Genomic DNA, 115,343 nt, shown 5'->3' on the forward strand with positions numbered 1-115,343 from the left:
CTTCAGGTGTTCCATTTGCCGACATTGTCAACTTGCTACCTGCAATTTTATTTCCTGTTACTGTTAATGACGATACCTTTGAAGTAGGTTTTGTTACATCTACATCTACTGATCTGTAATCATCTTCCACACTACTATCACTATTCTTGTGTTTAACATGCACTGTAAATGTATATCTTCCAGCCTTAGTTGGAGTATAATCTATTGTTTTCTTAGTACTCCAGTCGCTTAATACTGTCCATGTTCCAGTTTGTCTATCACCTATCCATAATTTATATAACGTATCTGCTTCAGGTGTTCCATTTGCTGACATTGTTAACTTGCTACCAACTGTTTTATTTCCTGTTACTGTAAGTGATGACACCTTAGAAATAGGTTTTGTTACATTTACATCTACTGATCTATAATCATCTTCAACATTACTACTGCTACTCTTATGCTTTACATGAACTGTAAATGTATAGTTTCCAGCCTTCTTAGGAGTATAATCTATTTTGTTTTTAGTACTCCAATCACTTAGTACTGTCCACGTATTTGTGCTTCTATCACATACCCATAACTTATATAAAGTGTTATCAGCTGGATCTGCACTAGCCGTCATAGTAATAGACGATCCAATAACTTTATCTCCTGATATATTTAGTGATGTTACTTTTGATTTAGTAGTTATTACATTTAAATCTAATGTTTTATAGTCATCAACTGTTGAATCAATACTTCTAATACTAACTTTAAATTTATGATTTCCAGTCTTGGCTGGTATATATTCTAAAGTGTTTTTAGAAGACCAATCACCTATAGTTTTCCACGTATTCGAACCATTTTCAAGAACTTCGAATTTATAAGAAACTCCACTAGTATTATTTGCTTTGGCTGTTAACGTTAGCTTTTCACCAAGCTTAGTTTGTCCATCATTGCTAAAGTTAGTTAAATATGAATATCTTAATGTTGTAGATTCCTTACTAACATTATCTCTCATTGATAATAATCTATATCCATACTCTTTAGCTGTAGCCCAACCCTTATAATTTGGATTTTCCTTTATTCCTAAATGTTCAACATAAATAGCACTCTCTCTTTGTACATAATTAAATCTAGGATCAACTAAATCCAGTTTTAATGGTTCAGATGAAGCATATGCTTTTAAATGTTGTACAACCGCTCTTATTCCAATTTGAATACTTGGAAATGAATTACCTGGATTTCCATTACCAGTAGCACCTATACCTGCAAAATTGTTTTGTTCCTCTTTTACATCTCCAGTGAATTTTAAGAAATTAGTTTCATTCATTATTTGAGAAAATAAAACATCATGATTTATTCCCTCTAAAGCTGCCTCACTTATTACTAAATCAACAAAATTTAAAGCGTAGCTCATAGGCTTATCTGGATTATTTCTATGAAGGAAATTTACCATTTGCTCCTTCTTTAGACTCCCTTTACCCATGACACTAGTCTTACTATTATTAACCGTAATATTAGCAGTAGACTCTTTTTTCACACCTTCACTATTTGTTGCAATTACTTTCAATTCATGGTTACCATTAGATATACCTCTTGCTGGAAATTCAAATCCACTCTTAATTGAATTAGGATATTGATATTTACTACCTATATCTTGTCTTTCAATTCCATACTTGGCATCTCCAATTTTATTACCATCAATAAACACTTCAACTTTACTAATTTGATGTGTAGATACAAAATATCCCTTTACAAAAAAGTCTGCTGTTAACTTATGTGGTGAAGTAATATTTTCTATTGTTCCTTCAATCACACTTGAGTTTTTTGCTTCTAAAATACTTTCATTAGAATCCTGAGTTACACGGTTATCATTAAGATCTTTACTTTCTTCTAAATCATTCTCTATGTTCTCATTTTCTAAAATAGTTTCATTCCCAATTGATAAGTCATCTACACTTGTGGAATCATCCACAAACTGAGAAGTATCTACAACTGTAGAATCATCCATAAATGAAGAAATATTGCTATTTCCACTTATATTTGATTCATCATTTTGGTAATCACTAATTGAAACAGCATTTCCATTTTTTATATCACTCGATATAGTCGCCATTGCATTTATAGACGGCAACATAAGATCTATGCTCATTGCTACTAGTAATATATAAGCATACCTTTTAAATTTTGACATAATTACCCTCCAATATTTTTATTATTAGAAGCTATGTCAACTTATCACTTTCTGTGGTCAAATAGAATTATACCTTTATCTGATAATTTTTTCAATTACTTTAGACATAATTATAATTTTTCTCTTATTATCTCACAAATTTTTCTCACTTCTTCCTCTTTTAGCGATACTGAACTCGGAAGATTTATCCCTCTTTTACTGACTTCTAATGTCATTTTCATATTTCCACATTTATTTTCACTATAAGGTTTCATATTATGAACTGGTAAGAAAAATGGTCTTGCTTGAATGCCATTTTCCTTTAACAATTCTAATAATTCATCCCTAGACATTCTAAAATCATCTTCAACTAGAATTGAATATAGCCAATAACAGTTCTCTACATAATCTACTTCTTTTGTTAAAGTAATCCCCTTAACCTCCTTAAGTAAATCATTATAAAGTCTTGCATTTCTTCTTTTCACTTCTAAATACTCATCTACTTTTTCTAATTGTGCTAATCCCATAGCTGCAAGTATATTTGGCATTCTAAAATTATATCCTACTTCTTCATGATACATAGCGCCATTTTCTGTTATTGTTTTCGTTTGATTAGATAAATACTTTGCTTTTTTAGCTACATCTTCATTATTTGTAATTAACATACCACCAGCACCAGTAGTAATTAGCTTGTTACCATTAAAGCTAAAGCATCCAATATCACCTAAAGTACCTGCTAATTTCCCTTTATATTTAGTTCCTAATGCTTCAGTTGCATCCTCTACTACAAATAATTTATACTTCTTTGCAATTGCATTAATCTCATCCATTTCAACTGGATATCCATAAATATGTACCGGCATAATAGCTTTAGTCTTTTCAGTTATTAACTCTTCTACTTTATTAACATCCATTACAAATGTTTCTCTATCAATGTCTACAAATACAGGAATTGCTCCTACATATTTTATTGCATTAACTGAAGATATAAATGTCATTGAAGGAACTATAACTTCATCACCTTCGCCAATACCTAATGTTACTAATGCAAGTTGAAGTGCTGCAGTCCCATTCATAGTTACTACTGCCGCGTTTACTTCATTATACTTTGCAAACTCTACTTCAAATTTATCAACGAACTTTCCAACTGAAGAAACCCAATTAGTATCTAAGCATTCTTTTATATATTTCCATTCATTCCCTCTAACTTCTGGTACGCATAATGGTATCATTCTTATCCCACCTTCTATAAATTAATTTAGAGATTGTCTTTTATAAAAGATAATCTCCATTAAAAATATTTTATTAAACATTATAAATATCTGGTTTATAGTGCTTCATATTTTCTTTTATCCAATCTATAGTCTCTGCAAGCCCCTCATCTATTGAATATTTTGGTGCCCAATCAGTTAACTCTTTTATCTTAGTATTATCTGCCCATAACCTGTTAACTTCACTCTTCTCTGGTCTTATTCTTTCTTCATCACAAAGTATCTTAACATCTTTTCCAATTATATCTATTATTTTCTTTACAGTATCTCCTATTGATATTTCATAATTAGAACCAGCATTTATTACTTCACCTATAGTTTTATCCGATTCCGCTACCTTTATAAAAGCTTCTGCAGTATCCTTAACAAAATTGAAATCTCTAGTTGGAGTTAAACTTCCAAGTTTTATTTCTTTTTTTCCAGCTAATATTTGAGATATTATTGTTGGAATAACAGCTCTTGCTGATTGCCTTGGTCCATATGTATTAAATGGTCTTAAAGTAGCTATTGGCATATTAAATGATCTATAAAAACTTTCTGCCATTTTATCTGCCCCTATTTTAGATGCTGAATAAGGTGATTGCCCTTGCATTGGATGTTTCTCATCTATCGGCACATATAAAGCTGTTCCATATGTTTCTGAAGTTGAAGTATGAATAATTTTTTTCACATCATAATTTCTACATGCTTCTAATACATTTACAGTTCCTTCTACATTTGTTCTTACATAAGCCATCGGTGAAAGATATGAATACGGTATTGCTATCAAAGCAGCAAGGTGAAATACAACTTCTTGACCTTTAATTATTCTATTCATACCATCTAATTCTCTAATATCGCCTGTTTCCACTTTTATACTATCTAATACATTCTTATCAAAAGTATCTATCCAACCCCAATCATTAAAGGAATTATATTGTACTAAAGCTGTAACATCGGCTCCTAATTCAACCAATCTTTCTGTTAAGTGACTACCTATAAATCCTTCTGCTCCTGTAACTAAGACTCTTTTTCCTTTTAAATCCATTTAATTCACTCCTATTTCTAATTTCTAAAATTCTTCTTTATCTGATAATCTATTTATCATGTCTTTCATTTCACTTATTTGTCCCATATCCATCCAAGATAACTCACTTATAGGATAAACACCAACCTTTACCCCTGTATTCATATACTTTTCTAATACATCAGGAAGGTTATAGAATTCATCTTTTGGTATATCATCTAAAACCTCTGGTTCTAAAATATACATACCTGTATTAATTAAAAAGCTATATTCTGGTTTTTCTCTAATTTCTTCTATATTACCATTATTATTAAGATTAAATACTCCATAAGGTATTGTAAAGTTTTTTACAGATGCTACAACAGTTATTTTATTTCCACTTCTCTTATGATGATTATATACACTTTCATAATCACAATCTATTAATATATCACAATTAGAAACAAAAAATGTTTCATTTATCTTATCCTTTAGTAAATATAAGCTCCCTCCTGTACCTAATGGTTTATCTTCCTCAACATACTCAACATTATAATCTTTTTCTAACTCATTAAAATAAGATTTTATCATATTCTTCTTATAATTTACTGTTAAATAAAATTTATTCACTCCAAATAAAGCAAACTTATCTATTATTCTTTCAACAATTGGAGTATCACCAATAGGTATAAGTGGCTTAGGTAAAATCTTAGTGTATGGATATAATCTCGTTCCCAATCCCCCAGCCATAATTACAACAGGAATTTCCTTAAGACTATATTTCTTGCATTCATTAACTAGAACATCTTCACTAAAAAGTATATCTATTACCTTTCCACTTTCTTCTATTATAGGTAAGGCCTTTATTGAATATTTTTGCATTACTTTTTGAAAATTATGTTCTTCACCAATCAATAAACTTACTGGATTCGAATTCATAACTTCTGTCACATCTTCATCCAAACTTCCATTTTTTAATATCCATCTTCTAATGTCACCATCAGTTATAGTTCCTACAAGTTTATTTTTTTCATCTACTACAGCTAAAAAACCCTTTGACCCCTTATCTAACTGTTTTAAAGCTGCTCTAACAGTAGAATTTTTATCAATTATTAAATTAATAACATTTTTATTCATATCATCAAACCTTTTTTATATATTTTTATATACTAACTTTAACTCTTCTTTAAGCTTTCATTAGATTTATAAAATTTTCATTTCTATTATATACTATCGCTACAAAATATTTAATACTTTCTTTAATGCAATTATTTTCATTCTTGGCTAAATAACTCTCTTCATCTATATTTAATTAGAAAGCTTATCTACACCTCCTCATGTTCCTCTTTAGTGCAATTAAATATTATGCTGATATTGAAAATAGTTTAATATGTAATCTAATTTAATATCTCTTATAACATCAATTACTTTAACATTAATATTAAATATAGCTTATATTAATATAATTATTAAAGATTTCTATTTTACATTATATCATTTTATATCTTTTCTTTCTATAAATTCTCATGTTTATAATTATAAATTTATATCTTACCGATTTACATACCTTTTCTTTCTAAAGATTACACTAAATTTGATTTCAAATAATAATTTATTAAATATATGATACTATAAATTCACTTGAAATCATTTTTTGAATACCCATATAAAAGTATTCAAAAAATATCTCTCACTAATATTAACATAATAATAGTTACTTGAAATTATAAAAAATTCATAGTTTTATAAAATAAGCAGTTAATATGCCAATAAACTTGACTATTAACTGCTTAATAATTAATTAACTCCAAACTTCTCTATTTCAAAAAACCTTTACTTCTATCTTTTCTAGAAAAGCAACCAAATTATTTACTGTTGCCATATCTTTTCTCTCTAAATCCGTTGGTTGAAGCTTTATTCCAAATACATCTTCTATTTTTAATAATACTTCTATTATTCCAAGTGAATCTAATAATCCTGCTTCAAATAAATCTAAATTCAAATCTTCTCTTATTTCATCTGTTCCTGTTACTTCTTCAAAAATATCTAAAACCTTATCTTCCATTTTTAAATCCTCCTAAATATATTTATCTAAAAAGCCATCCTGAAAATAGGAAAAGCCCAAAACATGCTACATTAAAATTAATTGCAATTTGTGTATATTGAAACCACTTTTCTTTTTTATGTTTCTTATAGAACTTCCATTTCCTTTGGATTATATCTGTAAGAACAAGTACTCCTCCTTGATATAAACCATATATAATATAAAATAAACTTAAGCCATGCCAAACTCCCATAATAAACATTGTTATTATTTGTGCTACATGAGATGCAGTAAACCTACTTTTAAATCTCTTTTTTCTCATAGAGTTTAATACAATTCTTGAATATAAATAATCTCCAAACCATTTTGATAAAGATATATGCCATCTTGTCCAAAACTCTTTCATATCTTTACTTAAGAATGGTTTATTAAAGTTATCTGGTGTCTCTATTCCTAATACATAGCTTGTCCCAACAGCAAATGAACTATATCCAGCAAAATCAAAGAATAAATATAAACTATATGCATACATATAATTTAAGCCATTTATAAATGTTATATCTGTAGGTATTTTACTCATCCACATAGTGTTAATTATGTATGCTATAACAAATTTATATCCAAGCCCTATTATTATTTTTCTAAGTCCAATATATAAATAATCATCTAAGTATTCATTTTTATCTATTTTCTTGTTTAAGTCTTCCTCGAACCTTCTAAATCTATCTATTGGCCCTGAACTTAATGTTGGGAAGAATAATAAGAAATAAACTAATGTTGAAAACTTAACCTCTTTTATTGATCCATCATATATTTCTATTATCATCTGTATAGCTTTGAAATTAAGATATGATAATCCAATAAACCCTATTGGTCCAAAACTAACAAATACAGATGCTTTAGTTATTATAACTGGTAACATTGACGATAATAACGCTATATAATAAATTATTTTATTATCTGTTTTCTTTCTTATAAATAAATACCCATATATTACTACAAACTCTCCTATAATAAACATTATAAATAATGCTAAATTATACTTTCCAGTTCCTACTATTAGTCCAACCATAAATATGGATACAAGTACCCCATATGGCTTAATATTTTTTTCTTTTACTCCTAAGATTATTGCTGGTATAAATGATAATAGTAAAATATATAAGTATAAGTAATCTCCATACTGTGCTAATTTCATTACTTAAGTTCCTCCATAAGTTTCTTTCTATCAATCTTTCCATTTGTGTTTATTGGAAATTCTTTTAATACTTTTATATTTCTTGGAATCATATATGAAGGTATATATTTTTTTAATTCATTCTTAATTAATATAGAATTTTTCAAACTACTTAATTCATTTTCTTCTTTTAATGTAACAAATGAAGCAAGATGAGATATTTTTTCTTCTTTATATACTGGAAATACAACACAATTGTTTACATTAGATACTTTTCTCAAATTATTTTCAATATCTTCAAGCTCTATTCTAAAACCATTTAGCTTTATTTGAAAATCCTTCCTACCGCAATAATATATAATTCCATTTTCATAATATGCTAAATCTCCAGTCCTATATCCTCTTAAAACTTTACCATTAACTTCTTCATAAAAGAATACTTTATTTGTCATTTCTTCATTATTGAAATATCCCTTACTTATGCTTTTACCTAATGCTATTAGTTCACCTTTTTGTCCATCTTTTAAGGTATTTCCATTATCATCTACAATTTTTAATATTCCACCATCCATAGGATATCCTATAGGTATAGATCTTTCCTCCTCTAGCATTTTTTCTGTAATATCTATAGAAGATAATAATACAGTTCCTTCTGTTGGACCATATCCATTTATTATCCTTACTCCTTTAAAGCGTTCCATCAACTCTTTAACTAGCTTTTTAGAAAGTACCTCACCTGCAAAGAAGAATGTTCTTAAACTCGGCATAAGACTACTATTGAAGTTAGAATCCTTAATACACATTTCTGCAAGTGCTGGAGTTGAAACCCACTCTTTTATATTAGATTCCTTTAAATTAGTAAATAAAAGTTTAAAATCTTCTAATGTTTTCTTAGATAAACTATTTAGTGTTTTTCCATGAATCAAACCTAAATATATAGGTATAACTGATACATCAAAAGAGTATGATACTTGATTCATCATTACATCATTACTATCATCTATATTCATGTATCTTCCAAACCAATTATTGAATGAATCTAAATTATTTTTACTTATTTGAACACCTTTAGGCTTTCCTGTACTTCCTGAAGTAAATAATATATATGCATTTTCATCATCTTTAACCCAATTTTCTTCTGAAACAACTTGTCCTATTAAATCTCTTATTATATTTTCTATAGATGTTTCACTATAAACACTTTCTATACCTAAGTCTTCCTCTGTAAAATTTATTACTATCTTAGCTTTAACTTCATCAATTACTTGTTTTACTCTTTCCACTGGGAAAGTTACATCTAATGGTATATATGCCCTACCTGATTTTAGTGCTCCAAGCATTAAAACTAATATTAAATTTTCTTTATTACCATGTATTACTATAGGTGATTTATCTTCCTTATATTCTTTTATAAAATAAGTTGCTATTGCATCTGACATTTTATCTAATTCACTATATGTTAGCTGCTCTCCGTCACAAACTACTGCCACACGACCTTCATTTGCATACTTTTTCACACTATGCAATATTTCCATACATGCCTCTCCTTACATTTTATAATATTAAATTTTACATTAACTATTTTTAAATTAATACTGATTATATATAAATATAAACTACTTTATAACAAATATATATCTTATTTAATTTTCATTAAAGTATTTATACATTTCTTCAGTAACATTTAACCAGCCTTTCCATCCTAAATGCATCACATCTGATAAATAATATTTTTCATATTCCTTATTATTTAAATTTAAAACATCAAACCCATTATCCTTAGCTATTTTTTCAAGTTTTGAATAAAATTCCCTTCTTTCTTCTACACCTATTCCAGTATAATCATAATACCAACCATTTACATTCATTAAGATTATATACGGTTTAATATTTAAATCCTTACAAACTGATAATAAGAATTCAAAATCTTCAAACTCTCTTGAATTTAGTATATTATCATTAATATATTTATTTTCCAAATCCCCCTCTATATCTTTAAGATATTTATCATAATATCTATCTTCTGCAAAAAAACTATTATTAGTAACTAATTTTGAACCTTGTTCCTCTGCTTTTTTATATTCTTCATCGAAATTAATCTTCTTTATATCAATTATTTCATTTTTTTCTTCCTGCTTTTTCAATTCCTTATATACTAATATTTTATCTCTAGTCTCAAGTAATTCTTCTTTAAGCAAGTAATAAGGTTTTAAAATAAAATTCAATCCTCTTTCAATTACATCATCTGAAATATATGTTTTTGCATAAAAGACTTCTTCAACTTGAATATTTTTACTTTCAAGTAATTCTAATATTCTTTTGCAAAAATATCGCTTATTCTCTACACTTATTTTTCTATTATTTATAAATTGATAGAACTGCACTTCCGAAAACGCTGATAAGAATTCATCAGCACTTATTCCATTTTCTTCTTGAAACCATTGTAAGGATTGTACAATGGCTATTTTAGAATTATCTTTATAAGAATCTATGCCACCTAGCATTGTAGCATGTTGTAAGTTTTGAACATGAGCAACTCCATATATACTTATATCATAATTTGCATCATTAAACGGGTATAGGTTTACTGGATTCTACGGAACCTTACTTCCTAACTCAGATGATCCATAAAGTTGTAAGTCTCCTTGTTGATTAAAATAATCTCTTAAAAATGCTCCCTTATTTCTTACTGGAATATCTTGTTTATGCCTTAATTCATTTAAACTTTTAGTATTTATTAAACTACTTATTTCTTTATCTAACAAAGTATTAAACAACAATATATATGTAATTGTTATTATAATTGCTATCAGCATATATTTATTCTTTCTCATTTCTATCTCCTTTTAAAATTGATTATATATAAAAGGTATTTCTTTTATAGCTTGAAGTACATAAGACATATATGCCATCAATAAGAATGTAGTTAATACTATAGTCCATATTATTTCCTTTTTATCTCTTTTTAAAATATTTATCAACTTTCCCAATCTATGAGTCTCCCTTTTATTAATACTTTACACCATTATAAATAAAACATATAATATATTTTTAATATCTTACAAAAATAGTAGCACTAATAAAAAATTATTTATATGATGCTACTATTTCTATTATTTAATTATAATTTATAAATCTTTTCTCTATTATTAACAACTTCTTTAGTTGCATTTCTTGTATCGTAAACAACTTTAGCTCTATCAACTATTTGTTCATAGTCATAAACACTATGACCTGTTGTTATAACTACCATATCTGCTTCATCGATAACTTCTTTCCAATCTACTGAATAATAAGTTTTTCCTTTGTATTTAGCAGTATCACAGAATGGATCGTTAACTATAACTTCTGCACCATTCTTTTCTAATAATTCTATAACCTTAAATGATGGTGATTCTCTATAATCATCGATATCATTCTTATATGCTAATCCCATAACTAATACTTTTGATCCATTTAAAGCCTTTTTATGCTTATTTAATATCTTCATAATATTTTCTAAAACGAAATCTGGCATAGAATCGTTGATGATTCCTGATGTTTCAATAAGCTTAGTATGATAATCGTATTCCTTAGCTTTCCATTCTAAGTAGAAAGGATCTAATGGAATACAGTGTCCACCAAGCCCTGGACCTGGATAAAATGGCATAAATCCATATGGCTTAGTTTTAGCAGCATCTATAACTTCCCATACATCTATTCCCATTCTATTACATAAAATAGCCATTTCATTTGCTAAACCTATGTTTATGTTTCTAAATGTATTTTCTAATATCTTTTCCATTTCAGCTACTGCTGGTGAAGAAACTTTATGGATTTCTCCTTCTAATACATTTTCATATAAAGCAGCTGCTATTTCTGTACACTCTTCTGTACATCCACCAACTACTTTTGGAGTATTTTTAGTGTTGTAGCTCTTATTACCTGGATCTACTCTTTCTGGAGAGAACGCTAAGAAGAAATCTTCTCCACACTTTAATCCACTTTCTTCTAATATTGGCTTAAGTACTTCTTCAGTAGTTCCTGGGTAAGTTGTACTTTCTAATATTATTATCATACCTTTATGTAAATACTTTGCAACATCCTTTGTTGAGTTTACAACATATGATAAATCTGGTTGCTTATATAAATCAAGTGGAGTTGGTACGCATATACAAACTGTATCAACATCTTTTATAAAGCTAAAATCTGTAGTTGCTCTTAAAAGACCTTTTTCTGTTAATTCTTTTAATTCAGAGTCAACAACATCTCCAATATAGTTTTGGCCCTTATTAACCATTTCTACCTTTTGATCTTGAACATCAAAGCCTATTGTTTGATATCCTGCATTTGCTTTTTCAACTGCTAAAGGTAATCCAACATAACCTAGACCTACTACACCAACTTTTGCAGTTTTATTATTTATTTTTTGTAATAATTCATCTTTTAAAACTGACATTATTTTTCCTCCTAATCAATTAAAAACTTGATAATTGATAATATAAAATTGTTATATTTTTATTTTTTTAGATTATATATGTCTCAATTAATATCTTACAAGTTAACACTAGTAAATTATTAAATAATTAACACATGCTTGTTAAATAAAATAGTAAAAGTAAAAATCTTATATAAGTTAGTTTACTTCTAAATTGGGTTAAATATCATTAACTACAATTTTAAATATAGTTAATTATTTTGCAATTGATCATATCTTATTTAGCTATTATGTTCTACTTTACTTTTTAATTAATTAATTATTATATTTCAGCTAAAAATTTTTTTTAATTAATTATTTTGCAGTTGATCATACCTTATTTAATTATTATGTTCTACCGCACTTTTTAATTAGTTGTTATTATATTTTGACAAAAATTTTTTAATTAATTATTTTACAATTAATCATACCTTATTTAGCTATTATGTTCTACTTTACTTTTTAATTAATTATTATATTTTAGCTAAAAATTTTTTTAATTAATTATTTTACAATTGATCATATATTATTTAATTTTGCTTATTATATAATCAATTTGTTCTTTTGTTAACTCTGGATATACAGGTATAGCAAAAGTTCTATGTGATAAGTATTCAGATACAGGCATATCCCCTTCTTTGTATCCTAAATTTTTATAAACTTTTTGAAGGTGTAATGGTACTGGATAATATACTCCTGTTGCAATTCCAGCTTCTTTAAGTTTAGTTAAAACTTCTTCTCTATTTTCAGATTGTAATATATACATGTGATATACATGTTCATTGTAATCTTTTGCTACTGGAGTTACTAAATCACTATTCTGTAAAGCTTCATCATAAAGCTCAACTATTTCTCTTCTCTTTGCATTCCAGCTATCTATCTCTTTTAGTTTTACACTTAAAATAGCAGCTTGAATTGCATCTAGTCTTGTATTATATCCTATTAAATAGTTATAGTATTTAAGTGGATTATAAACTGTATCGTTTGCTCCTTCAGCAGTTTTAATTTCTTCTTCTATATTATTTAAAAGATTATAAGCCTTTTGACCATTTTCTCCACTTCCATGAGTTCTTAATGCTCTTGCAATAATAGCTATTTCATCATTATCTGTAACTATCATTCCACCATCGCCAGCACAACCTAAGTTCTTTGTTGGGAAGAATGAGAAGCAAGCAACATCACCTAATGTTCCTATCTTTCTGCCTTTATATTTTCCACCTATAGCTTGGCAAGCATCTTCTATTACATATAAATTATGCTTTTTAGCAATTTCATTTATTTCATCCATATCTGCTGATTGACCAAATATATGTACAGGCATTATAGCTTTTGTTTTTGAAGTTATTTTTTCTTCTATTTTTGTTACATCTATATTAAAAGTTTCTTTATCTACATCTACAAATACAGGAGTTGCTCCTACTGCCGAAATAGTTTCTGCTGTTGCAAAAAAAGTAAATGGTGTTGTTATTACTTCATCTCCTTCTCCTATTCCCATTGATTTAAGAGCTAGTACTAAAGCATCTGTTCCATTTCCTACTGATATTGCATGTTTAACTCCTATGAAGTCTGCAAATTCTTTTTCAAAATCTGTTACTGTTTTTCCCATTATGTAATTAGCTGAAGATAGTACTCCTAAAGCAGCCTTATCTAATTTTTCTGCTAATGAATCATATTGAGCTTTTAAGTCTATTAAAGGTATATTCATTGTTATACGCTCCTTTATACTCTAATTTAATAGAAAACTAACATTAATATTTTATCACAATTTTAAATATATATAAACTTTTTAACTTAATTTTATTACAGTATTCAGAATTATTATAGATTGCTATTAAATTCTTAATATATATTTAATAAAAATTTATCTATATACTAAAATAATATAGATTAACGTAATAATAAGCTAATCTATATCATTAAGTTAATCTATTTCATTAATAACTTTTTAACTTCTTTTATTAACTCAATTGCAATATACTCTACATCACTTAATTCTAATGTACTATAAACAGGTAGAGAAATTTCATTTGCATATTGAGAATATGCATTTGGATAATCTTCTATTTTATAGCCTAGATTTTTATATAGTGTAAACATTGGTAGTGGCTTAAAATGAACGTTTGTTGAAATTCCCTTTTCTGCTAATCTTTGAATAAGTATATTTCTCTTTTCTTCATTAAATCCTTTTATTCTTAATGGATATAGGTGATATGAACTTTCTGTACCTTCACCATATTCAGTAACTGGAATTATAGAAAAATCTTCTTTTTCTAAGATTCTTGTATAAGTATTAAAAATTTCTTTTCTATACTTTAGCATATCTTCATATCTTGTTAATTGAACTCTACCAATGGCTGCATTTATATCTGTCATATTACATTTAAAGCCATCTGTAATTATATCATACTCCCAAGCTCCAGCCTTCATCTTGGATAATGCATCTTTTGATTGTCCATGTAATGAAGTGAATTTAAAGTCCTGGAATAAGTTTTCTCTTCCTTTAAAGTTATTATCATTATATGTTATTGCTCCACCTTCAGCAGTTGTAAAGTTTTTAACTGCATGGAAAGAAAATGTATGGAAATCACATTGTGCTCCAACTCTTTGACCTTTATATTTTGCTCCAAAAGCATGGGCTGAATCTACAATTATTATTATATCTTCTCTATTTTTTTCTTTTAAAACTTCTTTTATTCTATCATAATCACAAGGTACTCCTGCAAAATCTACAGGCATTATAACTTTTGTTTTTTCTGTTATTAAATCTCCTATTTTATCATAATCAATAAAGAATGAATCTTTTGCTACATCGCAAAATATAGGTTTTATACCCCTATGAACTGCTACACTTGCTGTTGCTGTATATGTGTATGGAGTTGTTATTATCTCGTCCCCTTCTTTTATATCAAAAACCTTTAATATAAGCTCCATAGCTGCTGTTGCACTATTTAATGCTACAGCTTTATTTGCTTCACAATACTGTGCTAATTCTTCTTCAAATTTTGCAAGTGTTGGTCCTGACGTTATCCATCCTGATCTTAAAACTTCTACTACTGCATTAATTTCTGCTTCAGTTATATCTGGAGGAGAAAATGGTATCTTCTTCATCTTTATCATCCTTTCACTTATATACTTTTATATATTTAGATAAAAGTTGCTATATTTAATGTAATTACCTTATCTATTATATAACTCAATTATATTAAATACAAATTTTATATTATATAATTATTTATTACTTTTATATTACTTAATTGAAAAAAAACTAGATCATGTGATAAACTTATTTAGAAAGGAAGTGTATATATGGCACAAAATGAGTATAGAAAATCTAATAAGAAAAAGAAAAAAAAATCCTTAGGTTTTAAAATTTTTATAGGATTTTTATGTATACTACTTGCATTTGTAGTAGTTGGTGGTGGCTATATAATGGGCCTATTAAATAAAATGGATAACATCAAATTAAATAAAGATAATTTAGGAATTGTAGAAGATGAATTTAAAGAATATGATAGTTATAGTAAGATAAAAAACATAGCACTATTTGGTGTTGATGCTGTTGATGGAGAAACTGGCCGTTCAGATTCAATCATGATTGCAACTGTAGATCCTATCCATAACAAAATCAAACTTACCTCTATCATGCGTGACTCCTATGTTTCTATAGATGGCCATGGTGATGATAAAATAAATCACGCTTATGCATATGGGGGTCCTGAGCTAGCAATTAAAACTATCAATGAAAACTTTGGTATGAATATAGAAGACTTTGTATCAGTAAATTTCTCGTCACTACCTGTTATAATAAATATATTAGGTGGAGTTGATCTAGAAATAACACAAGATGAATTAGAATATATAAATAGTTATATTAATAATATAAATGCTAAAGATGGCACAAGCTCTCCCCACATAACTTCTACTGGTGTTCAACACCTAGATGGAACACAAGCACTTGCTTATTCTAGAATAAGATACACAGATGGTGGAGACTATAAAAGAACTGAAAGACAAAGAACTGTCCTTGCTGCTTTATTTAGTAAATTAACATCAGCTTCAATCGGTTCTTATAACTCACTATTAAACGAAGTTTTACCTTATATTCAAACTAATTTAACTTCTACTGAAATACTATCACTTGGAACAAAAGTACTTGGAATAGGTAATAATCTAGAACAAGATAGATTCCCTAGAGATGGATATGGTGAAGGAGCTATGATTAATGGAGTATATTATTTAACTTTCGATAGAGAAACTATTAAAAATCAAATGAGAGATTATATATTTAATGATGTGAAATAGAAAATCAGTTAGAGTCTATTTATAGACTCTAACTGATTTTTTATTTATACATATTTTCATAATATTTTTGATAATCACCAGATGTAACATTATTCATCCATTCTTTGTTATCTAAATACCAATTTATAGTCTTAACTATTCCAACTTCAAAAGTAGTTTCTGGATACCAGCTAAGTTCTTCTTTTATCTTGCTTGGATCTATTCCGTACCTTCTATCATGTCCTTTTCTATCTTCAACAAATTTCTTTAAGTTTTCAGTTACTTTACTATCTACATTTTCATTGATATAATTAATAACTGTATCAACTATTTGAATGTTAGTTCTTTCATTATGTCCACCAACATTGTAAACCTCTCCAAGTCTTCCGTTGTTTATAACCATATCAATTGCTTTAGCATGATCTTCTACATATAACCAGTCTCTTATATTTAATCCATCACCATAGATAGGTAAATCCTTTAATTGTAAACAATTATTAATAAGCAGTGGTATTAACTTTTCTGGAAATTGGAATGGTCCATAATTATTCGAACATCTTGTTATGTTTATTGGCATTTTATAAGTATCTCCATATGCTTTAACCATCATATCAGATCCAGCCTTACTTGCAGAATATGGACTATGAGGATCTAATGGAGTTGTTTCCATGAAATATCCTGTTTCTCCAAGTGAACCATATACTTCATCTGTTGAAACATGTAAAAACTTAACTCCTGTTCTCCAACCCTCTTCAGTTTCCCAAGCATTTTTTGCACAGTTTAATAAATTTACTGTTCCTAATACATTAGTTTTAGCAAAAACTTCTGGCTCTTTTATGCTTCTATCCACATGAGACTCTGCAGCAAAGTGAGCAACATAATTTATTTCATATTTTTCAAATAATGATGATACTAATTCTACATCACATATATCACCTTGAACAAATATATGTCTTGAATCTCCTTCAATACTCTTTAAGTTTTCTAAGTTTCCTGCATAAGTTAATTTATCTAGGTTTATAATTCTTATATCTTCATATTTCTTAAGCATGTATAAAACAAAGTTTGAGCCTATAAACCCTGCTCCGCCAGTAACTAAATAAGTTTTCATATTAATCTACTCCTCATTTATTATATCCAATAAATATTTTCCATAACCAGTTTTACTCATAGGTTCTGCTAATTCCATAACTTGTTCTTTTGAAATCCACCCTTTTCTATATGATATCTCCTCTAAGCAAGCTATATATGTACCTTGAGTATTTTGAATTGCCTCCACAAAGTTTGAAGCTTGTAACATTGAAGCATGAGTTCCTGTATCAAGCCATGCCATTCCTCTACCAAACAGTTGAACCTTCAAGTTTTTTTCTTCCATATAAAGTCTATTTAAATCTGTAATTTCAAGTTCCCCTCTTTCAGAAGGTTTCAATGACTTAGCTTTTTCTACCACTGTATTATCATAGAAATATAGGCCTGGAACTGCATATTTTGATTTCGGATATTCAGGTTTTTCTTCTATAGAAATGGCATTTTTATTTTCATCAAATTCTACTACTCCAAAAGCCCTAGGATCATGAACAAAATATCCAAATATCATTGCCCCTTCATTTAATTTAGATGCTCTATTTAAATATCCACTTAATCCCTGTCCATAAAATATATTATCTCCTAAAATAAGTGCAACGCTATCTTCCCCAATAAATCTCTCTCCAATTATAAATGCCTCTGCTAATCCATTCGGATTTTCTTGTGTAGCATAATCAATATTTAATCCAAGATTAGATCCATTTCCAAATAATTCTTTAAAGTTTCTAATATCTCTCGGAGTAGAAATTATTAAAATATCCTTTATTCCTGACAGCATTAATACAGACATAGGGTAATAAATCATTGGTTTATCATAAATTGGTACCATTTGCTTTGACATTGCTTTTGTAACTGGGTACAGTCTAGTACCGCTACCCCCTGCTAAAATTATACCTTTCATATTATACCTCCACTATATAAATTCCTATTCCAAAATAATATCACATATTCTATTAACATCATCTAAAGATAAGTCAGAATAAAGTGGTAAAGTCAGAACTCTTTCTGATATATATCTAGCAATTGGAGTTTCATTAACTTTAAAGTTATCTTTATAACAATCAAATGAATTAGTTAATGGATAGAAATATTTTCTTGCTATTATTCCTTCATTCTTTAAATTTTCAAAAACTTCATCACGATTATATTTGTAATTATCAAAAACTACTGGATAATATGCGTAATTACTAGTTATACCATCTTGTGGTTTCCACACTTTTATTCCATTAATATTCCCTAATTTTAAATTATATTTTTCCACAACTAGCATTCTTTTATTTATTTCTTCATCTACATGTCTAAGATTACAAATTCCCATAGCTGCTTGAAACTCATTCATTTTTGCATTTCCAGCTACATATTTAACAGATTCTGATCCAGTAATCCCAAAATTTTTTAATTCATTTAACTTCTTTTTTAATGATTCATCTTTAAAAGTTACTGCTCCACCTTCTATGGTGTTAAAAACCTTTGTAGCATGAAAACTAAACATTGAAGCATCACCAAAATTGGCTATACCCTCACCATTTACTTTAACACCAAAAGTATGTGCAGCATCATAGATAACTTTTAAATTATGCTTTTTCGCTATTCTTTCTATTTCTTTAACATTGCATACATTTCCATAGACGTGTACAGGAATTAGTGCCGATGTTTTTTCTGTTATTAGTTCCTCTATCTTAGTTACATCAATTGTATAATCTTCTGAATTTATATCACAAAATACAGGAGTTAGACCATTCCTAACTATCGCATGTGTAGTTGATGCAAATGTAAAAGGAGTAGTAATTACTTCTCCTGTAAGATTTAAAGCTGCTATTATACATTCTAAAGCTAAATGCCCATTTGTAAAAAGTGATATATTCTGAGATCCTAAATATTCTAATAATCTTTCTTCTAATTCCTTATGCTTTGCACCCATATTGGTTAACCAATGACTATCCCACAACTCTCTAATTTCCTCAATATACTCCTCAAATTCAGGCATAGATGTACGAGTAACTTGTATACTTTTCATATTTAACACTCCTATAACTCTCTAATCATATAGATTGATTCTTCACTAGCCTTTTTATAAAACTTAAATCCATTCTTTTCATAAAAAGCTTTAGCTTTTATATTATCATTATGAACTTCAAGACATGCTTTTCCCATATTTTTCCCTTTAGATATTTTAATGAATAAATCTAATAAATATTTCCCTATTTTGTTGTTTTGATACTCTGTTAGTACAGCAATTAAAGTCAAATATGCGACTTTTTTCACATCATCATTTGCATAAAAACTAATAAATCCCATAGCCTCGTTATCTTCTACTACATAAGTATTAGCTTTTTCATTCAATTTATTAATTAAATCTTCTATCTTAAAATCTCTATCTGAAAGGTTAGGAATAAATAATTTATCAAATTTCTCTACTATATTCTTTAAGTCTTCATATTTATCTACTAACTTTATATTACATTTATCAATCTCAGTTATAGAATTATTTTCTTTAATATCAATAGAAACTATACTAATATCCTTATGAGCTATTAGACCTTTCTTCTCAATTAAAAGGGATTCATCAATATCCTCACCATCTAGCCATCCTACTATTGCCTTTGGTAGATTTACTCCAGCCATATGAGAGAATGGATATCCTCCACCAAATCTTGCATTCATCTCAAGGACATAAAGAACACCATCATACATGAAAACATCCATATCTAAATTAGAAATATGTTTTAACTTGCTACTTATTGCTTCTCCAAGCCTTTTCATATCTTCATTTTCCATTATCTCTGCACAATCAGTTTCACCAGATCGCATAGCAAATTTCTTTTTTACTATAGTATTTTGATATTCTCCATTTAAATCATTTATTACATCTAATCCATATTCCTGTCCTTTTAGCTTTTCTTGTATCAAAATACTTTCTTCTATTTCTTCCATTGACTCATATTTAAGGTAAGTATTCATAACACTTCTAATTGCCTTTTTATATAAAACCTTTAATTCTTCTTCATTTTCTGCTTCGTAAACAGAAATAGAACCCATTCCCCATCTAGGCTTAATTATTACAGGATACTCTATTTCATTATTTTTTAAAGCCGAAAGAGCTAAATCTAATTTTAAAAACGTCTTAGGAGCATTAAAATTGTTATTAATTAAAAATCTATATGTTTGCCACTTATCGTTACATATATTAATCACATTTTCATCAGATACGATAATTTTTGTTCCAATATCTTCGAATTCTTTTTTACTTGAAGATAGAATTGGTAAATCAATATCAAATAGAGATATTATCGCATTAATATTATTTTCTATACAATATACCTTTAAAAATGATATATAATTATCATCGTATATTAATGGTGTAACTACACTTTTATCAGCATATTGAAAAGCTGGACTAACAGAACTACTATTTGATACATGAATCTCGCCCTTTTTACCTAAAGCTTCCTTGAAATATTTAACTAAGTAGCTTCGTCTCCCTACAGATGTCAGTAATATATTCATTATTACTCCTCCTAAATCACATTTACTTAATATTTAATATATCTAAATTATCAAAAAATATAGGTAATCCCCCAGTATGTATAAATAATATATTCTTACCTATAACTTCATTCTCCTTTAAATACTCATTCATTCCCCAGAAGGCTTTTCCTGTATATGTTAAATCTAAAGGTATTGAATCAGATGCTAAAACCCATTTTACTATATTAACTATTTCTTCATTATACTTTCCATATCCCCCACAAATATATTTATCTTGAAAATTTATGGAATTATCAATCAATTCTTTATTTTTTATTCCAGTAAACAGAGTAACATTATCAAATATATTTTTTTTCTGCTCCTCTTCCGATCTCGCTATAGATATTCCAATTATTTTTTTCATATCATCATTCTTTAACATCCCAGATATTAAACCCGATTGAGTTGTTCCCGTACCTGAAGCATGAAAAATATAATCAAATTTTACTGAATATTGATTTTCGTATTCTTTAATCTCTTCATACACTTCAAAATAAGCGTACATAGGTACTATCTCATTTCCTTTACCATAAATATCTCCATAAATATAATAAGGCTTTTTGCCTAGTTCCTTTAAATTTTCAATTAAATCATTAATGGTATTTGCGACATTGTTTTTTGAACATTTAATTATATTCGCTTCTGAAAGTGATACTAGAGTAGCATTATTCGTATTTTTCTTCTCACTTTCATCTACTGGTGAAACTACATAACAGTCAATATTCTTCTGCTTCGCCATATTAGCAATTACTCTACATAAATTAGATTGATTACTCCCATAAGCAATTATACAATTACATTTTTTTCTTTCCATATCATTAAAATACTTTTCAGCAATTCTTACTTTATTTCCACCAAACGAAAAAGGTAATAAATCATCTCTCTTCATATAAAACTTATTATTTCCATCAGTATATACTAAACTTTGTATAGAACTTAAGCCTCTCATATTGATTTCCTCCTTAGATAAAGCATAAATATATTATTGCTTATTTCTTCTTACTAACATCTCCTTTATGGTGAAAAATAAATACTCATAACATTCAAGCTTAAACAATTTAGCTAGTCCAATATATACTATAGCTCCAGTAAATACCTGAATTAGCAATGTTAAATATGGAGATAGATTTAAAAATAAAATACAATAAACTATCAATCCCATTCCTATTGATAATATTAATGAAGGAAGTATGTCTTTTATTTGTTCTCTATAACTATAGTCTAAAAGTTTTAAATTTGGATAGGAATTTATAAATGATGAAATTATTCCAGATAACAATCCACCCAAAGCAATTGCATATACACCATAAAACATTGAAATAATTAAAATAGTAACACCAACAACTTTTTTTATTATTTCTAACTTTAAAAATATATCACTTCTACCAAGAGCATTAATTGCTTGTAAATTAGCTGTATGTATTGGCCATAAGGCATATGTTAAACAAAAAATTTGCATAAATGGTACACATGGCAGCCATTTATCTGTTAAAAGTATTTTTATTAGTGGCTCTCCTACAACAGCTAATCCAATCATAATTGGGAACAGTAAAAACGAACTTGTCACAATTGATCTTCTTACCAATTCCTTTACTCTTTTTTTATTTTCTTGTTCCGCAGACAATGTAGGTAACATAACAGATTGAATTGAACCATTTATATTTGAAACTATCAATTGTGGAAATTGCTCCCCTCTGTTATAGAAAGCTAACATTTGAGATGTATATACCTTACCAACAATTAATCCTCTTAAATTCATATATAACGTATCTATTAAAGAAGATACTAACAGTTTCCATCCATAAGAGAATAAATTTCCAATTTTACCGATAGAAAAAATCAATTTAGGTCTCCACTTTAAAGTAACCCAAAGTATTATAGTAATGGAAATTTGATTCAATAATTGTTGAACTACTAAGGCCCATACTCCAAATCCTAAGTATGCTAAAATTATTCCTATAGTTCCTGATATAAATACAGCACATACACTACTAAAGAATAGCTTTCTAAATTGCATTGTTTTTGAAACCACTGCATTTTGTATGGAATTAAATGCTCCAAAAAATAATGTTATAGATAGTACCCTTAGAACTGGTATTAGCTCTTTTATTCCATAAAAATTTGCTATAAAAGGTGCTGTAAAGAATAAAATTATATATAGTATTAATGCTGTTAATAAGCTTAAGTAAAATACAGATGAAAAATCTTCTTCATCAGCATTCTTTTTTTGAATCAACGCAGTATTAAATCCACTTTGAATAAAAACATTAGACAATGCTATAAAAATTGTTATTAATGAAATTATTCCATAATCATCAGGAGATAATACCCTAGCTAATACAATTTGTACTATAAATTGTATACCTTGAACCCCACCACGTTCCATAAGTTTCCAAGCCAAGTTGTTTATCACTTTTCCTTTAGTATTTATATTATCAATTTTTGTCATTTCATTCATACCTCCATATAATCTAAATAACTATTTTCTATTTAGATTATATAAATATAACTTTATATTTTTTTTAGTAGTACTCATACTTTTACTTAATTTAGGAAGATAGTATTTTATATTAATTTTCAATTTATCATTTATTTTTAAATTCTCATAGTATTCTTTACATGGTGATTTCTTGATATCACCCTTTTTTCTACTTATTAAAAGTATCTTCATTAATCTATCATTATTTACAATATCAATTATTTTCTGATGTTTATAACCTGTATATATATTAAATTCCTTTAACAGATTAATATCGCTTTGCCAATTTTTGATATTCTTCTCTTTAACATCATTTCCTGAATTAATATTTGTTGTCCATGATACTCCAACTCCTAATCTATAATCAGACATAGATTCATCTATATAATATACATCACCTTTACTTGCAAGTATTAATTGAAGTGGAAAATCTCCAACATGAGCATCTATAAAAAACTGTGGTAAGTCTTTAACTAAATTTCTACGATACAAAATAGATGCTGTTGCGCAAAACCCTCCTCCTCCAATTATTAAATCTTCAATTGAAACAATGCAATTCTCTTTATATGGTCTAACATTTCTTCCTAAAAGCCTTTTCTCATCATCTACTACCTCTGCTGAATGAAAGCACATACTGGATCCAGGATTTTTTTCCATATAATCCACCTGCTTCTGCAACTTATATGGATTAGTCCAATAATCATCTCCCTCACATAATGCAATATATTTTCCCATTGCTCTAACATCATTAAAAGTATAAAAAATCCTTTTCACTCCTTTTTTATACTGATTTTCAGTTTGATATATTGGTTTAATTATATTAGGATATTTTTTTTCATATTCCCTTATAATATTAGCAGTTTCATCAGTAGAAGCATCATCATGAATAAGTATCTCAAAATCAAAATTTGTTTTTTGCATTAAGAAGCTCTCTAATGCATCAGCTATATACTTTTCATGATTATATGTTATACAACTTATACTTACTAAAGGTTTCTTCATAGTTTACTCCTTATATTATGTTTAATATCAGCCTCATATATTTTATACCTTTAATTTTCTATCACAATAAATTTTATAATAAAATCTTCTATAAGATAAAAACATAACTGTTTTTATCTTATTTTTAATTTTAAAAGAATTCCTTAATAAAAACTTTTTATACTCTATATTGATATTCTCATATTTAGAATTAGAAAAGCTATAAAGCATTTGACTCACTAACTTATTTAGTAATACTTTTTTCAATTCAATATCACTTACATTTTCATTATAATATTCCTCTAATTCAAAACAGTTCATTATAGCATGCTGAACACTTAATTCTTTTTTTGTTCCGCTCATAATTGAGCCTTCTCGTTGTCTATATGCATAAAAGCTCGTAGGATATATTGATACTTTATTACTTAATACAAACGCTCTAGTAATAAACTCCTGATCCTCATGTATTCGTCCTTCTTTAAAAAACAAACTATTTTGTTTTAAAAAATCGGTTTTATACATATTATAATAGACAGGAGTCTGCATAGAGTCCGAGTTAATAAATTTTATTAAAAAGTCTTTACTATTCATAGTAGATCTTTTAAATATATTCTTATCTCTATACAATTCTTTCATATTATTTTTCGAGTAATATTTATATCCATTACCAACAACTATCTCTGATAAGTCACTTTCAGCAATTTTATACATTTCTTCAAAACAATTATTATATAATAAAAAATCGTCACTATCTATAAAATATGTATATTTACCCTTTGCTATCCTTAGCCCAGTATTTCTAGCTGATGATAATCCTCCATTCTCTTTATTTATTATAACTATTCTCTCATCTTTATATTTTGATACCTTCTCTATACTACTATCTTTAGTTCCATCATTAACTATTATTATCTCAATATTTGTTAATGTTTGCCTTAAAACACTATTTAGACATTCCTCAATATAATCTTCTACATTATAAACAGGTATAATTACGCTTACAAACATATTAATTCCTTTCATATTCAAAAAACTTTAATAGAGACTATTCCTTAATTTCATCCTTTTCTCTGAACATATATCCACCGCTAATCACTAACGATAAAATACTTCCTGATAGAGCTGAAAATAAGACATGCCCAGCTATGAAACTAAATAACACCATTATAATAATACATACAAAATATACATAGTTTTCTTTATTAAGACTTTTAATAATTTTATTTAATAATTTAAAGAGATAATAAATAATTATTATAGACACTATTAAACCAAGTGAAAATGTTATATCAAACAAATCCATCTCTACTAATTCACCTATTCCCCATTCCTTTCTATAAAAAAAACCTACTCCAAATAGTAATTTTAACATCCAAAGCCTTTCATTCAACAAATTATTAAAAGCCTCAAGTAAAAACTTTTCTCTCCCACTTAATAAAGCTGCAAAAATATTTCCATCTCTATTATAAAAATATATAACTCTATCAATCATCTTCTTAAAAGTTGGATAAAACACTACTAAAGTACATATTAAAAATAACAAAGCCCATAAAATAATTTTTAATATATTCTTTTTTGATATTGACTTTTCATTAAGCTTTACTCTTATATAGTAAATGCAATATAATATAACTGCTAACACTAATCCTAGTATTCCTGTTTTGGAACCTACTAAAAGTAGCGAAGATAAATTTAATAAAAAAATAAACATATTAAATATATTTGTTTTTTTAATAACTTGATCAAATGAATATATTGTAGATATCAGTAATACTATACTAATATCATTATTAGCATAATATAACCCTGTATATCCTAATCCACTACTATATGTTGAACTTCCAATCCCTATTATATAAGGAATAATCATAGTTAATGGAAATATAATTATGTAACATTTAAATATATTAGTTATTATATTTTTATCAATTATTTTTTGATTATATAAATAAAACATAGTATATATCATTAAAAATATTAGTAATAACTTACTTATTGCAACACCATCATATATAATCCCTTTAAAACTTCCATGATATATATAAAATACTCCTATAAATGCTAAGATCATTAACAAAGTTAATGAAAAAACAACCATATGTTTTTTCCTAAATTCTTTATCAGAATATTTCAATGTAATTATACTTAATATTATCATAGTGATAATTCTATAGAATTTCCCTAAACTAATATTTATATCTGAATTTATTGTAAGAATCACACCATTTATAATATCTACTAACGGTATAGCTACAAACAAAAATAGCAAAATTTTATAATCATATGTTTTTATATTCTTTTTCTCCATTCCACTCTCCATATATTTAATTATCTAAGTTATTTCTATTTAAAATTATTAAATAAATCTATTAAACTTGATTCTATATTTTCCCTAAAGTATTTTTGTGATGATTTTAATGCAGATTCCTTTATTTTATCCTTTTCATGTTCTGGTAATAAAATATACATTTCTAATTTAGCTGAAAAATCTTTATAATTCCCCTTTTCAGCTAAATATCCATTACAAAAATCTATAATATAATCAGTCGGTCCTGCAAAATTGCTAGCAATTACGGGTATTCCACATGCTAATGCCTCTATTCCTACTAGCCCCAAACTTTCATTAACTTGTGTTGGAAAGCAAAATATCTCTAAACAATTATATAAGTCTGCTAAATCTGAATGATTTAAAAAATTAATATGAGTAATAGAATTATCCAAACCTAAATTTTTAATCATACTATTAAAAATTTCTTCTTCACTTCCATTTCCAACAAACACAAATCTATAATCATTAAAATAACTTTTATCTTTCAAACTCCATATAGATTTAAGTAAAATATCCCATCCTTTTCCTTTATCTAATCTACCAACAAAACCTATATATTTATAATTTTTACTTAATCCAAGTTTATTTTTTAATTCATACTTATTGCTTTTAGGCTTAAACCTTTTATTATTTATTCCTCCTGAAGGAAATATAAATATTCTTTCTGAATCTACTTTCCATCTATTAATTAATTCCCTCTTAAAATAGTTAGATGGAACAATTACAAATTCTGATAAATTAGCACATGCTCGAGCCAAACCATTTAAAGCCTCCTGTTTCTTATTCTGAGGAATAACATCACTTCCATGTACATTACTAATTATTTTTATATTTCTTTTCATTTTTTTTACAATAATTAGCGGTAATGATGAATGAGATAAATAATGTACATATATGCAATCATATTTATTCATTAAAACCTTAAAGAAAACATTTATGTAAAACGATATATATTGTAGTATTTTGGGAAATTTACCTTTCTTCTTTGTACAAACAACTTTTTCTACTACAATATTATTATTAACTAAAATCTCCTCAGAATTTTTAACAAAAATTCCGTATTGTGGATTAAAACTGTCTGGATACATATTTGAAACTAATAAAACCTTCATTTTTACTCCTCAACTAACTATTAATAAAATCATCTATTGAATCTATAATATTCTCTGTATTTGAAATATATTGAACATATTTTTTTCCCGAAATATCACTTAGTACTTCATCTATTTTGGAAATATCATCTGCTCTTGAAATTAAATTCATCTTTTCAAATTGATTAACAATTTCAATTTGATGATCATCAACATGTTCACCATACTTTTGTAGTCTTGGAACTGCAATCACCTTTTTTTCTTGCTTTATTGCCCCTATAATAGCTCCTGTTCCACCATGTGTTATCACTTTATCAGCATGACTCATAATATTTTCAAATTCATCTCTATCTAAAAATTTCTTATACTTATAGTTTATAGGAATATAATTAGAATATCCAATTTGAGCAAAAACTTCCTCTGTTATTTTCTTTTCGGATACTAATCTATCAATTTCCTTTAATAATCTATTAAACTGAAACTTTTGCGAACCTAATGTTACAAAGATCAATATATCCCCCCCTTATATATTGCCCTCGGATAAAATTCAAGCATTGTTTCCCACTGAACATAAAACTGATCAGCATATTTATATAATAACTTTCCTGTTAATGTCGGAGAGTTTATTTTAGCAAATGACTCTATAAAAACAAGTTTTTTTCTAAATACTTTTGCTATTAAACACATTGGTATAGTTGCTAAAGCTCCCGTAGAAATAACAAAATCCGGATTTTCTTTAATAAAAATTTTTAATGTTACAAATAAATTATAAATTATTTTAAATATAAATTTTTTTTCACTTCTATTAATTTGTTTTAAATAATAAACTTTTCTATGATTATTTATAGAAGAATATTCTGTCTTCTCTGTAACAATAAAACTATCATATTTATCCATTAATGGCTTTAACATCATTAACTGTTCAAAATGTCCTCCAGTTGATGCTGTAAAACATATTTTTTTCATTTTATCGCCTCATTCTCTATGATAAATATTAATTTTACTTATCTCTTATTTCTTCCCTTCCTATGGAATAATATTCTATATTATATTTCTTTATCTCATCTAATTTATAACAATTTCTTCCATCAAAAATCACTGGAGTTCTCATCATCTTTTCATAGCATTCTATTTTAATTTCTTTTATCTCTTCCCATTCAGTAAATATAAATGCCATATCAGCATCAGTTAATGTTTCGTATAAATTATCAGTATATCTTATCTCAGTTGGATACTTCTTTTTAAAGTTATCTATTCCAACTGGATCATATGCTATTATTGCTGCTCCTTCATCTAATAATCTTCTTACATTAGGTATTGATGAAGCTTCTCTTAAATCATCGGTTCCCGGCTTAAATGTTAAACCTAAAACTGCAACTTTCTTTCCTTTTAATGAACTAAATCTTTCTTTTGCTTTTCTAAACAATTTATATTTTTGATTTTCATTTACCTCTATAGCAGCTTTTATAGTTTTTATCTCATATCCATTATCATTTGCTAACCAATGTAAAGCCTTTGTATCCTTTGGAAAACAAGAACCTCCATATCCAATTCCTGCATTTAAGAACTTATCACCAATTCTCTTATCATAACTCATACCTTTTGCTACATCTTCAATATTTGCTCCAACTATTTCACAAACATTTGCCATCTCATTCATAAAGCTTATTTTTAATGCTAAAAAATCATTCGAGGCGTACTTTACCATTTCAGCACTTCTTCTATTGGTGCATACTATTGGTTGATTAAAAGGATCATATATTTCTCTTAAGATATTTTCAGCATCTTTTGACTCTACCCCTATTACTATTCTACTTGCATTTAGCGTATCTACAACTGCTGTTCCTTGAGCTAAAAACTCTGGATTTGATGCAACCTCTATTTTTACATTCTTAACTATATTTTCTCTTAGATATTCTTCAACTTTATCATTTGTACCTATGGGAACCGTAGATTTCACAACTACTAAGCAATTATTTTCTACATTTTCAGCAATTTGCCTACATACATTGAAAACATAATCTAAATTTGCTGATCCATCTTCTCTTTCTGGAGTTCCTACTCCTATAAAAACTACATCAGCATCTTTATAAGCATTTTTATAATCTGTTGTAAAATTCAATCTACCTTCATCAAAATTTTTTTTTAATAATTCCTCTAATCCTGGTTCATATATAGGTGATATACCTTTTTTCATTAATTCTACTTTTTTATCATCTATATCAACACATGTTACTGAATGTCCAACTTCTGAAAGACATGCTCCTGTAACTAAGCCAACATATCCTGTTCCAGCAACTACAATTTTCATATTTTTTTCTCCCTTATCTCGCATTTTTATCTCCAAATAAAACAAAAAAAGTTTTAAGTATAAGTTTTATATCTAACCAAAAGCTTCTTTCATTAACATATTTGACATCTAATTTCATCCATTCTTCGAAGTCAATATTATTTCTCCCCATCACTTGCCAATAGCAAGTAAGACCTGGCTTAACATCAAGACGTGTTAACATCCAAGTTTCAAATTCTTTAACTTCATTTGGTAGACTTGGTCTAGGTCCAACTAAACTCATCTCACCTTTTAAGACATTAACTAATTGTGGTAATTCATCTATACTTATCTTTCTTATAAACTTACCAATCTTAGTTATTCTTGGATCATCCTTCATCTTAAACATTGGTCCTGACATTTCATTTTGTTCTTTTAATTTTCCTTTTATTTCTTCTGCATTTACTACCATCGATCTAAGCTTGTACATCTTAAATTCTTTTCCATTTTTCCCAACTCTTCTCTGTGAAAAAACTATTTCTCCTTTTGATTCTAATTTTATTAACATACCAACTATTATTAATATAGGACTTGATAATAGTAAGCCGACTAACGAACCTGCGATATCAATTATTCTTTTTGATAATATATATATCCAGCTTATTTCTCTTTTTTCTACTTCTACGTTAATATTTAAATTAATATCACTCAAAGCACATCCCCCTAATAAAATACTAATAATCTTCTACATATTTATCACTAATACTTCAACTTATAAATTTCTACATATTCATATATAATACTTCAATAAAGTTTGTATTTTAGCACAAATAATTATATCACATATATTTATTAAAACAAATAGAATGAAATATGTAATACTTTCACACAAATTCAAATTCTCTCATTATTTTTAATTTTTGAAATTAGATTAAATTCATTTAAAAGTCTTTATATTTCATTAAATTTTATAAATTTCAAATTTTTTATTTTATTGATTTTAATATTGAATTGTATAATTCACATTTATTATTTCAGTTAATTTGTATTATTTTTTAAATCTCTTCAATAAAAATAATTATAATTCTCTTATTATAAAAGTATTATAATCATTCCCTCTATATTCTATTTTAATGCATATATAGGATGTTAATAGAATGACTAGAAATCCCTTCACAAACTTGCATGATTTCCTTATAACTCTTTTTCATCTAATATATTTTTTGATATATATCTAAATTTTTCTCATATAACAACATTATTTATTGCTAATATTGATCTATTAGATAAATCATCTATAAGTTCTAATCCTTTAGAGGAATAAACATTATCAATCTCATTTTCATAAAATCTTTCCATTACTAATACATTAATCTTATACCTATAACTTCCCGCAAATTTATTATTTACAATATACGCTGAAGTAATCAGATTAAGATTATGTAATAATTGATCTGATACAACTCTATCTCCCACTATTATATATGTATTATTTAAATTTTCATTCTTTAATCAATTATATACCTGTAAATTTAAATTTCGAGACTCTATTAATATTATTTACATTTTATATCTACCTGGTGCAGCTGCTATTGAAAACCTCTCTGCTTTTACATATCCATTTGCTAATACTATATTTTCAAAATCATAATAATTTTAATATCTATTTTTTATAATTTTTAAATACAATATCTTTTTCAAGAAAATATACACTTACTGGGACCAAGTCTTTTCACTTCATGTATTACTTGGCTTGAAATATTATTATTTTCTACTAGTACTATTGCTAATTTTAAGTATATAGCTAAAAGATCATATACTAATCTATCTCTATTTCTCCATAAGTTAAAAAATTTAAATATGAATTCAACGACATGTATCCTTTTTCTGAAACCTTATCATTATTAAAGTCATTAAATAAGTTTTATGAAGCATATATTTTATTAGACTTTTCCTAATTAGTAAACTCATTTTTCCCTTTAAATCTGATAAGACAACTATATTGTTAATTAATTTAACCGACCCATTCAATATTAATAATTCATTACTACCATATAGATTATAATTAATATTATTCATGCTAAAACTTGTACTATTTTTCAATGATATAGTTACATATATTTTTTTCATCTCCAACATTACTATATGCTAAAGGTTTTATTGATAATAATTTATTACTTTTCTTTTTTACATTTTATATCAATTAGCAATATTTTAAATATATTTTTAATATTATCGTTATTCTGCTATAATATGCTATATATCTAAATTGGGAGGCTTATTATGAGAAAATTGTCAAAAAAGAAAATCACAATTATTTCACTACTTATATTTATTTTGATGATAGTTGGTTCAATAACATATTATACATACTATCTTTCAAACAAAGTCGAAAGGATTGAAGTTGATAGAAATGATGTAACTAATACAGGAAAGGAAACCCCTAAAGAAGCTGATGATGTCATAACTATAGCATTGTTTGGCAGTGATTATTCTGAATACTATGACGTTAGTTCAGCAGATGCAACTATGATTTTATCTATTGATACTAAAAATAATAATATAAAACTCTGCTCTTTAATGCGTGATATCTATTTAGATTTACCTCAGGGTGGAAAAATGAATTTAAACTATACAATATTAGATGGAGGTCCAAGCTCTATATTAAAAGCTATAAACTATAACTTCAATTTAAAGATAGACAAATTTGTACAAGTTGATTTAAAAAGACTTCCTAAAATAATAGATGCTCTTGGTGGCGTTGAAATTGAAATTACTCCAGATGAACTACAGTACATTAATGGATATATAGACCATATAGATAAAAATAATGGAACAACTACAGAGCATATTTATAATCCTGGCAAGCAACTTTTAAATGGTACACAAGCTTCTGCTTATTGCAGAATCAGATATACAGAAGGAAGAGACTTTAAAAGAACAGAGCGTCAAAGGGATGTATTAAATGCTTTATTTGTTAAGTTTAAGGATATCAGCTTAGCCAATGTTCCAGGTCTTATAAATGATATCTTACCACTTGTAACAACTAATCTTTCAAACTCTGAAATTATATCAATTTCAACTAAAGCTTTAGGTATGGGATTAAACAATATAGAGCAAGGAAGATTTCCTTCAGATGAAAATATTATAAGCGCAGGTTTTACTGATATGTATCATACTAATATAGATATAGAAGGAACTACTAAAGAACTTCACAAATTTATATTTTCCATAGAATAACTAAATAAAAGTTGAATATTAGAAAATGAATAATAAAGTAGATAAAAAAAGACTTGGCTCATTTGCATTACACCTGTGAGCCAATCTTTTTTTCTAATTAATTCTAATAAGTTAATCTCTAATCTAATTTTAAACTTACTTTCTGATATCTTTCTTCATCTTTGGAAATAAAGTATAAATCAAATTCGTTTAAATCTTTTATTTCAGAAGTCATAATGGAAAATTCAACATACTTTTGATCATCTACTTCATTTATTTTGCAATCTAGTATTCTATTGTTTATATATGCGTAAGCAAATAAAGCATCTTCACTATCTATTTTAATAGAAAAGTTTGTTAAGCTTTTTTCTGAACTTTCTAAAATGCTATCTTCTGAATTATCCTCCTTTGAATTAAGCTCCTCTATGTCTCCTTCATTAGAGTTACTATAATTATTGTAGTTACTTAAGTTATTTGACTCAGTAACTACAAAATTATCCTCTTTTAAGTTTTTGTAAGCTTTCAAATTCTTTATATGCACTTTCTCTTCCATTTCAACATCTGGGAAGTAAAAATCAAAATGAGTATATTCTGTAGATTCAAATAGTACTATATCTGGATTAAATATATTTATATAGTATTCATAATCTAAAACATTTCTGTAGTTATGAACTTTCATAAGCTCAGAAAAACTTTCTGTTAGAAACTTTTCCTTATCATCAAAATAGCTACCTGCAAATATTAATATTCTTGGAGCATTTGGATTTGCCTCATTTTTATAATGTGTAAAATTACTAAAGCTTTCGTGTCTTTTTATTTCATCCTCTAGATCTTCTATATAAGTAGAATTATCCTCTATTAAATTGTACTTGGTTGTGATTTCATTTATTTCAAAATTTGATGCAACAAGAGTATCATTTATATAATCCTTTGCCTCATATTTACTTATATCAAAGGTTTCAACTCTATTATCTAATAGATTTAATCTATCTAAAATTGCAGATATTCCAATTATTGCTCCAGTTTCATTCCAGTGCCTTGCATCATATTCCTTGTCATAAAGTAACCCTCTGCTATCTACAATTTCTTTTTTTGAATTTTTATTATATTCATTTTCTAGAAACTCTACTGTTTCTGTATCTCCAGAGTTACTATATCCTTGCTTTAATATATCTAAAGCAATCTCTTTTTCCCTAGCTTCACTTAATGCTTCTAGATTATTTAGATAATTAATATTCTTTTCCTCTAAAAGCCCCAAGAAGTATTCTATATCTCTATTTTCATAATTATATCCTTCAGTTATATATTCTGGATATATAAGCTCTTTTCTTGGCTCAACTGCATATAAAAACTTTATGTCTCTAGCATTGCAATAGTCTTGAAATTCCTTTATAAAATCTGAATATGTCTCCATAAACTCTGGATTAAATTCATTTTCTTCTGCCTTAGACATTATAAAGCCATCTTTTCCATATTCATATTTAGGATGGGTTATCTCATTAAAAGCCTTATCCATAACCTTAGCATAGATATCTACCATTTCTGTTCTAAACCCAATTCTATCATCTATATAACTTTCTATATTATTAAATATATCTTTATTTGAGAATATATCTTCAAAATTTAAAAGCATTCTATTATCTATTTTAGAAACCTGATTTCTTTTAAAGTTCATAAATAATATCGGTATCAAAATTACTAAAAAGAATGCTCCTATTTTTATTAAATTATTTATCTTTATAAATTGTACATCTTTGTTATTTAAATTTTTTAACTTCATATCTTTTTTGAAAAAACTCATATTCATCACCTCACTTTTTTCTATTTACTTAAAACTGAAAGTAAATAAAAGGACTGTATGTTGAATTAACCATAAATATTATTGATACAATAAATAATAAAATTATTAAAATTGTTTTGATTAATTCAAATGCCTTTATCCCCTTATATCTATTGAAGATATTTTTAGGCATTGGTGTTGATGCTATTATTCCAATAATTATTAATAATATAAATTTTCTACTTATAAAATAAGTAAACTCAAATGTTATATTACTAAAGCTAACTAATCCAAACATTATTGATAGATATCGTAGCCCTTCTTCTAAAGTATTTGCTTTAAATAAAACCCAACCTATTATTACAATAAATAATGTAATAAATATTTTTATAAATGAAGGGATTTTTTTATACCAAGATTTATCTCTTATAAGTCTTTCTATTATCATAAATAAACCATGCCATAAGCCCCAAATTACAAAGTTCCATGAAGCTCCATGCCATAATCCTGTCACTAAAAAGACAACAAATAAGTTAAAATATACATTTCCCCTTCTATTTCCACCTAATGGTATATAAAGATACTCTTTAAACCATGTAGATAAGGATATATGCCATCTTCTCCAAAATTCTGTAATAGACTTTGATATATATGGATAATTAAAGTTCTCCGGAAAATTAAATCCAAACAAGTAGCCAAGGCCAATCGCCATATCTGAATATCCTGAGAAATCAAAGTATATTTGCAGTGTATAACAAATTGCACCTATCCAAGCTGTTATAATATCAACTCCTGATGAATTAGCATAGATAAAAATATTATCGGCTATAACTCCAAGCATATCGGAAATTATAATTTTTTTACTTAATCCAATTATGAATCTATTTATTCCATAGCTAAAATAATCAATAGATTCTTTTCTGTTTCTTATCTGCTCATCTACCGCCTTATATTTTATTATAGGTCCTGCAACTAATTGAGGAAAAAGTGATATATATAAAGCAACTGAAAAAATATTCTTATTTACCTTAGCATCATTTCTATAAATATCTATTATATAAGACATACCTTGAAAGGTAAAAAATGATATACCTATAGGTAATACTATTTTTTTTAACTCTAAATTCATATTAAATATAGTATTAATATTTTCTAGAAAGAAATCGTAATACTTATAATAAAATAGCAAAGCTAAATTTAAAATTATCCCCAATATTAAAAAAAACATTCTTAAATGTTTCTTATCAATTGTCTTATCTACCAATAAACCAAAAATATAATTAATTAAAATAGAAACAATTAATACCTTTAAGTAGCTCATTCCTCCCCATGCATAAAAGAATAAGCTTGCAAGAAGTAAAATATAATTTTTAATTTTTTTACCAGAAATATAATATAAAAATAATACTAATGGTAAAAACATAAAAATAAATACTGATGAACTAAATACCATATTTTCTCCTTTATTTTAATTCAATATTTTCTTTTGCTTTTTTCTTAAAATCATATAGTATGTATTACCATACCATTTTAGTATTATATTATATTAGTTAACTATATTGTACTAATATATTACATGAAACTGCCGGACTAGCTTTATTTAGCTTTACTAGACAACATCTTTCCTCTTTTTTTCTTAAGCTAATCTTAATTTTATCTTAACTATTTCTTAACTCTATATCTTATTACTTTTCCCAAACATTATAAGCCCCAGGGATAATGCCCCTGGGGCTAACTTTTTCAATCATTCTATTAGCTTAGCCTATTGGTTCCACAAACTTCTCTCTATCAATAAAATATCTATTAAAAATTTCATTTTTTTCTACACTTTCTTCAATAACTTGCCCAAAAGTAAAAGCATTAACTAAACCTTGCATGCCTTCTTTTGCACAAATTACAAATCCACTAGCAAGCTTTTCTCCTGGAATTGTAATTCCTGTACATTTACACATATTTATTGCTTTAACTATTCCTTTTCCTCCATTTGATGTAATTTCTTTTTCAGCTTTTCCCTTAAAACTTCTTTGAATAGTTTCATCATACCCATAGACATCTATAGGCCCTTCATAAGTTAAAATAATATCTGCAATATCATTATCAAATATATTCTTTATTTCTTTTATAGAAGCATTTCTTTCATATATATTATTAAAAGAGTATTCTATAAATTCAAATTTTACCTTAACTTCATCACTGATTATTTTATCTTCGCAAAGCTTGTACTCCTTGCTTGTTATTTGCTCATTAAAAAGCTTATCTCCCTCATTACTTCTTTTTTTCTCATCAAATTCCTTACACTCTGCTCTAATTGTCTTAAAGTTACTATCATTAATATCCTTATCTTGACTATTCTCCTGATTATTGTCTTTTACATCACTCATTTCATAGGTATATTTATTTTCATTTATATACTCAATTACTTTGTCTATTTCTAATCTCATGTCCATACCATCAGGTAAAATGATTGAATCCTTCTTAGGTATAAGTATTCTTATTTTACCTTCACCATTACATATCTTACTTTGTAATATATCCTCTACTACATCTTTTAATATAAGAAAACTTTTAGATATTACTCCAATTCCTCCTGTAAAAGATATACTATCTGTGGATAAACTTTCCTTTCCTGTGACTAATCCTACTCCAGATCCTATAAATGAATATAAGTTAGTACTAAGTGCAGGAGCTAATACTGATCCTCCTCCATCTGTTCCTATCCCAAAATCATTAATACCTTTAAGGATATTAACAGCTGTTCCACTACTTGATCCTGTCATACATCTATATGTTAGTGGATTAATTAAATCCGTATCTATACTTCTACCAAGATGAGACATCTTATCTATAGTTGTGAATAAATATTTAGAATTTTTCCTTAATTTATCCACCAAACTCATAGGGATATCCACAGTATTCTTAATTCCAAAAGTTAAATAATCCTTTTCTTTATTTTCTACCTCTTCTTCTAGATTCTTATTTATAGAAATAACAGACCTATATAAATTTTGTTCTGATAAAATTTTAATCTTCTGTAACTTTGTTTTATTTTCTATCATTGAAATTAGCCTCCTTATAATAAATATTAGGAATTTTTATATCTTGAAGATTTAATTACAGTAAAAATATCTAATAACAATTAATTTATAATTGATAATAATAACTCTATCTTTACACTAAATTAAAAAAGAGAAATTAAAATACTTCCCAATATTAAACTTTCTTTAATATTAAATTTCATTATTTTAATTTCTCTATTATATTAAGTTATTTAATTTTTATTTCTTATACTAATTTACCTCTAATGTTTATTTTTACCTTATGGCTCTTAAATTACTTATATAAACTTTATATTAAAACTTAAAACTCCCTATATAAGTTTTATGTCAACATTGCAAACTACTTATCTAAAAATTTTATAATAGTTCACTTAAAAAGCTCGATCCATTTTCAGGTGCCTTTACCTTAAAATAATCTGAAACTGTTGCTCCTACATCTGAAAGTGTTTCTCTTATTCCTACAAATCCCTCTTTGACATTCTCACCATAAATCATAAGCGGAACCATCTCTCTTGTATGCTTGCTATGACCTATTGTTGGATCATTTCCGTGATCTGCCATTACTAATAATATATCATCATCTTTTACTGTCTTAATAAGTTCACCTATAAGATTATCTGCAATTTGAAGCTTTTCTGCATATCTATCAACATTTTCAGCATGCCCTGATAAATCTGTTTCTTGCACATTACAGCATATAAAACCTTCTTTTACTTCTTTGGATATTTCTATTGTTTTCTTTAATACCTTTTCTGTATCTACCATAGGAATACTTGTACCTTTTTCATTTATAACTACATCGGCCACTTTTCCTAATAAGTAAACTGGTACATTTTCTTCAGAAAGTATTGTTGAAACTTGAGTCTTAGGATTAACTCCATATCCAAGATGTATGCACTCATATCCATTATTATAAACTCCTGATTTTGGTGCATTTATGCCTATATATCCGCCATCTTTTTCTTCTTCTGCATTTAGTATATCTTCTAAAGTAATACCTTTACCACCAAAAGTTATAACTCTAGGAACTGTTGCAATAGATCTAACTATATGACCAATTTTTAATACCTTGCTAAAAGGTATTAAATCTAAGGCTGATGTGATATTAAATGCTTGACCTAAATCACATTCTATATTATCTGCAACAGTAAGTGCATCTTCAACTACTAAATATTTTTCTTTCTTACCTTCCTTATAATAAACTTTATATCCTGCTTCTTTTATTGCATTATATATAGCTTCTATTTTATTTTTTATAGGTTCTCTAAATGGCATCTTTGGTTTTGTTCCCATTATTTCTTGATGACCAAAGAAAGTATCTGCTCCAAAGTGAGTTAACCTTCCCTTTCCAAAAGTTGCATGAGGGTTTTCCTTCATTGCATTTATTTCTGTTCCTAATATATTTATAAGACCTAACTTTTCAAGATTAGGTAAATTTACATCTTTTCTTCTTTCTAATATATGAAGACATGTATTTGAATTTATATCCTGTGGTCTTGTTTCTTTAACGTCATCCATTTCTCCAATGCCAAAACCATCAAGGACAATCACTACGAATTTTCCCATATTACTTCCTCCTTTTAACAATTGATAATAGATAATTAAAAGAAACTTCAGCACAAGGTTGTGGTATTATCCCATCCTCATCATCCATTTCTTTTCCTATAATTATTTATTCAGTTTTATAAATTGAAAAATATACGTTGGCGAAGATAAATAAAATATGTGGAATAAGCATATAGCGAGCAGTTAGAAGTACTTGGTGAAGGAAAAACTACTAGGCCTTAGTGTTGTTGGTTTGTTTGAACGCAGTGAGTTAACCAAAACTCTTGGCTTAGTAGTTTTTCCAAGCCTAGTACTTCTTCGCACAGCTATTTAGCTTATGGAACATATCTAGTTATCGTAGCCTTTATATTTTCAATTATCCATTGATTCTTCTTCCTTGTGAATCGTAAATTCCGACTATTTCTGGTTTACCCCTCTTTATTCCTTTTACTATAGCTACATTACTTCTTGTAACGAATATCTGAGTTCTAAAAGCCATAACTACTGTATCTGATACATTACAGTTTTCTGATAGCTCAAAGTGGTAATCTATACTTTCATCCGTTGGTGGAATAACCTTAATCATTTTTGAATTATCTATCTCTGTTCCAACTAAAGCATTTTCCATATGAGATCTTCTATAATGACCTCCACCATAACAATAAGCTCTATCTAATAAATTGTGTGATACTTCACTTATATAAACCATTGCTGGAAGTTCAGCTCCATCATTAAATTTATGATATGGAGTGCTTCCTGTTAATCCATGTCCTGGTTCCCCATGAGTGCCACCTTCTTCATGTATTTTATTTATTGAGTTTACACAGGTAGCTGATGGCATATTTAATTGTTCTATTTTTACATTAAACTCTTTTTCTAATATTTCTTTTGCTTCTTTAATTGTATCTATATTATTTGTTCTTTTAATTTCATTACTTTCTTCATTAAATAAGAAACATGGAAATGAAGTTACACCTGCTAAGTTTAAATTTTTAAGCTTAACTAATTCTGCCCCTATACTCTTAAGTTCATTTAACTTAAATCCGCCATATTGTCCTGAATATAAATTATCATTTTCCCCCAAGACCCTAAGCATTATATTTTGTTTTACATTAAGTCTATTACAAACTTCATTTATTTCCTTAGCTTTTTCTATTGAATATACTGTAATATAATCTGGTCTAGACTTAATTACTTTTTCAATTAGAGCTTTAGGAATTTGAACTAAGTGTCCAACATGTCCTATTTTTATTCCATTATCTATCATGACTTCAGCCTCTTTGAAGTCTACTACTACTGCTCCATCATACCCAAGCTTCATAAATTCCTTGCAAATAAGAGGATTTCTACCTATTTGTTTTGTCATAAAATAAAGCTTTATACCATACTTATCTGCTTCATCTTTAAGCATTTTTGCATTTTCTATTAAAGTATCTAAATCAATAACATAAGTATCTGGTATTATTAATCCTTCTTTATGGAGCTTAAATGCAGCTTGAACTAACTCCCTATTTCTTTCTATGGTCTTTTCAAGAAACATCTTTACTCCTCCTTACTTTACTTCTTTTTTAACATCCTCAATTGCACTTTTTAATATTCTTATTATTGTATCTGCTCCACTTCTCATTGGATTTACTCTTATCATTCTTTTTTCTAGGGTAGGGTCAGCAGCTCTAAATGTTCCTGACACTCTATACATCATTGGAACAAATTCATATTTTGATTCTGATCCTACTGGATGTGATGCTGCTCCATATTTTGTAGTTAGTTCTAAAACATCTTCTGCTATATTTTCATCTAATTCAACTAGTAACACCTTAGATTGAGCATTTGCTAGGAATGCATCTTTTATTCCTTTAACTTCACCACTTTTTAATCTAGTTACAAGCTCTTCATTAACCTCAGACTGAATTGCTAATGAAACTGGTGCATATACAAGTCCTCTTAATGCCTCCATAGCCTCATGTCCTTGAACTTGGCTTCCTCCTGAGTAATTTAATGAATACACTTTATCTACAAGTTCCTTATTGCCTATTAATACTCCAATCCCTTCTGGACCTAATATCTTAAAGCAAGAAAAACTTCCAAGATCAGCTCCACATTGATTTCCTATTTTCTTTACTTTTAAAGCTGCATAATTATCATCAGTAATTATTTTTATATTAGAATTTACTTCTTTTATTGCAGTTATAACTTCTTCTAAATCATAGGAATCATCAATTTTTTGTCTTGTATTTTGTAATAATGCACCTTTTATATGTGGATTTTTTAATACTACATCTTTTACATCATTTAAATCATTGAAATTAGCTTTTATAACCTTAAGTCCCATAGTTTCAATAGTAACTTTTGAAGTTGGGTATATAGGAGCATCATGAACTAATATTGTATCTCCACTTTCCATAAAGCTAATTAATCCCCATCTTATAGCACCTGTTCCTGCACCTCTTACTAATATTGCAGCTTCTGCATCAAAAACTTCTGCAAAAACATTTTCTACTTTCTTAGTATAAGTAGGTTTATTCAATCCTTTAACAACACCTAAGTCACCTAGAGATAGAACTTCTCTTCCATCAAAATGCTTTGTTATTGTATCTATTATTTTAAATTGTAGTTTTTTTGCTTCATCTAAACTTATTGAGTGTAATGGGTATGTTCTCATACATTTTCCTCCTACTTAAGGTTATAAATATTTTTTATATTATTAACTAACATATTTTCTATATGCTTGCTAGAAATTTCATTTTCATATAATCTTGGCAGAAAGCTATCTATTAAATAACTATAACCAAGTCCACCATTTTCTCTAAAGTGAGATTTTCTTGTTATATCCATAGACATAACTATTTGATTGCTATATCCTCTTTCACAAAGAGCCTTTAACCATTCTGCTCTTTTTTCATCTGGCTGATAATTATTTTTCCCAATTGTGTCAAAAGCTATATTTACTCCAGTATCTAATAATCTAAACATATATTCTAAGTCTCCACTTAAATCTATATGACTTAATGTAACCTTAGATAAATCTACATTGAAGTTTCTAAATATCTCAATTTGTTCAAGTCCTAATTTTCCAAGTGTTGTATGTGTTATTATTGGAACTCCAGTTTCAAGATGTGCCATACATGAAGCTTCAAAAACTTTCATTTCCATATCTTCTATTTTATTTAAACTAGTTCCTATTTCTCCTATTACAGAAGCCTTAACTGATGTCTCATCTATTCCATTTATTATTTCATCTACTAAAATCTTTGCCATTTTTTTCTCGTTAATTTTATAAACTTCTTCTGGAAGAAATGGTTCTTTATAATATCCAGTTGATTGAAGAATATTTAAACCAGTTTCATTAATAACTTCAGCTACATATTCAGTACTTCTACCCATACCTCTATTAGTAACATCTATAATAGTAGAAACACCTTTAGATTTTAAATTTTTAAACTCTTCAATAGTTTGCTTCTTATTATTTAAAAAACAATCAGCATCCTTTTTTACACCAGATAAATCTATAGTAATATGCTCATGGGCATAAATTATTTCCTTATTCATATAAACACCCCTTATTTTAATGGAGAATGGACAATTGATAATTTATAATTATCAATTGTCTTTGGCTTGCCTGAGCTATCTCCATAACTCTTTCATTCTTCTAATTCCTACTTAGGAACTACATATAATCCAACTAAGTATAGTATGTTAATTAAAACCCCAACTCCAATTGCTCCAACTGGACCAACTGCCATATCTACTATTGGTTTCTTTGAAGTTTTGTTTAATACATATAATCCAACTACTACGAATAATCCAAGTCCTGGTGCCATAGCTTGTGCAGCCATCATACCACCTATTAATAAAGCTACTTCTAATACTTTACTCATAGCTGTTCTTATGTTATCTCCACATTTTCTAACTCCTGGGAATTTGTCCATTAATTTAGCTAATCCATCTAAGAAATAGATTTCTAAAGCCATAACTAAAGCTCCTGCAACAAATGCTAATATCGGATTTCCTATTAAGAATCCAGTAACGAATACAAATGTCATACCTGCTGGTGCGTATACTCCAGTTGAAATTGCTGTAGTTGCAACTAGTGGTATAAATCCAATTCCTCTTGCAAATGCTGTCATTGCAGCTTCAGTTGTTTTTCCTTCTGCTAAAAGATTTAAGCTTATTGGATCTCCAGCTACTAATGTAAGACTAGTTGCTGCAGATATTAATCCACCCATTAATGCTAATAAAGGTAAATTCTTTTTAATTTTCTTAACTCTTTCTGCAAAAATTGCTGCTAAGTCAACCTTCGGTGCATTTGGATCTGGTTTTTCTTGCATTGCAAAAGCTATCATTATTATCATACCTGCAAGTAATGCCATACCTTCTTGATCTAACTTAATGTTAGCTCCATTTACAGTGAAAGTTCCATGAATTGCAGTAATTTGTCTTACTAATAAAGCAACTATTCCTGTTAGGAATCCTTTTTTAATTCCAAATTGATAAGCAACAACAAGTGCTGGGAATACTGCAAAAGCAACTGTTATTGGAGTTCCAACTTGTCCTAATGCATCTAAGAAGTTAACTGGTAACATTCCAAATAAATCAACTACAAATTGTAACCCATAAACTATACCTACTCCATAAAGAGCTCCTACTACTCCTGATATAGCTAATCCTTTTTTGCCACTTGGACAAAAAGATCCAATGATATCAGTACCTAATAATATACTGTGAATTAAGATAATGGATGCAGCTATTGATACTGGAATACCAAAACCTATAACTAATCCAAAGCTGATTGCAAAAGATGTTGCTGCTAATGCCTTTTTATCCATTCTTCCTTCTAAGTATTCTGGAACTATAGCTCTAAACCCATCATTAAAAACAGCTATACCAGCATTTGATAATATTGCTGCTAATGCACCTAAAAGTGCTACAACTAAATATTGCATAAATAATACCTCCTAAAATTTTATAATATGATATTTATTAAATAACTAAATTTATATATGCTCTAAGTTCTGCTATTTCCTAAAACAAGCATGCTATCATTTAATATGCTAATAGTTTTTATAGCATATATTATAAATATACAAATTACTGAATATATAGATTATCAGATATATATATTATTAATTAAAGCATACAGCTATAATCTGCTAAAATATCTTTACTTAAATCACATAAACTCTAAAAAAATCTTAGTGATTCAAGTAAAGGGTATTTTGCAAATTATATTGATTTTTTATAGTAGATATTTAAGAATTACTGGTATAACTTCTTCTGCGTGTTGTGCTGTAAACCCGTATGCTTTTTTTCCTGCTTCAACTTCTGCTTTTATTTCTGCTTCACTCTTAATATTTCCTGGCATTGATACTGTTGCGCATTGTCCCATTCCAAGTAGTGCTATTGCCATTGCAAGTGCTCCACCACCACCAGTGTTGCATGCTCCTAAATAAAAATCTGCTGTTCCTGTTTTTATTGCCATTGCTGCTTCTATATCACTTTTGATTTCTATAGTTGCTCTATCTCCTGCTATCTTTGCTGTTATATCTGCTACTCTTTGCTTATCAATTTGTCCACCTATTACTATTCTTTTCATTTTTTATTCCTCCCCTAAAGATTAATTTTTGATATTCTTATAATTTCCATTTTAATAATTTTATTTCTAATTTTTATAAGTCGCTTTACTTTTCAACTATCCTATTTAAATTTTGTACTCAAATTTATTTTTAATTCTATTATTATTCTTAATTTATTTATCCATATTATTTCTCATATATTATCAATAAATTTTATATTTATCTTTTAATATGATCCTTCATGTTTAATCGTATACAGCTTGACTATATTTATTCCTTACAAGCTACCTCAATTATACTTATTAGTTTTCCATTTCCATAACTATAGTAATGTACAAATATGCATTACTATAAAATCAAGTTCTGAATCCGGAATTTCACCTAAGACATTTTCTAAATCCTTTGCTAATTTAAGCGCTTCATCATAGTTTTTATTTTCTTTTAAAGACTGTGCTACGACATCATCCAATTTATTTACTAAGTTATTTTCTTCAATTCTTCCTAATGCAGAACACAAATGAGTTATAAACATTGATGCATTTTCTTCTAAAAGTTTTAATCCTCTTTTTTCTTCAAAGTAATTTATAACTTGTATTATCTTATTGTAATTTTCTTTTGATAATTGTCCCGAATCTCTTAATATATCTAATCTTAATGTTAATTCCATCTCAAAGCCTCCAATGTACATTTTTTTGTATTTTGATTTTAACAATACCTCTAATATTGAGGCATTATCTTCTTTTCCATAACTAATCTTTGATATTCCTTCACATCTTCCACATTTAATATTCTGGAAAATAGTGCTGGCACAATAGAATTCTTCTTATTTGCAATTATTACTGCTTCTGTATCTTTAATATTTTTACTTTCTCTATTTATAGGAATAAATTTCATATCATCTTTTCTATCTTCAATATCATCTAAATTCCATATTGCAGCATCTATTTTATTTTCTTTTATAGCTGTGATGAATTGACTATAGTTTAATGGGACATATTCAACTTCTATATCCTCAAAATATATTTTACTTAACATAAATTGATCTATAGATGAATTATCTATTCCTACTCTTGTCCCTTTTTTAAATTCACCGTTAAATTCCTTGGAAACAACTATAATATGTTCATTAACATAACTAAAATCTCCAAAAGTTTTAACTATTTGAATTTGTTTGTTGTTTTCTAAATAATAATCAGCAGTTAGCCTTGAAGTTACTGCAAAATCGTATCTACCATCTTCTAAGGCCTTAAGCCTATGATTAGAACCTCTCATAAAAGCAAGGTTTGTGTTAACTCCACTATCATTTAAGCATTTACAAAGTCCTGTTGCTAAACCTTCATACCTTTTAGAATAAGGTAATGGCATAACCCCTACTAAGGATTTTATTCCTGTTAGTTCTAGAAGTCTTATGTAATCTATATCTTTAACAAATGTTCCTAAGTGACCTCTAGATTCTAGGGTTATTGCATTATGTTCTTTTAAAAACTTTAAAGCAGATTGTATTGTTCCTCTAGCACTTTCATAACTTTCAGCAAGCTCTGCTACAGTTTTTATTCTATCGCCTTCATTTAAAGATAAGAATTCAACTGCTAAAGAAGTAATTGCTATTCCAAGTTTTTGCATAAGCTTACTTTGAACATCCAATTTATCACTCCCTTATATAATGTACAATATTTTGTATATTTATAATATAGCACCTTTTGATTACCTTTACAAGTATATTTTAAAATTTTTTGAAAACATTTTATATTTATAAATTTCTTAGTCCTAAATTAATTTGCCTATTTCTCTCAAAAAATTGAAGATTACATCCATATCTGTTTAATAAAATTACAGCAATTTTATTAAAATAAAAATTACTAAAGATGGATTATAAAAGGATCACATTAAATTTAACTCTTAATGTGATCCTTTTATAATTAATATTGATAATGTATTACATCTCTATATTCTTCAAATATTTTTTTGTTTAATTCATCTCCACCATCTATATTGGCGCTGTAGAATATAGGTGGCTTATCCATTCCATTTTTAACTAATAATTCTGTTGCTTCTGCAATTATAGAATTCATTATTGTAACTGCAGCCACAGTTGATGTAGGACTAACTTTTTGATTTAATCCACTTATTTCTACACATGCATCACCTTTTTCACCATGATTATCTATTACTATATCACTTACTTGATATAAATTTTTACCTGATGAATGTCTAGACGATACATCTTTAGAATAACTCAAATTAGTAATACAAATTACTGTTGCACCTTTTTTCTTAGATTCAATTGCCATTTCTATACTTACTGGATTACGTCCTGAAACTGAATGTACTATAACTACATCGCCTTCAGAGATATTAGTTTTATTAGCTACAGTAGTTCCATACCCCTCTAATCTTTCCATTTCACTAGTCATAGTAATCGGAGAAGTATCTAACATAAGATTTCTTGCAAATATAGGGTTAATAACTACAAGACCTCCAGCTCTATAATAAAGTTCTTCTGTTAGTATTCCTGCATGAGAAGCTCCAAAAGAAAATATAGCTTTTTTGTTTAATATAGCTTTTACAATTATTTCTGTAGCTTTTTCCATATTTTCTTTTTCTTCTTTTTCAATTATATCTATTAATTCTTTTATTTTATCAATATACTTAAAATCCATATCCTATTAAAACCCTCCAAGAAATGATGATATCAACTTTCCTAATACTCCAAATAATGATAAATCATTACCACCAAATATTAATATCCAATTTTGGATTGTTCCTGAATATACTACAGCAGAAAGGCCTACTAAAATAACCATCACTATTGCCGCAACCATTGTACCAATTATAGCTCCTCTAAGACCACCTTGTCCTTCTCCTATAACCGCTGCTGCTCCACATTCAAAGAAAGAAGTTATAACTAGCGGTATTATTAAAATATTAAATACATTGAAGTAATTACAAATTAATATTACTATTGTTGAAGTTATCATAGCTGTAATAAATCCAATTAATACAGCATTTGGTTTATAGTTAAATAATATAGGACAATCAAATGCTGGTAATGCATTAGGAACAACTTTTTCAGATATTCCTTTAAATGCAGGGACTATTTGATTAATTAACATTCTTACACCTTGTAACATTACTATTAATCCAGCACCAAATGTAAATCCTTGTTTAATTGCATAAATAAATGTATTTTCTTGTATATCACCAAAGCCTTCTGGTATAGCAAGTCCAACTACTATGAACATAATAAATATTACTATTCCACCTGTAATTGAAATTTCTCTGAAGAAAGAAAGTCCTGCTGGTAACTTTAAGTCTTCACATGATTTTTCCTTATTTCCTACTTTACTAGCAATAAATCCAGATATTAAAGCCAACATTCCACTTGGATGTCCAAGTGTGAAAGATTCATCACCAGTTACATCCTTGACATACTTTCTTAATACCCAAGGCATAATTGACCAATATAGCGCTGAAGCAATTGCAGCAAAAACTATAAGAATCCAGCCATCTAATCCACCTTCAACACCAGCTGCTACAAATATAAATGGGAACCACCATAACATATGACCTGTTAAGAATATTGTTTTTATTGGAGTAAATCTAGCTATTAATAAATGTATTACAAGTCCAATAAACATTGCTAATCCTACCGTACCACCATAACTTGCTGTAAATGTAGCATCATTTAATCCTTCAGCTACTGCCCCTGCTCCACTTAGAGCTTGGAATGCATTATTTATAGGGGATATAGCACTTACTAGCATTGATGTTCCTTGATCTAGTATTACCATTCCAAATGCAGCTAATAACGATCCTTTAACAACATCAGCAAACTTTTTCTTTTGTAATATTAATCCTAAAGCAGCTATCAATCCTAATAAAAGTGGTGGATTACGCAATACATTATTTATTAAAAAGTCCATATTAATCTCCTCCTAACGTTCGTTTAAAAACTTTTCTAACACTTCTCTTACTTCTGCTAAGTCCATATATTTTTTTACTGCGTAAACAGGAACATTACATGTACCTTCTAATTCTTTATGAAGTTCTGCGCTAGTTAATATAACATCACAATCTGCTCCTCTTGCATCATTTATATCAGTGTTATTTACCTCAGCACTTATATTCATTTCCCTTAACACTTTCTCAATTGACATCTTTAGTATCATTGAAGAACCTACTCCAAAACCACAAACTGCTAAAATTTTCATAAAATAATACCTCCTAATTTTGATCATTTATAATTTTTAATATTTTTTTTGAATCACCATCTCTAAAAATCTTTAAATTTTCTTCATCATATAAAAGTTCAGATAATGAAGCTAAAGCCCTTATATGACTATTATTATCAACTGTTGCAAGAACCATAAATATATTTACAGGTTTTCCTAAAAGATCCACCTCTTCTTCTACAGTTAATAAAGACATTGATAATCTATTTACTCCTTCTTTTGCACTTGCATGAGGTAAAGCAAACCTGTCAGCTAGTACTATATATGGACCATGTTTTTTTATACTTTCTATCATAGCTTCCACATATTCTTCTTTTATAGACTCATCTTCCAATAATGGTTCTGCTGCAACTTTTATAGCCTCCTCCCAATCTTTAACTTTAGATACTTTTCTTACTCTTTGCTCATTAATTAATTCTTTTAACATTGGTTGGTACGCCTCCTTTTCATCCATTTGATATATTATTTTTATTAAATCATTTTTAAGATTATCGTAATTTATTATATTTGCATTTCTTTTTATTGCTTGCATTATTAGTTCAATATTAAATTGTAGATTACTTTGGTTAAATGTTACTAGTTTGTCCATCAATAATTTAATATCTAATTTAGTTAGCATTGGATTTACTACTATAACATTTTCCTTATTTGGGATTTCTACTGTTGAAACTATATAGTCATAATTGATATTAGAACATTGCATATCTTTTATTGACATAACACCTATAATATCTATAGCAGGAATATACTTATATAACTGAATTTCAATATTTTTCGATATCAATAATCCATTAGGACATACAACTAGTACTTTTTTTCTTATATCTACCTCTGTTTCAGTACCTCTTAAATATCCTCCGAAATATGCTGCTATAAAACCTATTTCTTCTTCCCTTATTCCTATAAAATCTGGGAAGTCATTTTTATCTTCTAAAATAGATTTAATTATTTTATATAAGGAATCATGTTTTCTTTTTATTTCTTCTAATGAAGGATTACTTATTGGGAATCTAAATCTTATTCTGTAATATGAGGACAATAAATGTCTTTTAATATTTTTCTTAAATACATTTTTATTTTCTAATTGAATAGCTGTATTAACTTCAAATCTTCTTATTAATTTATCAACATATTTTTCAATCATATCCTCAGAAACATTATTATTTAGACTTGGAAGTGTACTTATATATGCACATAAATATGCTATTTCTTCTTCACTAGCATCTTCACTCAAAAGAGTTTTAGTCAAATTATAATATTCAAAACATTTTACATCAGCTTTAAATTTATAAGAATTTATTGTATATCCATTTTTTATTCTTCTATTTATAAATTCTGCAAACTTTGAAAGATTAGTTAAAGAATAGTCGGTAAGTTTAAGAAAACACTTACTATCAAAATCTAGTATTTTTTTATTATAATCTTTCAACAACTCCCTATCTTCTTCCATCAATAGTATGTAAATGTCCCTTATTTTTGTTTCATCACCAACTATTTTATAACCTCTCTTATAAACTAATGTTAACCCCATATTTCGAAGATCATTCTTTAAATATTCAAAGGTTTGAACTATAGTATTTTTAGAAAGTATCATTTCGTTAGATAAAACTTCTATTGTGACTTTTTCTTCATTAAGTATTTTATATAGAATATAATTTTTTCTATTTTCTATGTTTATAAAGTCATCTTCTTCAATATAAAGTTTTTTATGTAGCAAGTTGTAATCTCCTATAAATGAAAATGCATGATTTATATTTCTTACTTCGCCACAATCTTTTATAAAATAGTTTATATCTTCAATATCATAATAAAGAGTTCTTTTTGATATATTAAATTCTTCAATTAAAGCTTTGGATTTTATACTTCCCTTTTCTAAGATTGATCCTAATATACTTCTTGCTCTTTCTTTCATCTTCATCCCTCGTTCTCATTATCACTTTTTTGCTTGTTATTAACAATACCAAATCATTGCACAATATTATAAGGTTTTCATTTAGATTTGCAAAATATAATAAACTTTATATATAAATATTAATAAAGATAATTTTTCTTACGTTAATAATAAAACTTATAGAAGAATTTATATAAAAATATTTATAGCCCCAGAGGCAATACCCCTGAGGCCTTTTATTGTTTATAAAAACTTATAATAGCTTTTCCAAGTTTTCTACTAACTCGCCGATAGCACAAACATATTTATTAACTATTCTATCTGCTATTTCATTAGATATATTTTCATTATAAATATGTAACGTAGAATTTCTATCTTCTAATAAATTTATCCATACCTTATCATCTGAAATCAAATTATTCACATAAGCCTTCTTAAAAATAGTACGCGGAAATGAATTTTCTAACGTAACTCCTAAATAATTCATAAATTCCTTTAAGGTTTTATGAGTTAATTCGTAAGTAACTTCAAACCTTTGTATTAAGCTATCTCTTATGATATCATTTTTTCCATCATATAAATCACTAACTTCTTTTAATCTTGAATAAGCTTTTTTTAAATTCATATATTTAAAATCAATGCTTCTCATATATAACTACCCCTCCTTTATTTACTTGTTCAATAAATACCTCATCATCTATTGAATTCATATTTAAAAAATCAAATTCTAATAAGGTAGTTGTATTATTTTCTATATCTTCAATAAATTCTAACAGGTCTGAAGATTTAACATCTAAATATATCGCTAAATCAATATCACTTCTAGGTGAGTTATCTTTTCTTGCTCTTGAACCAAATAAAACTACTTTTTTAATATTATGATATTTTCTAGATATTTCTTTTATTTCTTCTATAATATCTTCCTCTAGATTATAGTCTATTTTATTAAGCAAACAATCACCTTTTTCACATTTTAAAATTATGCTAGGTTTTATATAATTTATTATAATACTAATATTATATAATTACTTCACCATAAATTAAATATTTATATTCATTTCCAATTTAAAATATAGCACTCTTAAAATCATTTAATTTCCTATTATAATAATTAAGAACTAACTAGTCTATTATTATATTCTGATATCGATATAATAAGCATAATTTCTACTTCTTTATAGGCAATAAAATTGTCACAGTTGTTCCTTTATTTAGCTTACTTTTTATTTCTATTCCATACTCATTTCCATAAATAAGCTTAATTCTGCTATCAACATTATTTACTCCAATTCCACTAAAGTGATCATTTTTTGTTTCTTTTTTTTGTTTTACTTTTTCTAAAGTTTCTTCTTCTATTCCCACACCATTATCATATATTTCTATTTTTATATTTTCACCTTGCTCCCTTATGAAAACTTGTATCTTTCCCTCCTCATCTGACGGGAACCCATGAAAGAATGAGTTTTCAATAAATGGTTGTAGTATTAGCTTAGGAACTAAGTAATCATTACAATCAGGCATTATAAAATATTCAACTTTTATTCTATCGCCATATCTTATATTATTAATAAATACGTAGTTTTTTATATTTTCTATTTCATCTTCTATAGTAATAAATTCGTCTGTCTTACTAATTGTATTTCTTAGTAAATTTATAAATGAATCTAAAGCACTTAGTGATTTATCATTATTTCCTTGCCATATAAGCCATTTAAAACTTGATAAAGTATTAAAAATATAATGTGGATTTATTTGCATTTGCAACGCATGTATTTCTGCTGCTCTCTTTTCTTTTTGAACCTTAACTAACTCATTTATATATTTATTTAAATCCTTTATCATATAATTAAATGTAGATGACAGCTCTTTTACTTCTTCTGGACCACTTACTTCTATATATTCATCAAAATTTCCAGCTCTTACATTAGACATCTTTTCAGTAAGTAAGTATAAGGGCTTAGTCATTTGTCTAACTATTAAAAATATACCTATTAAAATACACAATGTTATCACAAAACAAATTAGCAGTATATTCCCAACATCATACATTTTGCCTATAGCTTTATAATTATCAACAGTACCACATATAGTTAAATTACAATAAGGAAGCCTTTGAATCAATATAGTGTTTTTATTACTATTATAACTTTTACTCAACTCTTCTTTTAAAACAAGGTCCTCTATACTTTTTCTAAACTCTTCTTGAACCTGTCCAATGTTCTCCTTCTTATTTGAAGATAAAACAACATTATTTTCATTTAACAAAACTACATCGTTTATTTCTAAAGTAAAATAATCATAAAACTTTTCAAAGTCTTTTTCTTTTATAGTAAAATAAATAATTCCATATGGTTCTCCATCTGTTAAATTTAAAGTTTTGGTTACAACAATCACAGGTTCATCCTTTGTTGAAGATGTAAAACCATTTTCTAGGTACTGATATAGTATAGTATCACTTTTGACTAATGAATTTTTAGATATATCCATACTCAATATTTCATTTGGTCTAATAGTTAAAAGCTCTGATCTATTTAAAAATGATGACCCATTCAAACCTAATATTAAAACACCTATATCATATGTATTAGTGGCTAGAGCAGATTTCATTTGTCTTTTTAGATCAAATATAGTTTGAGACATTTCCTCTACTTCTAGATTTTCTTCAGTAAAATATGTTTTAAAAGCTCTGTGAGAATTTACAGAGTTTATTACTTTAACTAATTCACCGTGAAAATCATATATTTTCTCATTTACCTGCCCAAAGATTTTTTTCTGAGAATCACTATAGGTATCAGTAAAAATCCCTTTTGAAATATTTATTATAATATAACTAATTGAAACTGATACACAAATAACTCCAACAACAACAACACATAATATTTTAAAAAACAGGCTATTTGTTTTCAGACTCTTTTTCATTAATTAAAACTCCTTTAATTTGATTGGACCTTCTATAGTTGCTTGGAGTATATCCTACTATCTTCTTAAAAACTCTACAAAAATAACTATGATCAGAATATCCAACTATACTACTTATTTCAGATACATATAACTTATTTTCTTTCAACAGCTCACAAGATTTTTCAACTCTAATTCTGTTTAAATATTCTGAAAATCCCTCCTTGCAGTGGGTATTAAAGTAAAATGAAAGATAGTAATAATTAAAATTAAACGCCTTTGAAATATCACTAAGCTCCAAAGGCTCATCATAATGTTCATTTATATACTCTAGAATTTCTTTTACTCTTTCCTCTTCTACATTTATCTTTTTAGAAATAATATCTTTAAGTTCTAGTATTATATTGTTTATTTCTTCAAGAAAATCTTGTGAATATGCTGTACTATCTATTTTCTTAAAATATGATTGTCTAAGCTCATCAGTTTCTATATCATAAGGCTCCAAGCTTACTACTACATTGTATAATAAGTTCTTAACTAGATTTTTAAGCTTGTACTCATCCATCATTGAATTTATTGCATAATCTACATATTGCTTTATCATATTAATTGCTGAATTAAATTCTTTTGATTTTATATGGTTTGAATATTTATTTGAATCAAATTTTTCTATCTTACTTCTAATTTCTATACATTCTGTATTTAATAAGAAATCACTTTTATAATAAAACTTTTGAGCTAGATATGGAATGAATTTTTCATTATAAATATCTTTAACTTTGAAAATGTTATCAAATTTAGGTGTAATTATAAATAATATATTTTCTTGAGGAAAGATATTTCTTTCGATATGAGTTTTAATTTTATCTACTATTTCTTTATCATTACTTACTTTATAATTAATTATATATAGAAGTATTTCATCATTAATAATAAGCTTAAGGTAAGCATAGTTTTTATTCAAAATAAAAAATTCTTCTACTTTTCTTTTAATTCTCTTTATACTTTCCTTATTCTTTCCAAATGATTGTTTTAAATTTATCCCCAAAATTCTAAAACAAGTATCAGGAAATAAATTTAAATATTTATTAACATCTAGCTTAGAATCAAATCCAAGTAAATATCTTTCAATTAATTTATTATAATATATATCTTCATTTTTAACTAATTCTAGTCCTGGTATCCTATCAACTGCCTTCTTTAAGGTTACTAATAATTGTTCTGGGTTTAAAGTTGGCTTTAATATATAATCTACAGCTCCACTTAGAAGAGTATCTTTAACATATTCAAAATTATCATAACTACTTAAAATTATAATTTGCAAATCAGGATATCTCTTTTGCACAATTTTAGAAAAATCAACTCCATTTAATATGGGCATAACTATATCTGAAATTATTATGTTAGGCTTTAGTTTCTCTATTAAATCTAGAGCTTCTTGCCCATTTGTTGCCTCCCCAACTATTGTAAAGCCTTCTTTTTCCCATTCAAGCATATGCTTCATTCCCTGTCTCATAATAAATTCATCTTCTACTATTAAAACTTTACAATAGTTTTTACTCATAATAACACCCTCTCATTTTGTAAAAAATTAATCCCCAGGAGCAAATGCCCCTGGGGCCAAATCTTCTGGAAATCCAGGGACATTAGATACTAAGCCTTACATATAATAAATTTTAAATTTATATCTTCATTCGATGGTATTGTATATTCATCATGCACTAAAGCACCCCAGCTATCATCTCCACCTATTCCCATTTGTTTTGCTATTATACGAACCCAAGTATAATTAATTTGTGGAAGTTCTTCTATATGCATAGCATTTTCAAGCTCATATGCACTATATGGCAATACACTTAATTCAAATGGTGTATCTACATATTTAAAGCATAGGCCTTCATTTTTGCTATTTGTTACACTTGCCCATCTTACTCCTGTTCTATTACCACATTCTTGTGGAATTAAATATCTTGAAAGATTATTTATAGAGATATTTTTATATCTTCCAAGTCTTGCTCCATTATTACGATCTATATAATTTTCATCTGGACCATACCCATAATATTCAAAATTGCTTAATTCTTTTTTAAGCTTAAAATCTATAGCAAATATAGGTAGCTCTGATAACCCTTGTACACCTTTATAGTGTATATTTACTTCTATATTTCCATCTGGAGTTACTGTATATTTAACTACATTGTTAGTCCTAACACTTGTTGGCATTTCAAAAGTATAGGTTAATATTATTTTATCATTTTCTTCTATACATTCAAACCTTTCTAACCTTTGATGCATACCTGCAATTTGCCATTGTGATGTTCTAAAATTATGGCCATTACCTCTATCATTATCTGTAGTTGCTCTAAAAAATGAAGTTCTTGGAACTCTTGTTATATATTCAATTCCTTCATAACAAAGAGAAATTAATCCTGCTTCTTGCTTCGAGAACATCATTCTAAAGTTTTTTCCAACTACTCCTATATTCACATCTCCATGAATTATTCTAAATGTTGACCTAGAGCATAAATCTAAAATTTTGCTATGGCTAGAGTTAAAACTTAAATCTAAATTTTGATGTATTACGTTGTTTTCTTCGTTATTAACTACATTATTTTCATTCTCTTTATTAGCTTCTTCATTGTTATTCCTAAAGCTAATTAGCTTATCAACCTTTTGATATCCATTAGCATCAACAATATAAACTGATTGACCAAAAGATATTTCAAATCCTTTACTTGCCCATAACAAATCTTCTCTTAATCTCATAGATATATTATAAGTATATTCCCCAGTATTTTCAATATTTGGATATCCTATATAAATATACTTATCTGTACTTGGCGCAACATCAGCTTTAATAACTGTTTCAAATACTCTACTACCTTCTTTTTCTATATAAGCAATAAAATCATACTTATCTGTTCCAATAAATAAGTTATTATTTTTTATAGTAACCCCTTTATTATCTGCAATAAGTTTTACATTTGAGTAAAGTTCTTTAACCTCTTGAACTTTTGGAGATATAGTTCTATCTGCATAAATAATTCCATCTGTGCAGAAACAATAATCAGTTGCCCTATCATCAAAATCTCCACCATATGCAAATACCTTTTTGCCATCCTTATTAATTACTTCTATAGCTTGATCTATATAATCCCATATAAATCCACCTTGATACATTTGATATTTATCTTCGAGATCAGTATATAACTTCATTCCTCCACAGGAATTTCCCATTGCATGCATATATTCACAACTTATATACGGCTTTTTAGAATTATTAGTTAAATATTCTTCTATATCCAATGGCTTTGCATACATCCTGCTTTCCATATCACTTATTTCATCAAATTCTCTATTCCAAAATACTCCTTCATAATGAACTAATCTACTATCATCATTTTTATGAAAATATTTTGTCATTTCTAAAATATTACTTCCAGCATAAGATTCATTGCCACATGACCATATTAAAATTGATGGATGATTTTTATCTCTTTGAAGCATTGATTCTGCTCTATCTACTACAACATTTCTCCACTCTGGTATTGAACCTGGCACATTCCATGCTGGATCACAAGCCCCCATCTTTTGCCATGATCCATGACTTTCTAGGTTCGCTTCATCTATTAAATAAATTCCGTATTCATCACAAAGGTCATACCAAAAACTTTGATTAGGATAATGAGATGTTCTTACTGCATTTATGTTATTTTGCTTTAAGAACTTTATATCCCATAACATATCTTCCTTTGTTATTGAACGTCCATTTTTAGAACTAAATTCATGTCTATTAACACCTTTAAAAACTATTCTTTTCCCATTTAGAAACATAATATTATTAATTAATTCAAATCTTCTAAATCCAACTTTTTGAGGTACTATTTCTATTAAATTTCCTTCAGCATCTAAAATCTCAATATATAAAGTATATAAATTTGGTTCTTCAGCGCTCCAAAGCTTAACTTCATTTATTGTTGTATTAATTCTTACTTTTGTATAAGTATCATTTGTTCTACCAATATTATCCTCGCATAAAGCTAATTTATTATTATCAATAATATCCTCATTAATATCTTTACTATTATTTATATCGTTAATGTCACTATTATCATCGCTTGTACAATCATTGAAATTATTGCTTCTATTATTAATAGTTCTACTACTATCAATAATAACTTCATTTTCTTTAAAATTATGAACTAACTTTCCATTGCTATCTTTCAAATAAGCTTGCACCTGAAAATCTTCACCTTCAAGTAGCCCAGTTAATTTCATTTGTATATTTAATTTTCCATTAGTATAGGTATCATCTAATCCAGCTTTTACAAATAAATCTTGTACATGGTACTTTGGAATTGCATATAAATAAACCTCTCTAAATATTCCTGAAAATCTCCAAAAGTCTTGATCTTCTATCCAACTTGCACTACTTCTTTTATAAACCTCAACTGCTAATTTATTTTCTCCGTTATTTAAATAATTCGTTATTTCAAATTCTGATGGTGTGAAAGTATCTTCACTGTATCCTATAAATTCTCCATTTATCCATACATAAAATGCTGTTTCAACTCCTTGGAATGAAATATAAACATTTTTATCTTTTAATTCTTCATTTAATTCAAAATACTTAACATAACTTCCAACTGGATTATAATCTTTTGAAATATGGGGAGGCCTTAATTCTTCTACTCCATCCCATGGATACATTGTGTTTATATATTGACACTTATCATATCCTTGCATTTGAATATGTCCTGGAACATTTATATAATCAAAACTACTACAGTCGAAATCTTCTCTATAGAAATCTTTAATTCTATTACTTGGATTAATAGCATAAGAAAATTTCCATTTACCATTTAAATTTTGCTTAAGTGGCATATTATACCCTAGCTTTAAATCTTCCCTCTTCTCATAAAATAAATGATCTGAGTGAGCATCTATTCTATTAATTCTAAAAATTTCTGGATCTTCCAACCAATCTAAACTTGGGCTTAAGTTTTGTTTTAAGTCTGATTTTCTTGACTGTATTTTACCTTTTATTTTTTTATGAAAATCTATTTTTTTATCCAATATAACTCTCTCCAATCCCTTATATTTTCTACATTTATTACTAAGAAAGAAAATGAACCTCTGAAGTAATCCCAATGATATTTCCCCAGTTGCCCACTTTCTTTTTTATTTCCTTTTGAAACTTTTACTTTTAATTATCTTTTAACTACCCCTTAATTGATCCTGTCATACCTGCAACAAAGTGCTTTTGCATTAAGAAGAATATTAAAGCTGTAGGTAATGTTGCTATTACAACAGCAGTCATTATCATTCCATAATCTGGTGTATATGATGAACCTAAAGCTGATATTACAAGTGGTAAGGTTCTTTTATCCGGTGATTGTAATGCGATAAGTGGCCATAAATAACTATTCCAACTAGCCATAAATGTAACTATTGTAGCTGCTGCATAAGTTGATTTCATAGTTGGCATATAGATTCTAAAGAATATAGCTAATTCTCCAAGTCCATCTATCCTTGCTGCTTCCATTAAATCCTTTGGAAAAGTCTTTGTATTTTGTCTAAAGAAGAAAATTAAAAATGCTGTTGCAACTGAAATAATTATTACTGCACCATGAGTATTTAATGATATTCCTTTTAAGACAGGAATATTATTCATCTCACTAAATAATCTAAACAAAGGAACTATTAATGCTGCAAATGGTACCATCATAGATAATAATATAAAATTAAATATCTTATCTCTAGTTTTTGTTTTATATATTTCAAATGCATAACCTGCCAATGAAGAAACTAGCATAGCTAATGCTGTTGTGATAACTGCAATTATCAAAGAATTTTTAAATGCTACCGTATATTTAAGATCTGATGCTAAAAGATTTTTTAAATTATCCAAAAAATAGCTTCCTGGCATCAAAGTACCTCTTGTAACATCAACAGACTTATTAGTTGTAGCAATAATCATCCAAATAAATGGGAAAATGGATATAAAAGATAAAATAATTAAAAATGCGTATTTTATAAAACTTAATAATCCACTTAAACCTTTACCACTTTTTCTACTCATCCTTATCCCCTCCTGCTTTTAATTGAATAAATGATAGTATTACTATTATAAGAACTATTACATACGAAATTGCTGCTGCATATCCAAAGTTTGGTGAATATTTAAATAATAAATTATAAATATATTGTGAAATAGTGATTGTTGCGTTTGCTGGTCCTCCACCTGTTATATTCACAGTTTCATCGAATAATTGTAATGTTCCTATTGTAGAATTTATTGTTGTAAATAAAATTATAGGCTTTAATAATGGAAGTGTTATGGATTTAAATCTCATAAAAGCACTTGCTCCATCAATTTCAGCTGCTTCATATATTGAATCATCAATTGATTGCATTCCTGCTAAATAGAAAACCATATTATATCCTGTCCATCTCCATGTTATTGCTATTATAATTAATATTCTAGCCCATATTGGATGAGTAATCCATGCTATTGGTTCTGATATAACATTTATATTCATTAAAAATGCATTAACAAACCCATCTGTTGCAAATAAACTTTTAAATATGATTGAATATGCTACAAGAGATGTAACACATGGTAAAAATATTGCTGTTCTAAAAAATCCTCTAGCTTTTAACTTCTTATCATTTAGTATAGCCGATATAACAAGTGCTAATATAATCATAATTGGCACTTGAATTATTAAATATAATACCGTATTAAATAATGCTTTTTTAAATGTTGAATCTGTAAGTAATCTCTTATAGTTATCAATGCCAACAAAACTTAAATTATTACCCATTCCACTTTGTAATGATGTTATAAAGGCTTGTATCATTGGATAAAACACAAATACAGTTACTAGTATGATACTTGGTATAACAAATAACCAAGCTTTTCTATCTAATTTATATTTTAGACTTCTATTTTTATTACTCCTTTTCAAGTATACTCCCCCTATACAAGAAATAGCCATTTACTAACTTTGTTTTAATAAATGGCTAATCTCCTTATGATAATTCTTTTATAATTTATTATTGTGCTACTGCTGATTCTATTTGACTTTGGAAGGATTTTAATGTTGAATCAACATCAGCTCCATCAACTATAGCTTGAACAGCTTCAGTCATAATATCTTCTATTGCATAAGTGTGTAAACCATAATTTACTGAAGGAACTTTACTTGTCCAATCTGCGAAATCTTTGAATATTTCTTGTCCACTGAAGAATTCACTTGGCTTTGAATAATTTGGAGCTTCAGTAGCTTTATTTAAAGTACTAACTAAAGTAATAGAATCTGCTAAACCATTCATCAAATCTGTATTTGAAGCAAATGTTTTTCCAAGGAAGTCTACTGCCATATCTGTATTTCCAACGTTCTTAAGAACATACCAACCTGCTCCCCCTATTGAAGATGCATTGACTGATTTAGAATTACTTGCCATCTTAGGGAAGGCTGCTATTGCCCATTTTCCACTTTGATCTTCAGCCTTTTTAATTGAAGGTCCAATCCAGCAACCAGTAACTACTGATGCAACTTCACCATTATTAAATGCGCCTACAAATTGATCCCAATCTGCTACTTGTTTTGTAATTCCTGATTTCACTAAATCATTATATATCTTTATAGAATCCTTTAATGCTTGATTATCTGCTATAGAAACTTTTCCATCAGAATCTGTGTACCATGCTCCTGCACTTTGTAACATCATTCTGATTTGTCCTATATCACTAGGATCTAATGTACACATTGCAACTCCTGTTTTTTCTTTTACTGCTTTACCTATTTCAATATATTTTTCCCAAGTTAAGTTTTGCATATCTTCCTTGGTATATCCAGCTTGTTCTATTAAATCTGTTCTATAGAATGTTGCTGCTACTCCACTATCAAAAGGTATCCCATATAATTTACCATCAACATAATTTACACCTGTCTTATATTCTGCAAAATCTTCTCTTTTAGCTGCTGAAGATAAATCTGCAAATTCATCTTGATATGCTGTTAAATACCCTTGAATCTTATAATCTTCAATTAATACAACATTGGGAAGACCTTCATAAGATCCAGAAGATAAGCTTGTATTTAATTTAGCTACTATATCATCTTGAGCCATTGTTACAACTTCAATTTCTGCATCTGGATTTTCCTTTTGATATATTTCTTTAGCATTATTTGCTGCTACTATGTTGAAAGCTTCATCCCATGCCCATATTGTTATCTTATTGTCTTTACTCTCCCCAGTATTACTGCCTGTATCATCGTTCTTTCCTCCACACGCTACTAACCCTAAAGATAATGTTGCTGCTAACAAAATTGATGTTAGTTTTTTAATTCTCATTTAAACCCCTCCATATTAAATTACATATATAATATTTTATTGGTCTTTACCTTTGATGAAAACCACATTTTGTAATGCTTTACATTTCATGTATTTATAATATCATACCTTATTTAATTTATTTTAGAATATTCTTTATTTAAACTTTTAATATTTTTAGATTATATTTCTTGCATTACATAAGAAGTGGATTATTTTTAGATACTTGGATTATTTTTAGAATTTCCATTTCTCTAGATCTATGTACCAATCAATCTCCCCTTAATCATTTCCCTCCAAACATTAATTTACTTTCTATTTACAACAAAATTATAAAATCCAAAGGGACTAACGCAATGGTCTGACCCCTTGAGATTTTCTATTCTACAATTTATTAATCTTTTTAATTCCATTATTTATTATTAAATATATATAAATAATAAATATCAACACTATTAATATACCTACTGTTTCTGCTAGTCCGTTGTATGTGAATGGAATTATAAATATAGCTGTAAAATTAATAGCTAATAAAATATTTTTACTTCTTATAAAGTTTTGTACTGGGCAAATAAATGAAACAATTAGTAACATTATTGCAGTTATAATTCCATAATCAAAAGAAAACATAATTATTGGATTTTCAAAATTTACAACTTCAAATAAGTATTGACTTATATAATTTGAATACCCTACACCCTTTCCAGTAAAAAACTTAGGATATACATTAAAGAATTTCATTTCCCTTATTCCAAGCAATCTTCCATTAGTTATATCTCCCCAAGAAGCTGTATCTCTAAATTTCTCCCATATGTATTTATCTACAATTGAAGTCGATAAAAACACAATAATTATTATAGGTACAATTATATATGGAATTATTTTATTTCTACAACAACTCACTGTATATAATAAACTTAATATAAGCACTATTATAAGCGAAATTCTTCCTGATGCTAGAACAGTTCCTATTAGAGCAATTAGTATATCCTTAATTATAAAAAAGTCTTTCTTAACATTAAAATATTTATAATAAACACAATTTAAACTTATGAATATCCCATAATACCATCCTGAAGTTAATGGATGTCCTACTATTCCACCAGTTCTTCCATACTTTATGCTCATTATTACTTGAATTAAAAAAGTAATACTAATAAATATATTAAAGGTCTTTAATACTTTAGGTAAAATATAACTTGTGTCTACATCCTTATAATTAATTAATAACATTAATAATGGAAGTATAAATCCAATTGTCGTTCTTATAAGCTGAGATATACTATATCTATTAGCTATAAATCCGATTCCTATGAAACCAATTATTGAAAATATAAAAATAAAGTTTTTCTTACTTACTTTATTACTTCTTTTAATGAACATTAATATAATTAGTATTATTGGAATTAAGTGATAGTTGAATATGCTTGTATTTGTTATACTATTTAATCTTCCCCTCATTCCTTGACTCATTATTACTATCATAAAAAATAAACTAAATATTAATTTTTCTTTTTTATGTGCTATTGGTTTATACAGCACCATACTTATCTCCTTATTTATTTCGCATATAATACTTCATCATATAAAACTATATGTTCTGCTATATATCTATCTACATCAAACTTTTCCTTAAATATTTTATATGCATTTTCCTTTAATGAATTATATAAATCCTTATTATTAAAAATATAATTTATCTTTTCAGTAAATTTTTCTATGTTTTTTTCTTCAACTAAAAATCCATTTTCTCCATCTACTATTTCTTCTTTTGTTCCTTCAATATTTGTAGCAATAACAGGTACTCCCTGTGAAAATGCTTCTAATGGTACTAATGGTAGCCCCTCTATATGAGAGCATAGTAATATTAAATCTATATATTTTAAATGTTCAATAATATTCTCCTTACTTCCTAACATATATACATAATCTTCTAAATTACATTGATTTATATATTTCTTTAAATTTTCACTTTCTTCTCCTTCTCCAATTAATAAGAATCTTATATCCTTATTAATTTTAACAGTGTTTTTTGCTACATCTACAAAGTCGTACACTCCTTTGTAATCAATAATTCTACTTACTTGAGCTACTAAAAAAAATCCTTTTTCTTTTAACTCTAATAATTTAGAATCTATTTCTTTATTTTTGCATTCTAATTCTATACTGTTATATATAGTTGTCATATTTTTTTCACTTAACTTACATTTTCTTTTTAAAATCTCCTTAGCACCATTGCTAACAGTTATTGTTTTTATATTGTTTAAGGAAAGCCTAGTTAGACAAAATTTATTTTCAATACATAAATGCTGAGTATGAATTACTTTTACTTTTATAAATTTTGATGCTATCTTTGACATTAAAGTAGTCATTCTATGATGACTATGTATAATATCTATGCTTTCTTTTCTAACTATTTTAATAATCAATATAATATTAAATATTATACTGAAAATATTTATGCTACTTACAGGCTTTATTTTATAATGTTTAATCCCCATTTTTTGAAATTCAGTTACTAAGCTGCCTCCATTACTTCCCATTATAATCTTATTACTATACTTAAGCTCCTTGGAAAGCTTTAAAATGCACTTAGTATCACCACCTAAATGTACAGAGTTATTTAAATATAATATATTCAAATCAATAAACTCTCCTCTTTTTATATAGCTATATTATCTATTAATACCTTTAGCTTTATATTTTCATATTTATATTTTTCTTATAAATACTTCTATTTCTTTTATAATTTTAGCTGTATTTGAAATATATTCTTTTAATTCTAACTTATCTATATTAGAAATAGCATTACCTAGCATATCAATATTTTTAGCAACTTCTATAAATCCAATGACTTCAAACTCTGAAACTATTTGAATTTGATGATTATCTACATGCTCACCAAATTCCTTTAGCCTTGGAACTGCAACTACTTTTTTTCTTTGCTTTACTGAACCAATAATAGATCCTGTCCCTCCATGAGTTATTATAATTTTGCTCCTTTTTATTACATCTTGAAACTCATCTCTATCTATAAATTCTTTATACTTGTAGTTTTTAGGCTTATAATCACTGTATCCAATTTGAGCAAATACCTCTTCTGTAATTATCTCTTCTTCTATTAATCTATCAATTTCTTTAAGCAATCTATTAAATTGGAATTTTTGAGTTCCAACTGTTATAAATATCACTATAGTCTCCCTTCTATAAAATTCTATTTTATCCCCTTAACAAAATATTTTTTCTTATCTTTTCTTTTGCTTTTTGTTAAATTTAAGATATCTACCTTAATTGGATTATTAAATATCAACATTAATGCCCCATAAACTAAAAAGCATAATCCACATATAAATACTAAAGATATAAAATTAGTTCTAATAATGAAACTACTTAAATACACAATAATAAAATTAACACTTCCAAATATTAAGTAAATATATGTGTCTTTAAATAACTCCTTCATATTTAAATACTTTCTTATTAAGACTATTTTCAAGATAGTAGATGTTAATTCAGTTAATATCACTGTTATTATTGCTCCTACTATTCCTAAAATCGGTATTAGAATTAAGTTAGAAACTATACTTACTATAGATGCTAAAACTATGGGAATTACATATTCTCTATTTTTACTAGCTGGTATGGTAAATTGATTTGTAAAAACTAATCCTACAGGTATGATTATTGCTATTAAACTATTTATCATCATATATGGAATTGTTATATTGAAATCTTCTCCAAAAAAGATTGGAACAAATTTATTAGAAACTGCTGCCATAGAGCTTACTCCAAATATACCAATGCAAATTGTTATCTGCAATGAGCTTTTTAAATACTTATGAATATTTTTTATATCTGCTTTTTCATATAGATTTGCTATTGCTGGCATAAGTACCGTACTTAAAGATGTAATAAAGGCTAATGACATTTTAGGAATCCTTAAGCTTTGTGAATAGTACCCAACATCTGTAACACTTGCTAATGTTCCTACAATAATTTGATCTGCAACTGTGTAAACTTGTATACATATTTGTGGAATAAGATATATAAATGATTCTCTTATATATGGCTTTATGCTTATATTAGAAAATTTAATTTTATTTACATATTTAAATATAGAATTCCAAAATGTAATACATCCTAGTAAAGCTGATAGAGAATTAATAAGAATATATTTGTTTAAATCACTATAACTTTTCACTAAAGTAAATATTAGCATTACACTTATAGTCTTTATAACTGTATTTCTGATTACTATTTTCTTAAAATTTTCTAAGCCTATATAAAACCAACTTATATCTATTAACGAAGATATCACAACTGGTAATTGCAATATTAATAAAAGCTTCAATGAATCTCCTTGAATTGAAAAGAATATAATATAAGCAATAATTGATATAAGACTAGTTATAACTTGCAGAGCCCATATACTCCAAAAAGTTTTACTTCTTTTTTCTTTATTATCTCTGGTATAAGCTATACACTTACTTCCATATCTCTCTATACCAAATTTTCCAACCACTGAAAATACTATTGCAAAAGAACTAGTATAATTACTGATGCCAATACCATCTGCTCCTAAAACTCTCGATATATATGGTGCTGTTATTACTGGTAGTATCAATATTAAAATTTCATATCCTATATTATATAAATAATTTTTAATTATTCTTTTATTGCTCATATCTCTCCTTAAATATCAAATAAACAGCATCATTTTTTTAACTTATATTTTCCTAAATCCATAACTTTCCTTTTGTTTCAATGATTTTTCTATATAAATAAATAACTCTCTTTTTACTTTTATGATTTTTCTATTTAACTAAATAATTGTCTCTTTGCTTTCATAATTTTTCTATCTGCATCCGTAACTATCTTTTTTTCATTATTTTTCTACAATGTATATAAAATAAATTTCTTATATTTTATTTTTTATCCTTTTTATTAAATTAAATATTCTAAGCTTCCATAAGAGTAATCTTAATTTATCCATTTTATTTAAACTTTTTAAGAATATAAAATCTTTAATTTTAACATCTAAATCTGCATATTTAGATTTTTTAAAATCTCTATAGCTACTCTTAACATCTGTATTAGTATAATGATAAATAAAATACGATAAGATACTTGCTCTAAATACCTTAAAGCTATTGGAATTTACTTGAATGTCATTATTAATAATATATTGAATTATACTAATCATTGCATGATAGTAATCTTCTGCTAATTTAGTATTTTTTTATGAATAGTTGAGGTATCTCTTTGTCTGTAATAATATAAATCTTTATTTACAAATGCTATTTTATTGCTATTATTAATTGATTTAAAAACTGGAAATATATCTTGAACATACCTCCCCTTTTCAAATTCAAAATTATTTTCTAAAAGCAAACTTCTCTTAAACAGCTTGTTCCATAGTTGTCCTTGAATATTAAAATTTAAAATCATATCTATAACTTCACTTGAGGAATATATCCTATCCTCCAAAACATTATAGCTAACCACTCTATTATTTTTATTATTAGGTCCATAGTAAAGATTGTAATTACACATGACTATATCAGCTTTAGTTTTATTAGCCTTATTAACCATTAGGTCTAACATATTTAATTTTAAGAAATCATCTGAATCTATATATAAGATGTATTCTCCTATAGCATATTTTAAAGCCAAATTTCTTGCCTCTGAAACTCCCTTGCTTCTTTGAGATAATATTTTTACTTGCTTAAATTTCTTTTCATATTCCTTAATTATCTCCATACTCTTATCTGTAGATCCATCATCAACAATTATTACTTCATAATTACTAAAGCTTTGTTTTATAATGCTTTCTAAACATTGCCTTAAATACTTTTCTACATTAAAAACTGGTATAATTAGGCTAATCATAAATCCACCTCTTTACCTATTTATCTGAAAGATCTAATAACATTCAATAATAGCTCCTTAATTTTTGTTCTTAATATTTGATATGGTTTTCTCCAAGTTCCTTCATAATGATGAATTGTATATGTGTTTTTTGTAATTTCAGGTTCTTCCCAAGCATGTCTTTTAGGATAAAAATACTCTTTAGGATATACAGCTATATCATCACCATAATAAGAAATACTATCTTGATTCTTTATATATCCTAATTTTTTTGCCATATTTGTAATGTGTATCGGAATTGCTAATCCTTGTAAGTTCCCCTTATATTCTGAGTAATTTAGTAAATTATAATATTCTAGAATCTCACCTAAAAACTTATCTTGCCTTCTACATCCCCATATACCAAAGGCTATTTTATCTTCCTCTTCAACTCCTGTAAATGACTTATCATCTAATAAATCATCTAATGGCTTTAAAATCTCAATATCAGTATCTAAGTATATCCCCCCATAATTGCATAGAACCCACAGTCTACAATAATCTGATACAAAAGCCCACTTTTTATCTTTATATGCTTCCTTAGTAAAGCTACACATATCTATATTAAAGTTCTCTTCATTCCACTCTATTATCTTGTAATCTTTAAGATGCCTTTTCCAGGTTTCCATACATTTATTTATTAATTTAGGCTTCTCCTTTCCCCCAAACCAACAGTAGTGTATAACTTTAGGTATTTTATCCATAAACTTCACCCCATTTTTAATATCTATTTGAAAGCCCCCAAACTTTTACTGCTAACTCTCCATTAATACTGCTTAATCCCCATTTTTTCCTTATCAATTTCTATTTTTCTACTTACTTATTTAATACTTACTAAGATCTATCATTTCAGCTATTTCTAAATCATATTCAATAGGGTAAAATCCCTCTGTACCACTAGATGGAGTAAAGGTAAGTTCCCCAAAATATAATTTATTATCTACAGCATTGAAATCAACTCTTACATAAGCAAAATCACTTGCTAATATTTCTGAAAGCTCAATTAATTTTTCTAGATTTTTTGGCTTTCCTATATGCTTTGCACTACTCTTTGTCTTTCCTCTAAACTTAGCTTCTGACCAATCAGGATAATAATAATTTTCTTTATATACATTAAACCTATCTGTATGAACCTCAATAAATCCAACCTTTCCATTAAAACAATGTAAATTATACTCTATTAAGCCTCCACTACTATCTTCTAAGTACTCTTCGCATAATATCATTGTTTTTATATTTTTATATTGAAGTTCTTTTGTATATTTATAGTATTTTTCTTTCATTAACCTTCTAAGCTTTTCATTAGTTAACTCTTTATCTAGTAATGGCTTATCTCTACATATAATATTTCCACCAGAACCATTATTCAGCTTCAAAACAAATTTTTCTGGTAATTCATCATAATCTATTTCATAAATACTTTCATATATCCTATATAAATCTGGTAAATATATACTTCCTATTTTCTCTTCAACATAACTTCTAACTTGATATTTATCAACTAATGAAGTGAATCTTTCAACTTGTCCATATAATTTTATCCATTGTATTTTTTCTCCATAATACCTTGGTTCATTTAAATTTAATACCTTACCATATGCCATAAAATTATCTATATATATAACAAGCTTAGTGGGCAAAAAAGCACAGATCTTTCTTAATTTTTTCAATATATCCCCCCCTTATAAATAGCTTTAGGATATACTTTAAGCATATCTTTCCATTGCACATAAAACTGATCTGCAAATTTATATAAAAGTTTCCCTGTTAATGTAGGACTATTAATTTTGGCAAATGATTCAATAAATATAAGTTTTTTTCTAAATATCTTAGCTATTATACACATTGGTATAGTAACTAGAGCTCCTGTTGATATAACTACATCTGGCTTTTCTTTTATAAATATTTTTAAAGTATTTATAAGATTTACAAGCATTTTGAATATAAATATTTTTTCATGCCTATTTACTTGCTTTAAATAATAAGTTTTTCGAGTATCTTTTATAGCTTGATAAGATGTTTTTTCAGTTATAATGAAGCTATCATACTTATCCATAATTTGCTTAAGCATCATTAGTTGATCAAAATGTCCTCCAGTGGAAGCTATAAAACAAATCTTTTTCATTTCACTCTACCATTTCACCTTTAATTTTTATATAATATACACATTTTATTGCTCAATTTTTAAATTAAGAATTTCTTTTCTTCCTATTGAATAATAGTCTATTTTTATTTCTTTAACTTCATCTAATCTAAAACAATTTCTTCCATCAAATATTATTGGTGTTTTCATTAACTCCATATATTTTTTTAATTCTATTGCTTTTATTTCCTTCCATTCCGTAAATATAAATACCATATCTGAATCTTTTAATGCATCTTCTGGATTAGATACATAACTTATTTCTGTTGGATACCTTTTCTTAAAGTTTTCTATTCCCACTGGATCAAAAGCTATTACTTCTGCTCCTTCATCTAATAATCTTTTTATATTAGAAATTGATGGTGCTTCTCTTAAATCATCTGTTTCAGGCTTAAAGGTTAATCCAAGTACCGCAATCCGTTTTCCTTTTAAACTTCCAAATCTTTGCTTAGCTTTTCTAAACAACTTAAGCTTTTGATTTTCATTTACTTCTATAGCTGCTTTTATAGTTTTTATCTCATATCCATGATCGTTTGCTAGCCAATGAAGTGCCTTAGTATCTTTAGGAAAGCAGGATCCTCCGTAACCTAGCCCCGCACTTAAAAACTTGTTTCCAATTCTTTTATCATAGCTCATTCCTTTTACTACATCTTCTACATCTGCTTTTATAATTTCACAAACATTAGCTATTTCATTAATAAAACTTATCTTTAATGCTAAGAAATCATTTGAAGCATATTTTATCATCTCAGCACTTCTTCTATCAGTGCAAACTATAGGCCGATTAAATTTACAATATATTTCTATTAATATATTTTCTGCTCTTTTTGATTCTACTCCAATGATTATTCTGCTTGCTTGCATCGTATCTACTATAGCTGTTCCCTGTGATAAAAATTCTGGATTAGATGCTACCTCAACATTTACGTTATTAACTAAATTTTCTTTTAAAAATTCCTCAATTCTATCATTAGTTCCTATTGGCACAGTAGATTTAACTACAACTAAACAATCACTTTCTACATTTTCAACAATTTGTTTACATACATCAAAGACATAATCTAAATTAGCTGAACCATCTTCTCTCTCCGGAGTTCCAACTCCAATAAACACAACAGTTTCATTTTTATATACATTTTTATAATCAGTAGTAAAATCTAGTCTACCAGCATCAAAATTCCTTTTTATTATTTCATATAGACCAGGCTCATATATTGGAGTTTTCCCACTTTTCATTACTTCAACTTTCTTTTCATCAATATCTACGCATAATACATTGTGTCCGATTTCTGAAAGACATGCTCCTGTAACTAATCCAACATAGCCAGTCCCAGCCATTACTATATTCATTCACTTCCTCCAATCAATATGCATTCTTATCTCCAAATAGCAAAATAACTGTTTTAAATATTAACTTTATATCTAACGTAATATTTCTATGATTCACATAATCTATATCTAACTTCATCCAATCCTCAAAGCAAATATTATTTCTTCCTGATACCTGCCATTTGCAAGTAAGTCCTGGCTTTACTTCCAGTCTCTTTAGCATCCAAGGTTCAAATTTTTCAACTTCACTTGGAAGGCTTGGCCTTGGTCCAACCAAACTCATTTCACCCTTTAAAACATTTATTAACTGCGGTAATTCATCTATACTTGTTTTTCTTATAAACCTTCCTATTTTCGTAATCCGAGGATCATTTTTTACTTTAAACATAGGGCCAGACATTTCATTTTTATCTTCAATGCTTTTTCTAAGTGCTTCTGCTCCATCTACCATTGATCTAAATTTATAAATTTTAAATTCTTTTCCATGTAGGCCAACCCTAGTTTGAGAAAAAAGTATTTGCCCTTTTGATTCCAATTTTATTAAGACTGCCATAACTAATAATATTGGGCTTGCTAAAATAATACCTAAAATAGATCCAATGATATCTATTATTCTTTTAAGGATTAAGTAAATAATATTTTTCATACTTCCTCCTACTTTTATTAATAACTCTTAATTCATTGTCTTAGTTTTTCTATGCTTTAGTGTATTATGCTTTTGGGTATTAGTAATAATATTTATTTTCATTATTATCTACTGCATTTAAAACTGCTCCAATTATGTTGACATTAACTTTTCTAAGTAATTCAAAAGAATCTTTTACTTCCTTCTTTTTAGTTTTTCCTGCCCTAAGTACTAATATAGTTCCATCGGCTTTAATTGATAGTATTTGAGGATCTGTTACAAAAAGTAATGGAGGCGTATCTAAAATAATATAATCGAACTTTTTCCTTAAGCAATCTAAAAGCTTAGACATTTTATCAGAGGCTAATACTTCTGCTGGATTGGGTGGTATATGTCCAGATGTTAATATAGTCATATTTTTTTCGTGTTGATTTGATGCTATAACAAACTCTTCTTCATCCAATAATACATCTGATAAACCAGTTGAATTGGAGATTTTAAATCTTCTATGAATAGATGGTTTTCTTAAATCACAATCTATTAAAACAACTTTGCTTTCTTCCTGAGCAAGAGTCAATGCAAGATTTGATGCTATTGTCGTCTTTCCTTCCCCTTGATTTGGGCTAGTTATTACAATTACCTTATATTGATTATCTAAAGATGAGTATTGTAAATTTGTTCTTAAAGTTCTAAAGCTTTCTGAAATAACTGACTTAGGATTTTTCTCTACTATAAGCATTTTTCTCCCTTCTTACTTATTATCTATTTTTGAAGTTAATGATATTACAAAGGTGATAGTACATAACTATATTTAAGCTTTCCTTTCTTTTATATTTGGAATCAATCCAATTACGGATACATTAAATTCTATTTCTATTTGTTCCTTTATTCTAATTGTCTTATCTAAAAATTCTAATAAAAATGATAATCCAATACTCGTTATTACTCCTAATAAAAATCCTATTGAAATATTAATTACTTTATTTGGGCTTACTGGCTTCTCTGGAAGGCTTACTTCTTCCAATACTTTTATATTCCCATTTGGAAATATTTCTTTTGATATTTTTATAAATTCCTTTGTAACTCCTTCAATTAAATCCCTTGCCTCTTTTGCATCTCTACTTTTAAAACTAACTTCTAAAATTTGTGTATCAGCAATTGTAATTACATTTATGTTTTCTAAAACTTCTTCTGCATTTAAATCAACATTAGCTTCTTTTGTAGCATTTACAATAAGATCATTTGTTTTTATTACTTCGCAATAAGTTTTCATTAATGTCTGGTACATTATCACATCACTTTGACTATAACTTTGATTGGTCCCTGTAGCTTCTTTTCCTATAAAAAGCTTTGTATTCGCTTCATATTTTGGCTCAATTACATAAAAAGTTAATAATGCTGAAGCCAATGTAAATAATAATGTTATTAGCGCTATAATTCTCATCCTTTTTTTTAGTATTTTCATAATTTCTTCAATACTTATTAGCTGCTCTTCCAAATTACCTCCCCCATTCAGACTCATAAGTTATTTTTAAGTATCTACATAATAAAACTTACTCTTTTTCATGAATTTTCTATTAATACTGTCAAAAACTTTATTTATGTACTTTTTTTCAATATATAATCTTTTATAAAGATTTAGTATTTTCCTCATTTAATATCATTTTTTTCATTAATTTATTTAAATTATATGGATAAATTAAATATTTGTTACATATAAATATTTGGTAATATAAATTTATTTTTAAAAAAGCAATAGGCAAGTCTATTTTTATTTTCTTTATAAAAAAATACCCCAAGGGAAATTCCCCTGAGGCATAAAAAAGTCTAACTTATTTTAATCCATATTTTCTTTTTCTTAATATAACTGTTCCTATTCCTACTAGTACTAAGGCTAATACAAGTATTTGAGTACTTGATACCACTGAACCAGTTGAAGGCAATTTAGCATCACTATCTCCAGTTGAATCATTTGAGCTATTTGAGCCACCTTGATTTCCTGGATTACTTGGATCTACAGGCTTTCCTGGGTCACTTGGATCTGTTGGTTCTTCTGGATTACCAGGATTCTCTGGGTTTGTTGGCTCTTCTGGGTCTATTGGGTCACTTGGATCCACAACTTCAGGAATTTTTTCGAATTTAGCATTTAATACTACATCAGAACTAACTATAAATCTGTAAGTTGCATCTTTGCTAACTTCTTTTCCATCTGCATCAAACCAACCTAGGAACTTGAATCCTTTATTTGCTGTTGCAACTAAAGTAGCTTCTTCACCTTCTACATATTTTCCTGCTCCGGCAATTGAACCACCTTCTGTTTTATTTACTGTAACTGTATATTCCTTTGGTGCTGGTAATACATAACTTACAGTATAAACATTTTTAGATCCATCTTCTGCACGAACAACTATTGTTGATTTATTATTATGGATTGGTAATATAGTTACTGATGCATTATCAGTTGCTGTTGCTTCAACTAACTCTGGTAATTTTTCTAAATTAATTGAGTATTCATTTGTAGTTGGATCAAAGTTTTCTAAAGCTTTGCCATCTATTTTTATTTCTGTTAAAGTATTTGTAGTTTTAGAATTTTCTTGCATTACATACTCATAAACTTTTACTTCTGTTAATCCAACACAATTTCCAACTTGTGGTTGTTGCATATAAATTCTAATACTATCAGTATTTATAACTTCATCTAAGAAATAAGTTGTTTCTCCTGCTGTATGTGATACTTCTGTTGTATTTGTATGTGGAGCAACAACATATTCTCCATTTTCATTTTTATAGCTAATTTCAACTTTCTTTGGAATTCTTGCACTTAAGTTATCTGTAAATAACCATAAATCTAGACGATCTATATCATATTTATTATCCCAATCAAATTGAACATAAGCTCCCTTAGGTTCTCCATTTTCTCCAGTTAAATTACGTTCATTCCAGTTTGTCCAACGCTCATTAACATTTTCCCCACCATTTGTAATTCCATTGTTAATAGAATTTAAGTTATCTGCTGTTACTTTAGGACTTTGTGATAATACTGGGATATCATCATTTTCATCAGCTTTATTTATAGCAAGATTTCTAGCTGCTTTTAAAGCTGGAACTATACGTACATTTGCTGTAACATTATAAGTTTTACCTAATAATTCTACAGTACCTGGAACAGAAACATCTGTATTTTCCTTTGAAAAATCTAATCCATCAAGATTCCAATTAACAACAAATTCTTCTGATTCTGTACCATTTGCTAAATATCCCTTTACTGTCTTAGGAAGTGTCGGAGTATTTCCTGCATATGTGAAAGTTGATACATTTTCCATTGAAACTACATCACCAATTACATGTACATTAACAATTACCGCAATATCTGTACCTGATAATTTACCTGTAACTTTAAATATTTGAGGAGTACTTAACTCAGCTTCATCATATTCATTCCAATCAATTTTTAAAGTTTCAGTAGTACCATCGCTATATCTAGCTGTAACTTCTTTTGGTAGTAATGGCTTTTCTTCTAATGATACATAATAATCTTTAACTATATCATAAGATTCTATATATTTATTATCACCTGCTGTATTTACAGTATTAATAGTTATAGATTGAGATTCTAACCCTTCACCTGAAACAGTTAAAGTCATTTCGCCTGCATCTTTAGTAGATTGTACTATAACTAAAGCTTTACCACTAAATGCACTTCTAGTTCCAGATTTATCAGTTTCTGGTTTGTATCTATCTGTATCAGCTGCATTACCATTATCTAAACCAACTATTTTACCATTTCCCTCAAGAGTATAAGTTAATTTATTATTAGCTCCAGAAGCTATATTTCCATCTTCATCTACTAAATCAACAGTAATATAAGATAAGTCATATCCATCTGCACTTATAGTAGTTTTATCAGCACTTAAATCTACAGTAGATACTTCTCCATAAGTTGTAACTGAAGATCTACCTTCCGTTTTAGTTAATAAATTACCTTCCTTATCATATCCTTTTGCTTCTACTGTACCTTCTTCATATGGAACAGTGAAACTTGGATATAATGAATCATTTTCAAAAGTATAATATTTATATCCTACTGGTGTTGTATGCTCTGTTGCTGTTTTAGTATCAATTAATCTACCATTTAAATATAATTCAACTTTATAAGCATCTGTAAATACATCAACTTGAACATTTCCATTTTCAACTGGAATATCTTCTTCATTCCATGTTGGTAATACATGTAAAGTATTTACATCATCATTCCATTGACTTTGATATAAATAATAAACATCTTTTTCAAATCCAGCTGTATCAACTATACCAAAGTAACTTGATTTTGGAGCAGCTCCTTTTCCTCCACCAACAGTTCCTGTTCCTGTTCCATTCCAAGGTGTAGGTTCTCCAATATAATCAAAGCCTGTCCATACATACTCTCCTGCATTATAGTCATGTTTTATTGTGTATTTCCATGCATCACTTGCAGAGTGTCCCCAACCTACCTTATTTGAATTGTTATCAAATTCAGGTAATTGAAGATCCTTTCTACTTTCATCGTTATGATTTCTAACTTTGTAATATCCTCTACTATGAACTGCGCTACTAGTTTCTGATCCATAAAGTATCCAATTATCTTTGCTATCCCTTAAACTGTTAAATTGATCTTCATTAGCATAGTTAAATCCAACTATACCACCATTATTAGCAACAACATCTGAAATAGCTATAGCTCTATTATCCCATCCTTTACTTTTGTTATCTCCAATAGTAACAGGTCTAGTTGTATCTTCATCTTGAACCCAATCTATGATATCTTGTGTAATTTTAGCATAGTTAGATGAATCTCCTCCTATACCTTCTAAAACTTCGTTTCCTATTGACCACATAATTACTGATGGATTATTTTTTGAAGTCTTAACCATTGTTCTAGCTTCAAATTCTCCCCAAGACATTCCTGGTTCTCCATTAATTATTTGGTTACCTTCTTCTATAGGAACATTAAAGAATTTAGCAAAGTCATTTACATTACCATTCTTAGAGTTTGTCCAAGTATCGAAGGCTTCATTAATAACTAAAAGCCCTAATCTATCACAGATTTCTAATAACATTTCACTTGCTGGATTATGAGTAACACGAATTGAATTTACACCCATTTCCTTCATTATCTCCATTTGGCGTTCAACAGCTCTATAATAAGAAGCTGCTCCTAAAGCCCCTTGATCATGGTGCATACTAACACCTTTAAGCTTCATATTTTCTCCATTTAATGAGAAGCCTGTATCTCTGTCAAAGTTAAAATATCTAAATCCAAAGTCTGTATAATAAGTATCAACTACTTCATCATTTACTATAACCTCATTTTTTATTTTATACATATTTGGGTTATCAACTGACCATAAAGCTGGATTATTTACTACAGCTGTTTGTTTAAAAGTAAAGTTTCCATTTGCAGTTATATTTTCAGTTGTTTCTACTGGATTACTAACTTCTTCTCCATCAGAATTTACAACAGTAGTTTTAAGTTTAATATCACTAGTGTTATCTGATTCATTTTCTACAACTGTTTCAACTACTACATCAACATTTCCACCCTTTTGTGATTCAACTTCTGGTGTAGTAACAGTTGTTCCTAAATGTGAAACATGGATAGAATCTGTAACTGTTAATGTAACATCTCTATATATACCACTTCCAGAATACCATCTACTACTTGGAATTGGATTTCTTACTTTAACTGCTATTACATTTTCACTTTCTCCATCACATATCAATTCATCAGTTATATCAAAAGCAAATGCTGTATAACCATAGTTATGTTCCCCTACTAGCTTACCATTTACATAAACCTCAGCATTCATATAAACCCCATCAAAGTTTATAGTAAATTCTTTGCCTTCATACTTTTCTGGAACAACAAAATGTTTACGATACCATCCAGTACCACCTAATAAAAACCCACTTTCTGCTTCACCTTCAACAGTAAAATCACCTTCAATACTCCAATCATGTGGTAAGCTTAAAGAACGCCAAGCTGAATCATTAAAATCAACAGCTTCTGCACCAACTTGATCACCTTTGTAAAAGCGCCAATCTTGGTTAAATAATGTAGATCTTTCTCCATCTTTAATAAAACCTACATAAACTGTTTCGGCATTTTGCTTTTGCTTAGCTTCAGCGTTTAAAGATACTGCCGATGTTCTAGTTGTTGGTACTAAGCTAGTCATTACAGACATTCCTACCAATAAAGCACAACATTTTTTTTGAAATGGTCTCATATAAAATCCTCCCCTATAAAATATCTTTTTTATTTATTTGAACAATATTATTAATCCTAAGTAGTTCCTAATTTGTAGAACTATTTAATCATAAAATATTGAGCAAAACATAATTTTTACTCATATAGTTTAATTCATAAATTTGAAAATTGTCCTTGATATTAGATCTCAGAAATTTTCTTGTTAGATAACTATTTCTAATATCTAACCCTCAATTAATTCTCTTAATAAATAAAAATCTAATTTTCTTTTTTTCTAAGTAATATTGCACCAACTGTTGACAATCCAACAGCTATAATACTAGATAGATTCCCTAATACGGAACCTGTATTTGGTAACTTTTGAGAATTGTTGTTAATACTATTATTGTTACCATTATCGCTATTGCCTCCAGTATTATTATTGTTAACATTGCCATTATTGTTATTATTATTTTCATTATTGCTACTGTTATTTCCGTTATTATTGTTATTAGCTTCAACTAAATTATCAATGGCTTTTGAAAGTTCTAATTTTATACCATCTACACTTTCTTGAGTTGCATTTTCATCTCTTATAACCTGTTCTACTTTTGCTATTATATATTTTAAATTTTCTCTACTTTCACTAGTGTATTTATCTAAATCAATAACTTTCGCTCTTTCTAATAAATTTACCAATTCTGTTTTATCAGCTTTTTCTATAAGATTTTCTGTTGCATTCTTTAGATTACTTATAGCCTCATTAATTTCCTCTTGAGTTGCTTCATTATCAGATACTACACCATTTGCAATTACTAACGCTTCATTAAATTTTTCTAAACTATTTGGTGTGTATCTTGATGTTTCTACTTTATTAGCATTTTCTATAGCTGTGTTTAGTTCTGATTTATCTACTATATTTTTTATTTTTGTTATTTTTATGCTGTCAATATTAACTGTTGATTCATCATTATTAAAAAACTTAATTTTATCTAGTCCTTTATTAAGTGAAACTCTAATAGTTTTTGTTTCAAAATTAGGCTCTGTTTTTTTACATTCTATTTTTCCTAATATTGATTCATCATTATTTACATAAAACAAATTATTGTCTGCTCCAGAAAAATATCTTATTTCTATATCATATACAGCTGCAGATTCAGAATTTAGCCACATGTTTAACCATGCATTTCCCCTACTAGTATTTCCTAACCAGCCTACAACTTTATCATCATTAGCTCCTTCTTTATTTTCTATTTCTCCACCTTCACCATCTAATTCTAATTTTTCAGCTTCTATCATTACTTGTCCATCTTTTAATACAATAGGATTTTCTTTACTATTCAATGCATTATCATCTGTATCTTTTAATTTGAAAACAACATTTATAGTCATATCCTTTTTTATATCTTCAAATCTATAGCTGTCCATAACACCTACAGAAACTCCATCTACTATAACATCACTAACCTCATACCCTTCATTAGGAGTAAACGTAAATGTTTGTGATTGTCCATCCTCTAAAGTTATTGCTCCTGATGGACTAATACTTCCATTTTCTCCTGATGTTGCTGTAATAGTATGTTTAGCTTCAATTAATTCCTTAGCTGTTACTTCAAAAACATCAATATTGGGTGAAGCTTGTGCATCAGCTGTAAAAACTAATTCTCCAGCTCCAGCTTTTATTACTACAACATCAAAGCTTGTCTTTATAATTGGAACTGGACTTTGATTACCTGTTCCTGGAACTGACTTACTACCAGCTTCAATATTTTTTCCACTCCAATTAACTTTATTTAAATTTCCTTCACTTCTTCCTGATTGGTAGAACATATTAAATGTATATGTTCCTGGCTTTGAAGCATAAAAAGGAACTCTTATCTTATTTCCTTCTTCAAACCAAGTAACCATTTTTCCATTACTTGCTCCAGACTCTTCCCCTATTCTTACATATTTATTTCCTTCAATCGGATTAAGAGTAAATAATTCTGCCTCCAATAACTTTTTCTCATCTAAAGCAGTAGGTAATATAAAAGGATTCTCCTCTGTGTAAGGCTTCTCTACATCATTATCTATAATAGTTACTTCAGACTTCTTATTAAATCCAATTATTGATCCATTAGTTGGAGTATCAATATTACAATAGAATTTTACATCTCCTGCTTTTTCATCATTATCTATAGTCTCAACAGAAACTGTAGCTGTTTTTTGTCCATCAGCAAATTCTATAGTCTTATTCACATCATTATAATGTCTACCATGAACAGCACTATCTGGGGATGTTGAAAAATGTACTGTAGCTGCTCCTTTGCTTCCACCAACTCTTTTTACTGTTATTTCCTTAGATTCACCTTCATCAACTATATAATTAGTATCTTCTATTTCAAACATTCCTGATTCATTATTATTTAAATAATAAGCACAATCTAACCCTATATAATTTCCTGATGACGAAGGATTTTTTTCACCTTTAACAACCAATTTAACGGTATGCTCTCCATATTCTAAATCATTAGTTTCATATAATATTTGTGAAACAGATCTTTTTGAATTATAAGTATCTACATCTGAAACCCTTTCTCCATCAACCCAAACTTCCATAATTCCATGACCTGGATCTAAGGTACCAATAATCCATGCTTTAGTACCTGTAAAAGTAAAACTTGAATGATTTCCAGTAATATTTGAATACATTCCTGTATTACCTATGCCAATATTTTCTTGAATCCATCTATCTTTATTTGCAAAATCCACATTATCAATAAAGTCTGTTCCAGAAGGTACTATTGATTCTATTTCAAAGGCTTCATCAGCCTTATAAACTTCAACGTTTTCAATCAATGGTACAGCTAATGAATCTTCGATATTTATTTTAATTTTAGATGCACTTACTGGCATACCTCTAACTAAACGTTTTGCTCCTATTGTATGTCCTCTACCAAACTCTTTCCACGTTCCATTAGAATATACTTCTACGGAAAACTCAGATATTCTTTGTCCTAACTTTATATATTCTTCAATTGATACGATATCAAAAGTCTTTTCTTCTCCTAAGTCTATCGTTATGCTTCCAGTAATTTCTCCATCATCCATTGTCCAATATGTGTCATCATCATCATCTAATACATTATTTGCACTATAATCATTACTATTTCCTCTAACTGATGAAGCTGTAGCACTAGTTGTTTCTGGATCTGCTAAATTTTCATCAAAGGAGTTATTAATAGCAGATGAAAACTCATTTATTCTAGCAATATCCTCTTGAGTAAAATGTCCTGTTCTATCTGGAGCTACATTAAGTAATAAAGGTTGCCCTCTTCCTACTGAACTAAAGTATATTTCTGTTAACTGCTCCATAGTCTTTGGCTTATTTCCTGAATGCCAAAACCATCCACTAGTTAATGAAACATCACATTCACCTATACTCCATATATCTCCATTTGGATCTCCATTATTAAGATATTGATTTTCATCTCCTGCCCCTAAATCATATCTATCTCTTATACGCTTTTTATTAACTTTTGACCAAACTGGATCTCCTGCCTTTCCCGATTCATTTCCTATCCACCTTACAGTTGAACCATACGGACTAAATACTACAGCACCAGGCTCTAACTCTTCTATTAAATCAAACCATTGATCAAACTCATAGTTTTGAGCTGCTGCTCCACTACCTTTAGCACCATCCATCCATACTTCGACAAATCTTCCGTTGTTACCATACTTATCATTTCCTAATATTTCTCTTAATTGCTCAATATAAAATTCATTATAATCACCATTACTATCTGTTGCATCATCAGTTCCTGTTCCATATCCATAAGAAGGTGAATTAGCATCCCATGGTGATAGATAAATCCCCATATCCATATCGTATTTTGTGCATGCCTTAGAAACCTCTTCTAATACATCTCCTTGTCCACCTTGAGTTAATTGCCAGTCAGTACTTTTTTCTATATCATGTTCAGTGACTGTACTTTTCCATATTGCAAAACCGTCATGATGCTTTCCAACCATTATAAGCCGTTTAAATCCTGCATCTTTTAATGTTTTTACCCATTCATCTGCATCTAAATCTGTAGGATTAAAAGTATTTGGATCTTCCTTTCCATTTCCCCACTCACTATTTGTAAATGTATTCATCCCAAAGTGAATAAAAGCTGCTAGCTCTTCTTCATGATACTTTACTTGAGACTCATTAGGTATTGCACCAAATGATTCTGGTGGTCTTACAGTATTAATTTCAGCTGCAATTGCAGTTATAGGTATTATTTGGCACGCCATCCCTGCAATAACTATAGTAGATATCAATTTTCTTACCCTTTTCATATATTTCTCCCCCCATAAATTTTATATAAGAATATTAAGAAAATTTTAGACACTTAATATTTTTTTGGCATATCAACCCTTTTTAGAGTTCACCTTTTTTAGCCTTAAACCATCTTTAACATTTTCAATCTTTCTATAGTTTCTAACCCTTTTAAAATTTGCATCTATTTTAATACTTTTAATACTTTTAATACTTTTAATACTTTATCTTTTTCACATCTTTTAACACTTTCTATATATCATTATTAAATCTAATTTTATACTCTATTCATACCATTAAATTATATCATTAATCACAACTCATTTGTAATCATTTACTAATCATGTTAGAAATTTATAGATTTATCTAAGAATTTTGATAATTTGAATTTGTAAATAATTGAGCCCCAGGGGAAATTCCCCTAAGGCCCAGAAAAATAGAAATTACTTTCTTCTTCTTAATACAGTTCCAGCACCAATTAGTGTTGCTGCAATTCCTACTAATGCAAGTGATGAAGTGCCTCCTGTTAGAGGTAAATTACCACTTCCATTATTTGAAGATCCACTGTTTCCAGAGCCCCCATTATTAGAATTGTTATTACCATTGTTACTGTTGTTATTGCTACCATTATTATTGTCTTTTACTACTAACTGATCTATTGCTTTTTGTAATTCAAGCTCTGCTTTTAATATATCAGCTTCTGTAGCATTTTTATCTTTTAATACTTTTTTAGCTGCTTTTAATTTTTCACTAAGAATTTTAAAACTTTCTTTTGTATAGTCACTCTTCTTGTAGCCTTCCGCTTTATTAATTAAAGCTTCAAGTCTTTCTTTGCTTGGTTTTACTTTTAATTCAGAGAAAGCCTTAAATAATTCATTATAAGCTTTTGAAACTTCTTCTTCACTTGCATTATTATTTAAAAGAACTTCCTTTGCAATTTCTAATTTATCTTTTAAGGCATTCCAGGATTCTTCTGTATAGTTTTCACTATTTAAGCTCATTACCTTTTCTATTAAATCAGTTAAAGCTCCTTTATCTGTATTTTCAAAAGATAAAGATTCTATTGCTTTAGTTAATCTATCTACTGATGCATCTATAACTTCTTGTGTTGCTTCTTTATCTGCTAATATCGCCTTAGCTGCTTCTAAAGCTTCTTTAAATTCAGAAACTAATGATTCATCTTCAACCTTTGAAAGGTCTTCTTCTGATATTGAACTTGCTTTATCAACTAAAGCTTGTAATTGTTCTTTATTTGCAGGTTTATTTTCAACTACAACTAAAGAATCAATAGCTTTATTAACATTATCTATAACTTCTGTTACCATATCTTTTGTTGCATCAGCATTAGTTAAAACAGTATTTGCAGCTTCCACAGCTTCTTTAAGAGCATTTAATGTTGCCTCTGTGTATTCTACATCACTATCTATAATAGCACTTGCTTTATTAATAACATCTTTTAAAGCTTGAATATCAACTAATCCAGTTATTGCATTTACTAAATCTTCTTTAGCTTTATCAATATCAGATTGACTTGCACTTGCTAAATTATCTAATGTAGATTTTGCAGCTTCTAAAGCTTCAGTAAATATAGCAAAACTTCCTGATGTGTAGTTTTCTGCTATATACTCATCAGAAGATGATATTAATTCTTCTAAATCAGTTATATTTGGTATATCATAATTATTGATTGTAACTATTTCATATATAGTAGGAGCTACCCCTTCCCAATCAATTCTTATTTCGTAGATGTTATCATATTCAGTATTTAGAATTTCATTTAAACTCTTATCTAGTGTTCCAAGTTCATTCCAAACTTCTTGTCCATCTTCATCATATCCAGTTCTAACCATAACTTTAGCATTTGAAATACCATTACCACTTTGAACAATATTTATCTTCTTAACATCTGTATTTTCAGATAAACGATATATTAAGCTTCCTGATTTTATTTGTCCATTATTAGTATTTGGTTTATATGCTGTAGTTAAATTTCCATCCTTAACATTTTGTGGTCCAAATCCTTCTAGCTCTATTGGATTTGATATAAAGGTTGGATCATTTACAGCTTTAACATATTCACCATCATTAATTAAGATTTCGCTTATTTTAACCCATCTATGCATATAGTTTGCAGTAAATAATATTCTTAAATATCTTGCTTCTTTAGCTGAATCTAATTCACCTTTTACAAAAGCATGAGAAATTGGAACTATAGTTGTACTATCTCCATGATTATATCCAGCATCAACTGGCTTATCCTCCATATCACTATTATCATTTTCTACACCATCACCAATAGTTATCACGTCTGTCCATTCTTCTCCATCTGAAGATATTTGGAATTTAGCATCTCTTAGGAAATCCCTTTCTGTATCTAATACAGCATAAGTAATATTACTTATATTCATAGTTTGCCCTAGGTCAAATACTATACCACTATCTTTTCTTGGATAAGAATTAAATGATGCTGATGAATTAAAGTTTTTATCAAATATGCTTTCTACTTTACCATTAATTTTTACAAATGATTCTACTATAGATGGAGCATAAATTTCATTAGACTTAACTTCAAATTTATTTAAATTGAAAGTAACATCTTTATTAGCTATTAATCTAATATATCTAGCATCTTGTAAATTACTTCTTGTTTCTAAATTAACATTAGTCCACTCTAATCCATTCATAGATATTTGTAATGCTAATCCATCCATATTTGATACTTCTAAAGCTATTTCACTTAAGTCTTTAATTCTATCTAACTGAATTCCTATATATTCATTAGCATGTAAAGTAATATTTTCTTTTGGAACTAATTTAGTTAATTCTTCATTCTCAAAAATTGATAAAATTTCTAAATCAGTATTTGTGTAAACATTCTTTGTTGACTCAATAGAACCTTGTTTTTTAACACTAATTTCTGAGAATATTACCCACTTATGCTCCTGTTTCTTATTTGTTAACCTTACATATCTAGCTTCTTTTCCTTCAAGGTTTTCTTCAATTACATCTTGCCCGCTAGCACTTCCTGTATATTCTTTAAACGTTGTCCAATTTTGATTATCTGTTGAATATTCTAATTTATAGCTAGTCCATTTATCAGTTGAACCATTTCTTCCAACAACAAATCTAACATCTCCGACTGGAATTACTGAACCTAAATCTACGCCAATGTAATCTCCAACATTAGTCATATCTCCTGTATGAGTTTTATACCAAACATCTGTTGAATCATTTTCATCTAATAAATTCGATTCAGGTCCACTATGAATTCCCTGCCATCCTGGAGTTCTTATTATAGTAGTATTTATTTCTGGCTCTCCAACTGCAATATCATCTTTATTAATTATTATATCCTTAACACCAAACCATGTATTTGATCTATCTTTAGTTGCAATCACTCGAACTCCCATTGCATCAAGATTTAAACCATCAACAGTAATTTTGCTTGGCATAGAATAAACCTTTCCCTCTTCTAAATCCATCCATTCTCTACCATCTACTGTATATTGAAGTTTAGCCTCTTGCATTGTATCATTTGGATTAGAAATAGCACCTAATGAAAATTCTATATCTTTAATATTAATTACTTTATTGTACTTAACTCCAATATAAGTTCCTGCTACTATCGTATTTGGATTCTTATAAACAACTTCAGTTGAAGGATTGTTATCTAAAACATTTGATAAGTTTCCAGCTGGAACATCTGATCTATTAGTTATAACAGATGCAAATACCTTAGATGGATCTACTATACCAGAAACTATTGGAGCTAACGCTTGTTCCATTGTTTTTATAAATGGAACAATATGTTGAACACCTACTTCTGCATATTCAGTATGATCTACATAGTGGAATCCATGAGTCTTTGACTTTTCAAATGCAGCTTGTGCTTCTGAATAGTTTGTCCAAACATCATTATTATTTCCTTCTTCATTTGCAATAATAGCTTTTAAGTATGCAATTGCTGCTGTTGTTGTATCTTCCCAAGAATTTAACCAGTAAATTATTTGATCTCTTGTCTTTGCATTTCCTGGATTATTTTTATAATAATTTGCTGCATTTTTAAGTTTTGTAAATTCTTCAATTAATTCTAATGCATCTTCTTTAACAAGTGCACCTGAATCGTACTTTTCTTTAAATGCTGTTAATTTTGGAGCTAATTCGATAGATTCTTGTAATGCAGTAACACGACTATCCATATTTTGATTTATCATGTGCTTACTAATTTCACGTAAAGCAGCTGAAGCTTCAGTTTCTATAGCTGTATTATGATCCATATATTTAAATGAATCGTTCCAATTTTGATCTGCCTCTGCTTTAGTCTCCCAGATATTCCAAGAATAATCTGCAACTGCAAATAGAGCTGATTTGTTAGCTTCTGATTGTTGCATTGGATTTAGCATTATGCCTTCAATAAGTGTTGGATTTACTCCTGGATGTAAGAATGTATCATTACCACCCATAATTAAATGTTGCTTAGAGTTATCTGAACATGGCCAGTTAATCCAATAATATGGTGCTCTACCTGTATTATTTTTAAATGTTTGTGAAAAGTTTTGAGTTACTTCTCCCCAAACTCTTCCACCAGTCATAACAAGTTGCACATTTTCTGGAGCTTGTTTTAAAGAAGTGAATTCGTTGCTTGATCCATTTCCCATATAATCAAAAGGAATGTATGGTAATGTAGTTTTCATATCAGTATACTGTGTCTTTACTTCAGTTTCTAACCAAGTAGTTATGTCGTTTACTAATCTAAGACCAAGTGGTCCACCTGGATTAGCAAAGTCATCTGCAAGTATAGCAACTTGTCTAACACCTTGATCTATAACTTGTTTAAGCTTAGCTTTTAAATCTGCTAAATCCTTTTGATATCCTGCTTCATCCTTATTTATTCCAAAAGCATCATTTCCTGGGAATGGATGAATTCCATATACAAATCTACACTTAGAAGCATTCCCTGCATCAGCTAACTGTTTAATCCATGTAAGCTCATCTTCAGTGTAAAGTGAACGCCACTGAACTCTATGCTTTGGATCATCTTTAGGAGCATAAAAGTAAGCATTTAATTTATAATATCCACCATAACTCATAAGATCACTTCGGTCATCTACTGACCATGGATTTCCGTAGTACCCTTCTATGAATCCTCTAGTAACTACATTTGCATAATCTTCAATTTTAAAATTCCTTATTGTATTATTATTTATTTGATTTACTACATGATATAAAGTTGTTAGCCCATAAAAAGCTGCATCTGTATCTTTTCCAAGAACAGTAATAATGTTATTGTCAGCCGCTAAGAAATAAGAATCAATTTTGCTAAAAAGATTTTCTGTTGATAAAGTATATTTATCTGCATACTTATCAACAACTTCACTAGACCCTTCAATACCTACTAAAATATTAGTTTTCCCATCAACAATTGAATTAGATGATGAAACTTCATAGCCAATATTATTAGCTTTTAAAATTTCATTTTCAAGGCGAGCTTTAGTATAGCTATCTATACCAGTTTCATAAACAACGTTTACACCGTTATCAAGATTAGAACTTCCATCTTGATATTCTATCCTTTGTGGTGATGGATAAATTTCATACTCAGTATTTTCTACTGTAGTAACTTCAGCCGCTTGTGCCCCATTAGATAGACTTTCAGCCGATACACTAATTGTGCCTGACATATTGGATAATAATATGGCACTTGTAAGCATTGCTGATAAATATCTTTTCGATTTCTTTATCATTGCCTCTTTCCCCCTTAAATTTTTGTTATGCATTTGTTTACAAATTAGCATATATAAATTTGTTCATTCCATAACGTCCCTCACCTCAACTCAACGCAAACTTATATATGTTTACTTGAAAGACGAAGTAGCTAAAGAAAGTGTTAAGTAAATGTATTTTAAAATACTCAAGTAATAAGTACTTTATATAATCATATTTCAAAGTTTTAAAATTTAACACTTTTCCATAAAAAAAAGCTGAAAAGGATAATAAATCCTTTTCAGCTAATGCTCAAATTTAATTGATTACACGCTAATTAAAACAAACATATTACTGTATTTTCATATATATTATAGTAAATTCTTCCTTAATTTACAATATATTTTCTAAAATATTCTAACTATTCTTTTTATTAAGTTTTTTATGACTACTCTGTTTTTTATTCAACATATGTTTTAAAATTATAATTTATAACGATTTGCTCCCTTTATAAATGAAAACTTGTTCATTACCAGTAACATTTTTTTCTTTTATTTTTTAATATCATATTTATTAGCAATAATTTTATGTATATTATATAATTTTTTAAAATTTTCAAAAAATAATTAATATTTTTAACAAATGCTATTGCATTATATTTATATCTATGTTATTATAAATGAGTAGCAAGTTGCTAACAAAACAAAAAAGTTTCATTTCGATAATTAGTTTCTCATAAATTAGAGATTATTATCAAATTAGAATCTTTAATTTTAGGAGGACTATATATGTCAGATAAAACAATAACATGCAGAGATTGCGGAAGCGAATTCATTTTTTCAGTAGGAGAACAAGAATTCTATAAAGAAAAAGGATTCGATAATGAGCCAACAAGATGTATTTCTTGTAGAAGAGCTAAAAAAGAACAAAATAGAAGATAATTTTAGATTGTTACAAGCTATAGTGAAAACTATAGCTTTTTTATTTTTTCTTACTCTTCTCTCCTGCTTATATATTTTTTGAGAGTTATTTAAAGTAAATTGTATATAATTTAAAATGTATATAATTTAAAAGTGCCCAATTACTTGGGCACTTTTTAATCTATTTCGCTTTTATTAATGGTTACATTTATTTTTCATCTATTTTATTTATTAATTACTATATACTTAATATTGATGAATAAAGTAATTTAAAATTTATCTATCCATCCCCATGCTTCTATTTGTGTTAACGCAGGAAATTCTGACTCATCTTCATTTTTTATTAGATCTGACAACCTTATCCATTCAACTTTAGATAGAGGAATATCAAAATATTGACACTCTGAACTATTAGTTGTTTTTAATATCATTTCTTCACCAGTTGATAATGATAATTTAACACTCGTCCAATAACTATCATGTGGATAATCAGCTCTTAAAAATAAACCTATTTTATTTATTGAAACTTCTTTTCCAAATTCAATAGTTATCTCTGCATCTTTTTGTTTATTTATTCCCCAAGATTGATATGGCCATCTTCCATGTCCATCAGTTACACAAATCCCATCTATTGCATTACTTGCAAAGAATACTGATTCATTTCTAGTTTCAACATTTGCTATTGCATGAGGATAAACACCTGTTTCGTTCTTTTGATCTGCAGGATTCAATGCTACATTTCTATACTGCATTAATTCCTCTTTAGTAGGTCTTTCAACTGAAAAATAATGCCTATCGCCTTCAAATGCTCCAACTGGATAAGCTACCTTAGCCTCTTCAGTAAAAGGAAATATATAATGCATCTCAGTGCCTTTAAGATAAACTAATGATTTATCAATACACTTGTTTATCTTAACCCATAAATATTCTCCTGGATTAGAGTTAAGAATTTTTACTGACGCTCCATCATCTAGAGTTCCCTTATATCCTAAATATACACGTTCTTCACTAAATGCTTCTTTAATAACTTCTCCTTTTCCTGAAATCAATTGAACCTTTAACATTTTATTATTCTCCTTTTTACTATGAATTAAATTTTTATAAAAGTTTAATTCTTTTATTATCCTTATCAAAAATAGTTAACTTACCGAATATTCCTTGCCCTTTTTCACTATAATAGATTTTATTTCCTTTAAAGGTATCAAATCCACAATAGAATATTGAAAACTCTTCATCATTCTTTAAACTCTTTACTTCAAATCCAATCATCTTATCCTTTTCAGCTTCTTCAGATTTACCATTTTGATGAACATATAAAGGTCTTATATTAATAGTATTTTTTTCATAAAAAGCTTCTACCTTAACCCCTCTATCTATAAATGAAGAACTAGATACTAATTTATCATTATTACATAGATGATTGTATTTATTAGAGAAAATACTCTTTGTCTTTATAAAAGGTTCCCCTTCTAAAACATCTACTATAAAGCTCATATTTTCAGATTGAACCACCATTTTTTCTTCTTCATAAATACATCTTGCTGTTGGTTCAATATTATAAATTGAACGCCATTTATGTTCACCAGGATAATCAATTTCCGTAAATACTAATATGACATTCATTTTATTTTCTACAAAAACTGTTCTTCTTATTGTATATAAGTTGTTCTTTGAATTTTCAATCTTTTCTTTTTCTGTCATATCAGTCTTTCCTGACCATATTCCCTCTAAGGCTATATAATTTCCTTTTTGATTATAGATATTTCCTATTGGCTCTTGAACTTCATCATATGAAGAATCTCCACTGATCTTAAAATCTTCTTTATCATCAACATCTACAGTATTATGCATCCATTGCTTTTTAAAACCCGTTCTTAATGGGGAATCATTTCTATAAGTAAACCTTCCCGGATCCCCTACTATATCAGTCTTATTTAAAGTAATAGTCATACTTCCAAGAGATGCATGCCCATGAGCACTTCCATGTCTACCATTAAATAATGTTATTAAATGATTATTATCCTTATATGCCAAGAATCCACTATCTATTTGTTTAAAACAACCGTTAACTGAAACATTCTTAGAATCTATATACTTATTCTCATACATACTTCCAACAAATAGAATTCCTTTTTCATTTTTAGAAGGAGCCTCAGATGATAATCCAAGGCATCTATATATGCTATACACATATGAAAAATCAACATTATCACTATCATGTAAAGAAAGTAATTTTTCATTATGTTTTATATAAAATTGAGATGCAGCAACTAAAGGCTTTAACTTTTCTCTAAGATTTAACGGTATCTCTTGCTTTGTATATTCAGCATGCATCATTACATATGTTGTACTTAATACAACTTCATGGTGATACATAGGACTTTGTTCCCAATGCACCCCATCTTGATAAAATTGTATATTAAGCTGATCTTCTAACAAGTCCCATGCCCATTTTCTATGTTCTTTATCTACTAGATTAGGAAATAAAATAGATACTGAAAGTACGCCTGTAATAAGTAATACTCCCCAATTACTTAACAATTCCTTTGGTTTATAAGCTTCATATAAAAATTCTAAATGTATTTTTAATGACTCTTCAAATTTTTCTAACTCTTCCTTAGATAGCTCTAAATCATTTCCTAAATATATCAGGCTTCTCATCCAATTAGATAATCTTATCCCTGTATCTAGAGTACGCCAAGAATCTTTATTATAATCTGAAGGAATTCCATTATACTTTATAAAACTAAAAAGATATTCCTTCCATTTTTCTAGATACTTTTTATCTTCAGTAAGCCTATATGAAATTGCTAAATCTACCATAAATCCGTTACGACTTAGCATAAATGTCCATTCCGGGTCCAAATTAGCGGTTTTGTTCCAATCCTCTCCATCAAATACATAAGGAACGGATGTTGCTTCCATATCCATAGGATCATTATAAATTATTACGTTACGACAAAGTAAATCTCCTTGAAACTTTGCTCTTTTTATTTCTTTCTTACAATTTTCTCGAACAATTTCTTTCCAATTATCCCCTAAAAAATCATTACTATATTTATTAACTAAATCAAAAGCTATCATAATTTAATATCCTCAACTTCTTCCTATAATGCTAGACGGTAGAACTTTTATTATAATACCTTCACTTATTTCAACGGAGTAGTCACTTTCATTCTTTCGCCTTAATATTCCAAAAATTCCAGAACTCAAAACTACTTTATCTCCAATATTAAGTCCATCAAGAAATTTAGAATGCTTCTCATTATTCTCTCTAATTCCCTTATATCTAAGCATTGATGAGATAATATAATAAACTAAGAATATTATAATAATTAAGACTATAAATATTATTTTTTCGGTACTCATTTTTACATCATCCTATTAGATATTAATACTGTTGCATCTTTACTATCATCGATGGAGCTTAACAATTCAGATTGAATATCCTCATCTTCTACTTCTCCTAAACAACATTTCATTGCTAAATCTACAACTAAAGCAAGATTAACTCCTGAAATAATATATTGGTTTAACTTTGAAGACTCTAAAATTAAACGAGCTGCTATTTGATGAGGTGCCCCCCCTGTTAAATCTGCAAGGACTATAAGCTTATCATTATTATCTAATATTCCCTTTAATTTTTTTTCAAAGCCTTCATGAGTTTCGTTTGAATCTAAATCAAGACCAATAATATTTTCATTTTCTCCTACTAATAAAGATACTGCTGATAAAACTCCGCTTGGAAAATTACCATGTCCTACAATCACTAATTTATACATTTAAAGTCCCCCTATACTAGAATTCCGAAATATGAAAGCCCTATACCTAATACAAATAATAAAGCTAGTAATTTATACGTTGACCACTTATATTTCTTTACTAATGTAAATACAATAATAGTAATAACTGCTGGTAACATATTTGGAAGTATTTTATCTAAAATTGTTTGAATAGAAACTACTTGTTCCTCTCCTGAAGCAAGAGTAGTAGCATATTGAATACCTATCTTTGCTTTTACAAATGAAACTGCTAAAGCTGAAATTACAGTAACACCTACTATGTTTGCCGCATTAGAGATTTGACCAATCTTTTCGCTTAAAGTAGCAATTACATTAGTTCCAAGTTTATATCCTAGGTGACCCATTAATAACTTAATTGCTAGTAATGAAACAATCATAGTTATCCAGAAAGCCATTGGAGCAAAAGATAAACCATCCATCGCTAGACCTGCAAAAATAGTTGAGAATAATGGTGCTAAACCAAATTGTGCAATTGAATCCCCAATTCCTGCTAAAGGTCCCATCAAAGCCATCTTTATGCTACGAGTATCTTCGATTTCTTCACCATGATCACACATAGCTAAATGCATACTAGTTATAAATGGTAACATATGAGGATTAGTATTATAGAATTCAATGTTTTCCATTGAAACTTCTTTTAGTTTTTCTGGATCATTTTTATAGATTTTTTTTAAGGCTGGAAAAATTACAAATAAATATCCTGTTCCTTGATATGAGTTATAGTTAAATCCATTTTGTAGATAATAAGATCTTAAAGTAACTTTTAAATAATCCTTTGCTGTTAATACTGGTTTTCTAGATTCCATTTGAAAAATCCTCCTCTTCTACAACCACATTTGAAGCACTAGCTGCTTGAACCCCTGTAGTCTTTGTGTTTAAGTTATACATTATTATTGCAAATACTGCTCCAACTAATGCAGTAGCCATAGTTGGTAATGCTAAATATGAAACAGAAATATAACCTAATAAAACATATGGAATATATTCCTTCTTAAGCATAACTGACATTATCATAGCAAATCCTATTGCAGGGATAAGACCGCCAGCAACTGAGAATCCTGTAATTAACCATTGTGGTAATACATCTACAAATGCTTGTAAAGCCGGCAAACTTACAGCTGAAGCAAAACCTACAATAAATCCAACAACTAAGAATCCAATAAATGTAGCATTAGCAACTAACTTATATTTTTCATATTTCCCTTCTGCTATTAATTTCTTAGAAGTTTCTGTTGTTCCTGAGAAAACAGTATATAAAGCAGTAGTAAGTAATTGGAATAATACAGCAAATGGGAATGATAAAGATAATGCTGATTCAGGAGTAACTCCTTGACTCTTTAAAGTAATCGCCATTATTGTACCAACTATTCCAGGTCCTAATTGGTTTGGAGGAACTGTACCACCAGCACCAACTCCAAATCCCATAAATGCTAATTCAGCTAATGCACCAAATGTTAGTGCTGTAGGAATATCCCCCAATACAAGTCCAACCAAAAATGACATAATAATTGAACGATTTGTATAAATACCTAATAATTGCCCTGCATAGCAAAATGCAGTAATTAAGCCTATTAAAATTGCTTGAGCTAATGATATATCCATTTTTATTCCTCCCTTTTTATTCTAATACCTTATTTAATGCTTCTATTGTTTGAACACCATCATTTGATACAGGTGATGTCTTAGTATTGAATTCAACATTATATTTATCTCTTAATTTACGTAAAGCTTCTTTGTCTTCTTCACCTAAGTAAATGAATTGGGAAACCTTTTCTTTACCTGAAGTTGCGTGTATATTTCCTACATTTAATTTTTCAATAGGAAATCCACCTTCTGCTAATCTTAATGCGTCCTTACAATCCTTTACAACAACGAATATATTTTGGTGCGGTGCAGCTTTCCAAATTACTTCGTTAGTTCTATCGATTGTCCAAAAACGTACACCAACTTCTTTAGGAATAACTGTTTTCATTAATGTTTGTTGTATTGTATCTGTTGATACTTTATCATTTGCAACAATAACTAAATTAACTCCTAAACTTTTAATCCATAGTTGACCTTGTCCATGTATTAATCTTTCATCAATACGAACCATTTTTATATTTGGTTTATTTTCCATAATGAATTCCCCCATCTAATAAATTATTATATTATTTCTTACCAATACATCTTCCAATTCTTGTAGAATCTAATTAAGGCTTCCATATAAAAATAGTCCCCCCAGATATTACCTTCATTTACACCTTTACCTGAATGCCAAGAATAAACTCCATGATTTATTAATGCTGTAGCTCCATCAGTTAAATCATCAGTGTAATTATTTATTAAGCTTCCTAATATTGCATGTTGTATATATCTATAAACATTTTTCATTTCATTAGTTTCTGGTAAAAACTTATCCATTAAATTAAATCCACAAACTGCTATGGCTGCTGAAGATGAATCTCTTGATTCTCCAGAACCATCATTAAAAATTAAATCCCAATAGCATACAAGATCTTCTGGTAATCTATTTATAAAATAATTTGATACTGCTTCAAAAATATCTATATTTTCTTCATTAATGTCATAGGAATAATTTAATGCTATTCCATATATTAACCAGGCTTGACCTCTCGCCCAACTAGAATCATCTGAGTATCCTTGCCTAGTTTTACCTCCAACAGGATTTCCAGTAGCTGGGTCAAAGTAAAAGGTATGGAATGCAGAAGCGTTATCTCTTACCGCATTTGCAATAGTTGTTTTAAAATGCTTCTTTGCAATTTCCCTGTAATTTTCTTCTCCAGTTACCTCTGTAGCCCAATATAATAAAGGTATATTTAAAAGACAATCTACAATTAATCTATAATTATCGGGAGCGCCTAATTCACCCCAGGCTTGAATAAATTGTCCCTTCTCTTGATAACGTTTAATCAAGGCATCTGCAGCCATTATGGCTGCATCATATGCTATTTTGTTGCCTGTTAATTTATAAGAGCTAACACATGATGGTATATAAAGAAACCCTAGATCATGATGAGCTACTTCAATATTATTTGAAATTCTGTTATAAAATGATTCAACATTTTTTTCTGCTAATTCTCTGTATTTATTATCTTTTGTGTATTCATATGCTAACCATAAAATTCCTGTCCAGAATCCATTGGTCCATTCAGTATTATCCATAATACCATACGCATTGTCTTTAGTCGCTGGCGTTGGAAAATTTTCTCCAAATATTTCTATATTTCTATCTATTTTTTTTATACATTTATCTAATGCTTCCCCAATAGTTTCTTTCGATAAAAAACCACAATTAAAATAACGTTCACTACGAATCAACGGTTCTTTTATAATACTTCGCATATTTTAAAACTCCTTAATGTCTACTTTTTTATTTAGACATTATCTTCAGTTTGAATTTCTATAGAGTAAAATTTATAATGTAAATAGGTTCTTACAAATTCAAATGGTATTTGTGCAGGATAATAAGTAATTCTTTCTGATTTATAAACTGGTATATTTTCATCAATAGCTAAAGCTTCGCATACGCTCTTTTCCTTAATTGGAAACTCAACCTCTGTTTTCTGCTTCATTGGTAAAGTCATCAAATTTATTCCTAATGATTTATTTAATTCATCAGATAGCCTATCTTTTTCACCTAGGCTCTTATAATTAAAATTCTTTAAATATTTTTTTGGAATATAGCTATTTTGAAATTGCCAAGGAGTATCATTAATAAAACTTACACGGCAGAAATGAACTAAAATTTCGTTTGATTTAACATTTAATTTTGCCGCAATTTCTTTATCTTCTAATTCCCTAACAAATAACATTTTTTTACTTTCTATGATACTTTGCTCAGAATACTTATTCTTAACCTCTTCAATTATCGGGCTACCTTCATCGAAGAAAGCACGTCTATGCTTAAAGTTTTTCCTTACATATGTGCCTTCTCCTTGTTTTCTAATAAGGTATCCACTCAAAACTAAATCTTGAAGAGCTCTAACAACTGTTGTACTACTTACGTTATATAGTTTTTTCAACTCTCCTTCAGAATAAATTTTATCTCCTGGTTTAAACTTTTTCTCTTCAATCATCTGGATAATGTCTTGTTTTATAATTTCATATTTTGCAATCATAACTCTTAACTCCTTAATAATATAACATGTTAATATAATATATCATATTATATCGGCATTCAAGTTCACATAATTATAATTTCTGTTTTCTCTATGCTTCTGGTTGCTTTCCTATTGAAGCAAGTATTCCCCCATCTACATATAGGATATGTCCATTTACAAAGTTAGAAGCATCTGATGCTAGGAATACTGTAGGTCCAATTAAATCATCTGTAGTTCCCCAACGAGCTGCTGGTGTTTTAGAAATAATGAAATCATTAAATGGATTTCCTTCAACTCTTAGCGGTGCTGTTTGTGGTGTTTCAATATATCCAGGTCCTATACCATTACATTGGATATTACTTTCACCATATTCTGCGCATATATTTTTTGTTAGCATCTTTAATCCACCTTTTGCTGATGCATATGCACTAACTGTTTCACGACCTAGCTCGCTCATCATAGAACATATATTAATTATCTTTCCATGACCTTTTTTAATCATAGATGGTATTACTGCTTTAGAAACAATAAATGGCGCATTTAAATCTACATCTATAACCTTTCTGAAGTCAGCTGCTGACATTTCAACCATTGGAATTCTTTTGATTATTCCAGCATTATTAACTAAGATATCAATAACTCCAACTTCTTCTTCTATTCTTTTAACTAAAGCTTGTACAGCATCTTCATCAGTTACATCGCATACATATCCTTTTGCTTCTATTCCATCTGCCTTATATGCTGCTAATCCTTTATCAACTAGTTCTTGATTTATATCATTAAAAACTATTTTAGCACCTGCTTTTGATAAACCTGATGCAATTGCATATCCTATTCCATAAGATGCTCCAGTTACTAAAGCTATCTTTCCTTTTAATGAGAAATTATCTAATTTGAAATCATTCATTAAACTTAATCCTCCTCTTTTTATTTTAAATCATCCATAGAAACCATATCCATATCATCATATGTTATGTTTTCTCCACACATTGCCCATATGAATGTGTAATTGCTTGTACCTACTCCTGAATGTATTGACCAACTTGGAGAAATAACAGCTTCTTCATTTCCAACTACTATATGCTTAGTTTCATCTGGTTTCCCCATTAGGTGAAATACTTTAGTATCTTCTTTCATATCAAAATATAAATATGTCTCCATACGTCTTTCATGAGTATGACAAGGCATTGTGTTCCATGCACTACCCTCTTCAAGTATTGTATATCCCATTTGTAATTGACAACTTTCACATATATTTGGATGAATGTATTGGAATATTTTTCTCTTATTCAATGTTTTACCTTCACCAACAACTCTTGGTGTAATGTTATCTATACTTATTTTCACATTTGGATATTTATGGTGAGCAGGTGTTGATACAACATAAAATTTTGCTAAATTATTTAAATCATTAGACTTAAATATTACTTGCTTTGTTTCCTTACCAATATAATATCCATCTTGTTTTTTCATTTCTTCTTCTTTTCCATCAATAATAATTGTTCCAGGACCACCTATATTAATAATCCCAAGTTCACGACGTTCTAAGAAATAATCTACTCCAAGTTCTTTTGAAAGAACTATTTCTAAAGGCTTGTCCTCAGGTGTGACTCCTCCAAATATTTGACGATCATAATGTAAATAAGTTAAACAAACTTCACCTGGCACAAATATTTTTTCCTGTAAAAACTCTCCTCGTAATTCCTCTGTTGAGTAATGCTTTATATCTTTAGGACTATGTGAATATCTAGTTTCCATCTAAAACACTCCTTTCTTCGTGTTAACCAGTTAACACATTAAGATGTTAATATTATATTACTACCATTTGTAACCGTAGTCAATAAGTTTCAGAAAATTTTCTCAAATAAAAAAAAGAAGATATCAAATCTCCTTTTTTTTCATTTATTTAAATTCTTTTGTCTATAAAATTTTTTAACTCGTCCTGCGTAGGTAAACCATCATTATCACTAGAGTATGTAACTTGAATCGCACCAATTGCATTCCCTCTTATTGCACACTCTTTAATTGATAATCCCTCTAATTTTCCACTTAATACTCCTGCCGCAAAACCATCTCCTGCCCCTACAGTATCTACCACTTTTTCAACTTTAAATCCTGGTACAGTAAAACTATCATCACCACTTCTAACATAAGCTCCCTTATTACCATTTTTAATAATAACTTCCTTAATACCAATATTCTGATAAAAATCAGCTATTTTTTCCACATCTCCACTTCCAGTTAACACCAGACCTTCTGCTACACCAGGCAATATTAAATCACATTTTTTTGCCAGATCATTTATAACTCTAACCATGACTTCTTCACTTTCCCATAAAGCTGGTCTTAAATTCGGATCAAAAGTTACATAAACCCCTTTTTCTTTTGCTCTTTCCATTAAGCGATATGTAGCTTCCCTGCAACTTAATGATACAGCAGGAGGGATTCCAGTTACATGAAGAAGTTCAACTCCATCAAAACTAATCTTATCAATATCTTCTAAAGTAATGTTTGAAAATGCCGATCCCTTTCTATAATATGCTGTTACAGGATCTCCATTTGAAACTTTACTTTTAAGCATTAGTCCTGTTTTATTTATGGTATCAAAAGTTATAAACTCTGTACCTATTTTTTCTTTATCAATAAACTTTTTAATATATAAACCTAATGGATCATCGCCTAACCTTGTAATATATTTAGCTATATGCCCTAACCTTACAAGGCCTATACAAACATTAAGTTCTGCGCCTGCTACTGATTTTCCAAATAAATCTACACTCTCTAAGTCTCCTTCTACTTTAGCTGTAAAAAGAGCCATTGCTTCTCCAAATAATAGTACTTTACTCATATTATAATTTTCTCCCTAATCTCCTTAATAATATAAAATATATTATTAATTTATTCTTTTAAATTTTTATTTAGTAGCTTGTATTAATTTTTCACAACGCTCTTTTAATATATTAAGATTAGATGCATTTATTCCTTTAGTTAAATATCCACCAAATCCTGTAGCATATGCACCATTTTCAAACCACTCTTTAACGTTCATATCATCAACTCCACCAGTTGGCATCATTTCAATAAATGGCATTGGTGCTTTAATACCCTTAATCATTTTCATTGAAATACAATCTCCTGGAAATAATTTAACAACATCACTACCAGCTAAATATGAATTATAAACTTCTGTAGGAGTTGCAGCTCCCATTGAACAAAATATATCTTTTTCCCTACAATACGCTCCTACTTCTTCTACAATACAAGGAGATACTATAAAGTCTGCTCCATTATCTATTGCAAGTTTTGCTTGTTCCTTAGATAATACTGTTCCTGCTCCTATAAGTGCATTTGAAAATTCCTTTTTCAAATCATAGATTAATTTTTCTGCCTTCGGAAGACTAAATGTAATCTCTAATGATGTGATTCCTGATTCTACGAGAGTTTTACAAATAAGCTTTGCTTCTTCTATATCATTCCCCCTAATTACTGCAATTAATTGTCCCTTCATTACCTCTTTTACTTCTTTCTTATTCATATATTCATATCCTCCATTTATATTTTTATAAAAGCAAAAAAATATCTACTAATATTTATTTTGCATTTTCCAAATTTTTAAATTTACTTTTTCCTTTTTTTAAACATTGATGCTCCTAATAATGTTAGTAACCCACCTATTCCTACTAAGGTAGTTCCACCTATAACGGCTCCAGTATTAGGTAAGTTTTGTGAGTTATTTCCACTATTTAAATTGCTTGAATCTTCTATTTTCTCATCTACTATTACACTAAATTCCTTTTCTGATTTGGCACCCTTGCTATCAGTAACTTCAAATACTACTTTATACTCTCCCTTTTCAGTAACTTTAAAATTATTATCTAGCTTAATAGTATTTTCTTTAACTTTTATTGCTTCACTTAAATCTCCATCTTCTTTATCTGATGCAATTATTTTGTGAATACTTTTATCCCATGTATCTCCAACATATAGTTTTACATCTTCTCCATAAATTATAGGAGCTTCATTTATAACTTCTGCCTCTGTTTCATCCTCATTTAAAGCTTCTCCTAACTCCATTGTTAATTCAAAGCTTGCACCCATTGCCCCAGAAGTATTTACGTCAAAGGCTATCTTTTTATCATTTAGACTGATATTTGATATTTGGCTATCTGATTTTACTAATTTAGCTGCTGATTTTGCAATTTCTATTGATAAGCTTTCTCCTTCAAATGTTGGATCAGAAACTGATATTGTTAATGTATTATCGTCGTTTTCTTTTATCATAACTGATGCTTTTCCTGATGATGTTATAGATCCTGATGTATTTTTACCATCTACCCAAAAATTTGCGCCTTCCATCTTTAATTTCGTATGCTTAACCCCTTGAGCAATCTCATCATTTCTTACTATTTCAATATTTGAATTATTAGCATAATCCTCTACTTCTTCTGACGATTTATTAGGCAATAATATATAGCTATATCCTTTATTTTCTATATTAGTACCATGATCTATATACATAGTTAAATAGTTGTTTGTAACTGTTTTATCTGCTGCTGAATTAGAAGCATTTATATTAAACCAATTACCTTCTCTGTTATCTCTTAATAAATTTATATCAGCTCCATTTGGGAAGTAATACCCAATACCTGTCCCCTCTACATTTCCTTCTAAATATGCCCATTCTGCGTTTTTGACCTTATCATTATCACCTAGTGCTTGTACCTTTTCTTCTCCATCTACAATAAATTTATTACTTCCATCTTTTTTTAGTTTCCTATTTTCAACTATTGTTTCTGTACTGAATTCTTCAGGATTAGTTATTCCTGAGCCTAATGCAACTATCTCATCATCAAACATAAACCAAGATTTATTTGCTTTTAAAGAGTCGTACTTATTATCTATTTGCATACCTGATACACCATACTTACCTAGTTTAGTTCCACCAGACCAACTACTATTTCCTAATTCATAATAAACTTCATCTTGTAGCGGTGAACCTGCATCTATATCTGGAAGAATCTCTTTATCAGCTCTCTCTCTCTTATCTATTGTTGTCCCTGGCATCCTGTATGGATCTATGGTTGACCAAAAGTCATCTGAGAATTGAGTTAAATCATCATTATAGAGATAAGTCATCCCATCTCCTTGAAACCAAGGTTTTAAATTTTCCTTGTTCATAAATTCATATTTACTTATTCTGCTTGAACTTCTTGAAATAGCTAATGCATACCCCTCTCTTTCATGAACAGTCTTATCCATCATATTCAAGGAATAGTGAGCTGCACCTTGTAATGATTGATGAATAACTTCATTATTCATCATTTCATAATATTTATCTATTACATTTATTGATTTAAACTTAGTCCCAAAATCTATTACATCTTCTGCTTCAATAGCCCATTGTTTTACTAATGCTTGTATTTTGTTTGCCATATCTTCATCTGAAATCATTGATATTTTAAGCATGCCTTCAATAATTCCAGCGGCTTGTATATATCCATTTCCGTTATATCTAGATATAGACCTTCCTCTAACCATATCCATAACATAGCCTTTATATATAATAGGATCAAAACTTTCAAATATCCAATTATATATATTATTTTTACTTTCCGCCTCAATTTTCCATGGAGTTCCCTCTAGTAAAAACATTACATTTGATATTTTATCTATAAGAACGTTTCCATATGACCCAGTATAGGCAACTATTCCATGTTGAACATAAGAACCATCAGGGTAAAATCCATCTCCACTAGTTACATAGTCAAAAACATCTGATATATCTTCTGAAGCTTCTTTTATTTTTTCTGGATCTTTTTCATTAACACCTTGAAGTAATTTATTTAAACATACATCTGCTAAATTAGCTCCAGTATGATATTTACTTCCTGGTTCAATACTTGGTAAAAATTTTTGTATTGCATCCATATATCTAGTTATTTGATCTTCAGTTAAGTCATCGTACATTAACACAACAATATTATTTAATCTAGCAGGTACCCCAATCATCCATTCCCACCAGTTTCCGTATTGCTCTATTTCACTATTATAGGCATTTTTATTTATCCATTCTAATGCATAAATTATATTATCTTTCAGCTTCTCATTTTTATAGTAAGTATCATTAGGTAAACTATAAGCCATAGCCATTGACACAATATTATTAAACATTGATGTTATTCTAGCTGGATTATCTTTGTAATCTTTTAAATCTTCCCATAGGTAATCATTATTTTCATCTAAATTCATAGATTCTAAATATGTTTTTGTTTGTTTTACATATCCTGATATCTTCTTAGCTATAGTTTCATTATTTACATCAATTAATTTACCGCCAATTAAATCTTCCTTACATTTTAGTCTAATAGATTCAATTATACCCTCTACATCTCCATTTTCCATATTAACTATACTGCTTGTACTAATTTTAGTTGTTTCTGCATTTACGACATTAGTTAATGCAGTGCTAACAATTACGGTTCCCGCTAATGTTGATGCAATTATTTTTTTTGTTGTTTCCTTACTTTTTCTCATAAAATACATCCCCCTCATAATATTTAACTAAACGCTAAATTTAATAAATTGTTTCTAATTAATAGGTTAACATATTAACATTATACGTTTCTTTGGTATTTACTGTCAATGCCTGATTGTTACTTATATATAAAACTAGCCTTAGTAGAATAATCTTAAGTATTCTACTAAGGGCCTTTATATTCTTTAACGCTTTATTTATTTATTTATTTATTTATTTATTTATGGAAAGAAAATAACATAAAGGTATAACTTTACAAGTAGGAGGTAAACTACTCCCGCTTATTTGTTGAGTTTTAAATAAATATATATCAATTATTGTTATGAAGATAATGAATAAATATTAAAATAGAAACAAAAAGGAGGACTACGTAAATTACTTTTAATAATTTACGTAGTCCCTACTTTTTAATCTATTTAAGTTCTGGCCAGAAGCCCTTATTTGCTTCTATCATATCGTCTAAGATTTTTTTTGCAACTAAAGTTGATGGTACTGTTTTGTTCATTGCAAATGATTGTAATACTTTATTATAAGAACCTTCAATTGCTCCTTCAACTATTAATTTTTCTGAAGCTACTTGTTGTTCCATTAATCCTTTATAGAATGTTGGAATTGCATCAATCTTAATAACTTCTGCTCAATTCTTACCCATTAATGCTGGTAATTCTACCATAACATCATCATCTATATTTGGAATACTTCCGTTATTTGGTTCAATAACTATAAACTTTTCTTTTAAGTCATTCTTAATAGATACAGCTAAGTCTGCTATAAAGTTACCGTGTGCTCCATGATAGAAAGCATCCTTTGTAACCTCTCCAGTTTTTAAATAATGATCTACACCTTCAAATAAATTCTTCTCACGGCTCATCATAACTTCATTTGCTCTAGTCCATTCTGCATCTGAATGTTCTGCTACATCTTTAGATAATAAGTAGTATTGTAAGTAAGTGTTTGGTAAATAATCTGGGTATAAATCCATCATAGTCTTCATATTATTCCAAACCTTAACCCAAGATTGAGAGGCATGTCTTTCTCCTTCTTTTAATGGATTTTTCTTCATAGCCTCAACATATTGTCTTGGCATTAAAGTACCAACTTCATTTACATATTCACGAATTTCTTTAATTATATCTCTTCCTTCATAAGTAATTTCAGTAAACCATCCAAAGTGATTTAATCCAAAATATTTATAATCCATCTTTAAGTAATCCACATCACCTAAACATTTAGAAATCATCTCTAATATAGCTATTGGCATATCACAAATGTTTATTATTCTTGCATTAGGTCTTAAAACTCTACAAGCTTCTGAAACTACTGCTGCTGGATTTGAGTAGTTTAATATCCAGTGATCCTTATCTGCATATTTTTCTACATCGTCAATAACTTCCATCATTGGGAATATAGTTCTAAGCCCATATGCTAACCCACCACATCCACAAGTTTCTTGTCCAATACATCCATGCTTTAAAGGAATTTTTTCATCCATCTCACGCATAGCATATTTTCCAACTCTCATTTGTGCAAATATAAATTTAGCATCCTTATAAGCTGTTTCTTTATCAGTAGTTGCAGTTAATTTAATGTTAGAATTTAATTCTTTTAAAATATAATCTACTACTACAGCAACCTTATTTTGTCTTTCTTCGTCTATATCAAATAATCTAACCTCAGTTACTTCTAATTCCTTTTCTCTTAATGCAATTGATTTTACTATTCCTGGAGTGAATGTACTTCCCCCACCAACTATTGTTATTATCATTTTTCTACAACTCCTTTTTTAACTATTATTAATATATAAATTAAAGTGTTAATAACACATCTTCAACTTCTTTACGTACCTCAGGTACTTCTATTCCAAATATAATTTGAACATTATTTCCTCTTTTAACTATTCCACTATTTTTACATTTATTTATTTCAGCTTCATTCAATAAAGAAATATCTTTTACATCTACTCTTAATCTAGTGAAGCAATTTGTAACACTAACTATATTTTCTTTACCACCTAGTCCATTTATTATTGATAAAACTTCTGCAACCCCAATTCTTTCCCCCGCTTTAATAGTTTTAGATTTAACTCCATTTTCTTTTGAAGCTTCTTCTACATTAACATCTTCTCTTCCTGGAGTCTTAAATTTAAACTTTTTAATTAAGAATGAGAATAATACAAAGTAAACAGCTATTTGTACTAATCCTAATACAAACATAATTGGCCAGTTAGTCTTTTGGACTCCTGCAATAAGATTATTTAAAGTTATAGTTATAATTCCTCCACCTAACATTGCAGTTACATTGAATATTTTAAGTAATACTATAAATAAACCTGCTATAGCTGAGTGAATTACATATAATACTGGTGCTGCAAATATAAATAAGAAATCAAAAGGTTCTGTTACACCAGAAAGGCAAGCTGTTATTGCTAATGGCATTAGCATCGCCTTAACTTTTTGCTTATTTTCTTTAAATGCAGTCTTGTAAAATGCTAATGCTATACCTATATAACCAAAAGTTTTAGTAAATCCAGTTGCCATATAGTAAATTGAATCAGAGAACTTTGTTACTGCTGGGTTACCAAATTCAGCTATTGTTATAGCATAAGCTCCTGCTAAAGTTTGCTCCCCAACTTGCATTACACCACCAATATCAGTAAATTGGAATGGAACATAAACTAAGTGATGTAATCCTGTTGGTATAAGTAATCTTTCTAAGAAACCATATATAAATAATCCAAAACTTCCACTGTTTTTTATAACTACAGTTAAAGCCTTTATTCCTTCAGCTACTATTGGCCATGCAAATGTTACTAAAACACCTAAAGATAAGCTTACTAAAATCATTAAAATAAAGGAAAAACGAGTTCCAGAATACATTGCCCAGTAACCTTTAAAGTTTGAATCACATGATTTATTAAATACATAACCTACTAAACATCCAATAATTATCCCACTAAAAACACCCATATCAGATACTTGAATACCCAAAACAGAAGCTTGACCTGTTCCTATTAAGCCTAGCATTTCATTTGGAGTTTTTAACATCTCAAAAGTTTTTAATGTTATGTTATTTGATTTTAAGAACATTAAGTAAGACATTAAAGCTATAATCGATGCTTGATGCTTCTCTTTTTTAGCTAAAGCTGCTGCAATACCTATACAGAAAAGTAATCCTAAATTATTAACTAGTAACATTATCCCTTCATAAATTAAGTTACCCACTAGTTTAAACGGTGTCCAACTTAAAAATGGTAGATAATTAACAACTGTTGAATTAGTTAAAAGAACACCTAAAATTAAAATCATACCTGCAACAGAAAGATACATAAGTGGCTGAACCATAGCTTTTGCAAATCTTTCTGCCGATGCTAAAAATTTTTCTTTCATAATATTTCTTCCTTTCAATTTATATCTTTAAATTTATATATATTAATTTATAATTATATACAATTCTATAAAGGTAAAAAAATATAGACCTAGATTATACTTAAGAAAAAATCTTTAAATATAATCTAGGTCTAGCCTGCATTACCAGTAACAATCCTAATCTCTTATAACCTTTAATAAATGTACCATTAGATAAACCTTTTCTTGTTTTAAAATTTCATAATCAAAGGTTTTCTTTATATATTCTCCTACCTTATCTACGCATATTTCTAGTTTAGAGTCCTTCTTTTTAAGTAAATCATATAAATCATCTACTCCATCTATATTTTGCATAGAATTAGTAATTATTCTTTGTGCTAAAAACTTCAAATGAGTAGTAAGTCTGGAATAATCAAATCTATCTTCAGTTAAATCAATGTTATAAATTTCTTTTAATATTCTTGAAACACCAGAACATAAAACTAAAATCTTTCTAGTGCTAGAAGTACCAAGATCTAAGCATGCATTTACAATATGTATTGCTATATAGCTTGCCTCATCTACAGGTAATCTTTCGCCTATATACTTTTCTATAACATCAAGTGCCCTTAAACCAATTTTATATTCTTCAGAATATAAAATTCTAATTTCACTACTCATAAGATTTGGTAAAATTACATCTTCCTTAAATCTTTCCACTGCACAAAAAATGTGATCTGTTAAAGCTAATATAAGCTGACTACTAAGTTTTACTTCTAGCTCGGAACTTGCAATTTCTATTATTTCCTCTGATATCTGGAAATACTCTATTGGGATTTTATCAAGAATTTCGTTAAAAATACTTTTATCATCTGCTTCAATAAAATATTTTTTCTCTATTTTATCTTCATCTATTAAATCACCAATTTTTTTCTTAAAGCCAATACCAGCTCCTTGAACTAAAACTTCTCTATTATCCTCTGTAACAGTCGCAACAATATTATTATTAAATAATTTGATGATTTTCATAAATATCCCCTATCTAACCTATAAATAAAAATATACTTTCAATTTAAATTATAATAGATTTTTACTTATAGCTGCTCATAATATGGTGGTAAGCCTACAATAAGTCTACATATATGAATAGCTCTTATAACTCTAAAATATGAGACAAGTTGCCCTTATAAACTCTCAAAAGTATAAAAAAAGACCTAATATCAAACTTTAAATTAGTTTAATGTTAGGTCTTGCCTGCTTTACCAGTAACAATCCATATCTTATATCTCAATTATAACTACCTTTGTTCAAGTTGTCAATGTTTACATTCATATTTTTTAAAATTTTTTTAATTTTTTTAAATTAGTAAACCCAATAATAATAAAATAATATCTAAACTCTAAAATTCCACTATCCATTTGACAAAAAATTCAATTTTAGCTACTTTCTTATAGTTTTCTTTCGACACAATATCTACCATAGATTTCATTATATCGTTCTAAAAGTCTATCTCCAGTAATATTCTGGAAGCACTTTATGAACCTCTACCCTATTTTTTAAAACAAAATAAAACAAATAAAACTTTTAGTATAGTCAAAATAAAAACTACTTGTCTTTCGTAACTTTCGAAATAATACATACCTTTATTATTTATCAAATAAATTATGAGAAATGATTTATTATACTTCTATAAGTACATTCATTATCCCACCACAAACCATTCCTTCATCTTCTGCTACATCTCCTGTCATATCAACTTGCATTGTCATAAAGCTTCCTTTTTCTTCTTCCTCTATTAAATCCCTTGCTGCAAGAATTACCTCTCCTTCACTACATCCTCCGCCTATGCTTCCAAGTGTTTTCCCATTTTGCCAAATAATCATTTTAGCTCCTGCCCCTCTTGGTGTAGACCCCTTTGTTGATGTTACTGTAACAATTGCTCTTCTTTCTTCATCTTCTTTTGCAAGGTTTTCTAATACTTTAATATCCATATCAGAATAATTTGTTCTTTTTTTAGCATTTGCACAAGCTATCATATCTGATATACCTAGCCTTTTTTGTGCAATAATCTGAGAAATAATAGATATTGCAATTTCTAATGGTGTAATTCCCCCAATTCTAAATCCTATTGGAGAACATATTTTATCTAATAGCTCTGCACTATATCCTTCTTCTTTAAATTGATCTTTAATTCCTTGAACTCTTCTCTTAGATCCTATCATTCCTAGATATTCTGGTTTTATATTTAAAACTGCTCTAAGACATTCTTTATCATATTTGTGTCCTCTTGTAACAATTGCTACATAATCATTTTGATTTACATTTATTTGTTCAAAAACATTTTCAAAGCTTTCACAAATTACTTCTGTTGCTAATGGAAACCTTTCTTTATTTGCATAGGATAATCTATCATCTACAACTGTTACCTTAAATCCAATTTTAGCTCCTAAATCCACAAGATGCTCTGAAATATTTCCACCTCCAAAGATAATTAATCTTGCTTCTGGAAAAAACGGCTCTATTAAAATTTGCTCTTCATCATTATGTATGATAAGTTCTGGAGTCTTTTTATCTATTGCTTTATTTATTACATTTTTCATATCTTCATCAATATCTAATAAGTCCTCTTTATTTAAATCTAATAATATTTTTTCTATTTTCTTTCCCCTTTTAGATGAAAGCCTTGTCATCATTACCATGCTATGGTTGTCCTTCAATTCATTAATAAGTTCTCCATAAGTATTTCTCATATAATCCCCCTGTATTTTGCTGAGCAAAATAGTGAAAGAGTTAAAGAGTAAAAAGTGATTTTCACTAAAATATCTCTCAGCATTTTATTGTAAATAATTTATAAGTTTTTAATTAAAATAAATTTTCTTTAGCGCTTCAACTAATTTTTTTACGTCTTTTATATTATTTTCTTCTCCAAATGTAAATCTAAGTGAACATTGTGCCTTTTCATGAGATAAGCCTATTGCTTTAAGTACATGTGAAGGCTCTGTTAATCCTGAAGAACAGGCTGCTCCACTTGATACTGCAAATCCCATTTTATCTAACTTTAGTATCATTGTTTCCGCCTCCATTCCTTCAAAAAGGATGTTTGCGTTTCCTGGTAATCTATCTACAGCATGTCCATTCAATTTTGTATTTGGTATGCTTTTTAAAATCTGCATTATAGCTTCATCTCTCAAGAAGCGTAACTTCTTTTGATATTCATTTAAGTTTTTATTTGCTAATTCAATAGCCTTTCCCATCCCAACAATAGATGCAACATTTTCTGTGCTTCCACGCTTTCCTTTTTCTTGCTCTCCACCATCCATAAGAGACTCAATTCCAGTTCCCTTTTTGATATATAAAGCTCCTACACCCTTAGGACCATAAAACTTATGTGCTGATATTGATAATAAATCAACTTGTAAATCTTCAACATCTATAGGAATACATCCAACAGCTTGTATTGCATCTGTATGAAATATTATTCCCTTTTCTCTAGCTATCTTCCCTATTTCTGCAATTGGCTCTATTGTACCTATTTCATTGTTTGCCATCATTATACTTATTAAAATGGTATCTTTTCTTATAACTTTTTTTAAATCTTCAATTAATATTTTCCCATCCTTATCAACTGGAAGATAGCTTATTTCAAAGCCTTCTTTCTCTAATCGTTTACAACTTTTGCTGACTGCATGATGCTCTATAGACGAAGTAATTATGTGTTTCCCTTTCTTTTTATAATACCCAGCAATCCCCTTAATTGCAAAGTTATCAGCTTCTGTGCCTCCACTTGTAAAGTAAATTTCACTCTTTTTAGCATTTATAGAAGCTGCAACTTGCTCTCTTGCTTTTTCTATTGCTCTTTTACTTTTCCTTCCAAAACTATAAAGGGATGATGGATTTCCATACTGATTAGTTAAATATGGCATCATTTCTTTAAGAACCTCTTCATTAATGGATGTTGTTGCTGCATGATCTAAATATATCATCTTCTTATCCGTTATATCTTCTTCCAAAAAATTCACCCCCATTTTGCTAAGCCCTTTTTATTACAAATACTACAATAATTTTATCTTTAAAATCCTCTTTTTTATTACTTTTTAATTTTGATTATTATTTATTTTATGAATTTTCTTTATATTTATTTTAACATATATTGTATCTAATTCAAATTAATATTATTTACTGTATTCCTCCATTAATTGAAATAATTTCGAAATACATATATAAAATCTATATTTTAGTTTTTAAAATAACAATTAATAGGCATTCATATTAATTCTAATTCTCTATTATAATTCATAAAAATTTAGAAAATCCTCAGCAGGATTTTCCTCTGAGGATTTTTTAATTATTTTCTATTTTTATTTAATACTATTTCTGCCTTAAAAATTTTATGTTTAATCATTCGAAACTCTTATTATATGCATAGATAAATATAAAATTTCATCTTCACTAATTTGTTTATTTATAACCTTCTGAACATAGTTTTTTATTAGCCTAGCACATTTTACTTTATCTGGATATTGCATTTCAATTTGCTCTAAAATAAAACTATTTTTACTATCTGTTATTTTATCTTCCATTACCCTTTGTAAAAAATACTGTAAATGTGTAATAAATCTTGAATAATTTAATGAATCTTTATCTAACTTAATTTTTAAATCATACTTAATGATATTAATTATGTCTTTCATCATTTTAACCATTAAAATTGTATTTTCCATTTTTGCATCTTCATTTTGTGCATTTACAATATGAAAAGCTATATTGCAAGCTTCTTCTTCTGGAAGATTGATACTTAACATACTATTAATTTTTTCTACAGCATATAGTCCAACCTTAAATTCTTCTGGATAAAACTTTTTTACTTCCCACAATAGCCTATTTTGTAGAACTACTCCTTTATTGTGTCTCTCTATTGCAAAAGATATATGGTCAATTAATGAAATAAAAATATTATCATTTAATTCGCATTTTAATATATTTGTAGCATGTTCAATTATCATATTAGTAACATCTATATACTCACTTGGCATATCTTCCATAACCCTAAAATAGTTTTTCTTAGTGCTTTCATCTTTTAATGTAAATATCTTTTCTATTTTATTTGGATCTATGTCATCTCCAACTTTTTTCATAAATCCAATTCCTTTACCCATAGCTATTATTTCATTATTTTCTTCATCATTTACAAAAACAAGACTATTATTCATGACCTTTATTATTTTCATACTCTTCATCCTCATTCTTAGCAACAAATAATGATTCAAAATATACTTGGACAAACTAAACTTTTATACTTTACTATATTTATTATTAAATATTATCTCCATTAGTTTTAATTATGTCTTTATACCAATAAAAACTTTTCTTTTTTATTCTTCTTAAGTCCATTAGGTCAAATTCATCTCTATTTACATAAATAAATCCATATCTCTTCCCATAGCCTTGATGCGTACTTACAACATCTATAGCAGACCATGGACAATAACCTAATACATCAACACCATCACATATTGCTAATTTTAATTGCTCTAAATGTCTTTCTATGAAATCTATTCTATCATCATCATTTATTATATCATTTTTTTCTAATATATCTTTATCTCCATATCCATTTTCAGTTATTAATATAGGTAAATTATATTTTTCTGAAACCTTTCTTAATGTCATTCTTAATCCTACTGGATCTACTACCCATCCATACTTAGATTTACTAACATATGGGTTTTCTGCTGCTCTATATACCCCTTGCTCTCCTAGCATTATTTGTTGATCTCCAGCTCTTGCTGAAACATCTGAAGAGTCTCCTTTACTTTGAGCAATGGTTGCTGTAGAATAATAATTCATCGCAATAAAGTCTGGCTTCCCTTCTTCCAGTACTTTCATATCGCCTTCTGATATTATTGGTTCTAATTCTCTATCCTCTAGATATCTCCAAAACAACTTATTATATCTTCCAAAAACAGCTAAATCTAAAAAGCTCCAACATCTTAATGTTTCCCAGTTATGAGCTGCAATTGCATCATTTGGATTACATGTTTCTCCATACATAGATGTAATATTTAACGCTGGTCCTATTTTACCATTTGGACATACTTTATGACATAAACTCATAACCTTAGCTTGCGCTAATAACATATTATGATTTTGCTGATATAATTCTTTTTTACTTGGTAAGCTTCCACCCTTAGGTACTCCTATGGCACCTGGATGTAATATCATTGTATTTTGCTCATTTATAGTTAGCCAGTATTTTATTTTGTGTCCAAAATTATCAAATAATACTTTTGCATAATCTACAAATGCATCTATAGTTTCTCTGTTATTCCAGCCACCTTTTTTCTCTAGTTCATATGGCAAATCAAAATGATACATTGTTACAATAGGTTCTATATTATAACTTATAAGTTCATCAATCAAATTATTATAAAACTCAATTCCTTTTTTATTAATTTCCCCAGTACCATTTGGTATAATTCTTGTCCAAGCAATAGAAAATCTATATGCCTTTAATCCCATCTCTGCAAATAATTTAACATCTTCCTTATATCTATGATAATGATCACTAGCTACTTTAAAATTTGAAGTATCTTCTGGATGATCTAGCATGTCTATTACAGATAATCCCTTACCATCCTCATTCCAAGCTCCCTCTACTTGATAAGCTGATGTAGACGCTCCCCATAAAAATTCATTTGGAAAACCTTTTATATTTATATATATCATAAACTTACACCTCTTTTTAACAATAAATATGTTAGTATTAATCTAAATTTATACTAACATATCTTAAAAATTATATTAACACTTTTATATTATTTAATTACTTGTAATATATCTTCTTTTGATTTAACTATATTTCCAACACCTAAGCTTTTTATTTCTTTATAATCTGCTGAATTACAAACTAATACTGGAGTTACTACTTCGTATCCTGCTTTTATTATTTCTTCCTTATCAAATTCTAATAGCTTATCTCCAATATTAACTTTATCCCCAACATTAACAAAAGTATTATAATGCTTACCTTCTAAATTTACAGTATCAATACCAACATGAATTAATATTTCTACACCTGAATTACTCTTTATTGCTACTGCATGTTTTGATTCTAAAACTGCTTCTACAGTTCCTTCTATTGGTGAAACAACTACGTTGTTTTCTGGTATTATAGCTATTCCTTTTCCTAGTATTTCAGCTGAAAAAACATCATCATTTACTTCTGATAAAGGTATTAATTTCCCATTTAAAGGACTTTTTAATATTATTTCATTAACATCATTTGCTTCAATTGAATTTACGTTACTCTCATTTCCTTCTTCAACTGGATCATCAAATCCGATAATCCAAGTTAATGCAAATGTTGCTATAAAAGCAATTAGACATGTTACTATAGCATGAACTATATTCATTGGATTTGCACCTATAAATGCTGGTAATGCTGCTAACCCTGGTGATACAAATGCATAACGTACTAATCCTACTGCCCCTGCATATATACCTGCAATTCCTCCACCAATCATTGCTGCAATTAAAGGTTTTTTAAGCTTTAATGTTACACCATATAAAGATGGCTCTGTGATACCTAATACTGCTGTAAATCCAGAAGATGAAGCTAATTGCTTTAATGATTTATTTTTACTTTTTACTGCAACGCATAATGTTGCTGCTCCTTGAGCTATATTAGAAGCTAACATTCCTGGTCCATTTATCATTTCTGATCCAGTATTAGTTAATTGCATAGTTGCAATTGG

General features: G+C 28.2%; 90 protein-coding genes and 2 pseudogenes (1 of these 92 running past the window's edge). 3 read left to right on the top strand and 89 right to left on the bottom strand.

All coding sequences use genetic code 11. The features are described 5' to 3' along the window. The 13 genes and pseudogenes from J7M87_RS16010 to J7M87_RS16070 all read right to left on the bottom strand — a co-directional run. Positions 1-2,155: triple tyrosine motif-containing protein (locus J7M87_RS16010; RefSeq protein WP_291652493.1), on the bottom strand; the 2,155-nt coding region annotated here is incomplete at its 3' end. A 110-nt stretch (positions 2,156-2,265) separates the two neighbouring features. Further along, positions 2,266-3,366, bottom strand: coding sequence for a LegC family aminotransferase (locus J7M87_RS16015; protein ID WP_291652495.1), 1,101 nt, complete (start codon positions 3,364-3,366; stop codon positions 2,266-2,268). 73 nt (positions 3,367-3,439) lie between these two features. Next, a complete protein-coding gene (locus tag J7M87_RS16020; protein WP_291652497.1) occupies positions 3,440-4,432 on the bottom strand; it encodes an NAD-dependent 4,6-dehydratase LegB in 993 nt (330 codons plus the stop codon). 24 nt (positions 4,433-4,456) lie between these two features. Beyond that, positions 4,457-5,527: a nucleotidyltransferase family protein gene (locus J7M87_RS16025; RefSeq protein ID WP_291652499.1), complete on the bottom strand. Its 1,071-nt coding sequence runs from the start codon at positions 5,525-5,527 to the stop codon at positions 4,457-4,459. Between the two features lie 685 nt (positions 5,528-6,212). Next, positions 6,213-6,455, bottom strand: coding sequence for a D-alanine--poly(phosphoribitol) ligase subunit DltC (gene dltC, locus J7M87_RS16030; RefSeq protein ID WP_291652501.1), 243 nt, complete (start codon positions 6,453-6,455; stop codon positions 6,213-6,215). A gap of 22 nt (positions 6,456-6,477) precedes the next feature. Continuing rightward, a complete protein-coding gene (gene dltB, locus J7M87_RS16035; RefSeq protein ID WP_291652502.1) occupies positions 6,478-7,632 on the bottom strand; it encodes a D-alanyl-lipoteichoic acid biosynthesis protein DltB in 1,155 nt (384 codons plus the stop codon). Next, positions 7,632-9,146 (bottom strand): D-alanine--poly(phosphoribitol) ligase subunit DltA, encoded by a 1,515-nt coding sequence (dltA, locus tag J7M87_RS16040; RefSeq protein WP_291652504.1) that lies wholly within the window; start codon positions 9,144-9,146, stop codon positions 7,632-7,634. Before dltA ends, dltB begins: the two co-directional genes overlap by 1 nt. Before the next feature lie 108 nt (positions 9,147-9,254). Continuing rightward, positions 9,255-10,193: pseudogene (gene dltD, locus J7M87_RS16045) on the bottom strand (D-alanyl-lipoteichoic acid biosynthesis protein DltD); the annotation flags it as partial. A 12-nt stretch (positions 10,194-10,205) separates the two neighbouring features. Further along, entirely contained in the window at positions 10,206-10,445 is a 240-nt protein-coding gene (locus J7M87_RS16050) for a hypothetical protein (protein ID WP_291652505.1), read from the bottom strand. A gap of 12 nt (positions 10,446-10,457) precedes the next feature. Then, positions 10,458-10,601: a hypothetical protein gene (locus tag J7M87_RS16055; protein WP_185955552.1), complete on the bottom strand. Its 144-nt coding sequence runs from the start codon at positions 10,599-10,601 to the stop codon at positions 10,458-10,460. A 131-nt stretch (positions 10,602-10,732) separates the two neighbouring features. Continuing rightward, positions 10,733-12,049 carry a nucleotide sugar dehydrogenase gene (locus J7M87_RS16060; RefSeq protein ID WP_291652508.1) on the bottom strand — a complete coding sequence of 439 codons (1,317 nt, stop codon included), beginning with the start codon at positions 12,047-12,049 and terminating at the stop codon, positions 10,733-10,735. A gap of 544 nt (positions 12,050-12,593) precedes the next feature. Further along, positions 12,594-13,772, bottom strand: a complete 1,179-nt coding sequence (locus J7M87_RS16065) for a DegT/DnrJ/EryC1/StrS family aminotransferase (protein WP_291652510.1) — start codon at positions 13,770-13,772, stop codon at positions 12,594-12,596. Positions 13,773-13,993: 221 nt separating this feature from the next. Beyond that, entirely contained in the window at positions 13,994-15,175 is a 1,182-nt protein-coding gene (locus J7M87_RS16070; protein ID WP_291652512.1) for a DegT/DnrJ/EryC1/StrS aminotransferase family protein, read from the bottom strand. Between the two features lie 198 nt (positions 15,176-15,373). Here J7M87_RS16070 and J7M87_RS16075 point away from each other — a divergent pair, with 198 nt between their 5' ends. Then, positions 15,374-16,369, top strand: coding sequence for an LCP family protein (locus J7M87_RS16075; protein ID WP_291652513.1), 996 nt, complete (start codon positions 15,374-15,376; stop codon positions 16,367-16,369). A 40-nt stretch (positions 16,370-16,409) separates the two neighbouring features. Here J7M87_RS16075 and rfbB read toward each other — a convergent pair whose 3' ends face one another. From rfbB to J7M87_RS16155, 15 genes are all read right to left on the bottom strand, one after another. Next, positions 16,410-17,459 carry a dTDP-glucose 4,6-dehydratase gene (gene rfbB, locus J7M87_RS16080; protein ID WP_291652515.1) on the bottom strand — a complete coding sequence of 350 codons (1,050 nt, stop codon included), beginning with the start codon at positions 17,457-17,459 and terminating at the stop codon, positions 16,410-16,412. Between the two features lie 6 nt (positions 17,460-17,465). Next, on the bottom strand, positions 17,466-18,335 hold the full coding sequence (gene rfbA, locus J7M87_RS16085) for a glucose-1-phosphate thymidylyltransferase RfbA (RefSeq protein WP_291652517.1): 870 nt from the start codon (positions 18,333-18,335) through the stop codon (positions 17,466-17,468). Positions 18,336-18,359: 24 nt separating this feature from the next. Then, positions 18,360-19,451: a DegT/DnrJ/EryC1/StrS family aminotransferase gene (locus tag J7M87_RS16090; RefSeq protein ID WP_291652520.1), complete on the bottom strand. Its 1,092-nt coding sequence runs from the start codon at positions 19,449-19,451 to the stop codon at positions 18,360-18,362. An 11-nt stretch (positions 19,452-19,462) separates the two neighbouring features. Further along, the gene (locus tag J7M87_RS16100) at positions 19,463-20,941 is read right to left on the bottom strand and encodes a GNAT family N-acetyltransferase (RefSeq protein WP_365845954.1); all 1,479 of its coding nucleotides are present in this window, start codon (positions 20,939-20,941) and stop codon (positions 19,463-19,465) included. 22 nt (positions 20,942-20,963) lie between these two features. Then, positions 20,964-21,911: a pyridoxal-phosphate dependent enzyme gene (locus J7M87_RS16105; RefSeq protein ID WP_291652522.1), complete on the bottom strand. Its 948-nt coding sequence runs from the start codon at positions 21,909-21,911 to the stop codon at positions 20,964-20,966. Positions 21,912-21,944: 33 nt separating this feature from the next. Beyond that, positions 21,945-23,411 carry a lipopolysaccharide biosynthesis protein gene (locus tag J7M87_RS16110; RefSeq protein WP_291652524.1) on the bottom strand — a complete coding sequence of 489 codons (1,467 nt, stop codon included), beginning with the start codon at positions 23,409-23,411 and terminating at the stop codon, positions 21,945-21,947. Between the two features lie 30 nt (positions 23,412-23,441). Continuing rightward, positions 23,442-24,443 carry a glycosyltransferase gene (locus tag J7M87_RS16115; RefSeq protein WP_291652526.1) on the bottom strand — a complete coding sequence of 334 codons (1,002 nt, stop codon included), beginning with the start codon at positions 24,441-24,443 and terminating at the stop codon, positions 23,442-23,444. Positions 24,444-24,485: 42 nt separating this feature from the next. Beyond that, on the bottom strand, positions 24,486-25,430 hold the full coding sequence (locus tag J7M87_RS16120) for a glycosyltransferase (protein WP_291652528.1): 945 nt from the start codon (positions 25,428-25,430) through the stop codon (positions 24,486-24,488). 37 nt (positions 25,431-25,467) lie between these two features. Next, complete coding sequence (locus J7M87_RS16125; protein ID WP_291652531.1) at positions 25,468-26,730, bottom strand: O-antigen ligase family protein; 1,263 nt, start codon at positions 26,728-26,730, stop codon at positions 25,468-25,470. A gap of 35 nt (positions 26,731-26,765) precedes the next feature. Further along, complete coding sequence (locus J7M87_RS16130) at positions 26,766-27,863, bottom strand: glycosyltransferase family 4 protein (protein WP_291652532.1); 1,098 nt, start codon at positions 27,861-27,863, stop codon at positions 26,766-26,768. A 13-nt stretch (positions 27,864-27,876) separates the two neighbouring features. Further along, a complete protein-coding gene (gene pssE, locus J7M87_RS16135) occupies positions 27,877-28,353 on the bottom strand; it encodes a PssE/Cps14G family polysaccharide biosynthesis glycosyltransferase (RefSeq protein WP_291652534.1) in 477 nt (158 codons plus the stop codon). After that, positions 28,350-28,808, bottom strand: coding sequence for a PssD/Cps14F family polysaccharide biosynthesis glycosyltransferase (gene pssD, locus J7M87_RS16140; RefSeq protein WP_291652536.1), 459 nt, complete (start codon positions 28,806-28,808; stop codon positions 28,350-28,352). The genes pssE (J7M87_RS16135) and pssD (J7M87_RS16140) overlap by 4 nt, the downstream gene beginning before the upstream one ends. Positions 28,809-28,842: 34 nt before the next feature. Beyond that, positions 28,843-30,153, bottom strand: coding sequence for a UDP-glucose/GDP-mannose dehydrogenase family protein (locus J7M87_RS16145; protein ID WP_291652538.1), 1,311 nt, complete (start codon positions 30,151-30,153; stop codon positions 28,843-28,845). Between the two features lie 13 nt (positions 30,154-30,166). After that, on the bottom strand, positions 30,167-30,823 hold the full coding sequence (locus tag J7M87_RS16150; protein WP_291652539.1) for a sugar transferase: 657 nt from the start codon (positions 30,821-30,823) through the stop codon (positions 30,167-30,169). Positions 30,824-31,356: 533 nt separating this feature from the next. Further along, a complete protein-coding gene (locus tag J7M87_RS16155) occupies positions 31,357-31,587 on the bottom strand; it encodes a hypothetical protein (RefSeq protein WP_291652541.1) in 231 nt (76 codons plus the stop codon). An 807-nt stretch (positions 31,588-32,394) separates the two neighbouring features. Between J7M87_RS16155 and J7M87_RS16160 the strand changes: the two genes are divergently transcribed. After that, positions 32,395-33,351: an LCP family protein gene (locus tag J7M87_RS16160; protein ID WP_291652543.1), complete on the top strand. Its 957-nt coding sequence runs from the start codon at positions 32,395-32,397 to the stop codon at positions 33,349-33,351. A gap of 118 nt (positions 33,352-33,469) precedes the next feature. On the opposite strand, the gene J7M87_RS16165 is transcribed toward J7M87_RS16160, so the two are convergent. The 39 genes from J7M87_RS16165 to J7M87_RS16355 all read right to left on the bottom strand — a co-directional run bounded on the left by J7M87_RS16165 (position 33,470) and on the right by J7M87_RS16355 (position 88,925). After that, entirely contained in the window at positions 33,470-35,131 is a 1,662-nt protein-coding gene (locus tag J7M87_RS16165) for an alginate O-acetyltransferase (protein ID WP_291652545.1), read from the bottom strand. A gap of 28 nt (positions 35,132-35,159) precedes the next feature. After that, positions 35,160-36,563 (bottom strand): MBOAT family O-acyltransferase, encoded by a 1,404-nt coding sequence (locus J7M87_RS16170; RefSeq protein WP_271831414.1) that lies wholly within the window; start codon positions 36,561-36,563, stop codon positions 35,160-35,162. Between the two features lie 304 nt (positions 36,564-36,867). Next, positions 36,868-38,166, bottom strand: a complete 1,299-nt coding sequence (locus tag J7M87_RS16175) for an amidase family protein (RefSeq protein ID WP_291652548.1) — start codon at positions 38,164-38,166, stop codon at positions 36,868-36,870. A gap of 357 nt (positions 38,167-38,523) precedes the next feature. After that, positions 38,524-39,732: a phosphopentomutase gene (locus tag J7M87_RS16180; RefSeq protein WP_291652550.1), complete on the bottom strand. Its 1,209-nt coding sequence runs from the start codon at positions 39,730-39,732 to the stop codon at positions 38,524-38,526. A 355-nt stretch (positions 39,733-40,087) separates the two neighbouring features. Beyond that, a complete protein-coding gene (locus tag J7M87_RS16185) occupies positions 40,088-41,251 on the bottom strand; it encodes a YhfX family PLP-dependent enzyme (protein ID WP_291652552.1) in 1,164 nt (387 codons plus the stop codon). A gap of 12 nt (positions 41,252-41,263) precedes the next feature. Continuing rightward, the gene (locus tag J7M87_RS16190) at positions 41,264-42,373 is read right to left on the bottom strand and encodes an aminotransferase class V-fold PLP-dependent enzyme (protein WP_291652554.1); all 1,110 of its coding nucleotides are present in this window, start codon (positions 42,371-42,373) and stop codon (positions 41,264-41,266) included. Positions 42,374-42,384: 11 nt separating this feature from the next. After that, the gene (locus J7M87_RS16195; protein WP_291652556.1) at positions 42,385-43,260 is read right to left on the bottom strand and encodes a phosphotriesterase-related protein; all 876 of its coding nucleotides are present in this window, start codon (positions 43,258-43,260) and stop codon (positions 42,385-42,387) included. A 107-nt stretch (positions 43,261-43,367) separates the two neighbouring features. Next, positions 43,368-44,654: a YhfT family protein gene (locus J7M87_RS16200; RefSeq protein WP_291652558.1), complete on the bottom strand. Its 1,287-nt coding sequence runs from the start codon at positions 44,652-44,654 to the stop codon at positions 43,368-43,370. A gap of 293 nt (positions 44,655-44,947) precedes the next feature. Next, positions 44,948-45,304, bottom strand: coding sequence for a DUF2620 domain-containing protein (locus tag J7M87_RS16205; protein ID WP_291652560.1), 357 nt, complete (start codon positions 45,302-45,304; stop codon positions 44,948-44,950). A gap of 302 nt (positions 45,305-45,606) precedes the next feature. Beyond that, complete coding sequence (locus J7M87_RS16210; RefSeq protein WP_291652562.1) at positions 45,607-45,951, bottom strand: PRD domain-containing protein; 345 nt, start codon at positions 45,949-45,951, stop codon at positions 45,607-45,609. A 50-nt stretch (positions 45,952-46,001) separates the two neighbouring features. Continuing rightward, a complete protein-coding gene (gene yhfZ / locus J7M87_RS16215) occupies positions 46,002-46,928 on the bottom strand; it encodes a GntR family transcriptional regulator YhfZ (RefSeq protein ID WP_291652564.1) in 927 nt (308 codons plus the stop codon). 275 nt (positions 46,929-47,203) lie between these two features. Next, positions 47,204-47,944, bottom strand: a complete 741-nt coding sequence (locus tag J7M87_RS16220; RefSeq protein WP_291652567.1) for an SIS domain-containing protein — start codon at positions 47,942-47,944, stop codon at positions 47,204-47,206. Positions 47,945-47,950: 6 nt separating this feature from the next. Then, positions 47,951-49,207 carry a PTS ascorbate transporter subunit IIC gene (locus J7M87_RS16225; RefSeq protein ID WP_291652570.1) on the bottom strand — a complete coding sequence of 419 codons (1,257 nt, stop codon included), beginning with the start codon at positions 49,205-49,207 and terminating at the stop codon, positions 47,951-47,953. A gap of 12 nt (positions 49,208-49,219) precedes the next feature. Beyond that, positions 49,220-49,495 carry a PTS sugar transporter subunit IIB gene (locus J7M87_RS16230; RefSeq protein WP_291652572.1) on the bottom strand — a complete coding sequence of 92 codons (276 nt, stop codon included), beginning with the start codon at positions 49,493-49,495 and terminating at the stop codon, positions 49,220-49,222. 13 nt (positions 49,496-49,508) lie between these two features. After that, the gene (locus J7M87_RS16235; protein WP_291652574.1) at positions 49,509-51,428 is read right to left on the bottom strand and encodes a PTS sugar transporter subunit IIA; all 1,920 of its coding nucleotides are present in this window, start codon (positions 51,426-51,428) and stop codon (positions 49,509-49,511) included. 232 nt (positions 51,429-51,660) lie between these two features. Continuing rightward, entirely contained in the window at positions 51,661-52,056 is a 396-nt protein-coding gene (locus tag J7M87_RS16240; protein ID WP_291652575.1) for an HI0074 family nucleotidyltransferase substrate-binding subunit, read from the bottom strand. Beyond that, positions 52,043-52,360: a nucleotidyltransferase domain-containing protein gene (locus J7M87_RS16245; RefSeq protein ID WP_291652577.1), complete on the bottom strand. Its 318-nt coding sequence runs from the start codon at positions 52,358-52,360 to the stop codon at positions 52,043-52,045. The genes J7M87_RS16240 and J7M87_RS16245 overlap by 14 nt, the downstream gene beginning before the upstream one ends. 214 nt (positions 52,361-52,574) lie before the next feature. Next, positions 52,575-54,326: a histidine kinase gene (locus tag J7M87_RS16250; RefSeq protein ID WP_291652579.1), complete on the bottom strand. Its 1,752-nt coding sequence runs from the start codon at positions 54,324-54,326 to the stop codon at positions 52,575-52,577. Continuing rightward, complete coding sequence (locus tag J7M87_RS16255) at positions 54,301-55,869, bottom strand: response regulator (protein WP_291652581.1); 1,569 nt, start codon at positions 55,867-55,869, stop codon at positions 54,301-54,303. Before J7M87_RS16255 ends, J7M87_RS16250 begins: the two co-directional genes overlap by 26 nt. A gap of 89 nt (positions 55,870-55,958) precedes the next feature. Then, the gene (locus J7M87_RS16260) at positions 55,959-59,339 is read right to left on the bottom strand and encodes a glycoside hydrolase family 2 TIM barrel-domain containing protein (RefSeq protein ID WP_291652740.1); all 3,381 of its coding nucleotides are present in this window, start codon (positions 59,337-59,339) and stop codon (positions 55,959-55,961) included. Between the two features lie 187 nt (positions 59,340-59,526). After that, a complete protein-coding gene (locus tag J7M87_RS16265; RefSeq protein WP_291652583.1) occupies positions 59,527-60,387 on the bottom strand; it encodes a carbohydrate ABC transporter permease in 861 nt (286 codons plus the stop codon). Then, complete coding sequence (locus J7M87_RS16270; protein ID WP_291652585.1) at positions 60,380-61,276, bottom strand: sugar ABC transporter permease; 897 nt, start codon at positions 61,274-61,276, stop codon at positions 60,380-60,382. Before J7M87_RS16270 ends, J7M87_RS16265 begins: the two co-directional genes overlap by 8 nt. A gap of 88 nt (positions 61,277-61,364) precedes the next feature. Continuing rightward, positions 61,365-62,669 (bottom strand): extracellular solute-binding protein, encoded by a 1,305-nt coding sequence (locus tag J7M87_RS16275; RefSeq protein WP_291652587.1) that lies wholly within the window; start codon positions 62,667-62,669, stop codon positions 61,365-61,367. Between the two features lie 363 nt (positions 62,670-63,032). Next, positions 63,033-64,193: a hypothetical protein gene (locus J7M87_RS16280; protein WP_291652589.1), complete on the bottom strand. Its 1,161-nt coding sequence runs from the start codon at positions 64,191-64,193 to the stop codon at positions 63,033-63,035. Positions 64,194-64,207: 14 nt separating this feature from the next. Further along, positions 64,208-65,290 (bottom strand): glycosyltransferase, encoded by a 1,083-nt coding sequence (locus J7M87_RS16285; RefSeq protein WP_291652591.1) that lies wholly within the window; start codon positions 65,288-65,290, stop codon positions 64,208-64,210. A gap of 69 nt (positions 65,291-65,359) precedes the next feature. Continuing rightward, positions 65,360-65,839: a PssE/Cps14G family polysaccharide biosynthesis glycosyltransferase gene (pssE, locus tag J7M87_RS16290; protein WP_291652593.1), complete on the bottom strand. Its 480-nt coding sequence runs from the start codon at positions 65,837-65,839 to the stop codon at positions 65,360-65,362. Between the two features lie 23 nt (positions 65,840-65,862). Beyond that, positions 65,863-67,332, bottom strand: a complete 1,470-nt coding sequence (locus J7M87_RS16295) for an oligosaccharide flippase family protein (RefSeq protein WP_291652595.1) — start codon at positions 67,330-67,332, stop codon at positions 65,863-65,865. Between the two features lie 234 nt (positions 67,333-67,566). Next, positions 67,567-67,851 carry a hypothetical protein gene (locus tag J7M87_RS16300; RefSeq protein ID WP_291652598.1) on the bottom strand — a complete coding sequence of 95 codons (285 nt, stop codon included), beginning with the start codon at positions 67,849-67,851 and terminating at the stop codon, positions 67,567-67,569. A gap of 20 nt (positions 67,852-67,871) precedes the next feature. Further along, a complete protein-coding gene (locus tag J7M87_RS16305) occupies positions 67,872-68,537 on the bottom strand; it encodes a glycosyltransferase (RefSeq protein WP_291652599.1) in 666 nt (221 codons plus the stop codon). Between the two features lie 20 nt (positions 68,538-68,557). After that, positions 68,558-69,259 (bottom strand): glycosyltransferase, encoded by a 702-nt coding sequence (locus J7M87_RS16310; RefSeq protein ID WP_291652601.1) that lies wholly within the window; start codon positions 69,257-69,259, stop codon positions 68,558-68,560. 120 nt (positions 69,260-69,379) lie between these two features. Beyond that, the gene (locus J7M87_RS16315) at positions 69,380-70,225 is read right to left on the bottom strand and encodes an ATP-grasp fold amidoligase family protein (RefSeq protein WP_291652603.1); all 846 of its coding nucleotides are present in this window, start codon (positions 70,223-70,225) and stop codon (positions 69,380-69,382) included. Then, entirely contained in the window at positions 70,222-70,680 is a 459-nt protein-coding gene (gene pssD / locus J7M87_RS16320; RefSeq protein ID WP_291652605.1) for a PssD/Cps14F family polysaccharide biosynthesis glycosyltransferase, read from the bottom strand. The genes J7M87_RS16315 and pssD (J7M87_RS16320) overlap by 4 nt, the downstream gene beginning before the upstream one ends. Before the next feature lie 45 nt (positions 70,681-70,725). Next, positions 70,726-72,048 carry a UDP-glucose/GDP-mannose dehydrogenase family protein gene (locus J7M87_RS16325; protein WP_291652607.1) on the bottom strand — a complete coding sequence of 441 codons (1,323 nt, stop codon included), beginning with the start codon at positions 72,046-72,048 and terminating at the stop codon, positions 70,726-70,728. Between the two features lie 13 nt (positions 72,049-72,061). Next, positions 72,062-72,673, bottom strand: coding sequence for an exopolysaccharide biosynthesis polyprenyl glycosylphosphotransferase (locus J7M87_RS16330; RefSeq protein ID WP_291652609.1), 612 nt, complete (start codon positions 72,671-72,673; stop codon positions 72,062-72,064). A 79-nt stretch (positions 72,674-72,752) separates the two neighbouring features. Further along, the gene (locus J7M87_RS16335) at positions 72,753-73,391 is read right to left on the bottom strand and encodes a CpsD/CapB family tyrosine-protein kinase (protein WP_291652611.1); all 639 of its coding nucleotides are present in this window, start codon (positions 73,389-73,391) and stop codon (positions 72,753-72,755) included. Positions 73,392-73,463: 72 nt separating this feature from the next. Further along, positions 73,464-74,150 carry a Wzz/FepE/Etk N-terminal domain-containing protein gene (locus J7M87_RS16340; protein ID WP_291652613.1) on the bottom strand — a complete coding sequence of 229 codons (687 nt, stop codon included), beginning with the start codon at positions 74,148-74,150 and terminating at the stop codon, positions 73,464-73,466. A 334-nt stretch (positions 74,151-74,484) separates the two neighbouring features. Then, entirely contained in the window at positions 74,485-78,915 is a 4,431-nt protein-coding gene (locus tag J7M87_RS16345) for a glycoside hydrolase family 2 TIM barrel-domain containing protein (RefSeq protein WP_291652615.1), read from the bottom strand. A gap of 239 nt (positions 78,916-79,154) precedes the next feature. Continuing rightward, a complete protein-coding gene (locus J7M87_RS16350; protein ID WP_291652617.1) occupies positions 79,155-83,201 on the bottom strand; it encodes an alpha-L-fucosidase in 4,047 nt (1,348 codons plus the stop codon). Between the two features lie 423 nt (positions 83,202-83,624). Then, positions 83,625-88,925, bottom strand: coding sequence for a beta-N-acetylglucosaminidase domain-containing protein (locus tag J7M87_RS16355; protein ID WP_291652618.1), 5,301 nt, complete (start codon positions 88,923-88,925; stop codon positions 83,625-83,627). 747 nt (positions 88,926-89,672) lie between these two features. Here J7M87_RS16355 and J7M87_RS16360 point away from each other — a divergent pair. Beyond that, complete coding sequence (locus J7M87_RS16360; RefSeq protein WP_008680595.1) at positions 89,673-89,825, top strand: zinc-ribbon domain-containing protein; 153 nt, start codon at positions 89,673-89,675, stop codon at positions 89,823-89,825. Between the two features lie 248 nt (positions 89,826-90,073). Here J7M87_RS16360 and J7M87_RS16365 read toward each other — a convergent pair whose 3' ends face one another. From J7M87_RS16365 to J7M87_RS16470, 22 genes and pseudogenes are all read right to left on the bottom strand, one after another. Continuing rightward, positions 90,074-90,868, bottom strand: coding sequence for a hypothetical protein (locus J7M87_RS16365; protein WP_291652620.1), 795 nt, complete (start codon positions 90,866-90,868; stop codon positions 90,074-90,076). A 34-nt stretch (positions 90,869-90,902) separates the two neighbouring features. Then, positions 90,903-92,888, bottom strand: a complete 1,986-nt coding sequence (locus J7M87_RS16370) for a heparinase II/III family protein (protein ID WP_291652622.1) — start codon at positions 92,886-92,888, stop codon at positions 90,903-90,905. A 12-nt stretch (positions 92,889-92,900) separates the two neighbouring features. Next, complete coding sequence (locus tag J7M87_RS16375) at positions 92,901-93,173, bottom strand: preprotein translocase subunit YajC (protein ID WP_291652624.1); 273 nt, start codon at positions 93,171-93,173, stop codon at positions 92,901-92,903. A 2-nt stretch (positions 93,174-93,175) separates the two neighbouring features. Then, positions 93,176-93,586 (bottom strand): PTS sugar transporter, encoded by a 411-nt coding sequence (locus J7M87_RS16380; protein ID WP_291652627.1) that lies wholly within the window; start codon positions 93,584-93,586, stop codon positions 93,176-93,178. Between the two features lie 11 nt (positions 93,587-93,597). Continuing rightward, positions 93,598-94,413, bottom strand: coding sequence for a PTS system mannose/fructose/sorbose family transporter subunit IID (locus tag J7M87_RS16385; protein WP_291652629.1), 816 nt, complete (start codon positions 94,411-94,413; stop codon positions 93,598-93,600). Next, a complete protein-coding gene (locus J7M87_RS16390; protein WP_291652631.1) occupies positions 94,403-95,209 on the bottom strand; it encodes a PTS sugar transporter subunit IIC in 807 nt (268 codons plus the stop codon). Before J7M87_RS16390 ends, J7M87_RS16385 begins: the two co-directional genes overlap by 11 nt. A 16-nt stretch (positions 95,210-95,225) precedes the next feature. Beyond that, complete coding sequence (locus J7M87_RS16395) at positions 95,226-95,726, bottom strand: PTS sugar transporter subunit IIB (protein WP_291652632.1); 501 nt, start codon at positions 95,724-95,726, stop codon at positions 95,226-95,228. 38 nt (positions 95,727-95,764) lie between these two features. Next, positions 95,765-96,952 (bottom strand): glycoside hydrolase family 88 protein, encoded by a 1,188-nt coding sequence (locus J7M87_RS16400; protein WP_291652634.1) that lies wholly within the window; start codon positions 96,950-96,952, stop codon positions 95,765-95,767. Positions 96,953-96,984: 32 nt separating this feature from the next. Continuing rightward, positions 96,985-97,728 (bottom strand): GntR family transcriptional regulator, encoded by a 744-nt coding sequence (locus J7M87_RS16405; protein WP_291652637.1) that lies wholly within the window; start codon positions 97,726-97,728, stop codon positions 96,985-96,987. Positions 97,729-97,819: 91 nt separating this feature from the next. Beyond that, positions 97,820-98,617, bottom strand: coding sequence for a gluconate 5-dehydrogenase (locus J7M87_RS16410; protein WP_291652639.1), 798 nt, complete (start codon positions 98,615-98,617; stop codon positions 97,820-97,822). Positions 98,618-98,637: 20 nt separating this feature from the next. Next, complete coding sequence (gene kduI, locus J7M87_RS16415) at positions 98,638-99,468, bottom strand: 5-dehydro-4-deoxy-D-glucuronate isomerase (RefSeq protein WP_291652642.1); 831 nt, start codon at positions 99,466-99,468, stop codon at positions 98,638-98,640. 148 nt (positions 99,469-99,616) lie between these two features. Beyond that, entirely contained in the window at positions 99,617-100,558 is a 942-nt protein-coding gene (locus J7M87_RS16420) for a sugar kinase (RefSeq protein ID WP_291652644.1), read from the bottom strand. Positions 100,559-100,624: 66 nt separating this feature from the next. Next, complete coding sequence (locus J7M87_RS16425) at positions 100,625-101,245, bottom strand: bifunctional 4-hydroxy-2-oxoglutarate aldolase/2-dehydro-3-deoxy-phosphogluconate aldolase (RefSeq protein ID WP_291652646.1); 621 nt, start codon at positions 101,243-101,245, stop codon at positions 100,625-100,627. Positions 101,246-101,328: 83 nt separating this feature from the next. Then, the gene (locus J7M87_RS16430) at positions 101,329-104,244 is read right to left on the bottom strand and encodes a polysaccharide lyase 8 family protein (RefSeq protein ID WP_291652648.1); all 2,916 of its coding nucleotides are present in this window, start codon (positions 104,242-104,244) and stop codon (positions 101,329-101,331) included. A 413-nt stretch (positions 104,245-104,657) separates the two neighbouring features. Beyond that, a pseudogene (locus J7M87_RS16435) lies at positions 104,658-106,010 on the bottom strand (6-phospho-alpha-glucosidase). A gap of 40 nt (positions 106,011-106,050) precedes the next feature. After that, positions 106,051-107,631 carry a PTS transporter subunit EIIC gene (locus J7M87_RS16440; protein WP_291652650.1) on the bottom strand — a complete coding sequence of 527 codons (1,581 nt, stop codon included), beginning with the start codon at positions 107,629-107,631 and terminating at the stop codon, positions 106,051-106,053. Between the two features lie 156 nt (positions 107,632-107,787). Beyond that, positions 107,788-108,618 (bottom strand): PRD domain-containing protein, encoded by an 831-nt coding sequence (locus J7M87_RS16445; RefSeq protein ID WP_291652652.1) that lies wholly within the window; start codon positions 108,616-108,618, stop codon positions 107,788-107,790. Between the two features lie 650 nt (positions 108,619-109,268). After that, on the bottom strand, positions 109,269-110,339 hold the full coding sequence (locus J7M87_RS16450) for an XdhC/CoxI family protein (RefSeq protein ID WP_291652654.1): 1,071 nt from the start codon (positions 110,337-110,339) through the stop codon (positions 109,269-109,271). Between the two features lie 108 nt (positions 110,340-110,447). Next, a complete protein-coding gene (gene nifS / locus J7M87_RS16455; protein ID WP_291652655.1) occupies positions 110,448-111,599 on the bottom strand; it encodes a cysteine desulfurase NifS in 1,152 nt (383 codons plus the stop codon). Positions 111,600-111,983: 384 nt separating this feature from the next. Continuing rightward, positions 111,984-112,817: a BglG family transcription antiterminator LicT gene (gene licT / locus J7M87_RS16460; RefSeq protein WP_291652657.1), complete on the bottom strand. Its 834-nt coding sequence runs from the start codon at positions 112,815-112,817 to the stop codon at positions 111,984-111,986. A gap of 85 nt (positions 112,818-112,902) precedes the next feature. Next, positions 112,903-114,315: a glycoside hydrolase family 1 protein gene (locus J7M87_RS16465; RefSeq protein ID WP_291652659.1), complete on the bottom strand. Its 1,413-nt coding sequence runs from the start codon at positions 114,313-114,315 to the stop codon at positions 112,903-112,905. An 89-nt stretch (positions 114,316-114,404) separates the two neighbouring features. Further along, positions 114,405-115,343, bottom strand: the 3' portion of a protein-coding gene (locus J7M87_RS16470) for a beta-glucoside-specific PTS transporter subunit IIABC (RefSeq protein ID WP_291652661.1). It continues 921 nt past the right edge of the window; 939 of the gene's 1,860 nt are visible here — the last part of the coding sequence; its start codon lies beyond the right edge, outside the window — the gene reads right to left on this strand; it ends in the stop codon at positions 114,405-114,407.

It is taken from the genome of Clostridium sp., assembly GCF_017888565.1.
Classification (GTDB): Bacteria; Bacillota; Clostridia; order Clostridiales; family Clostridiaceae; genus Clostridium.

What these genes read in the sequence shown, in the direction of transcription:
- J7M87_RS16105 (WP_291652522.1), bottom strand. Translation starts at nt 21,911, where the DNA reads ATGAGAGGCTTAAGTTCTATACAAAGTTTAGTATATACTGATGGAAAT.
- J7M87_RS16345 (WP_291652615.1), bottom strand. Translation starts at nt 78,915, where the DNA reads ATGAGACCATTTCAAAAAAAATGTTGTGCTTTATTGGTAGGAATGTCT.
- J7M87_RS16070 (WP_291652512.1), bottom strand. Translation starts at nt 15,175, where the DNA reads ATGAAGAAGATACCATTTTCTCCTCCAGATATAACTGAAGCAGAAATT.
- J7M87_RS16355 (WP_291652618.1), bottom strand. Translation starts at nt 88,925, where the DNA reads ATGATAAAGAAATCGAAAAGATATTTATCAGCAATGCTTACAAGTGCC.
- J7M87_RS16255 (WP_291652581.1), bottom strand. Translation starts at nt 55,869, where the DNA reads ATGAGTAAAAACTATTGTAAAGTTTTAATAGTAGAAGATGAATTTATT.
- dltB (WP_291652502.1), bottom strand. Translation starts at nt 7,632, where the DNA reads ATGAAATTAGCACAGTATGGAGATTACTTATACTTATATATTTTACTA.
- J7M87_RS16015 (WP_291652495.1), bottom strand. Translation starts at nt 3,366, where the DNA reads ATGATACCATTATGCGTACCAGAAGTTAGAGGGAATGAATGGAAATAT.
- J7M87_RS16115 (WP_291652526.1), bottom strand. Translation starts at nt 24,443, where the DNA reads ATGAAGAAACCTTTAGTAAGTATAAGTTGTATAACATATAATCATGAA.
- J7M87_RS16185 (WP_291652552.1), bottom strand. Translation starts at nt 41,251, where the DNA reads ATGTTTCTTGAAAAGACCATAGAAAGAAATAGGGAGTTAGTTCAAGCT.
- kduI (WP_291652642.1), bottom strand. Translation starts at nt 99,468, where the DNA reads ATGGAAACTAGATATTCACATAGTCCTAAAGATATAAAGCATTACTCA.
- J7M87_RS16300 (WP_291652598.1), bottom strand. Translation starts at nt 67,851, where the DNA reads ATGATTAGTATAATTCAATATATTATTAATAATGACATTCAAGTAAAT.
- J7M87_RS16370 (WP_291652622.1), bottom strand. Translation starts at nt 92,888, where the DNA reads ATGATAGCTTTTGATTTAGTTAATAAATATAGTAATGATTTTTTAGGG.
- J7M87_RS16175 (WP_291652548.1), bottom strand. Translation starts at nt 38,166, where the DNA reads ATGATAGAAAATAAAACAAAGTTACAGAAGATTAAAATTTTATCAGAA.
- J7M87_RS16220 (WP_291652567.1), bottom strand. Translation starts at nt 47,944, where the DNA reads ATGGATTTTAAGTATATTGATAAAATAAAAGAATTAATAGATATAATT.
- J7M87_RS16395 (WP_291652632.1), bottom strand. Translation starts at nt 95,726, where the DNA reads ATGGAAAATAAACCAAATATAAAAATGGTTCGTATTGATGAAAGATTA.
- J7M87_RS16325 (WP_291652607.1), bottom strand. Translation starts at nt 72,048, where the DNA reads ATGAATATAGTAATGGCTGGGACTGGCTATGTTGGATTAGTTACAGGA.
- J7M87_RS16350 (WP_291652617.1), bottom strand. Translation starts at nt 83,201, where the DNA reads ATGAAAAGGGTAAGAAAATTGATATCTACTATAGTTATTGCAGGGATG.
- J7M87_RS16180 (WP_291652550.1), bottom strand. Translation starts at nt 39,732, where the DNA reads ATGGGAAAATTCGTAGTGATTGTCCTTGATGGTTTTGGCATTGGAGAA.
- J7M87_RS16210 (WP_291652562.1), bottom strand. Translation starts at nt 45,951, where the DNA reads ATGGAATTAACATTAAGATTAGATATATTAAGAGATTCGGGACAATTA.
- J7M87_RS16205 (WP_291652560.1), bottom strand. Translation starts at nt 45,304, where the DNA reads ATGAAAAGAATAGTAATAGGTGGACAAATTGATAAGCAAAGAGTAGCA.
- J7M87_RS16250 (WP_291652579.1), bottom strand. Translation starts at nt 54,326, where the DNA reads ATGAAAAAGAGTCTGAAAACAAATAGCCTGTTTTTTAAAATATTATGT.
- J7M87_RS16200 (WP_291652558.1), bottom strand. Translation starts at nt 44,654, where the DNA reads ATGCAATATTTAGTTGTAGCACTTTTAGGTGCATTAGCAGCAATATTA.
- J7M87_RS16050 (WP_291652505.1), bottom strand. Translation starts at nt 10,445, where the DNA reads ATGAGAAAGAATAAATATATGCTGATAGCAATTATAATAACAATTACA.
- J7M87_RS16130 (WP_291652532.1), bottom strand. Translation starts at nt 27,863, where the DNA reads ATGAAGGTTTTATTAGTTTCAAATATGTATCCAGACAGTTTTAATCCA.
- J7M87_RS16335 (WP_291652611.1), bottom strand. Translation starts at nt 73,391, where the DNA reads ATGCTTATAGTAGAGAAAAATCCTAAGTCAGTTATTTCAGAAAGCTTT.
- rfbA (WP_291652517.1), bottom strand. Translation starts at nt 18,335, where the DNA reads ATGAAAGGTATAATTTTAGCAGGGGGTAGCGGTACTAGACTGTACCCA.
- J7M87_RS16390 (WP_291652631.1), bottom strand. Translation starts at nt 95,209, where the DNA reads ATGGATATATCATTAGCTCAAGCAATTTTAATAGGCTTAATTACTGCA.
- licT (WP_291652657.1), bottom strand. Translation starts at nt 112,817, where the DNA reads ATGAAAATAATAAAGGTCATGAATAATAGTCTTGTTTTTGTAAATGAT.
- J7M87_RS16165 (WP_291652545.1), bottom strand. Translation starts at nt 35,131, where the DNA reads ATGAGTTTTTTCAAAAAAGATATGAAGTTAAAAAATTTAAATAACAAA.
- J7M87_RS16305 (WP_291652599.1), bottom strand. Translation starts at nt 68,537, where the DNA reads ATGATTAGCCTAATTATACCAGTTTTTAATGTAGAAAAGTATTTAAGG.
- J7M87_RS16160 (WP_291652543.1), top strand. Translation starts at nt 32,395, where the DNA reads ATGAGAAAATTGTCAAAAAAGAAAATCACAATTATTTCACTACTTATA.
- J7M87_RS16020 (WP_291652497.1), bottom strand. Translation starts at nt 4,432, where the DNA reads ATGGATTTAAAAGGAAAAAGAGTCTTAGTTACAGGAGCAGAAGGATTT.
- J7M87_RS16445 (WP_291652652.1), bottom strand. Translation starts at nt 108,618, where the DNA reads ATGAAAATCATCAAATTATTTAATAATAATATTGTTGCGACTGTTACA.
- J7M87_RS16380 (WP_291652627.1), bottom strand. Translation starts at nt 93,586, where the DNA reads ATGTATAAATTAGTGATTGTAGGACATGGTAATTTTCCAAGCGGAGTT.
- J7M87_RS16275 (WP_291652587.1), bottom strand. Translation starts at nt 62,669, where the DNA reads ATGAGAATTAAAAAACTAACATCAATTTTGTTAGCAGCAACATTATCT.
- J7M87_RS16190 (WP_291652554.1), bottom strand. Translation starts at nt 42,373, where the DNA reads ATGAGAACATACCCATTACACTCAATAAGTTTAGATGAAGCAAAAAAA.
- J7M87_RS16365 (WP_291652620.1), bottom strand. Translation starts at nt 90,868, where the DNA reads ATGTTAAAGGTTCAATTGATTTCAGGAAAAGGAGAAGTTATTAAAGAA.
- J7M87_RS16385 (WP_291652629.1), bottom strand. Translation starts at nt 94,413, where the DNA reads ATGGAATCTAGAAAACCAGTATTAACAGCAAAGGATTATTTAAAAGTT.
- J7M87_RS16430 (WP_291652648.1), bottom strand. Translation starts at nt 104,244, where the DNA reads ATGAGAAAAAGTAAGGAAACAACAAAAAAAATAATTGCATCAACATTA.
- J7M87_RS16265 (WP_291652583.1), bottom strand. Translation starts at nt 60,387, where the DNA reads ATGAGTAGAAAAAGTGGTAAAGGTTTAAGTGGATTATTAAGTTTTATA.
- J7M87_RS16280 (WP_291652589.1), bottom strand. Translation starts at nt 64,193, where the DNA reads ATGGTGCTGTATAAACCAATAGCACATAAAAAAGAAAAATTAATATTT.
- J7M87_RS16405 (WP_291652637.1), bottom strand. Translation starts at nt 97,728, where the DNA reads ATGATTGCAAAATATGAAATTATAAAACAAGACATTATCCAGATGATT.
- J7M87_RS16235 (WP_291652574.1), bottom strand. Translation starts at nt 51,428, where the DNA reads ATGAAAGAAAGAGCAAGAAGTATATTAGGATCAATCTTAGAAAAGGGA.
- J7M87_RS16125 (WP_291652531.1), bottom strand. Translation starts at nt 26,730, where the DNA reads ATGGAGAAAAAGAATATAAAAACATATGATTATAAAATTTTGCTATTT.
- J7M87_RS16450 (WP_291652654.1), bottom strand. Translation starts at nt 110,339, where the DNA reads ATGAGAAATACTTATGGAGAACTTATTAATGAATTGAAGGACAACCAT.
- dltA (WP_291652504.1), bottom strand. Translation starts at nt 9,146, where the DNA reads ATGGAAATATTGCATAGTGTGAAAAAGTATGCAAATGAAGGTCGTGTG.
- pssD (WP_291652536.1), bottom strand. Translation starts at nt 28,808, where the DNA reads ATGAAAAAAATATGTTTTACAGCATCAACTGGAGGACATTTTGAACAG.
- J7M87_RS16120 (WP_291652528.1), bottom strand. Translation starts at nt 25,430, where the DNA reads ATGTTTGTAAGCGTAATTATACCTGTTTATAATGTAGAAGATTATATT.
- J7M87_RS16065 (WP_291652510.1), bottom strand. Translation starts at nt 13,772, where the DNA reads ATGAATATACCTTTAATAGACTTAAAAGCTCAATATGATTCATTAGCA.
- J7M87_RS16375 (WP_291652624.1), bottom strand. Translation starts at nt 93,173, where the DNA reads ATGAGTACCGAAAAAATAATATTTATAGTCTTAATTATTATAATATTC.
- J7M87_RS16225 (WP_291652570.1), bottom strand. Translation starts at nt 49,207, where the DNA reads ATGGACTTTTTAATAAATAATGTATTGCGTAATCCACCACTTTTATTA.
- J7M87_RS16310 (WP_291652601.1), bottom strand. Translation starts at nt 69,259, where the DNA reads ATGGATAAAATACCTAAAGTTATACACTACTGTTGGTTTGGGGGAAAG.
- J7M87_RS16440 (WP_291652650.1), bottom strand. Translation starts at nt 107,631, where the DNA reads ATGAAAGAAAAATTTTTAGCATCGGCAGAAAGATTTGCAAAAGCTATG.
- J7M87_RS16195 (WP_291652556.1), bottom strand. Translation starts at nt 43,260, where the DNA reads ATGAATAAGGAAATAATTTATGCCCATGAGCATATTACTATAGATTTA.
- J7M87_RS16025 (WP_291652499.1), bottom strand. Translation starts at nt 5,527, where the DNA reads ATGAATAAAAATGTTATTAATTTAATAATTGATAAAAATTCTACTGTT.
- rfbB (WP_291652515.1), bottom strand. Translation starts at nt 17,459, where the DNA reads ATGAAAACTTATTTAGTTACTGGCGGAGCAGGGTTTATAGGCTCAAAC.
- J7M87_RS16295 (WP_291652595.1), bottom strand. Translation starts at nt 67,332, where the DNA reads ATGAGCAATAAAAGAATAATTAAAAATTATTTATATAATATAGGATAT.
- J7M87_RS16240 (WP_291652575.1), bottom strand. Translation starts at nt 52,056, where the DNA reads ATGAGAAGCATTGATTTTAAATATATGAATTTAAAAAAAGCTTATTCA.
- J7M87_RS16360 (WP_008680595.1), top strand. Translation starts at nt 89,673, where the DNA reads ATGTCAGATAAAACAATAACATGCAGAGATTGCGGAAGCGAATTCATT.
- J7M87_RS16110 (WP_291652524.1), bottom strand. Translation starts at nt 23,411, where the DNA reads ATGACAAAAATTGATAATATAAATACTAAAGGAAAAGTGATAAACAAC.
- J7M87_RS16465 (WP_291652659.1), bottom strand. Translation starts at nt 114,315, where the DNA reads ATGATATATATAAATATAAAAGGTTTTCCAAATGAATTTTTATGGGGA.
- J7M87_RS16230 (WP_291652572.1), bottom strand. Translation starts at nt 49,495, where the DNA reads ATGAAAATTTTAGCAGTTTGTGGTTTTGGAGTAGGTTCTTCAATGATA.
- J7M87_RS16145 (WP_291652538.1), bottom strand. Translation starts at nt 30,153, where the DNA reads ATGAAAATTGTAGTTGCTGGAACAGGATATGTTGGCTTAGTTACAGGA.
- J7M87_RS16330 (WP_291652609.1), bottom strand. Translation starts at nt 72,673, where the DNA reads ATGAAAAATATTATTTACTTAATCCTTAAAAGAATAATAGATATCATT.
- J7M87_RS16420 (WP_291652644.1), bottom strand. Translation starts at nt 100,558, where the DNA reads ATGAGTAAAGTACTATTATTTGGAGAAGCAATGGCTCTTTTTACAGCT.
- dltC (WP_291652501.1), bottom strand. Translation starts at nt 6,455, where the DNA reads ATGGAAGATAAGGTTTTAGATATTTTTGAAGAAGTAACAGGAACAGAT.
- J7M87_RS16170 (WP_271831414.1), bottom strand. Translation starts at nt 36,563, where the DNA reads ATGGTATTTAGTTCATCAGTATTTATTTTTATGTTTTTACCATTAGTA.
- J7M87_RS16075 (WP_291652513.1), top strand. Translation starts at nt 15,374, where the DNA reads ATGGCACAAAATGAGTATAGAAAATCTAATAAGAAAAAGAAAAAAAAA.
- J7M87_RS16100 (WP_365845954.1), bottom strand. Translation starts at nt 20,941, where the DNA reads ATGAATATATTACTGACATCTGTAGGGAGACGAAGCTACTTAGTTAAA.
- J7M87_RS16400 (WP_291652634.1), bottom strand. Translation starts at nt 96,952, where the DNA reads ATGCGAAGTATTATAAAAGAACCGTTGATTCGTAGTGAACGTTATTTT.
- J7M87_RS16425 (WP_291652646.1), bottom strand. Translation starts at nt 101,245, where the DNA reads ATGAATAAGAAAGAAGTAAAAGAGGTAATGAAGGGACAATTAATTGCA.
- pssD (WP_291652605.1), bottom strand. Translation starts at nt 70,680, where the DNA reads ATGAAAAAGATTTGTTTTATAGCTTCCACTGGAGGACATTTTGATCAA.
- J7M87_RS16410 (WP_291652639.1), bottom strand. Translation starts at nt 98,617, where the DNA reads ATGAATGATTTCAAATTAGATAATTTCTCATTAAAAGGAAAGATAGCT.
- J7M87_RS16060 (WP_291652508.1), bottom strand. Translation starts at nt 12,049, where the DNA reads ATGTCAGTTTTAAAAGATGAATTATTACAAAAAATAAATAATAAAACT.
- J7M87_RS16090 (WP_291652520.1), bottom strand. Translation starts at nt 19,451, where the DNA reads ATGAAAAGTATACAAGTTACTCGTACATCTATGCCTGAATTTGAGGAG.